The organism is Micromonospora sp. USAFONa4 (assembly GCF_057197825.1).
This window is the reverse complement of the sequence record NZ_CM170072.1, coordinates 1,031,321-1,145,532: the sequence shown is the minus strand read 5'-3', so window position 1 is coordinate 1,145,532 and position 114,212 is coordinate 1,031,321. Positions and strand designations below refer to the sequence as shown.

Sequence of the window (114,212 nt, the reverse complement as noted above, 5' to 3'; positions counted from 1 at the left end):
GATCACGTGGTTCGGGTTGACCGAGAAGGGCACCGGGTCGAAGCCCGCCCGGCGCAGCGCCTCCAGGCTGACGATGGAGTCCTTGCCGCCACCCACCGCCGAGAGCGGACGCCGGTCGGAGTCGTCGTACTCCCGGGGCGGGGACACCTCGCCCGCCGGCACCTCCGGGCGCAGCTCCAGCACGTGCGGCAGCTGGTTGCGGTACGCGTACTCCGCGAGGCCCTTGGTGTAGACGGCGGTGACCAGCTCGGCGGCGGCCGTGCCCAGCGGCGCCGGCAGCACCAGGCGCGGCGGCGCGGCGGCCTTGTAGTAGCTGACGCCGGCGACCACGTGCAGCAGCTCCAGCACCCGGCCCAGGGTCGCCACGGTCTCGTCCGAGGGCGGCGCGTCCGGCAGGGGAAGGGTGACCACCTCGGTGAACCGCTGCTCGCCGTCGGGGCCGGTGAGGGCGTAGTCGAACAACACCTCCCCGGTGGAGAGGTCGATCGAGTAGGACGGGAAGGTGAAGGCGTCCATCCGCCGGAGCTGCTCGTTGGGCACACGCCATACTAGGCCCTGGTTCGTCCGGCCGTGTCCGGCTGCGCCGGACCCCGCCCCTGCCACGCCCGACAACACCCCCTGAGGAGAGCCCGTGCGCCTGTCTGACCTGCGCGGACGTACCGTCGCCGTCTGGGGGGCCGGCCGGGAGGGCCGGGCCGCGGTGACCGCGATCGCCGCGCACGGCCCGGCCGACCTGGTCGCCGTCGACGACAGCGCCAACTTCCTCAGCCTGCCCTGGGAGGGGCCGCTCGCCGAGGCCGCGCCGCTGGTCACCGGCGAGGAGGGCTTCGCCCGGCTGGCCGCCGCCGACGTGGTGGTCCGCTCGCCCGGCGTGCCGCAGACCCACCCGTGGCTGGTGGAGCTGCGCCGGCGCGGGGCGACCGTCACGCAGGGCACCGCCCTGTGGATGGCCGACCACGCCGCCCGTACGGTCGGCGTCACCGGCAGCAAGGGCAAGAGCACCACGTCCAGCCTGATCAGCCACCTGCTCGCCGCCGTGGACCGGCCGAACGTGTTCGGCGGCAACATCGGCGTGCCGACGCTGGACCTGCCGGAGGCGGAGCTGTACGTGCTGGAACTGTCCAGCTACCAGTGCAGCGACCTGACCGACTCGCCCCGGGTGGCGGTCGTCACCTCCCTCTTCCCCGAGCACCTCGACGCGCACGGCGGCGAGCGCGAGTACTACCGGGACAAGCTCAACCTGCTGGCGCACGGGCCGCGGACCGTGGTGGTCAACGGCGCCGACCCGAGGCTCGCCCTGGAACTGGGCGACCGCGCGGCGGTGCGCGCCGGCCTGCCGGACACCGCCCACGTGGCCGGCGGCGCCGACGGCACGCCCTGGTTCCACCTCGGCGACCGGCCGCTCTTCCCGCGCGCGGTGCTGCCGCTGGTCGGCCGGCACAACGAGGGCAACCTCTGCGTCGCCCTCGCCGTGCTCGACGCGCTCGGCATCGACGTGGTGGACCGCCGGGACACCCTGGCCGTGGCGGTCGCCGAGTTCCAGGGGCTGGCCCACCGCCTCACCGAGATCGCCGACCCGTCCGGCCTGACCTTCGTCGACGACACCCTCGCCACCAGCCCGTACGCGGCCATGCACGCCATCGACGCGTACGAGGGGCGGCCGTTGACGGTGATCGTCGGCGGCACCGACCGGGGCCTGGACTACACGCCGCTGCGCGAGCACCTCGCGGAACGCGAGCTGACCGTGCTCGGCATCCCGGACAGCGGCCCCCGCATCGTCGAGGCGCTCGCCGGCCTGCCGAAGGTGCGTACCGAGGTGGTCGACGACCTGGTCGACGCCGTCCGGTTGGCCCGCGAGGTGACCCCGGCCGACGGGGTGGTGCTGCTCTCCCCGGCGGCGCCGAGCTACGGGCGGTTCCGCAACTTCGAGCACCGCTCCGAGGTCTTCGCCCAGGCGGTACGCGACACCGCCGGCTGACTCAGCCGCGGTCGGCGGGCGTCGGGCGCGTCGTGCCCAGGCCCGGCAGCAGTTCGTCGTCGTCCGGGTCCCCGGTCTGCGTGGCCGGTCCTCCGGTCTGCGGGGCCGGCGCTCCGGGCGCCCCGGTGGCGCCGGCCGGTGGGCGCCGCTTGTCGGGCGTCCAGGCGAAGGCGAGTGCCCCGCCGACGAGGGCCAGCAGCATCCCGACCAGGAAGCCGCCCAGGTTCGAGGTCAGCCAGGAGACCAGCCCGAGCAGCAGGGAGAGCACGGCGTAGAAGACCCGTTGCTGCGGAGTGGCGACCAGCAGCACCCCGCAGAGCACCAGGACGGCCGGCACCAGGTAGGCGGCCAGCCCCTGCGGCCCGACGTGCAGCAGCACCCCGAGCGGCGCGCGCAGGGTCACGAGCATCTCCGTGCCGCCGAGCGCGATCAGCACCCCGGCGGTGAACGGGCGGCCCCGCCGCCAGCGGCGCCAGCGCCCGCCGGGTCGGCGGGCGGCTGGCACCGGGTGGTGTCCTGCGGCGCTCACGTCAGCATCCGTCGGAGGTGAACGCCATGCGCAGGTCGGGCAGGTTGAAGACGGCGGCCGTGGTGGCGTAGTTGTTCTGCCGCAGGTTGGTGATGGTCACCGTGTCCGACTGCTGGGCGAAGACGCCGGGGTTGCCCTTGACCCCGGGCACCTGGTCGAGGGTGCTGGCGTCCTGCCCGACGTTGATGTTCTTGAACGAGGCGTTGCCGGCGACCTCGTCGCCGTCGACGACCAGGGTGCGGGCGGTGACCGGTGTGCCGGCGCCGCCGGCGGTGATCTTCAGGTAGACGCCGCCCAGGTTGATGCTCTGGCAGAGGTTCGTCAGCTCGGCCTTGTCGATTGCCGACACCATCACCAGGACCTGCCCGCCGGTGTCGCCCTGGTTGGGGCTGTCCGGAATCATCTGGTCGATGGTGGCGAACTGCTCGAACCCCGTGCCGGTGAGCTTGTCGGCGGTGACGGTGAACGGCATGCCGGAGATGGCGAACTGCGCGCCCAGTACGCCCTGGGCGGTCAGCACGACCATGCCGGCGGCACCCGCCACGACGGTGCCCAGCGTGGCGGCGAACCGGCGCCAGCGCACGCCGCTGCGCGGCGGATCGGGTTCGATCGGTGCGAGCTGCTCCGACATGGTGGGCTCCCTTTCGAAGATCAATTGATCGGCGACAATGGGAAATCGGCTCAAGGGTCTGCGCAGGCTGAAGTTACCGCCGAGTAAATGCCGGGTCAACGGCCGGTGGGGGCTGGTTGAGGCGGTATTTGCCAAATGCGGCCAAAGTGAAAAACCGCTGCGGTTTTCGACCGCGCGGCATCGGCTGCCCGGCCGGGAGGCCGGTCGCCGTCAGGGCAGGGTGGCCGCCTCGCCGGCCGGCGCGCACGGCGCGGTCGTGCCCGGGCCGTCGGCCGCGCGTGCCAGCCGCGTCGCCCGGGTCGCGTCGTCGGTGCCGAGGAAGGGCGCGGTGGCCGCGTAGGTGAGCACCGGCAGCAGTTGGGGCAGCTCCGTCGCCCGGCCCTGGGCCACCCGGCTGCGTACGGTGGCGTGGATCCCGCCGACCACTGTGGACACCAGCGCGTCCCGGTCCACGTCCACCGTCGGGCCGGGGCCGGCGTCGGCGAAGAACCGGCGGAAGCTGCCGAGCAGGGCGTCGCGCTCCCGGCGGGCGTCCGGGCCGGCCGCGTCCACCTCGACGAGCGCCATCCGGGCGAAAGCCGGCACGCTCGCCAGCACCTCCAGCAGGGTGCGCAGGGCGGCGCGGGCGGCGTCCGACCATGCCGGCCCGGCCTCCCGGTAGGCGCTCTCCATGAGCTGCGACAGCACGGCGACGCCGTGCCGGTACGCGGCGAGGAAGGCGTCCTCCTTGCCGCTGAAGAGGGCGTAGAAGGCCGGTCGGGTCACCCCGGCGGCGTGGCAGATGTCGGTGACCCGGGCGTTGTCGTAGCCCTTCGTCGCCACCTCCCGCACGAGCCCGTCGAAGAGGCGGTCGCGCTGGGTCGCGGCCACCGCCTCGGCGGAGAGCCGGCGCGGGCCACGTTTGATCGCGCGATCGGGGTCGCGACCCGGGCGTGCGCCCGGCAGGGGCGCCGGATGCGGGCGGCGCTGCGTGGTCAACGTGCCTGCCTCTCCATTCATTGACTTTACGACCCTCCGGGGTTTATAACTTGCTGCACGCTCAGTTGGGATCCCGTCACCATGGGTGATCTTCCGGATGGTCACCCGTTGACTCATCGAAGGAGGGCTCGATGGGTGCCATTATCGCGGAACAGGAGCGCCCTCCCAAGGCCGGAAAGACGCAGGTGACGCCGCTGCGCCGCGGCGCGCCACGCCGGCCTGCCCGCTGACGTCGCCGCACCACCACCGCCACCGCCGCCCGGCCCCGACGGCCGCCCGGCAACCCCCACAGCCGTCCATGACGCGACGGCCCCGGTCGCCACGTGGGCGCCCCCCGCCCACGCGAGTCGACCTCCCCCGTCCCCCGAAAGGAAGAACCATGCTCAGGTACGGACGAATCGGCGTGGGTCTCACCACCCTCGCGCTGCTGACCGGCCTCGCCGCCGCCCCGGGCTCCGCCGCCGCTCCGCGCTCCGCCACCCCGGCACCGTTCGCCAACAACGTGCTGACCTACCCGGCGCCGGGCGGCACCGCTGTCGCCGTCAACGACGTGATCCGGGCCAGCCTCAGGACCGGCACCAACGCCACCTTCTACTCCTCCGCCTCGGGCACCACCGGCGTGAAGTGCGCCGCGTCCAGCTTCAGCGCCAAGGTGCTGAGCAACCCGGCGGCCCCGGGCACCGCCACCGAGAGCCTGACCGCCCAGTCCTTCACCAACTGCACCACAAACGTCATCGGCACCACCGGGGTGCAGAGCGTGACCGTGCAGAACCTGCCGTACGCCACCTCGGTCACCAGCGCCGGCGTGGTCAAGATCAGCGGCACGGCGACGGCGCCGATCCAGAGCACCGTCGTGCTGAACTCGCTGCTCGGCGCGATCACCTGCGTTTACCGGACCGGCACCAACAGCCTGACCGGCACGGCGACCAACGCCAACAACTCGATCACCTTCACCAACCAGACGCTGACGAAGTTCTCCGGCCCCAGCCTCTGCTTCGGCACGGCGTACTTCTCCGCGGCGTACTCGCCCGTGCAGGACGCCAGCAAGGGCAACGCCCCCGTCTACGTCAACTGATCGCGGTCCACGGGGCCGGCGCGCGGCGATCCGTCGTGCGTCGGCCCCCGGCCGTGCGCCGGTCAGCCGTCGCCCAGCGCCGTGTGCAGGGCCCGCACGGACCGGATGGCCGAGCGGATCTCCTGGAGGTAGCGCCCCGGGGTGAGCGCCGGTTCGGGCAGCCCGGCCAGGTCGGGCAGGGCCGGGTCGACGCCGACGGTCTCGATCGCGCAGCCGTACGGCACGGCGAGGGTGCGCAGCGCGTCGCAGTGCTGGAACGGCACGTAGATCGGGGCGGTCACCATCAGCACCGCGTCGCCCGCGCGCAGGCGGACGTGCTCGGCCCAGAACCGCTGGGTGTCGGCGGTGTGCGCGCGGCGCCGCGCGGGATCGCCGGACGGGGCGGCCAGTACGCGCACCGGCGGGCCACCCGCGGGCCGGTACGTACGCGACGACCAGGAGCGGTGCGGGTGGTCGGCGTCGTGGCCGTCCTCCTCGGCCGGGACGGCCACCGCGAACTCCCGCCGCACCGCCGCGTCCAGCGCCGCCACCTCGGTGTCGCAGGGCGGGACGCCAGCCACCTCCAGGGCCCGGCACTCCGCGTCCGACAGCGGGCGGAAGCTGCCCAGCACCGCCACCTCGCCGCCGACCCGGGTGCCGCCGCGCAGCAGGTGCGCCGCGTACGCGACCCGGCGCTGGCAGGCGTGCGCCAACCCGCCGAGCACGACCAGGTGGGCGTACCGCGAGCGGGCCGGCGCCGCCGGACGCACCATGCCGAGCGCGGCGGCGGTGGCGAGCACCAGCCGCGCGGTGGCCGCGTCGACGGCCGGTTCCCGGGCGTCCGGCCGCTCCCGGCCACCCCGGAAGTCCCAGTGCCGGGCGGAGAAGTCGTCGAGGCCGGCCAGCACGCCCGCCACGTCCCCGTCCGGCCACGTGCCGCCGAAGTGCCCGACGAGGTCGCGCAGCGGCCCCGAGCCCACCCAGGCCCGTACGCCGGCGCCGATCGCCTCGACGCTCGTGCCCGCCGCGCCGGTCGGCAGCGCCGACGCCCCACGCGGCGCCTCCTCACCGGTCCGCACCGCCGGATCGTACCGGCGGCCGGGTGCCCGGGCGGCGCACGACCGGGCCGGCGACGAACGATCGGGCCGGGCCGGGCGACGGCGCGGGGCGGCCCCGGTGCGCGCTCCACCCACCGACCCTTGTCCCCGCCGCCGGCTGGTGGCAGCGTGCGGTTACCGCGAACGCCGCTGAGAGGGTGCGACGATGACCACCGACGATCTGCTGGCCCGGCACCGGGCCGTGCTCCCGTCCTGGATGCCGCTCTACTACGACGAGCCGATCGAGCTGGTCTCCGGCTCCGGCCGCCGGGTCACCGACGCCCGGGGCCGCACCTACCTCGACTTCTTCGGCGGCGTGCTGACAAACATGATCGGCTACGACGTCCCGGAGATCCGGGAGGCCGTCGAGCGGCAGCTGCGCACCGGCATCGTGCACAGCTCCACCCTCTACCTGATCCGGCAGCAGGTCGAGCTGGCCGAGAAGGTCGCCCGGCTCTCCGGCATCCCCGACGCGCGGGTCTTCTTCACCAACTCGGGCACCGAGGCGAACGAGGCGGCGCTGCTGGTCGCCACCAACCACCGCCGCTCGCACCAGATCCTCGCCGTGCGCAACAGCTACCACGGCCGGTCGTACGCGGCGATGGGCGTGACCGGCAACCGGGGCTGGTCGGCCAGCGCGCTCAACCCGCTCCAGGTGGCCTGGTTGCACTCCGGCGAGCGGCTGCGCGGCCTGCTGGCCCGGCTGGGCGAGGCCGAGCGGATCGAGGCGGCCGTGGAGGACCTGCACGAGGTGCTCGCCACCCAGACCGCCGGCGACGTGGCCTGCCTGATCGCCGAGCCGATCCAGGGCGTGGGCGGCTTCGTGCACCCGCCGGACGGGCTCTTCGCGGCCTGGAAGAAGGTCCTCGACTCCCACGGCATCCTGTTCGTCTGCGACGAGGTGCAGACGGGCTGGGGGCGCACCGGGGAGCACTTCTGGGGCTACCAGGCGCACGGCGTGACCCCGGACCTGCTCACCTTCGCCAAGGGCATCGGCAACGGCTTCGCCCTGGCCGGCGTGGTCGGCCGCGCGGAGGTGCTGGAGTCGGTGCCGGGCATCAGCTTCTCCACCTTCGGCGGCAACCCGGTCTCGACCGCCGCCGGCAACGCCGTGCTCGACTACCTGCTCGACCACGACCTCCAGGCCAACGCGGCCCGCACCGGCGCGATCCTCGCCGACGGCCTGCGCGCCGCCGTGAGCGGTCTCGACGGCGTCGCGGAGGTACGCGGCAAGGGGCTGATGCTCGGCGTCGAGTTCGTCCGGCCGGGCACCGCCGAGCCGGACCCGGCGCTCACCGGCCGGGTCTTCGAGGCGTGCCGGGCCGGCGGGCTGCTGACCGGCAAGGGCGGCCTGTACGGCAACGTGCTGCGGATGGGCCCGCCGCTGACGCTGACCGAGGACGAGGCCCGCGAGGGCCTGGCCATCCTGGTCGACGCGATCCGCTCCTGCGTGGCGGCGGAGGTGGCGGCGTGAGCGCGGCGGAGCACGGCGTCATCGGCCACTTCGTCGACGGCAAGCCGTTCAGCGGCTCGTCCGGCCGGCACGGGGACGTCTTCGACCCGGCGACCGGTCGGCGTACGGCCCGGGTGGAGCTGGCCTCGGCGGCGGACGTCGCGGTCGCGGTGGAGGCCGCCGGGCGCGCGGCCCGGTCCTGGCGGGACGCGTCCCTGGCAAGGCGGACGGCGGTGCTGTTCGCCTTGCGGGAGCTGGTGCACGCGCGGCGGGACCGGCTCGCCGAGGTGATCACCGCCGAGCACGGCAAGGTGCTCGCCGACGCCGCCGGCGAGGTGCAGCGCGGCCTGGAGATCATCGAGTACGCCTGCGGCATCCCCTCGGCGCTGCGCGGCGGGTTCAGCGAGAACGTCTCCACCGAGGTCGACTCGTACAGCCTGCGGCAGCCGCTCGGCGTCGTCGCGGTGATCTCCCCGTTCAACTTCCCGGCGATGGTGCCGCTGTGGTTCCTGCCGATCGCGGTGGCCTGCGGCAACGCGGTGGTGCTCAAGCCGAGCGAGAAGGACCCGGGCGCGGCGCTGCTGCTGGCGGAGTGGTTCGCCGAGGCGGGCCTGCCCGACGGGGTGCTCAACGTCGTCAACGGCGACGCCGAGGCCGTGGACGCGCTGCTGGACCACCCGGGCGTGAAGGCGGTGTCGTTCGTCGGCTCCACCCCGGTCGCCCGGCACGTCCACCAGCGCGGCACCGCCGCCGGCAAGCGGGTGCAGGCGTTGGGCGGGGCGAAGAACCACATGGTGGTGCTCCCCGACGCCGACCTGGACCTGGCCGCCGACGCGGCGGTCAACGCGGGGTTCGGCTCGGCGGGGGAGCGGTGTATGGCGATCTCGGCCCTGGTCGCCGTGGAGCCGGTCGCCGACGCCCTGGTCGCCCGGATTGCCGAGCGGATGGGCCGGCTGCGCACCGGCGACGGCCGGCGCGGCTGCGACATGGGCCCGCTGGTCACCGCCGCGCACGCCGCCCGGGTGCGCGCGTACGTCGAGGCGGGGGTGGCCGCCGGCGCGGTGCCGGTGGTGGACGGCCGGAACGTCGAGCCGGACGGGGACCCGAACGGGTTCTGGCTGGGCCCGACGCTGTTCGACCGCGTCACTCCCGACATGTCGATCTACACCGACGAGATCTTCGGCCCGGTGCTCGGCGTGCTGCGGGTCGGCTCGTACGACGAGGCGGTGGAGCTGGTCAACGCCAACCCGTACGGCAACGGCACGGCGATCTTCACCAACGACGGCGGCGCGGCCCGGCGCTACCAGCACGAGGTGGAGGTGGGCATGGTCGGCGTCAACGTGCCGATCCCGGTGCCGATGGCGTACTACTCCTTCGGCGGCTGGAAGGCTTCGCTCTTCGGCGACCTGCACGCGCACGGCGAGGACGGGGTGCGCTTCTTCACCCGGGGCAAGGTGGTCACCAGCCGCTGGTTGGACCCCCGGCACGGCGGGGTCAACCTCGGCTTCCCCACCCAGACCTGAGCAGGCGCAGGGTGCCGGCCCCGGCCAGGTACGCCACCAGCGCCGCCGCCGGCAGCCCCAGCGGCTCGGGCGCCGCTCTCGGCGTCTGGGCGTTGACCACCAGGGCGTACACCACGGCGGCGAAACCGGCGGCGGTGAGCGCGCTGCGCACGGTGGCGCGCCACCCGCCGCCGGCCGGCGCGCGGCCCGACGCGGCCCCGTCGCCGGCCGGCCGACCCTGCCCGGCGCGGCCGGTGCGGGCCTCGACGGGGCCGAAGATGGCGACCAGGGCGGCCAGCACCACGGCCAGCATCAGCACCCACGGCACCCGCCAGGCCAGCCAGGCCGCCGACCCCGCGGGCGGGGTCGGCAGCCTCCCGGCCGCGTCCAGCGCGCCGACCAGCAGGATGGCCGCGGTGAGGTGCCAGAGGAAGACGGTGAGCACGACGGCGTTCACCGCGATCACCGCCTGCCACGGGCGGGGGCGGCGCAGCCAGCGCTCCGCCGGGTCGCGCAGCAGCAGGATCAGCCCGAACTGGGCGGCGGTCAGCGTCAGCAGGGCCAGGCTGGGCGGGGCGGCGTTGTCCAGCCGCTCGCCCGGGACGTTGAGCATGCTCACCGGGTACGGTCCGACGGTGGTCAGTAGCACCGTCGCGGCCAGGCCGCCCAGCAGCGCCGCCGCGCCCGCGCGCCGCGACAGCGGCAGCCGGCGTCGGCGTGGCCGGTCGCGCGCGGACGCGGGGCGCGGCGGGCGCCCGCCCGCCGCGTCCGGGTGGGCGTCGTGACGGTCGGCGTCGGCGTCGCGCCAGGCGATGCCGAGCTGGTGCACGGCCAGCCAGCCGAGGACGTAGTTCGGCAGCGCCAGCTCCGCCGGGCCCAGCGCCCGCCCCACGTCGCCGGCGAGGACCAGCGCGGCCAGCGCCGCCGGCACGAACAGGCCGAAGCGCCGGTGCAGGGCGAGCATCGCCGGGGTCAGCGGCACCACGATCAGGTAGGCGGCGAGGAACCAGAGCGGGATCGTGGCGAACCAGGCGACGGTACGCACCAGCGTCGCCCCGACGCCGACGAGCGACGCGAGCGCGGCGCCGCCGGCGATCACCAGCAGCAGCGCGGTCGTCGGGCGCAGCAGCCGGGCGCCCCGGTCCAGCAGCCACGCGGTGGCGTCGACGCCGGCGGCCCGGCGGGCGGCCAGCGAGGCGGCGTTGGCGTACCCGCCGACCAGGAAGAAGACCGGCATGACCTGGGCGATCCAGGTGAGCGGGTACGCCCACGGCAGGTCGGGCAGCGCCGAGCGCCCCGTCGGCCGGCCGGCGGCGTCCTCGCCGATCGTGGCGACCGCCCAGTGGCCGAGAACGACCATGCCGATCGCGAGCGCCCGGAGCAGGTCGACGTAACGTTGTCGACCAGCGGGGGTGCGCGCGGCGAATTGCCGCAGGCGGCGCATGGCCCCGAGGGTACGTCAGGCGTGGACTGGCCGCTGCTGATAACGGTTCGGTCCCCGGGGGTTGAAGTCCGCGCCCTCCTGCCGTAGAAATTCTTCAGCAACATATTGCGAACTGAAGACAAATTCCCCCTGCGCCTCGTGCGGCGGTCGTCATCCCCCATCCGGCGACCGCCCGGACCGATCCGAGGAGAGACCATGAACAGGCGTGACATCCTGCGGCGCACCGCCGCCGCCAGCCTCCTGGCCACCCCCGCCGCCGGCCTGCTGACCGGCTGCGCCACGGGTGGTGGCGGCGACGACAAGGGCGACGCCGGCACCTACAAGGGCACCAAGAGCGAGCAGAACCCGCTCGGTGTCAACGAGGACGCGCCCCTCGAGGTGGTGATCTTCAACGGCGGCTTCGGCGAGGAGTACGCGAAGGCCCACGAGGCCATGTACACCGAGAAGTACCCGAAGGCGAAGATCAACCACTCGGCGACGCAGGAGATCGCGAAGACCCTCCAGCCGCGCTTCGTCGACGGCACCCCGCCGGACGTGGTCAACAACTCCGGCAAGGACCAGATCGACTTCAACAGCCTGGTCTCCCAGAACGCCATCGCCGACCTGGGTGAGCTGCTCGCCGCCCCGAGCCTCGACGTCCCCGGCAAGACGGTCAAGGACACGCTGCTGCCGGGCGCCGTCGAGGTCGGCTCGTACGACGGCAAGTTCATGGTGCTGAACTACACCTACACCGCCTACGGCATCTGGCACTCCACGAAGCTCTTCGCCGACCGGGGCTGGCAGTATGCCAAGACCTGGGACGAGCACATCGCGCTGTGCAAGAAGATCAAGGCGGCCGGCATCGCTCCGTGGACGTACGCGGGCAAGCACCCCCGCTACATGAGCTGGCCGGTGATCGCCACGGCCATCAAGTTCGGCGGGCCGTCCGTCGCCACGGCGATCGACAACCTGGAGCCCAACGCGTGGAAGTCCGACGCGATGAAGGCCGCTGCGGACGCGTGGCACCAGATCGTCAAGGACGGCTACATCCTTGCCGGTTCGCCGGGCCTCGACCACGTGCAGTCGCAGACCGCGTGGTGCCAGGGCAAGGCCGCCTTCATCTCCTGCGGCTCCTGGCTGGAGAGCGAGCAGAAGAAGGTCACGCCCGAGGGCTTCAACATGACGATCCAGCCGACGCCCAGCCTGGGCAGCGGTGACAAGCTGCCGTTCGAGGCGATCCGCGGCACCGCCGGAGAGCCGTTCATGCTCCCGGCCAAGGCGAAGAACCTCGCCGGCGGCCTGGAGTACTTCCGGATCATGCTCTCGAAGAAGGGCGCCCAGGACTTCACCAAGAAGGTCTCCAGCCTGACCGTGGTGGCCGGGTCGACCGAGGGCGTCGAGCTGCCGTTCGGCCTCAGCACCGTGAGCAAGGCGCTGGAGGCGTCCGGCAGCAACGGCTTCAACTGGGTCTACAACAACTTCTACCGGAAGCTGGAGCGCGAGCTCGTCGACGCCGCGTGTGGCGAGTTCTTCAGCGGTCGGATCGGCCCGGCCGAGTTCCTCGACATGTGCCAGAAGGGCGCCGACTCGATCGCCCAGGACAGCTCGGTCAAGAAGTACAAGCGGGCCGCATGACATCCGGCCGGTGGGGACGGGTCAGGACCGCCCCCACCGGCCCACCGCTGTGGGAGTAGGTCCTTCTCGTGAAACATGGCAAGTACCCGCTGATCGTCACGTTCCTGGTGCCGCCGCTGCTGCTCTACGGCATCTTCGTGCTCTCGCCGTACCTGCAGGCCTTCCAGATCTCGACCACCGACTGGCTCGGCTACTCGCCGGAGGCCAACTCCGTCGGCCTGGCCAACTTCGAGAGGCTGCTGGACGACGGGCGGGTGTGGAGTGCCCTCAAGAACAACGCGTGGCTGCTCCTGGTGGTGCCGGTGGTGACCATCGTGCTCGGCCTCTTCTTCGCCACGATGCTCAGCATGGGTGGTCGCAAGGGCCGGGCGGGGGTGACCGGCGTACGCGGCACGTCGGTGTACCGGATGGTCTACTTCTTCCCGCAGGTGCTCTCCGTGGTGATCATCGCCCTGCTGTGGAAAGAGGTCTACCACCCCAACAGCGGCCTGCTCAATGGTGCCCTCGGCGCCGTCGGGCTGCCCACGCCGGCCTGGCTCGGTGATCCCCGGTTCGCGTTCTGGTGCGCGATGGCGGTGATGATCTGGAGCAACGTCGGCTTCTACGTGGTGCTCTTCGGCGCGGCGATGTCGGCGATTCCGCGCGACATCTACGAGGCGGTGATGCTCGACGGGGCGTCGCGGTGGACCACCCTGCGCAAGATCACCATTCCGCTGCTCTGGGACACCGTGCAGGTTGCCTGGATCTACCTCGCGATCGCGGCCCTGGACGGGTTCATCCTGATCCAGCAGATGACCAACGGCGGCCCCAACTTCTCCTCCGACGTCATCGGCCTGCGGATGTACGAAACCGCGTTCGGTAGCGAGAGCAAGTTCGGTTATGCCTCGGCGATCGGCGTGGTGCTCCTGTTCCTGACCCTCTCGGTGGCGGTGCTGGCGCTGCGGGCCGCCCGGCGTGATCGGATCGAGTACTCGTGACAACTCTCGACAGGACCGCGTCCGACGGCACGGCCGTGGCGGACCGGCCGGCGCCGCAGGACCGCAAGCTCCGCCGCGATCTCGGCGTCGCCAACATCTTCTCGCACTGGTTCCTGCTGCTCTGGGGCGCGGTGACCGCGCTGCCGCTGCTCTGGATGTTCCTCAGCTCGTTCAAGAGCGACGGGGAGATCCTCTCCGACCCGTGGGGGCTGCCCGGCGCGCTGCGGTTCGAGAACTGGGCGCGGGCCTGGACCGAGGCGCACATCGGCCAGTACTTCCTGAACAGCGCGATCGTGGTGACCGGATCGCTCACCCTGACCATGCTGATGGGCGCCACCGCGGCGTACGTCTTCGCCCGCTACGAGTTCCGGGGCCGGCAGTTCCTCTACTACCTGTTCGTCGGCGGGATGATGTTCCCCGTCTTCCTGGCTCTCGTGCCGCTGTTCTTCGTGGTGCGCAACGCCGGTCTCTTCGGCACCTGGACCGGGCTGGTGCTGGTGTACGCGGCCTACTCGTTGCCGTTCACCGTCTTCTTCCTCACCGCCTTCTTCCGGACCCTGCCGACCGCGGTCGCGGAGGCGGCGCTCATGGACGGGTGCGGTCACTTCCGGCTCTTCTTCCGGGTGATGTTGCCGATGGCCCGACCGGGACTGATCAGCATCGCGATCTTCAACTTCCTCAGCCACTGGAACCAGTTCATCCTGCCCCAGGTGCTGATGCAGGGCGACGATTCCAAGTGGGTGCTCGCGCAGGGGCTCGCCGCACTGGCGGTCAGCCAGGGCTACGAGGGTGATTACAGCGGTCTATTCGCGGGCCTGACCATCGCCACGCTGCCGGTGCTGATCGTGTACGTCATCTTCCAGCGGCAGATCCAGTCGGGCCTGACCGCCGGCCAGCTCAAGTGATCCCCGCCTGATCGTGTGGCCCGCCGGTCTCGGCCAGCCCGTCGAGACCGATCCTGATCGCTGCCTCCCGCCGGGCTGACGGACCCGCCGGCCCGGTGAAGCGGTGCCGCCGGTGGTGTTCGACGGACGCTGTCGAGCTGCCCCATCTGTCGGACCGCACCCACCGGCCCGGCGTCCGTCCGCCGTCCTGGCCGAGCTTCGGTCCGCGTGTTCCACCCGGCGTCCCACGCCCGAGCGTCGGCTCCCGAGCAGCACGTCAGCGACGCCGGTCCGGGCGTGCGATCCGGGGGTGTACGACCGGAGGCATGCGGCATGGAGCTTCTGCGCGAATGCCCATGCTCCGACGCCGGTCCCATGGACGGGGCAGCTCGACAGCGCCCGGCAGCCGAAGCCGGGAGGCGGAAGCTATCCGTGTCGACTGTCCGGTTTGCGCTCTATGCCCACGGCTCCGGCGTAAGGCCGGTCGTGTCCCGGCGGCGCATGGGCAGGCCGGGTTGCGGCAACCTGAGCGTCACGGGGTGACGCAGACGCGACGCAGGCTCCCCGGGGGGCGTTGGCCGCACCGCACCGCGGCCGGCCCGGCCCGGCAGGCTGGCGCGCTGGACCCGCTCGGCATGTCCCGCAGTCGCCGCAGGACGCGCCCGGCGCGCACGGGCCCGGCGCCGGTCGCCCGGTTCAGCAGGGCGGGGGGACCAGCAGCGCGTGCAGGGCGATCGGGTCGGTCACCTCGGGCAGGTCGAGCGCGGCGAGCCACGCCGCGGCGGCCGCGCCGTCGCCGGCCGAGTGCAGCGGCGCGGCCGGCCACCGCCGCCCGACCTGGGCCCGCGCCGCCGAGGCGAGCGGGGTGTCGCCGGTCAGCAGGCCGCCGCCGAGCACGATCGGGGAGGTGTCACCGGCCGGGCGGATCCGCGCGGCGCTCTCCGCCAGGTGCGCGGCGGCCTCGTCGATGAGGCCACGGGCGACCGGCTCGCCGTCGACGGCGGCGGCGACCACGAGGGGCGCGAGCCGGGCCAGCTCCACGGGGGGCCGCCGGGTCACCGCCTGGACCAGGGCGTCGACGGTGTCCCGAGGGCGGGCCGTCACCTCGGCGGAGCCGAGCAGTTCGATGAGCACCCCGGTCGCCAGCCGGCCCGGCGCGTGCCCCCGGTCGAGGTCGGCCAGCAGCCGGCGGACCGCCTCCCGGCCCAGCCAGAAACCCGAGCCCGCGTCGCCGAGCAGCCAGCCGTGACCGTCGGCGACCCGGTCCAGCCGCAGCTCCCGGACCCCGGCGGCGATCGCCCCGGTGCCGGCGATCAGCACCGTGCCGTCGGGGCTCGCGGTGCCCGAGGCGTACGCGACCAGCGCGTCGCCGTACACGGCGTACGGGCAGCGTAGGCCGGCGTCGTGCCAGGCCCGGTCGAAGGCTTCGCGGCCCGCCGGATCGGCGAGCAGCCGGCCCGCCCCGGCCAGCCCGATCGTGCCGCCCCGCACCCGGGCGGGATCGACGCCGGCGAGCGCCTGCCGCAGGGCGGCCAGGAGTTCGCCCGCCGCCCGTTCGGCACCGTGGCTGGTGGGGTTTCCGCCGCCCGCCCGGCCGCTGCCCAGCCGCCGCCCGTCGAGGGTCAGGGCGGTCGCCCGCGTGGACGTACCCCCGACGTCGAGACCGACCACGACGCTGTCGGACATCCGCACCCACCTCTCGATCGACGCCGCGTTCATGCTGGTCGGCCCGGCGGCGGGGGGCAAGTGGCGGACAGGATCCGGGGCTGTGCGGCAGGTAACAGTTTGAAAACTTCGCCCACGGCCTTGACACGGAGGGGCTTTCAGTAAGAACTTTTACCACTAACAGTTAACACTCTTTTCCGAAAGGTGCCCCATGGTTGATCACGAGGTGGACGCCTCCGCGGGGACCGCGGTGGTCGACGCCGGAGCGGTCGACCGGCGGGGGACGCTCGGGGTCGGCGGGGGCGGCGTGCTGGCCCGGGTGCGGGCCGGCGCGGGCGAGCTGACGGGGGCACTGCGCCGCGTCGCCGAGCACGTGCTCAGCGACCCGGAGGCCGCCGCCCGGGCGACAATCGTGGAACTCGCCGAGCGCAGCGGCACCTCCCCGGCGACGATCACCCGCTTCTGCCGGGCGATGGGCTTCGACGGCTACGCCGACCTGCGACTGGGCATCGCCGCCGAGACCGGCCGGGCCCGCTCGGCCGGCTGGACCGTCGACATCGGACGCGAGATCCAGCCGGGCGACCCCCTCTCCCGGGTCCTCGACCAGATCATGGCCGCCGACACCCGCGCCATGCACGACACCGCCGCGCTACTCGACCTCGCCGAGGTCGAACGGGCCGCCGTCGCCATCGCCGGGGCGTCGAGAGTGAACATCTTCGGGGCCAGCGGCAGCGCCCTGGTCGGCGAGGAGATGCAGTTCAGCCTGCACCGCATCGGGGTGGCGGCCTGGGCCTGGAACGACGTGCACGAGGGCCTCGCCAGCGCGGCCCTGCTGCGCCAGGGCGACGTGGCGCTCGGCATCTCGCACACCGGCCAGACCCGGGAGACCATCGAGATGCTCGCCGAGGCGGGCAGCCGGGGCGCGACCACCGTGGCGCTGACCGGGTTCCCGCGCTCGCCGCTGGCCGAGCTGGCCGACATCGTGCTGCTCACCGCCAGCCAGGCCACCACCTTCCGCCCCGACGCGCTCTCCGCCCGGCACCCGCAGCTGGTCGTGCTCGACCTGCTCTACATCGCCGTCGCCCAGCGCACCCACGACCGCGCCCACGCGGCCTTCCGGCGTACCGCCCAGGCCGTCGACGGGCACAAGGCCGCAAAGGGGGCCACCGCATGATCAGCGCCCAGGGGTACGCCGACGCCGTCCGCCCGGTGCTCGACCGGCTCGTCGACGCCAGCGCCGACGCGATCGGCGCCGCCGCCGACCTGATCGCCGACAGCCTCCGCTCCGGCGGGGTGCTCCAGGCGTTCGGCGCCGGCCACTCCGAGGCGTTCGCCGCGGAGCTGGTCGCCCGGGCCGGCGGGCTGGTGCCCACCAACCGGCTCTCCCTGCACGACCTGGTGCTGCACGGCGACGCCCCGCGCGACGTGCTCGCCGACCCGAAGCTGGAGCGCGACCCCGCGGTCGCCCACCAGCTCTACGAGCTGGCGGCCCCGCAGCCGCGGGACGTGTTCGTGGTGGCGTCGCAGTCCGGCATCAACGGCTCGGTGGTCGAGCTGGCGACGCTGGTCACCGGACGCGGCCACCCGCTGATCGCGGTCACCTCGGTCGCGCACACCGCACGGGTCGCCCCGCGGCACCCGTCCGGCCGGCGCCTCGCCGACCTCGCCGACGTCGTGCTGGACAACGGCGCGCCGTACGGCGACGCACTGCTGCCGCTCGAGGGCGGCGGCGCGGTCTGTGCGGTCTCCTCGGTCACCGCGGCGCTGCTGGCGCAGCTGCTGACCGCCGAGGTCGTACGACGGTTCCACCAGGCCGGGGAGGTACCCCCTATCTACCTCTCCGCCAACGTCCCCGGCGGGGACGAGCACAACCACGCCCTCGAGTCGCGGTACGCCGGGCGCCTCCGGCGGACCGCCTGACCCGAACACACAAGGAGAGACGACGATGTCGATTACCCCCGACAACCCGGCCGACCTGAGCCGCCGGACCGTGCTGCGCCGGGCCGCCGCGGTGGGCCTGCTCGCCACCCCGGCCGCCGGCCTGCTGAGCGCCTGCGCGACCAGCGGCGGCGACGAGAAGAACGAGCAGGCTGCCGGCGGCACCAAGAGCGCCACCAACCCGCTCGGTGTCCCCGAGGACGTCCCGATCGAGGTGGTCATCTTCAACGGTGGCTACGGCGAGAAGTACGCCACCGACGTGCACCAGCCGCTGTACAAGAAGGCGTTCCCGAAGGCCGAGGTCAAGCACCAGTCCACCCAGGCCGTCTCCACCGTCCTCCAGCCGCGGTTCGCCTCGGGCAACCCGCCGGAGTTCGTCAACAACTCCGGCGAGAAGCTGATGGACTTCGGCGCCCTGGTCGCCGACGGTCAGCTCCAGGACCTCACCGAGCTCTGGGACGCCCCGTCGGTCGACGACCCGAACAAGAAGGTCCGCGACACCGTGGTGCCGGGCACCGTCGACGTCGGGTCCTTCAACGGCAAGCCGTACGTCCTGTACTACGTCTCCACCGTCTTCGGCATCTGGTACTCGGGCAAGCTGTTCAAGGACAACGGCTGGGCGCCGGCGAAGGACTGGTCCGAGTTCACCGCCCTGCTCGACAAGATCAAGGCCAAGGGCATCACCCCGTACGGCTACGCCGGCGCGAACGCCGCGTACTACCAGTGGAACGTGATCCTCACCCACGCGGCGAAGATCGGCGGCACGGACGTGCTGAAGAACATCGACAACCTGGAGGACGGCGCCTGGCAGCAGGACGCGGTCAAGCAGGCCGCCGCGGCGTGGGCCGAGATCGGCGCCAAGTACGTCGACAAGAGCTTCGAGGGGCTCAAGCACACCGACGTGCAGCTGCGGCAGAACCAGTACAAGCTGGCGTTCTACCCCAGCGGCGACTGGCTGGAGGGCGAGCAGAAGAAGGACACCCCGTCCGGCTTCGAGTACCAGCTGATGCCGGTGCCGAGCCTGTCCGCCTCGGACAAGCTGCCGGCGACGGCGCTGCGGGCGACCGCCGGTGAGGGCTACTTCGTCTCGGCCAAGAGCAAGAACCCCAAGGGCGGCCTGGAGTACATGCGCCAGATGCTCTCGGTGGCCGGCGCGAAGGGCTTCACCGAGGTGGTCAAGGCCCCGACCGTGGTCACCGCCGGCTCGGAGGGCTTCGCCTTCCCGCCCGGCGTGGCCAGCTCGCAGGCCGCGCTCAAGGCCGCCGGTCAGGACGTGTTCAACATCTACTTCGACGGCTGGTACAAGGAGCTCGACACGGAGGTCCGTACGGCCACCAACGAGCTGATGTTCGGCCGGATCAAGGCGGACGCCTTCGTGGAGCGCATCCAGAAGCGTGCCGACGCGATCAAGAAGGACAGTTCCATCACCAAGTTCAAGCGCTGATCGGGGCGTGGGGGTCATGCGGCACGGCAAGTATCCGTTCGTGATCGGGTTCCTCTTCGTTCCCGTCACGCTGTACGTCGTCTTCGTCATCGCGCCGTACGCGCAGGCGTTCCAGATCTCGATGACCAACTGGCGGGGGCTCTCCGCCCCGCAGTGGGTGGGCTTCGACAACTACCGGAGGTTGTTCGACGACGTCAACTTCTGGAAGGCCGTCCAGCACCACGGCGTACTGCTGCTTGCCCTGCCGCTGATCACCATCGCCATCGCGCTGTTCTTCTCCTTCCTGCTCAACGTGGGCGGAAAGAGCAGCGGCGGGCAGCGCCAGGGGGTCTGGGGGTCGAAGTTCTACCGGGTGGTGTTCTTCTTCCCCCAGGTCCTGGCGGTGGCCATCATCGCGGTGCTGTTCCAGACGGTCTACCGGCCCAACGAGTCCGGCCTGATCAACGGCGTGCTGATGAAGCTCGGCTTCGACCCGGTGCTCTTCCTGGTCCGGCCGAACCTGGCGCTCTGGTCGATCATCGCCGTGCTGGTCTGGCAGGCGGTCGGCTTCTACGTGGTGCTCTTCTCGGCGGGCATGGCCTCCATTCCCGGCGAGATCTACGAGGCCGCCGAGATGGACGGGGCGAGCCGGGTGACGCTCTTCTTCCGGGTCACCCTGCCGCTGCTCTGGGACACCCTCCAGGTGGCCTGGGTCTACCTGGGCATCGCCGCCTTCGACGCGTTCGCCATCGTCTCGGTGCTCTCGGTGGACGGCGGCGGCCCCGACGGCGCGACCACCGTCCTGGCCATGGAGATCTACCGCAACGCGTTCGTCTACTCGAAGTACGGCTACGCCTCCGCCATGGGCGTGGCGCTGTTCTTCCTCACCCTCACGTTCGCGGCGCTGACGCTGCGGCTGACCAAGCGGGAAAGCGTGGAGTACTGATGAACCCGCACACGACGCTGCCGCCGACACCGGCGGTGCTACCGCCGAAGACCGTGAAGCCGGGCGCCGCGGGCGGGCGCCGAGGCAGAGGCAGGCGCTCGGAGGTACGGCTCTTCGCCAACCTCGGGCACGTGGCGCTCGCCGTGTGGGCGGTCATCGTGATCGTGCCGATCCTCTGGACCTTCCTCGCCTCCTTCAAGAACACCACGGAGATCTTCAGCAGCCCGTGGACCCTGCCGGCCGAGCTGCGCTTCGAGAACTACGCCCGGGCCTGGAACAAGGCGAACGTGGGACGCTACTTCATCAACAGCGTGATCGTGGTGGCGTGCAGCACCTTCGGCACGATGCTCTTCGGCTCGATGGCCGCGTACGTGCTGGCGCGCTACAAGTTCTGGGGCAACCGGGCGATCTACTACCTGTTCGTCTCGGGGCTCGCCTTCCCGGTGTTCCTCGCCCTCGTGCCGCTCTTCTTCGTCGTGCGCAACCTGGGGCTGCTGGACACCCACACCGGGGTGGTGCTGGTCTACATCGCCTACTCGCTGCCGTTCACGGTGTTCTTCCTGGCCGCGTTCTTCAAGACGCTGCCGTCGTCGGTGGCCGAGGCGGGGATGATCGACGGCTGCTCGCACACCCGGCTGTTCTTCCAGGTGATGCTGCCGATGGCGAAGCCGGGCCTGATCAGCGTCGGGATCTTCAACATCATCGGCCAGTGGGGGCAGTACCAGCTGCCGCTGGTGCTGCTCTCCAACGCCAAGGACAAGTGGGTGCTCACCCAGGGCATCGCCGACATCTCGGTCAACGCCGGCTACGAGGCCGACTGGTCCGGCCTCTTCGCCGCCCTGACCATCGCCATCCTCCCGATGATCGTCGTGTACGCGATCTTCCAGCGGCAGATCCAGTCGGGTCTCACCTCCGGCGCGGTGAAGTAGACCCGGGCGGGTCAGGGGTGCCAGGAGCGCCACAGGGCGGCGTACGGGCCGTCGGCCCGGACCAGCTCGTCGTGACTGCCGAGCTCGGTGATCCGGCCCCCCTCCAGCACGGCCACCCGGTCGGCGTCGTGGGCGGTGTTGAGGCGGTGCGCGATCGCGATGACGGTCCGCCCGGTGAGCAGGGCGGCCAGGGCCCGCTCGGTGCGCCGGGCGGTCGTCGGGTCGAGAGCGGCGGTCGCCTCGTCGAGGATCAGCGTGTGCGGGTCGGCCAGCACCAGCCGGGCCAGCGCGAGCTGCTGGGCCTCGGCGGCGCCGAGCGGGTGCGCCCCCTCGCCCAGCAGGGTGTCGAGGCCGTCGGGCAGGCGGGCGTGCCAGTCGGCGCCGACCGTGGTCAGCGCCGCGCGCATCCGGTCGTCGGAGGCGTCCGGGGCGGCGAACGCGAGGTTGTCGCGTAGCGAGCCGATGAACACGTGGTGTTCCTGGGTGACCAGGGCGATGCGCCGCCGGCGCTCGGCCGGGTCCAGGTCGGTCACCGGGCAGCCGCCGACGCTGACGACCCCCTCCCGGGGCGCGTCGATTCCGGCGAGCAGCCGCGCCAGGGTGGACTTCCCGGCCCCCGACGGCCCGACGAGCGCCAACCGCTCGCCGGGCCGCACCTCGAGGTCGATGCCGTGCAGCACGTCGGGTCCACTGCCGTACGCGAACCGGGCGCCCCGGACGACCAGCCGCTCGTCCGCCGGCGCGGCGGCCCGGCCGGGCCGCTCCGGCGGCACCTGGCCGACGCCGAGCACCCGGGCGAACGAGGCGAAGCCGCGCTGCGCCTGCTCCGTCCACTGGAGGATCCGGTCCAGCGGCTCGATCGCCTGCTGAAGGTAGAGCGTGGCGGCGACCACCGCGCCGAGGGAGACCTCGCCCCGCGTGAGCAGGAGCCCACCGACCAGCAGCAGCACGGCCACGGGCAGTGGGTAGCTGGCCTCCACCACGGTGAAGAACACCGTACGCAGCGCCAGGGTCTTCCGCCGGGCGGCCCAGACCCGGGCTATCCGCGCGGTGCCGTGTCCGATCCGTTCGTCGGCGAGGCGGAGCGCCTCGACCGTACGGGCACCCTCGGCGGTGCTCGTCAGCGTCTCGGTCAGCTCGGCGGCGGCCGCCCCCTCGGCCAGGTACGCCGGGCTGGCGCGCCGCAGGTACCACCGGGTCACCAGCGCGATCGTCGGCAGCCCGGCGAGCGCGGCCAGCCCGAGCAGCGGATGCAGCAGGAAGACCGCCCCGAACAGCAGCGCCAGCTGCACCGAGGCGATGACGATGGTGGGCACCACGTCCCGGACGGTGGTGCCGACCGTCGCCACGTCGACCGAGCTGCGGGTGGCCAGGTCCCCGGCGCCGGCGCGCTCGACGACGCCGACGGGCAGGTTCAGCGTCCGCTCGACGAACTCCTCGCGCAGCCGGGCCACGGCCCGCTCGCCGAAGCGGTGGCCCGCGTACCGCGCGTAGCGCGACAGCAGCGCCTGGGCCAGCACGGCCCCGCCGATCGCCAGGGCGAACCGGTCGACTGTGGCGACGCCGGCCCCGGCGGACACCCGGTCGACGATGGCGCCGAGCAGCCACGGCGGGGCGAGCCCGGCGACCGTGGCGGTCGAGTGCAGCACCAGCACGACCGCGACGGCGCGCCGGTCCCGGGCGATCAGGCCCCTGGTCGCCCGGCGTACGGTGACCCGGTCGGCGACCGGCAGCCCGCTCACCGCAGCGCCTGCTCGGCGTCGGCGTCGCCACGGGCCACGAGCCGCCGGTAGCCCGGGTCCCGGTCGAGCAGGTCGGCGTGTGTGCCGGTGGTGGCGACCCGCCCCGCGACCAGGTGCGCGACCTCGTCGGCCCGTCCGAGCAACAGCGGCGAGGTGGTGAGCACGACGGTGGTCCGTCCGGCCCGCGCGCGGTGCAGCCGCTCGGCGATCCGCGCCTCGGTGTGCGCGTCGACCGCCGAGGTCGGCTCGACGAGGATCAGCACCTCCGGTTCGGCGAGCAACGCCCGGGCCAACCGGACCCGTTGCCGCTGGCCGCCGGAGAGGGACCGGGCCCGGGCGTCCAGCGGGGTGTCGAGCCCGTCCGGCAGGGCCTCGACGACGTCCTCGGCCGACGCGGCGTGCAGGGCAGCGGTGATCCGCTCCCGGTCACCGTCGGGTCGCGCCCCGCGCAGCACCTCCCGCAGCGTCCCGGCGAACAGGTGGGCGTCGTGGTCGGCGACCAGGATGCGGGCCCGCACCTGGTCGAGTTCGACGGCGGTCAACGGCACGCCGCCCCAGGTGGCGTCGCTGACGGCGTACCGGCCGAGCCGGTCGGCCAGCGCGAGGGCGTCCGCCGGGTCGGCGGCGGCCACCGCGGTGAGGCGGCCGGCCCGGACGGTCAGCCCGCTCGACCGGTCGTGCAGGTCGGTGGGACCGCCGGGAGCCGCGACCGGGCCGGCGGGGGTCGAGGCAGGGCTGGCGGGGCCAGCGGGGGTCAGGGCAGGGCTGACAGGACCGGCAGGAGCCGCGACGGGGGTGGCGGGGCGGGCCGGCTGGCGGCTGCCGGGAACCGTCGCCGCGCGGGCGCGGCCCGGCGTGTCGCGCGGCCCGCCGACGCCGTCCGGCTCGACGGCGAGCAGGGCGACGATCCGGCGGGCCGCGACCCGGCCCCGGATCAGCTGGTGGCCGCCCTCCAGCAGGAACCAGACCGGCACGACGAGAGTCGCGACGTAGCCGTAGACGGCGACCAGCTCCCCGACGGTGATGTCGCCGGTGACCGCCATCCGGGCCGACAGCCACACCACCGCCGCGAGGAACAGCCCGGGGACGGCCACCGTCGCCGCGTCGATCCAGCTGTTCACCGCTCCCACCCGGTATCCCTCGACGAGCAGGTCGCGGGAGCGGGCCGCGTACCGGCGGGCGAACAGGCCCCGGCCACCCACCCCGGCGAGCACCCGCAGCCCGGCCACGATGTCGCCCGACCGGGCGGTCAGCTCGCCCTGCTGCTGCCGGTAGACCGACTCCGCCCGCTCCAGCCGGCGCAGCAGGGGAGCGACGACCAGGACGACCGACGGCACGCCCACCAGCACGCAGAGCGCGAGCAGGGGCGAGATCGACCAGAGCACGACGGCGACGACCAGGTATGCGACCACCGCGCCGACGCCGGGCCCGGTCACCGTCATCACCTGCGCCGCCCGGTCGATGTCGGTGCCGCCGACCGTGGCCACCTCGCCCGCCGCGGCCCGGCGTGGCAGCACGGCGCCGACCCGGGACAGCTGGCGGAGCACCACGGCGGCGGAGCGCGCCTTCGCGTCCTCCCGGATGAAGGTCATCGTGCGGTGCCGCATGATGCCCAGCCAGGACAGCCCGACGCCGGAGACGACGATCGCCACCACCCACAGGGCCAGGGCCCGGTTGTCGCCGGCCCGCAGCCCGTCGTCCACGGCGCGGGAGATCAGGTAGGGCCGGACCGCCAGGCCGGTCATCCAGGCCGCGCCGAACAGGCTGCCGCGCAGCACCCGCCACGGCTGGCAGCGGACCAGCCACCACAGGTACCGCAACGGGCCCCGGAGGTCCGGGGTGCCGGGCTCGGGATGGGGGATCCGTGGTGGCACCGGCCAACGCTAGCGAGTCGGGCACCGCCGCACCGCCCCGTTTCCGCCGTACCGCCCGCCGACGTGCCGTCGCCGGCGTCCTGCCCGCGACGTGCCGTCGCCGGGGTGGTTGGTGGGTGGAGTGTCGCAGGGGCGAGGCAGAATCACATCCGTGCTGGTGGCGGTGGTCTCGGACGAGCGGGGCGGGGGAGCGCTGCAAACCCTCGACGCCACGGGGCAGCCCGTCGGCCCGGTGCAGCCGGTCACCGACCTGGCCGCCGCCGTCGCGGCGCGCGAGGCGGCGGAGCGGCCGCGCTGGGTGTGGGCCTCCGGCGCGACCGTCTACCCGGCGCTGCTGCGCGCCGGCGTGCGGGTCGAGCGCTGCCACGACATCGAGCTGACCGAGACCCTGCTGCTCGGCCACGCCGGCCGCTGGGGCGAGCCCCGTTCGTTCGCGGCGGCCTGGGCCCGGCTGACCGGCGCGCCGGTGCCGGCCGACCCGCCGCCCCGGCCGGCCGCGCCGCCCGGCCACGGGCAGGGCGCGCTCTTCGACGCCCTGCCCGGCCCGCCGGGCCCCGGCGTCGAGGCACTGACCCGGGTGTACGCCGACCAGCTCGCCCGGATCGCCGCCACCGAGCATCCCGGCCGGTTCCGGCTGCTGGTCGCCGCCGAGTCGGCCGGCGCGCTGATCGCCGTGGAGATGGGGGCCGCCGGCCTGCCCTGGCGGGCCGACGTGCACGACCGACTCCTCGCCGAGCTGCTCGGCGAGCCGTCGCCGGTCGGCGGCCCGCCCCGCCGGCTGGCCGAGCTGGCCGCGCGGATCGCCGACGCGTTCGGCGTACGCCAGCTGCACGCCGACTCCCCGGCGGAGCTGTTGCGGGCGTTCGCCCGGGCCGGGGTGGAGCTGCCCAACACCCGGGCGTGGGTGCTGCGCGGGGTGGACCACCCGGCGGTGCCGCTGGTCCTGGAATACAAGGAGCTCTACCGGATCTGGACGGCACACGGCTGGGCCTGGCGCGACGCCTGGGTGCGCGACGGCCGGTTCCAGCCGGAGTACGTCCCGGGCGGGGTCGTCTCCGGCCGCTGGGCCACCCGGGGCGGCGGCGCGTTGCAGATCCCCAAGGTGATCCGGCGGGCGGTGGTGGCCGATCCGGGCTGGCGGTTCGTGGTGGCCGACGCCGGCCAGCTGGAGCCGAGGGTGCTCGCCGCGGTCTCCGGCGACGCCCGGCTCGCCGCCGCCGGTGGTGCCGGCGACCTCTACGCCGCCCTCGCCCAGGACGCCTTCGGCGGCGACCGGCCCCGGGCCAAGGTGGCGCTGCTCGGCGCGATGTACGGGCAGACGGGCGGGGCGGCGGTGCCGGCGCTGGCGGTGCTGCGGCGCAGCTACCCGACGGCATTCGGCTACGTGGAGGCGGCGGCCCGCACGGGGGAGGCCGGCGGGCTGGTGCGCTCCTGGCTGGGTCGCACCTGCCCGCCGGGCACGGCCGGGTTCGGCGACCCCGACGCCGACCTGCCCGACGGCGGCGACGATCCGCAGTCGCCGCGGGCGCGGGCGGCCCGGTCCCGGGGGCGGTTCACCCGCAACTTCGTCATCCAGGCCACCGCCGCCGAATGGGCCTCGACCCTGCTGGCGACGCTGCGCGGCCGGCTCGCCGCCACCGGCGGCGAGCTGGTCTTCTTCCAGCACGACGAGGTGATCGTGCACTGCCCGGCGGAGCGGGCCGACGCGGTCGCCGACGCGGTCGCCCGGTGCGGGGAGCAGGCCACGGCGCTGCTCTTCGGCGACACCCCGGTCCGCTTCCCGCTGGACCTGTCCGTCGTCGACTGCTACGCCGACGCGACCTGACGACTCCCGTCGCCCACCCGCACGCCGCCTGGGCGGCCAGGGGGGTCTGTGACTATTCGTGACGGCGGTCGGGCCAGAGGCGGATCAGGTACTGCTCGATGCCGTCGAGGCTGCGCCAGCCGGCGAGGGAGTCGTCGGGGGACTTGGATTGGTTTGCCGCGCTCACTCGTACGGACTCCTGCTGCACCTCGGTCCGGCCGGTGTGCCCGAGGGCGACTGCGTAGCGGCCTGGCCCATCGGGGAGGTCGATCATCGGCAGATCGAGCGGGAAGCTCGGATCAGCTTCCACCATGAGCCGGCCGGTGGCGAGTTCCATCGCGGCGCGGGGCTCCCAGTGCCACGGTCGCTCGTCGACGGGTGCGGTGTCGAGGATCTCGATGTGGACCCGGGGCCAGGTCATCTGGTGGGCGCCACGCACCAGGAGGATGCCACCGGCGGCGGCGCAGAGATGCCCTCGGCGGGTGCCGGGGATGCGGGCTGCCCTGAAGGCCGCCTTGCGGGCCTCGAAGCTGTCGGCGCTGACGTCTCGCACGAGGAACAGCCCGTTTTCACTGCTAATGACGGTGTCGATGACCGTCGGCATCGAACCAGCTCCCCTCGGGAAGGTCGCTCAGGAGACGCCGGAGCCGGGGTTCGCGGCGTCCCACGCGTGTCGCGACTCGGCGATGGCGTCCTTGTGCGCGAGTGACCAGTCGGCCAACTGCCTGACCAGGTGCGTGAGGCTCCTGCCGCGCTCGGTCAGCTCGTAGGTGACGGTAACCGGGACGGTCGGGTACGCGGTGCGCAGCACCAGCCCGTCGCGTTCCAGCCGGCGCAGGGTCAGGGTCAGCATCCGCTGCGAGATGCCGTGGATGGCCCGTTGCAGCTCCCGGAACCGGCGGACGCCCGAGGAGAGCTCGACGATCGCGAGCACCGACCACTTGTCGCCGATGCGGTCGAGCACGTCGCGGATGCCGCAGTCGGGGTGCTCGGGCAGGCCGCAGGGTGCCAGCGCGTCGGTTACCGCCGTGTGCCCTGCCGACATCGAAGTGCCTCCTTGTGGCCGCGTCCGTGGTTCCCGACGATGAGGCTAGTTCCGATTCGGTACCACCGAAAGGCTCGCCACATGCTGCTGGTCACCGGCGCCTCCGGGCACCTGGGCTCCCTCATCCACGCCGGGCTGGTCGAGCGAGGGCTCGCCCCGCTAGCGGGCATCCGTACGCCCGGTCGCTTCGGCGACGCCGGGCGCAGCGTGGACTTCGACGACCCGGCGGGGCCGGACCTGACAGGCGTACGCGTGCTGGTGCTGGTCTCCGCCGGCTACGGCGAGGACGACGTCGTGATCGCCCGCCACGACCGGGCGGTCGCCGCCGCCGAGCGGCACGGGGTGGCGCACGTGGTCTACACGAGCCTGGTCGGCGCCGGCGACCACCTGGCCTTCGCGCTCGCGCACCGGTGGACGGAGCGTCGACTGCGGGAGAGCCGGCTCGACTGGACGATCCTGCGCAACGGCCTCTACGCCGAGCTGTTCGGTCAGCTGGCCGCCCCGGTCGACGGCGCGGTCACGGCCCCGTTCGGCACGGGAGCGCTGGCGGCGGTGGCCCGACAGGACCTGGCCGACGCCGCCGTGCGGGTGGCCGCCGACCCTGCCGCCCACCGTGGCCGCACGTACGAGCTGACCGGTCCCGTCGCGCTCACCGCGGCCGGCGTCGCCGCCGGGTTGGGCGTGCCCTACCGCCCGGAGCCGCTGGGCGTCCGGCGTGCCGCCCTGGCGGGCGCGGGCCTGCTGCCGTTCCAGCCGGCCATGCTCATGTCGATCTACTCCGCCACTGCGGCCGGGTTCCTCGCGCGGACCCACGGCGACCTGGCGCGCCTGCTGTCGCGTCCGCCGCGGGACCCGATGCCGGTCGCGGTCGCCGCCGCCCGGGTGCCGTCCTGACCGTACGCACAGCCTCGGCAGGGCTGCCCGCCTCGGAGCCGCCCGCGCCGGAGACGGGTGACGCGGTGCGGTTCCCGGCCGGTAACGGTTGCACTATTTTCCCTTTTCGCCCCGCTACCCGGTCTGCCTTCTCCTCGTTGCTCCCGATGTCCGTACGACGGAGCGGGCCGTGCCCTCGCGCCACGGCCCGCTCCACGGTGGAGGGGGCCCAGCTGAACCGGATCGCAGGAATGATCATCGCCGCGGGCGGGGGGCGTCGCATCGGCGGCCCCGAGGCGCTGCTGCACCAGGGGGAGAAGCCCCTGGTGAACCGGATGATCGACACGATGACCGAGGCGGGCTGCGAGCGGATCGTGGTCGTGCTCGGCGCCGCGGCCGACCAGGTCCGCGAGACGGCGGACCTGAGCCGGGCCACGGTGGTGATCAACCGGGCGTGGGGGACCGGCGTCGGCTCGTCCATCCGGGCTGGCCTGGCCGCGCTCGACGACGAGGGCATCGAGGCGGTCGTGGTGGTGCCGGTCGACATGCCCGGCCTGACCGCCACCGCCGTGCGTCGGGTCGTCGCGCTGCCGTACCCCGACGTGCTGGTCTGCGCCACCTACGACGGGCTGCGCGGCTACCCGATGCTGTTCGGACGCCGGCACTGGTCCGGCATCGCCACCCTGGCCAGCGCGGACGTGGGCGCCCGGCCCTACCTGCTCGCGCACAAGGACCAGATCGTCGACATCTCCTGTGACTCGGTGGCCGACGGCAGCCGGGTCGACACCCCGGAACTGATGGCGCTCTACGGGCTGACCGTTCCACCCCAGCGCATCGGCGCCTAGCCGTACGGTCACAGCGGGGACGGGTCGTCGCGCAGCCGGCTGTAGAGCCACCCGTCACGCCAGGCGCCGGCCCGGAACTCGCAGGCCCGCACGACGCCCTCCAGTTGGAAGCCGGCCTTCTCCAGCGACCGCTGCTCGGCGGTGTTCTCGGCGTGGGTGCTGGCCTGGATGCGCTGCGCCGGGGTGTGGCTGAACAGGTAGTCGCAGAGCAGCGCCTGGGCCCGCCAGCCGATGCCCTGGCCGCGCCACTCGGGCAGCAGCACGATGCCGATCTCCCAGTACGGCGCCCGGCCGCCGTACTGGCCCTGGAGATAGCTGAGGTAGCCCGCCGGGGCGTCCGCCGCCGGCTCGACCTGCACGATCAGGCCGCCGGTCCGCTCGCCGAGATAGCCGTCCTCGGCGAAGCGGCGGGCCGGCGCGGCGGCGTCCCGGAAGCCGGCCCAGTCGAGCCCGATCAGCCCCGGTTCGACCGCGAACCGGCGCAACATCGCCAGATCGTCCTCGGCCACCGGGCGCAGCCGTACGGTCGAGCCGGGCGCCTGGTGCACGATGCCGGCCACCAGCGGATGGGAACTGTCCATCCTCCGCACCGTAGCGACGGGCCGGGCCGCCCGCTGCCCCGTGCCGGCTCAGGGCGCGGCGCGCCGTACGACGAGGCCCGGTGAGGGCGTGGGCCCGGACGGACGGGCGATCTGCCGGGCGGCGGCCAGGACGTCCGGCTTCTGCGCGATGATCGGCGGGCCGGGGCACTTGTCGTGGCCCCAGGCCGAGCCTCCCATGCTGTGGTGGCCGAGGCCTGTGCCCGACGGGTCGGCCGTCAGGGCGAGCGGGACGCCGCACTCCTCGTGCACCCTGGCGAAGATCCGGCCGAGGGCGGCGATCTGCTTGTCGGTAAGCCTCTCCCAGCCGGGATGGCTGGCGTGGTGCGGGCTGCCGACGCTGAACCCGGAGCACTCCACCGAGAGCCAGTGCCCGTTGCCGGCTCGCTGGGTCCAGGCCTTGTCCGCCGTGTCGACCATCTGCGCGATGTCACCCTCACGACTGACGATGAAGTGCGAGGAGTTCTCGGTGTCCGGGTCCTGCTGGTGGCTGATGGTGCCCTCATAGGTGCCGTCGGCGATGTGTACCACCAGGCCGCGGACCTCCACCATGCCGTTCGGGACCCGGTTGGCGGTGGGGCCGCGCCAGCTCGCGAGATCCTCCCAGAGGGCCATCGAATGCTCCTTTCGACGGACGCCGGCGCGGATGGCCGGCCGGGGGCTCGACAACCCGAACGTATCGTCGTCCCCACTCCCGTTGCCGGCGATTGGGCCGACTGGTCGTGCGCGCCCGGGGCAGGTCGCTGACGGCGGATCGCCCAGATCGGTCATCCGCTCGGCCTGCACCCCGTCGGCGGCTGTCCGGTCCGGCCACTGCCCCCACGCCGGGCCGCTGTTCCGCTAGCGTCGGCGGGCGCGGCGTCCGCCGACGTGGCGCACGGCGGCGGGCCGCTGACGCGGGGAGGTCCGCCGATGATCGGAACGTTGATCCGGCACGTCGCCGGAGCGGTCGCCGCCTGGCTGGTGTACGTCGCCGAGGGGTCGTTCGGCCTCCTGGCGCGGCTCGCGTTGGCCTTGGTCGCCGACGCCGGCCCGGGCGGGCCACTGGCCAGGCCCTTCACGGTGCTGGACGCCGCCCTGCCGGGTGCCGCCCTGGTGCTGCTCGTGGTGGTGCCGGCGGTCGTCATCGGCGACGTCGCCCTCGCCCGCCGTGGCGCGTTCGCCCGCACGCTGGCGTCCTGCGGGGTGGCCGTGTTCCTCGTCGGCCTGTACGTCGCCGGCATCGCGGCCGTCACCGGGGCGGTCGTCGCCGACGCAGCGTTGGCCTGGTTTCTTACGACGACGGTCGTGCTCTGCCCGGTGGTGGCCCACTCGGCCGTGGTGCAGGGGGCGCGGGCGGCGACCGGGTTGCTGGCCCGCTGGAGCCGCCCCGGCCCGCCGGCCGCGGTCGCTCCGTCCACGCCCTCGGTGGACCGCCCCGGCGGTGCTGAGGCCCCGTGACCACGTCCCGCCCGCCGACCAACCTCGTCCCCGCCGACGTGCCGGCCGGGCAGCTCACCCACAACATGCTCAACGGGGTGACCGACGGCATCTGGCGCACCCGCCGGGACGGGCGGCCGGCCGTGCTGAAACTCCTCACCCCGCCCGGCCGTCCCGGCCCGGCGCACTGGGCCGGCAGCGACGAGCCGGGGCACTGGAACTACTGGCGCCGCGAGGTCGAGGCGTACCGCAGCGGGCTGGCAGCCGCCGCGTACGCCGATGCCGGGCTGGCCGCGCCGACGGCGCTGGCGGTCGACGACCGGCCGGACGGCTCGGTCGCGCTGCTGGCCCGCTGGGCCGCCGAGGCGTGGGACTGACCGGGCGCGGGCAGGCCGTCAGACGTCGATGTTGAAGCGTTGCAGCACCGACGGGGCGACCAGCCCGGCCGCCGCGAGCACCGAGATCGCGGTCAGTACGGCCCGGACGACCACCACCTCGGTCTTGCTGCCGGCCCGCAGGGCGATCTTGTTCGGCAGCCCGATCGGCGTCCACATCCGACGCTTGATCGGGATGGGCCAGAGGATGGGCACCCCGGCCCGGGTGATCATGTCGCCGAGGATGTGCACGAAGCAGCCGACCCCGACGGCGGTGCCGATCAGCGGGTAGCCCCGGCCGCCGGGCAGGTTGGCGAAGGTGTACCAGGCGGCGGCGGCTGACGCGAGGGTGACGATGACCCAGCCGGCGCGCTCCGCCCACTTGTCGAACAGGCCGCGCAGCGCCAGCCCGAACATGAAGAAGAGGATGCCGATGACGGCCCACTTGCCGTACGCGGCGCAGAGCGTGGTGGTGCCCCAGCCGACCAGCAGGGTGAACGGGATGGTGTGGGTCAGGGTGCGGTGGCCGTTGTTGCGGCGCGGATCCTTGCTGAGCTTCGTCGCGTAGTAGACCCCGAGCGAGACCTTCTCCATCACCTCGGCGATGAAGAGCGAGAACACGCCGAAGGTGCGGGCGACCGTCGCCCCACCCTGGTTGCGGGTCACCTTGCCGGAGAGGTCGAGGTCGGGGAAGAGCGCGCCACCGGCACAGACGGCGGTGCCGACGGCGAGCTCCAGCGGCGACTGGTGGTAGTCGGCGAACTGTTGCAGCGCCCAGGATCCGGCCAGCCACACCGCCGCGCCGGACAGCGCGTGGGACGGTCCCATCATGTCGGCTCACCCTCCCCAGGGATCTTGAGCGCCAAAACTACGCCACTGTAGTTCGCCGACGCTCCGCAGGGGCATCGCCCGGACGGTCCACCGGGGACGGTGGCGGGAAGGGGTGGGTGGATCTGCCGCACCGGCAGGAAGTATGCCCCTGCCGGGCGGCGGACGGGGCCGGTCTGTCGGCCACCGGACGGCGGGCGGGCGGCGACGGCCCGCTCAGCGGACGGCGCCGCCGACCGCGAGCAGGTTGCCCTCCGGGATGGTGATCTTCTGGCGGGCCCCGCCGAGCCGGGCGGCGGCGCGTCGGGCCTGCGTCGGGCCGTGCTCCCGGCCGACCGTCGCGTACGTGCCGGCGGTCCGGGCGGCGATGGTCGTCCAGCCGTAGTGACGGCCGACCATGGCGCGCGCCCGCCGGGCCACCCGCCGGGCGAAGACCTCGTCGCCGAGGAGCTGGTCGACCGCCTCGCCGAGGGCGCCCGGGTCGCTGTGCGGGAAGGTCACCCCGGTCACGCCCGGTTCGACGATCTCGGCGAGGCCGCCGGTGCGGGCCACGGCCAGCGGCGCACCGGCCGCCGCGGCCTCCAGGGCCACCATCCCGAACGGCTCGTAGAGGCTGGGCACCACGGTCGCGTCGGTGGCGCCGAGCAGCGCCGGGAGCCGGGTCGAGTCCAAGAATCCCGCGAAGCGTACGGTCTGCCCGAGCCCGAGGCGGTGGGCCTCCTCCTCCAACTCGCCGCGGTAGGGGCCGTCGCCCGCGATCACCACCCGCAGCCCCGGGTGCCGGTCGCGCAGGTACGGCACGGCGTGCACCAGGTGCTGCACGCCCTTCTCGTAGACCAGCCGGCCGGCGTATCCGACGAGCGGGCCGTCGCCGGCGAACCGGGCACGGGCGGCGGTGACCGCCCCCGGCCGGGCGCGCCAGGCCCGGTCGTCGACCCCGTTGGGCACCACGTCGATCTGCCCGGCCGGCACGTCGAAGAGCGTGGCGACCTGCTCGCGCATGTAGCCGGAGCAGACGATCACCCGGGCGGAGGCGTTGCTCAGCCAGTGTTCGACGCCGTGGATGGTGCGGTTCATCTCCTCGGGCAGCCAGCCCTGGTGTCGGCCGGCTTCGGTGGCGTGGATGGTGCTGACGAGGGGGATGTCGAGGTGTTCGCGCAGGGTCATGGCGGTGTGGGCGACGAGCCAGTCGTGGGCGTGGATGACGTCGTAGGTGCCGGCTTCGGTGGCGCGTAGGGCGGCGCGGGTGAGGGTGTGGTTGAAGGCCATGGTCCAGGCGAGCAGGGAGGAGGTGGCCAGGGGGAAGGTGACGGGGTCTTCGGCGGCGCGGACGATGCGGACGCCGTCGGCGTATTCCTCGAGGGGTGCGCCGTCGGTGTGGCGGGTGACGACGGTGACCTCGTGGCCGGCGGCGGCGAGGGCGACGGAGAGGGCGTGCACGTGCCGGCCGAGCCCGCCGACGAGGACCGGCGGGTACTCCCAGGAGAGCATCAGCACCCGCTGTCGCCGGGCGGGATGGATGTCGATCACGTCGGCGTCAGGTGACAAAGCGGCCCCCTTGAGTTGTCCCCGAGTGCGCGCCCCCGGCACCGGAGCGGTGTCCGCGACGGTCGGGACTGGAACGGGACCCATCCTGCTGGCGGCTGGCTAACCGCCGGAGACGCCGCCGTTGCGGTCGTGTAAAGCGCTACCGGCCGTTCCTGCGGGCGCGTAGCAGTTCGGCGACCGACCACGCCTGGAACGGGCACCCGGTGGCGGCGTGCGGCGCGAGTCCGTCGGCCGTCTCACTCACCGATCCTAGGCCATATTCGGTCAGATGGGCCTCGATGCCGACGAAAAGGTCATCGACCGGCATCTTGGCCCGTCGGGCGGCGTCGGCGTACGGGCCGAGCAGCCACGGCCAGACGGTTCCCTGGTGGTAGGCGCCGTCCCGCTCGGCCGGACCGCCCCGGTGCCGCCCGACGAACTCGGGCGCGTCGGGGGAGAGGCTGCGCGGGCCCAGCGGGGTGAGCAGCCCGCCCGCGACCCGGCGCACGGTGGGCTCGTCGGGCTCCAGCGGGGCGTACGGCAGCGACCAGGCCAGCAGCTGGTTGGGGCGCAGCAGGTCGTCGTCGTGCTGCGCGGCGCCACCCAGCGGGTACGCCGGCGCGGGCGCGTCCACCACGTCGTGCAGCCAGCCCGTCGGGGCCGGGAACCGGTGCCGGAACGCGGCGCCGGCCCGCTCGTGCAGCCACCACAGCTCGCCCGCGTCCCGCCCCGCCAGCTCGGTCAGCTCGGCCAGGCCGGCCAGCCCGTTGACCCAGAGCGCGTTGACCTCCACCGGCTTGCCCGTACGCGGGGTGACCGGCACCCCGTACACCCGGGCGTCCATCCAGGTCAGCGCCGTGCCCGGGGTGCCGCCCTGGGTGAGCAGCCCGTCGGCCGGGTCGACGACGATGCCGAAGCGGGTGCCGGCGAGGTGCGCGTCGACCACCCCGTGCAGCGCGGGCAGCAGCTCGTCGCCGAGGTCGGTGTCGCCGGTGACGGTGACGTGCCGGCTGACCCCGTGCAGGAACCACAGGGTCGCGTCGACGGTGTTGTACTCCACCCGCCCGGTGTCGGCGGTGTTGGCGAGCATCCCCTCCGACAGCGTCGCCGCGTACGCCCGCAGCAGCTCCCGGCCCTCGTCGGCCCGGTTGGTGCAGAGGAACAGCCCCTCGTAGGAGATCATCGTGTCCCGCGACCAGGCGCCGAACCACGGGTAGCCGGCCACCACGTCCGGCCCGGTGGAGGTGCGGACCACGAACGCGTCGGCGGCCAGCGCGAGCGTCGCCTCGACCGGGTCGGCCGGCTTCGCCGCGGCCACCACCCGCCGGTTGCGGGCCCGGGCCGCCGCGACCACCTCGGAAGCCGGCGGCGGCTCCTCGGCCAGCTCGCCGGCCCAGGCGAGCACCGGCACCGTGTCGCCCGGGCGCTCCAGCTCGCCCGAGAACCGGCCCGCGTACCAGAGGTCCTCGTCGGGGTTCAGGCCCCGCGCCGCCTCCTCCCGGTGGTGCGCGCCGAGCCACCACTGTCCCTGCGGGGTCCAGTCCGGCCCGGCGAGCCGGAACGCGCCCTCGACCACCGCCCCGCCCGGCACCGGCTCCACCCTCGGGACCGGGCCGTCGGCACGGCGCTCGCCGTGCGCGTCCCGCCAGGTGCAGGCCGCCGCGAGTTCGAGCCGCACCGGCCCGCCGGAGACCAGCCGGTGCACGACGGCCACGCAGGAGCGGCCGTGCGTCATCGCCAGCTCCCGCTCGATCACCACGTCGCCGATCCGCCAGCGCCACCGGGGCAGGCCGTCGGTCAGGTCGAAGCGCTCCAGCAGCTCGAAGCCGCGCGGGTCGACGTCGCCGGAGGCCCACTCGTGCGCGCCGAGGCGCACCCGGGCGCCGGAGGGAAACAGCACGGCCGGGTCCAGGCCGACCAGTCCCACCCGGCGGGACGCCGGCGTCTCGCCCGCCACCACCAGCAGCCCGTGGTACCGGCGGGTACGCAGCCCGCTCACCGTGCCGGTGGCGTAGCCGCCCAGACCGTCGGTGACCAGCCACTCCCGGGCGGCCCCGGCGGTCAGGTCGCCGCAGACCTGCGGACCGAAGCGAATGTCGATCAACTTTCCTCCACCGGCGGCGGCGTGCAACACACCACGACGAGAATGGCTCCTGTGGTGAAGTCCCCCGGCGGCGTCGAAGATGTCCGAGTGATCACCGACGTGCCGCCCCCCGACAACTCCGCGCCCGACCCCGAACGGCTCCGGCTGGCTCAGGCCGACGCCGGGGAACAGGACTGGCGCGCATGGGGTCCCTATCTGTCCGAGCGGGCGTGGGGGACGGTACGGGAGGACTACAGCGAGCACGGTACGGCCTGGGACTACTTCCCGCACGACCACGCGCGGTCCAGAGCCTACCGCTGGAGCGAGGACGGCATGGCGGGCGTCTGCGACGACCGGCAGACGTTCTGCTTCTCCCTCGCCCTGTGGAACGGCAGGGACCCGATCCTCAAGGAGCGGATGTTCGGCCTCGGCGGCGACGGCGGCAACCACGGCGAGGACGCCAAGGAGTACTGGTGGTACGAGGACTCCACCCCCACCCACTCGTGGATGCGCTGGCGCTACCACTACCCCCAGGCCGCCTTCCCGTACGACGAGCTGGTCGCGGTGAACGCGCTGCGCGGCCGGGACGACACCGAGTACGAGCTGGTCGACACCGGCATCTTCGACGACGACCGCTACTGGGCGGTGACGGTCGACTACGCCAAGGCCACCCCGACGGACCTGTGCGTCGTCGTCACCGTCGCCAACCGGGGCGACCGGGCGGCCACCCTGCACGTGCTGCCCACCCTCTGGTTCCGCAACACCTGGGCCTGGGGGCTGCCCGGCGGCGACCGGGTGCCCCGGCTGGTCGGTGAGGGATCGCGGCTCGTCGGCGAGCACCGGGTGCTCGGCCAGCTGCTGCTGGAGGGCGACGGGGAGCCCACGCCGCTGCTCTGCGACAACGACACCAACGCCGAGCGGCTCTGGGGGCTGCCCGGCCGCTCCGCCTACCCGAAGGACGGCATCAACGACCACGTGGTCGACGGTGCCCCGACGGTCAACCCGGCCAGGGAGGGCACCAAGGGCGCGCTGCACTACGTGCTGGACGTGCCAGCCGGGGCGCAGCGGCGGATCCGGCTGCGGCTGACCCGTACCGCCCCACCGCCCGGCGGCGCCCCGCCCCCGCCGGCGGACCTGGGTGACGGCTTCGACGCGGTGGTGTGGGCCCGGCGGGCGGAGGCGAACCGGTTCTTCGCCGGCGTCATCCCGGCCGCCGCGACACCGGACGAGACCCTCATCGCCCGGCAGGCGATCGCCGGGCTCATGTGGGGCAAGCAGTTCTACCACTTCGACGTCAAGCGCTGGCTGGAGGGCGATCCCGGCTCCGCGCCCCCGCCCCCGGGCCGCCGGCACGGGCGCAACAGCGCCTGGTGGCACATGACGAGCTTCGACGTGATCTCCATGCCCGACCCGTGGGAATATCCCTGGTACGCGGCCTGGGACCTGGCCTTCCACTGCGTCAGCATCGCCCGGGTCGACCCCGGCTTCGCCAAGGAACAACTGCTGCTCCTGCTCCGCGAGTGGTACCTGCACCCCAACGGCCAGATCCCGGCGTACGAGTGGGCGTTCGGCGACGTGAACCCGCCGGTGCACGCGTGGGCGGCGCTGAAGGTCTTCGAGATCGACGGCAGCCGGGACCACGACTTCCTGGCCCGGGTCATGCACAAGTTGCTGCTCAACTTCACCTGGTGGGTCAACCGCAAGGACACCGGCGGCAACAACGTCTTCGAGGGCGGCTTCCTCGGGCTGGACAACGTCGGCCCGTTCGACCGGTCGGCGGCGCTGCCCGTGGCCGGGGTGCTGGAGCAGTCCGACGGCACCGGCTGGATGGGCATGTACGCGCTGAACCTGCTCGACATCGCCGTCGTGCTTGCCGAGCACGACCGCACCTGGGTCGACACCGCCACCAAGTTCTTCGAGCACTTCGCCTACATCGCCGCCGCCGCGTACGAACAGGGCCTGTGGGACGCCGAGGACGCGTTCTTCTACGACGTGCTGCGCCTCGCCGACGGCTCGAAGGTGCCCCTGAAGGTCCGCTCGGTCGTCGGCCTGCTGCCTCTGGCCGCGACGACCCGGCTCACCGCCCACACCCTGCACCGGCTGCCCGAGCTGCACGCCCGGCTGCGCTGGTTCCTCGCCAACCGCCCCGAGTACGCCGACGTCATCGGCGCCCGACGGCTCGGGCCCGACGGCCGCCAGCACCGGCTGCTGTCCATGGTCGGCCCGGAGCAGATCGCCCGGCTGCTCGCCCGGATGCTCGACACCGACGAGTTCCTCTCCGAGTACGGCCTGCGCACGCTGTCCCGGGCCCACCTCGACAAGCCGTTCTCGGTGACCCTCGGCGGCCAGGAGTTCAGCGTCGGCTACGAGCCGGCCGAGTCGACAAGCGGCCTGTTCGGGGGCAACTCGAACTGGCGCGGCCCGATCTGGATGCCGACCAACTTCCTGCTGATCAGCGCGCTGCGCGACTACGCCGCCTTCTTCGGCGACGACCTCCAGGTGGAGTATCCGACGCGCTCGGGGGTGAAGCGGACCCTCGACGAGATCGCCGACGACCTCTCCGCGCGGCTGATCTCGCTGTTCACCCGCGACGACTGGGGCCGGCGGCCGATCTACGGCGCCGCCCAGCTCTTCCAGACCCACCCGGACTGGCGGGACCTGATCTGCTTCCCCGAGTACTTCCACGGCGACAACGGTGCCGGGCTGGGCGCCTGGCACCAGACCGGCTGGACGGCCCTGGTCGCCGACCTGATCCTCACCCTGCGCCGCTGAGTCCGGGCGGGCCGTGCCTGCGGTGCCGCAGGCGTGGCCGTGCCCGCCGTGCCGGAGGCGTGGCCGTGCCCGCCGTGCCGGAGGCGTGGCCGTGCCCGCCGTGCCGGAGGCGGGGCCGTGCCCGCCGTGCCGGAGGCGGGTCAGGGCGGGGTCAGGCCGCCGAGCCGGCGCGTACGGGGGTTGGCTCGCCCCCGCTGCCCTCAGCCTGTCCCGCCGCGCCCCCGTTCCGCCGCGCGTGGCCCGTCCTGGCCCGGTTCGGCCGGCCCGCTCCCCGAACGGTCGCGGCACGGCGAGGCGAACGGGGAAGATCTTGGCAGGAATCGGCCCCTCTGGGGGCGCGCCCGTACCAAGATCTCTGGCGATGGCGATGGCGATGGCGATGGCGATGGCGATGGCGATGGCGATGGCGATGGCGATGGCGACGGCGACGGCGATGGCGACGGCGACGGCGATGGCGACGGCGACGCGCCGGGGGCAGAGTCGTCAATCCGTCGCGGATGCCTCACGGGCGGTGACGGTCGCTAGCATCGGCGGCGTGTCGCCAGCAGAGGAAGCAGACGCCGCGCCGGCCGAGCGGGAGCGTCTCGTCCTGGCCACCCGACAGCTGGCCGAGGCCGAGGGGTGGGCGGCGGTGACCCACCGCCGGTTGGCCGAGCGGACCGGGATCGACATCGAGGCCCTCTACCGCCGCTTCCCGGACCCGGCCGCGCTGATGTCCGCCGTGGCGGTGCTCGGCTTCGCCGACCTGGCCGCCGCGCTCGCCGCCGCCCGGGACACCGCCACCGGAGGCGAACGCGGGCAGTGGCCGGCCGTGGTGACGGCCTACCTGGACTTCGCGTACGCCAACCCCGAGGTCTACGACGCGATGCTCGCGCACACCTCGGACCTCACCCTGGGCCGCGACCCGGGGCCCGGGGCGCCCCGGGCGGCCTCCGCCGAGCTGCGCGCGGCCCTGACGCCACTGGCTGCCGGCCGCGACCCCGACACCCTCGCCGAGGTCGGGTGGGCGCTGCTGCACGGCACGGTCATGCTGACGCGGGGCGGGCGGCTGCGCCCGGACGTTCAGGAACAGCGCGAGGAAATGATCATGTCCGCTGTGTTCACCGCCCCCTGACCCCGCAGCCCAACCCCGACCCGGCGGCTCGCCCCTCGCCCCTCGACCCCCGACCCGGCGGCCCAACCCCGACCCCCGACCCGGCGGCTCGCCCCCCCCCGGACCCGGCTGCCCAACCCCCGCCCCTCGACCCGGCGGCTCGCCCCCCGGACCCGGCTGCCCAACCCCCGACCCCCGACCCGGCGGCTCGACCTCCGACCCCGCAGCCCAACCCTGACCCGGCGGCTCGGCCCCTGACTCCGCGGCCCGACCCCCAATCTCGCGGCCCGACCCCCGATCTCGCGGCCCGACCCCCGATCTCGCGGCCCGACCCCCGATCTCGCGGCTCGGCCCCGGATCTCGCGGCTCGGCCCCTGACTCCGCGGCTCGGCCCCTCCCTGGCCACAACCTGCGCGGCCCCGCCGCCCCGCCGACCGCTCGCAACTCGCTTGCCGCTCGGAATCTTGGACAGTTACGGTGCGCACCGCACGGTAACTGTCCAAGATCAGCTGGGTGCGTCTCCGTCAGCACGGCCCGGAGTCGCGTCGCATCGCGGGGAGAGGACGGGGAGGCATGGGGAACGCGATTCGCCGCCGCGACGGGCAGGTGCTCGTCTTCGACGCCGACGACACGCTCTGGGAGAACAACGTCCTGTTCGAGCGGGTGATCGACGACTTCCTGGAGTGGCTGGACCATCCGACCCTCGACCGGGCCGAGACCCGGGCCATCCTGGACGACATCGAGCGGGCCAACGCGGTCGCGCACGGCTACGGCAGCAAGGTGTTCCTGCGCAGCCTGGGGGAGTGCCTGGAGCGACTGCGGCAGCGGCCCGCGACCGAGGCGGAGCGGCGCGATATCGAGGAGTTGGCGGCGGCCCTGGTCGCGCACCAGGTGGAGTTGATGCCCGGGGTGGCCGAGGCGCTGGACGTCCTGGCCGCCCGGCACCACCTGCTGCTGCTGACCAAGGGCGAACGCGAGGAGCAGCAGCGCAAGCTCGACGCCTGCGGTCTGCTGCACCACTTCCGGGCCGCGCACATCGTGCCGGAAAAGGACGTCGACACCTATCGTTGGCTCGTCCGGGAACACGGCGTCGACCCCGCCGTCACGTGGATGATCGGCAACTCCCCGAAGTCCGACATCCTGCCCGCCCGTGCCGCCGGGCTGAACGCCGTGTTCATCCCCAACGACAACACCTGGGTGCTGGAGCACGACGAGCTGGACCCGGCCGACCCGGGCGTGCTGCGGCTGTCCGCGTTTCCCGATCTGCTGCGCCATTTCTGAGCCGCGGCTGCGCGGCCGGGGAGCCGCAGTCGGGCCGTCCGGGGAGCGGCGGCGGCGCACCGGACACAATGGTCGTCTCGACGGGAAACAGCGTTGGCCCCGAGGGGCGTGTTACGTCGACATGCCGCTTTTCCACCTTGACATCAATCACGCCGCCTCGGCCCCGGCTCGTCCTTGTCCGGGCCCCGGCGGCACGCCTAGCCTGATTCGGCGCTCACGGCCCTTCGGGGTGGGCCGGGAGCGTGCCGAAGTCCGGTTGCCGGGCACACGGAGCTGAGTGCAGGCGGCAGGCTCGCCGCGTCGAGCCCGGCGTGGGCGGCGTGCCACGCCCACGTGCTCACGCGGTGCGTCCGTTACGACGCCGGACGGCTGGGGGCAGGACCGGGGAGTTGCGGCCCCGGTCCTGACACCCCCGGCGGATCGCCTCCCCGTCGCGCCGTCCGACGGCGGAAGACCCGCCGTCGGAGCCGACGATCATGAAAGGCTTGGGCCGGTCCCGGCGGAAAACGTGATCGGCGTTGTGCAGCCCTGAGTAGGCGGGCCGAGCGCTCGGCATCTTTCGACGGAACTGCGGACATGAGTTGGGGCCCGGCCGATGACGGCTCGGCCTCAACCCTGTGAACGGCTTCCAGTGCCCACTCGGATCCTCGCCCTGCTCGGCGCGGCACCCGACGCGCTGCGCCAGCCCGAGCGGGTCGCCCGGCAGTTCGGGATCTCCGCCGCTCGGCTGGACCGCGCCTGGCCGACCTGGCCAACGCGTACCTGCTCCAGCCCCACTCGCGCGAGGCCGGGCGTCACCTGCTGCCGGCGCTGGTGCGCGAGTACGCGGCCGAGCCGAGGTCGGTGACCGGGGCGTCAGCGGGCCGGCGGGTGGGCCCACTGGTCGCCTGACTGCGCCGGCTGATCACCGTCGCGGGCCGCTGCGGCCGAGCCCTGCGGAGGGCTGCAGGGCGCGGACAGCTCCCGCCGGCTCGGCCCGGGACGTGGCGGCCCGGCCGGTAACGAACGTTGCCGGGCACGTCACGGGGCGTCGACGACCTCGCGTCCGAGGGGCCAGATCGCGGCGGGAACGAGCTTGAAGTTGGCGATCCCGAACGGAATGCCGATGACGGTGAGGCACAGCGCGACACCGGCCAGGACGTGGGACAGGGCCAGCCACCAGCCCGCGAGCACCACCCAGAGGACGTTGGCGAGCCCGGAGGCGATCCCGGCGCCGGGCTTGGGCACGACGGTGCGCCCGAACGGCCACAGCGAGTAGACCGCGAGCCGGAGCGACGCGACGCCGAACGGGATCGTGACCACCAGGACGAAGCAGATCAGCGCGGCGATGCCGTAGCCGGCGGCGAGGACGATGCCGCCGCCGAAGACGAGCCACAGCACGTTGAGCACAAACCGGATCATGTCTTCGAGCATGACCGACCGGTGCCACCCGGTGCCGGCCGTCCAGCCCCGTCGGGCGCCCCGCAGCGTGGGACCGCCCGCCACCGGACCCGGGGCGGGCGGGAGCGACGGGGCGTACGCCTCAGGAGGTCTCCCGGCGCACGATCGCCACCGCCACCCGGCAGAACTCGTCCATGTCGGGATCGAAGCCGGCGGCGATGTCCGGGTGCAGCCCCGAGCGCGTCTCGTCGAGCAGCCGCTGGCAGACCTGCTCCACCGGCTCACCGGCGTAGCTGGCGCTGACCCGTTCCGTGGCGGCCTGCAACGCCGAGGTCAACTGGTCCTCCAGCGGGCCCTGCAGCTTCTGCTGCACGGGATCGAGCCCGCGAGGGTTCAGCGTGACATGTGGCTCCGACATCGGCGCTCCCTTCGTCGGCGTCCGCGGTACCCCACCGCGGCCGTCGGTCAAACCACGTGCGGTGCGGCGGCCACCCGCACCCGGTACGAGAATTCCTCCGCCGGCTCCTGCGCGTACGACAGCCGGCGGATCTGCCGGTCGTCGTCGTAGAGGGCGACGTCCACCAGGACGCCGAGGTGGGCCAGGCCGATGCTGGCCACCCGCTTCTTGTCCTGGAGCACCGCGCACACCCCGCCCAGCAGGGTGCTGGCGTCGGAGGTGCGGTGCCCGGGCGGGCAGCGCAGCACGAGGTCCACCTCGATCGGCCCCGACAGCGGCGTCCAGCCGGTGCGCTGGGCCGCTTCGCAGGCCGCCCGAAGCAGGGCGCGGACCCTCGTTGCCTGCCGGTGCCCGGCGGCGAAGACGGACAGCGCCTCGGTCCTGACCGGTGGCAGGCCACTCACCTCGAACGTCAGGGCGAGAGCGCGGGTGTCCTGCACGACGGCACCTCCTCGTTGGCAACGATCCTGCCCAACGCAACCGGCGGCGGCGGCGGTTCCCGCGAGAACCCACCGATCGGGGCGGACCGACCGGCCCGGGGGCGCTCGACGCCGATCATGAGATCGGCCGAGACGAAACGGATGAATCGCCACGCCAGCCTCATGATCAACGAGGCGGGGCCGGGGGTGGGGCGATCTTGTTACGGTGTGGTCGTGGCGGATGGAGCGGCTGGTTGGGGAAGGAAAATCCTGCTCTGGGCAGGGCTTCCCTTCCTCGCCCTCCTCGGGCTGGCACTCGGCGTACCCGACGTCGCCCCGGCCTGGCAGGCGAAGTCCGGTGGCGGCACGGCGGGCACGTTCACCGCCCTGCACGAGAGGTGCAGCCGCTACTGCGTCTGGTACGGCGACTTCGTCCCGCACGGGGACGGGACGCCGCGTCACGACGTCATCGTCTACGACGGGCCGGACCGGCTGGCCCAGGGGACCACCGTGGCGGCCCGCGACACCGGCGCCCGTCGGGGCGTCTTCGCCGTTCAGGGCGGCGACACCTGGCTGCTCTTCGCCGGGCTGGCGGGGGCCGGCGCGCTCGCCGCGATCGGCTGGGTGGTGCTGCTGGTGCGCGCGATGACCAGCCGGCGCCGGGTCGGGCCCTGACAGGGCCGGCCGCGCCGAGCGGGCGAGGCGCCTCGCCCGGAAAGACCCGAACAGGCGACTGCCGCCGGCCCGGGAGGGCGAGGCCGCAGGCGCGGGGCAGCCGACTGCCGCCGGCCCGGGCAGTCGACGGCCGCAGGCGCGGGGCAGTCGACGGCCGCCGGCCCGGGGCAGGCGAGGCCGCAGGTCAGTGGCGGGCGCGCTTGACCTCGTGGAAGGCCGGCATCCGGATCAGGGGTAGCAGCGAGTCCCAGATCGTCAGGGCGTCGTCGGTGCCGGGGACCTCGGTCAGGATCGGGCCGTGGATGCCCCGCTCGGCGCCCGGGACCATGAGCACCGGCGCGCCGATGTCCGGGCCGGCCGAGGCGTACGCCAGGGCGTGCGACTCGCGTACCGCCTCGTCCCAGCGGTCGTCGTCGAGCGCCGGCGCGGCCTCTCGCAGGCCCGCCGCCTCGACGGCCGCGTCCACGATCTTCGCCGACAGCGGGTTGCCCGCGTCGTGGCTGCGGGCGCCGACCTCGGCGTAGAACCGGGCGACGTCGTCGTGGCGGCCCTCCGCGCGCAGCGCCTCCACCAGCCGCAGCGCCCGGCTGGAGGCGGTCATCGCGTCTGCGTACTCCGGCGGCACCCCGCCCGAGTTGAGGATGGCCAGGCTGAACGCCCGCCACTCGATGTGCAGGCCCCGGGCGTCGGCGACCGCGACGAGCCAGCGGGAGGTGCGCCAGGTCCACGGGCAGGCCGGGTCGAGGAAGAAGGTGGCGTCCATCGGCCGAGCCTACGGGCGACCGGGCCGGTCCGCACGGCGGTGATCCGCGCCACAGCGGGTGCTGTCGGCGCCGTCCCAGCAGCGTCAGGTTTCGCAACTTCGCAGGTCGGGCAGTGTTGGGGCCACGAAACGTCCGGGCGACGCAACCGCTGGTCAGACGGCCCGAACGGCTCGCCGTGCGCCGGGGCGCGGAGCCTCTCCCCGGCCTTGGCCGACACGAGGGGAGGGGTGATGAGCGACCCTGACAAGGCCGGACGCCGACGGCGGCCACGCGTGCGCGCGGTGGCTGCCGCCGCGGCGTTGACGCTGGTGGCACCGATGGCGGCCGCCTGCGGTTCCGACGGGGACGGCGGCACACCCACGATCAACCTGTACTACCCGCCGGAGCAGAACCTGCAGAAGGTCGTCGACGACTGCAACGCGCAGGCCCAGGGGCGCTACAAGATCGCCTACCGGGTGCTGCCCCGGCAGGCCGACGACCAGCGGGTGCAGATGGTCCGCCGGCTGGCCGCCCAGGACAGCGGCATGGACGTCCTCGGCCTCGATGTCACCTGGACCCAGGAGTTCGCCAGCGCCGACTGGATCAGGGAGTGGACCGGGCAGGACCGGGCCGAGGTCGAGCAGGGCACCCTCGCCGGCCCGCTGGAGACGGCGCGCTACGAGGACAAGCTCTACGGCGCGCCGAAGAACACAAACGTCCAGCTGCTCTGGTACCGCAAGGACCTCGTGCCGCAGCCGCCGAAGACGTGGGACCAGATGATCTCCACCGCCCAGGAGCTGAAGCAGCAGGGCAAGCCGCACCAGGTGCTCACCATGGGCGCCCAGTACGAGGGCCTCGTCGTCCTCTACAACACCCTCGCCGAGAGCGCCGGCGGCAAGATCCTCAGCGACGACGGCAAGCAGGCCGTCATGGACGAGGGCACCGTGCGGGCGCTGGAGCAGCTCCAGCGTTTCGCCACGTCGGGCGTGACGTCGCCGTCGTTCAGCAACGCCACGGAGGACCCGGTCCGGCTGGAGTTCCAGTCCGGCGACGGGGCGTTCCAGGTCAACTGGCCGTTCGTCTACCCGGCGCTGCAGGAGGCCGACCCGGAGCTGGCGAAGAAGGTCGGCTGGGCCCGTGTCCCGGGCGTCGACGAGAACACCCCGAGCAAGGTCACCATCGGCGGGATCAACATGGCGGTCAGCGCCTACTCGAAGCACCCCGAGGAGTCCTTCGAGGCGGCCCGCTGCATCCGCAACGAGAAGAACCAGAAGTTCTCCGCGGTCAACGACGGCGTGCCGCCGACCATCGAGAAGGTCTACGCGGACCCGGAGATGGCCGAGGCGTACCCGATGCGGGACACCATCCTCGAAGAGCTCAAGGAGCCGGCGGTCCGGCCGCTGACCCCGGCGTACCAGAGCATCTCCACCGTCATGTCGGCGATCCTGTCGCCACCGTCGGCGATCCGGCCCGAGCAGACCGCCGACGAGCTGCGCGACGCCATCGCCGACGCCCTCGAATCGAAGGGGGTCCTGCCGTGAGCCAGCGCACCCGGCGACTCGACGCCGACCGCCCGGAGGTGGCGGCATGAGCGTCAACGCCACGCCGGCCGGCGCCGACGTGGCCGCCGACGAGACGGCCGCCCGGCCCGGCCGGGACGCCAAGGTGCCGGCCCAGCGCGCCGGTCGGGGCCGCCGCAAGGCCCCGCTGAGCGAGAACAAGAAGGCCGAGCGCCGGCTGGGCTGGCTGCTCTGCGCACCCGCCGCGCTGGTCATGGTGCTGGTGACCGCGTACCCGATCATCTACTCGGTCTGGTTGTCCCTGCAGCGCTACGACCTGCGCTTCCCCGCCGAGCGCCAGTTCGTCGGGCTGGAGAACTACGCCACCGTGCTGACCAACGAGTTCTGGTGGACGGCCTTCGGGGTCACCGCGTTGATCACGGTGGTCACCGTCGCCGTCGAGCTGGTGCTCGGCATGGGACTGGCGCTGATCATGCACCGTACGCTTGTCGGCCGGGGCATCGTGCGGACCGCCGCGCTGATCCCGTACGGCATCGTCACGGTCGTCGCGGCCTTCTCCTGGCGGTACGCGTGGACGCCGGGCACGGGCTACCTGGCCAACCTGTTCAGCGACGGCGCGCCCCTGACCGAGCGGGCCAGCTCGCTGGCGATCATCATGCTGGCCGAGATCTGGAAGACCACGCCGTTCATGGCGCTGCTGCTCATGGCCGGCCTCGCCCTGGTGCCGGAGGACCTGCTCAAGGCCGCCTCCACCGACGGCGCCACCTCCTGGCAGCGCTTCACCAAGGTGATGCTGCCGGTGATGAAGCCGGCGATCCTGGTCGCGCTGCTGTTCCGCACCCTCGACGCGTTCCGGGTGTTCGACAACATCTTCGTGCTGACCGCGGGCGGCAACGAGACCTCGTCGGTGTCGATGCTCGCCTACAACAACCTGATCCGGGGCCTGAACCTCGGCATCGGGTCGACGATGTCGGTGCTGATCTTCCTCACCGTGGCGATCATCGCCTTCGTCTTCGTGAAGCTGTTCGGTACCGCTGCCCCCGGCAGCGACGACGGGGAGAGGCGTTGAGATGGCTGACACCACCACCCGGGCCAAGCTGCGCTGGGGCCTGCTGGACGCCATCGTGGTCGTCTTCGCGCTGGTGCCGGTGCTCTGGATCATGTCGTTGTCGTTCAAGACGCCGGCGACCCTGACCGACGGGAAGTTCATCCCGCAGGAGTGGACGCTCGACAACTACCGGACGATCTTCCAGACCGACCAGTTCGTCCGGGCCCTGGTCAACTCGATCGGCATCGCGCTGATCGCCACCGTGATCGCCGTGGTGCTCGGCGCCATGGCCGCGTACGCGATCTCCCGGCTGGACTTCCCCGGCAAGCGGCTGCTGGTCGGGGTCTCCCTGCTGATCGCGATGTTCCCGCAGGTGTCCCTGGTGTCGCCGCTGTTCGAGATCGAGCGGCAGCTCGGCCTCTTCGACACCTGGCCGGGCCTGATCCTGCCGTACATCACCTTCGCGCTGCCGCTGGCGATCTACACGCTGTCGGCGTTCTTCAAGCAGATCCCGTGGGACCTGGAGAAGGCGGCGAAGATGGACGGTGCCACCCAGGCCCAGGCGTTCCGGCGGGTCATCGCCCCGCTCGCCGCGCCGGGACTGTTCACCACGGCGATCCTGGTCTTCATCTTCTGCTGGAACGACTTCCTCTTCGCCATCACGCTGACTTCCACCGAGCGGGCGCGCACGGTGCCGGTGGCGCTGTCGTTCTTCACCGGCGAGTCGCAGTTCGAGGACCCCACCGGGGCGATCTGCGCCGCCGCCGTGGTGATCACCGTTCCGATCATCCTGTTCGTCCTCTTCTTCCAGCGCCGCATCGTCTCCGGCCTGACCTCCGGCGCAGTCAAGGGATAGGTGGTACTCATGGCTGACATCGTGCTCGACAAGGTGAGCAAGAAGTTCCCGGACGGGACCGTCGCGGTGGCCGACGTCGACCTGGAGATCGCCGACGGCGAGTTCGTCATCCTGGTCGGCCCGTCCGGCTGCGGGAAGTCCACCACCCTCAACATGATCGCGGGCCTGGAGGACATCAGCTCCGGGGAGCTGCGCATCGGCGGCCAGCGGGTCAACGACAAGGCGCCCCGGGACCGGGACATCGCGATGGTGTTCCAGTCCTACGCCCTCTACCCGAACATGACCGTCCGGGAGAACATGGCGTTCCCGCTGCGGCTGGCGAAGCTGGACAAGGAGACGATCAACCGGAAGGTCGAGGAGGCGGCGAAGGTCCTGGAGCTGTCCGCGCTGCTGGACCGCAAGCCGGCCAACCTCTCCGGCGGCCAGCGCCAGCGGGTCGCGATGGGCCGCGCGATCGTCCGGCAGCCCAAGGCGTTCCTGATGGACGAGCCGCTGTCCAACCTGGACGCCAAGCTGCGGGTGCAGATGCGCACCGTCGTGTCGCGCCTGCAGAAGAAGCTGGGCACCACCACCGTCTACGTGACCCACGACCAGACCGAGGCGATGACCCTCGGGGACCGCGTGGTGATCATGCGGGGCGGCGCGGTGCAGCAGGTCGGCCCGCCGCAGGAGCTGTACGACCACCCGCGCAACCTCTTCGTCGCCGGTTTCATCGGCTCGCCGTCGATGAACTTCCTGCACGCCGCCGTCGAGGACGGCACGCTGCGTACGGCGCTGGGCGACGTGCCGATCGGTGAGCGGATCCGGCGCGAGCTGGAGGGGGCGGACGCCCCGCGCGAGCTGATCCTCGGCATCCGGCCGGAGCACTTCGAGGACGCCGCGCTGATCGACGACGACACCCGCCGCCGGGGCGCGGAGTTCGAGGCGCCGGTCGACATCGTCGAGTCGATGGGCTCCGACAAGTACGTCTACTTCAGCGTCGAGGGGGAGCGGGCCAGCGCCGCCGAACTGGAGGAGCTGGCGGCCGACGCGGGCGCGGACTTCAGCGGCGGCGGCGCCAGCCTGGTGACCCGGCTCTCCGCCGAGTCCCCGGTCGAGGAGGGACAGACCCGGCGCGTCTGGTTCAACCTGGAGAAGATCCACCTGTTCGACCCGTCCGACGGGCGCAACCTGACCCTGCACGAGGGACGGGCGGCGGGCGCGCTCGCCGACTGACGTACGCCGGGACGGGCGGGTGGGTCGAACCGACCCACCCGCCCGTCACCGTGTCAGCGGTCAGCGACGTCGCCGGCTGCGTTCCGGGATGTCCGCGTCCACCCGCTCGCGGCGGATCCGGTCGTCGATGGGCTGTTCCTCGACGACCTCGTCCTTGGCCAGGTGGACCCGCTCGACGGGCACCGTCTCCTTGCCGACCACCGGCCGCTCGGCCCGCAGGGTCATCTCCTGCTCGGCCTCACCGATGTCGGCGCGCATGCCGCGTGCGTCGCGGGCGGCGATGGGCTCCCGCTCCACGTGCACCTCGTCGTGCTCGACCGGCACTGTGGTGTGCACGTCCTCGGTGACCACGTACTTGCGCAGCCGTGCCGTGCCGGCGGGCTGGCTCTCCGTGCCGACCCGCATCCGCTCCTCCGAGCGGATCATGTCCTCGCCCGCGGCCGGCGTCCGTTCCCGGCCGGCGCTCGGCGGGGCCTGCGGCGTCAGGCGGTAGTGGCCGTAGAGCTGCTGGATCTGCGTCGTGTCCAGCGGCTGGTCGGTGCCGGCGTCCACGGCCGGGGCGTTCTTCACGGTCGACTTGTCGTAGTCGACGGTGAGCCCGCTGTCGGTGATCCGGGCCTTGTCCAGCGGGGCCATCGACTCCTTGCGGCCCATCAGGCCCGTCTGCACGCTGACCCACGTGGGCTCGCCGGCGGCGTCGGCCCAGATCTGGCCCACGCTTCCGATCTTCGAACCCGAGCGGTCCTTGACGTCCTGCCCGTACAGCGAGTTGGCCTGCTGTTCAGTGAGCTTCATGGGTCGTCTACCTCCCTCTCGTGTCACGGGCCGGATACCCGGCCGGCCGGCGCGGATTCGTCGATGGCCGGCCGGATAGGAGCAGCACCGGCCGCCGGGCGGGCGCGCCGGGGCGAAACCGGGTCCACCGGGGCCCCTGGGACCGGTGGGACCCGTGGGACGTGCCGCCGTCGGCCCGGCTGTCAGTCGGGCCAGACGATCCGCAGCGGCAGGCCCAGGAAGTCGGCGTAACGGCCCAGCGCGCCCGCCACCCGGGCCCGGGTCCTCTCGTCGAAGGGCACCAGCGGGAACACCGTTACCGTCACCCGGTTTCTGCCGACCGTGCGCTTCCACGTGCCCACGACCCGCCCGTCCTGGACGACCGTGGCCTGGAACACGCCGTTGCGCCCCGGCACGACCGCGTCGGCGTGGGCGGGATCCAGCATCAGCGAGCGGTCCCTGAAGCCCAGCAGGTACTCGTCGAAGCCGGGCAGCACCAGCAGGTCGTCGACAGGCCCGCGGGGCGCGTCGAGCAGGGCCGCGTCGACGAGCGCCTCCTGCCCGTCGACCCGCACCACGGTCAGGGCGTCGCCGGCCGCCGCGAGGCCCCGGCGCGCGTCGGTGAGCGTCAGGCCCGTCCAGCCGGCGAACTCCCGGGCGGTGACGGGCCCGTGCCCCCGGACGTAGCGGTGGGCGAGCATCGCCAGGGCCTCGTCCCGCTCCGGCCGGCGCGCCTCGGGCGCCCACTCGTCGAGCAGGGCGAAGGTCTGCTCGGTGCCGACGTTGGGCGCGAGGCAGGTGACGCCGCGGACGCTGGCGTACCAGAGCAGGTGGTAGCCGCGCTGGTCGCCGGTGTCGATGCCGGCCGCCTCCAGCGTGGCCAGGCACCGCGCCCGGGTGAGCCGGCCGCCGCCGGCCAGCGCGGCGCCGAGCACGTCGAGCGCGCGGTCCGCGTCGGCCTCGGTGAGCCCGAGCTGCGCGCGGCGGGTGGCGGCGCCGGCCAGCGAGCGTACGCCGGTCAGCTCCAGCATCCAGCGGGCGTCGCGGGGCGGCACGAGGTGCACGGTGCCCCGCATCGGCCAGGTGCGCAGCGCCTCCCGGCGTTCCAGCGCGGCGTGCACCTCGGCGTGGCCGAGCGCGGGCAGCCGCACCCCGAGCGACCACATGCCGCTGGCCAGGTCCTGCGCCTGCATGGCCCCGAACCATCCCACGATGTCCTCGACCCCGCCCACCGCCGCCGTGGGATGCGGGCGGAGCAGCAGGCCGGTCATCCGCAGCGCGAGCGCCTCGCGCCCGGTCAGCTCCGCTGGCATGGGGGGCTCCTCCGCTCGAATGGGGCACCAGCCTAGGGCCGACCTCCGACATCCGACGCATGACCGCCGTCGCGGCGGGAAAGCGGCCGGCCAGCAGGGGTGCCGTCCGCGCGCCCGGAGGGAGCGACATGACCGCGTCCAGCGAGCCGGCCCGGGGTGCCGGCGTACCGACCCGCGCCGGCCGCGGCGGCCCGGCCGCCAAGACCAGCGCCGCCGCCGCCTTCGCACTGGTCTTCGGGGTGGCCGCGCTGATCAGCGTGCTGACCGTGATCCTGTCCTGGATCGGCCTGCTGCTCGGCATCGTCGGCGTGATCCTGGGCATCGTCGGGCTGAAGATGGCCGGTCGGCCCGGGGTGACCGGCCGGGGCGTGGCGATCGGCGGGCTGGTGCTCAGCGCCCTGGCGGTGCTGATCGGGCTGGCCTTCGCCGCCGGGATCACCACCTTCCTCAACGACGAGGGCGGCGTGAACCGGATCCAGCAGGAGGTCGACGACCTGCGCGACCGCCTCGACACCTGACCCGGCGGCCCCTGCCGGGGCAGGCCGGGGTGCGCGGTACGGCCACCCGCGCCCGACTAGGGTGGTCCAGTGCTCCGAGAGGTTTGCGGGATCCGCTACGTCACCCCGCTGCGCGAGGGCGGCTCGCTGCCCGGCGTGGTGGAGGCCGACGACCTCGGCACGTACGTGGCGAAGTTCCGGGGCGCCGGGCAGGGGCCCAAGGCGCTGGTCGCCGAGGTGGTCTGCGGCGAGCTGGCCCGCCGGCTGGGCCTGGCGGTGCCGCCGCTGGTGGTGCTCGACATCGACCCGGTGATCGGCCGCGCGGAGCCCGACCAGGAGGTGCAGGAGCTGCTGCGCAACAGTGGCGGCGCCAACCTGGGCATGGACTTCCTGCCCGGGGCGCTGGGCTACGACCCGGTCGCGCACCCCGTCGAGCCGGCGCTCGCCTCCCGGGTGCTCTGGTTCGACGCGTACGTGGAGAACGTCGACCGCAGCTGGCGCAACCCCAACCTGCTCGTCTGGCACCGCGAACTCTGGCTGATCGACCACGGCGCGTGCCTGTACTTCCACCACAACTGGCCCCGCGCCGAGGCGGCGGTGCACCGGCCGTACCGGGCCGACGACCATGTGCTGGCGTCCTACGCGACCCGGGTGGCCGAGGCGGACGCCGAGTTGGCCCCGCGGGTGACCCGGGACCTGCTGGGCGAGGTGCTGGCGCTGGTGCCCGACGGCTGGCTGACCGGCACCGACTTCGACTCCGCCGACGCGGCCCGCGCGGCGTACGTGGACCATCTGGCCCGCCGGGTCGCGCGCAGGGGCGACTGGCTGCCGCAGGGGAGCGCGGCGTGAGGGAACCCTTCGAGTACGCCGTCGTGCGGCTGGTGCCCCGGGTGGAACGCGGCGAGCAGGTCAACGTCGGCGTGCTGCTCTACTGCCAGCGGCGGGACTTCCTCGGTGTGCGTACCCATCTGGACGCGGGCCGGGTGCGGGCGCTGGCCCCGCAGATCGACCTGGCCGCGGTGGCGGCCGTGCTGGATTCCTGGGACCGGACCTGCGCGGGCGACGGCCCGTCGGGCGGGATGCGCCTGGGGGAGCGGTTCCGGTGGCTGGCCGCCCCCCGCAGCACGATGATCCAGACCGGGCCGGTGCACACCGGGCTGACCGCCGATCCGCCAGCGGAGCTGGAGCGGCTGATGGACACGCTGGTGCGCTGAGCCGGCTTGAGGCACCGACGGCGGCGGGACGTCACAGCCGACGGTGCATGACGAGCAGGTCCACGAAGCCCCGGGCCGGGTGGCGGAACGCCTCGGGCACCCGCCCGACCACCTCGAAGCCGAGGGACCGCCAGAGCGCCACCGCGCGGGTGTTGGTCGCCACGACGGCGTTGAACTGCATGGCCCGGTAGCCCTCGGCGCGGGCGAGCGCCAGCACGTGCTCGCCGAGCGCCCGCCCCACGCCCCGCCCACCGGCGGCCGGGGCGACCATGAAGCTGGCGTTGGCCACATGGTCTCCCGGTCCGGGCTGGTTGGGCGCCAGCTTGGCCGAGCCGAGCACCGTGCCGTCCGGGTCGACCGCGACCACCGTGCGGCCCGGCGGCGGCAGCAGCCACGTCGTCCGGGCCCGCTCCTCCTCGACGTCCCGCGGCCAGGTGTACGTCTCTCCGGCCGCCACGATGGCCCGCAGGAAGGGCCAGATCAGCGGCCAGTCGTCGATCGTCGCGGCTCTGATCTCCATGTCCCCAGCATCGCTCGCGGCCGGCGGGCCGGACGCGCGACCCCGGGGCTGACCGTTTGACGGCGCAATCATCGGGTAGTCGCGGGAGCTGACCCGACATGAGGAGGGAACACCCGATGGCTGCCCAGACCAAGGTCGCGGTGATCTACTACAGCGCCACCGGCATCACGTACCAGATGGCGCAGGCGGCGTGCGAAGGCGCCGGTGAGGCGGGCGCCGAGGTGCGGCTGCGCAAGGTGCGCGAGCTGGCGCCGGACGAGGCGATCCGTTCCAACTCGGGCTGGCACGCGCACCAGATGGAGACCCAGGACGTCCCCGAGGCGCAGCTGGACGACCTGTCGTGGGCCGACGTGGTGATCTTCGGGACCCCGACCCGGTACGGCGTGATGGCCGCCCAGCTCAAGCAGTTCATGGACACCACCGGGCCGCTGTGGTCGCAGGGCGCCCTGGCGGACAAGGTCTATTCCGCGTTCTGCTCGACGGCCACCTCGCACGGCGGGCAGGAGGCCACGCTGCTGTCGATGTTCCACGTCTTCTACCACTGGGGCGGGGTCGTGGTGACCCCCGGCTACACCGACCCGAGCCAGTTCGTCGCCGGCAACCCCTATGGCGCCTCGCACACCAGCAACAACGGCGAGACGGCGCCGGACGACATCGCGCTCGGCGCCACCGCGTTGACCGCCAAGCGCGCGGTGCGGATCGGTGCGGCGCTGAAGGCGGGCCTGGCCGGCTGACCCGGCGCCGCCGGTTCACCGGCTGGACCGGCGCTGCCAGCGGGTCGGCGGTACCGGCGCGACCGGCGGCCCGGGCGGGGGCTCTCGACCCGTCCAGGCCGCCGGTCGCAGCACCCCTACCCCCGATCGGGGCGGCTATGCACGCTCGGCCGCTCCCGACACCCTGCCGTGCGCCGTCGACGGGCGTCCCGCCAGCGCCGGCAGCAGCGCGCCCAGCAGGTCCGCGAGGACGGCCACGCCGTCGGGACTGAGCACCGACTCCGGGTGGAACTGCACCCCCGCGAACCCGCGCCCGCGCAGCGCGTGCACCGCGCCGTCCGCCGCGTCCCGGGCCAGCTCCACCGGGCCGTACGCGGTGTCCAGCCGGTCGGCGTCGGCGCGCGCCGTGAAGGTGGCGTAGAAGCCGACCCGGCGGCGCGTGCCGAAGACGTCCACCTCCCGCTGGAGCCCCTGGTAGGGGGCGTCGCGGCGGTGCGGCGCCAGCCCGAGCAGGCCGGCGAGCAGTTGGTGGCCCAGGCAGACGGCCAGGGTCGGCCGGCCCTCGGCGAGCAGCCCGGCGAGCAGCCCGCGCATCGTGCGCATCTTCGGCTCGGTGGTGCTGCCCGGGTCGCCGGGGCCGGGGCCGACCACCACCAGGTCGTGGCCGTCCACCGGGCCGGCGGCGTGCCAGGGCCGCAGCGTCACGGCCAGGCCGAGCGCGCGCAGCTGGTGGGCCAGCATGCCGGTGAAGGTGTCCTCGCCGTCGACGATCAGCGCCCGCCGGCCGGCCAGCCCGGGCAGGCCACCGGCACCCGGGGACCGCTGGTCGAGCCAGAACCGGGCCAGCGGCGCGTTGCGCGCGGCCAGCGCGGCCCGTACCTGCGGGTCGTCGGCGAGGCGTACGGCGGGCTCCGGGCCACCGGCGGGCGCCTGCGGGCCGAGGCCGAGCGCGGCCAGCACGCCGGCCGCCTTGGCGTGCGTCTCGGCCACCTCGCCCTCGGCGGTCGAGTGCCGCACCAGGGTGGCCCCGACCGGCACCCGCAGCTCGCCGGCGGGGGAGATCTCGGCGGTACGGATCAGGATCGGCGCGTCCAGGCTCTGCCGGCCGGCGTCGTCGTGGCCGAGCAGCGCCAGCACCCCGGCGTAGTAGCGCCGCCCGGTGCCCTCGTGCCGGGCGATGACCCGGCAGGCGTTCTCCATCGGGCTGCCGGTGACCGTGGGCGCGAACATCGTCTCCCGCAGCACCTCCCGCACGTCCTTCGTGCCCCGGCCGGCGAGCAGGTACTCCGTGTGGGCCAGGTGGGACATCTCCTTGAGGTGGGGCCCGACCACCTGGCCGCCGTGCTCGGCGACCGTGGCCATCATCTTGAGCTCCTCGTCGAGCACCATGTACAGCTCCTCGACCTCCTTGGGATCGGCGAGGAAGCGCAGCAGCGCGGCCCGGTCGGCGCCCGCGCCGGTGTACCGGAATGTGCCGCTGATCGGGTTCATCATGACCAGGCCGTCGTCGACGCTGACGTGCCGCTCCGGGCTGGCCCCGACCAGGATCCGGGTCCCGGTGTGCACCAGGAAGGTCCAGTACGCGCCGCGCTCGCCCCGCAGCAGCCGGCGCAACGCGGCGAGCGCGGCGACCAGCGGCGGACCCTGCACGGTGGCGCGCAGGCAGCGGTGGATGACGAAGTTGGCGCCCTCGCCGCGCCCGATCTCCTCGGCGAGCACCCGGCCGACGGTGGCGGCGTACTCGTCGTCGGTGACGTCGAAGGCGGCCTCGGCGGTGCGCACGGGCACGTCCGGCAGCGCGGCGAGCGCCTCGGCCAGATCGACCCGCTCGTGCCGGTCGATCTCGAGGAACTCCAGCGGGACGCCGTCGTCGACGCAGGCGAAGCCCCGCTCGGTGATCTGCCGGTAGGGCACCAGCGCCAGCGTCCGGGGGCCGGGCGCCCCGCCGGGCAGGGGGAGGTCGGCGAGCCGGCCCGCCGTGCGTACCGTGCCGGTGAACAGCTCCAGGTGCGCGGCGCCCTCACGGCGGACGAGCGCGAACGGGCCGGGGTCGCCGCCGCCGGCGACGGCGGCGAGCAACTCGGTCAGGTGGGTCATCGGGTCTCCTCGGGCCGGGCGGCGCCCGGCGGGGCGACCGGGAGGGCCGGGGAGAGACCGGCGGCCGCCTCGTCGGGCGGCCGCGTGGGAAGCTACGCGCGGGGGATGGCCGCCGGATCGGCGGGCCACCAGCAGGACAGGTGCGCGGGCATGCGATCACCCTACGGCCCCGCGCGGGCACCGGAAAGCCGATCGGGCGTACGGCCCACGCGCTGGGACGCCGGGGCGCGCCGCACCGGGTAACTTGACCCGCGATGAACATTCTCGCGCTCGATCTGGGCACCTCCTCGGTACGCGGACTCGTGCTGGACACGGACGCCCGCCCGCTGCCCGGCGCGCTGGCCCGGCGCAAGGTGAGCCTCGCCGTGCACGACGACGGCACCGGCACGCTGGACGGCCCCGGCTACCTGGCCTGCCTGGCGGCGTGCCTGGACGAGCTGGCCGCCGGCGGCCACCTGCGCGACGTGTCGCTGGTGGCGACGTCCGGGCAGTGGCACTCGGTGGTCCCGCTCGGCACCGACGGCGCGCCCCTCGGACCGGTGCTGACCTGGCTGGACACCCGTCCCGAGGCGCACGCCGGGGCGGCCGGCCCGGCCGACCCGGTCGACTTCCACCAGCGCACCGGCACGTGGTGGCACCGCTGCTACTGGTCGGTCCGGCTGCCCTGGCTGCGGGAACACACCGGCGGTCGGGTCGCCCGGTTCGTCGGCCTGGCCGAGTACGTGCTGGGCGAGCTGCTCGGCTCGGCGCCCATGTCGATCTCCCAGGCCTCCGGCACGGGCCTGCTGGACCTGCGGACGCTGGACTGGGACGCCGAGGCGTGCGCGCTGGCCGGCAGCCACGCCGACGAGCTGCCCGAGCTGGCCCCGATCGGGTGGCGCGGCCGGCTGCGGCCGGCGTACGCGCGGCGCTGGCCGCAGCTCGTCGACGCGCCCTGGGCCGGCCCGGTGGGCGACGGCGCTGCGTCCAACGTCGGCTCGGGCTGCGTCGAGCCGGGCCGGGTCGCGGTGACGGTCGGCACGTCGGCGGCGGTGCGGCTGGTGCAGCGTGTCCCGGCGGGGCAGGCCATGCCGCCGCTGCCCGAGGAGCTCTGGCGCTACCGGGTCGACCACGACCACGTGGTGACCGGCGCCGCGTACTCCTCCGGCGGCAACCTCTTCGCCTGGGCCGACCGGGAGCTGCGGCTGCCCGGGGGCAGCGAGCTGGAGGCCGCCCTGGCCCGGGTGCCGCACGACAGGACCCTGCCGGTGAACGTCCGCTTCGGCGGGGACCGGCCGCCCGGCATGTCTCCGGCCGGCTCGGGGGCGCTGGGGGGCCTGAGCTTCGGCACCACCGCGGTGGAGATCCTGGCGGGGCTGATGCGGGGCCTGTGCGACCTGGTCGCCGGCGACCTCGTCGTGCTGGAGTCCACCGTGGACGAGTCGGTCGAGGTGGTGCTCGGCGGGGGAGCGGTGGCGGCCTCCGGCTGGTGGCGTTCGTCGTTCGCGGCGGCGCTCGCGCCCCGGCCGGTGTGGTACGGGCGCAACCCGGAGGTCGGGGCGAGCGGCGCGGCGTTGGTGGCCCTGGGCCGCGTCGGTGACGCCTCCCGGCTCGCCGCCATCGTCCGGACGGACGAGACCGCCTCACCCTCCTGAGTAGCACCTCAGCCCGCCCCGTTGACACGGCTAGCGGGCCTGGTTGGATGGACTCCGCTCCCCGGCTCGCGGCGGACGCGGGACAGGGAGGGGGTAGGTGTGGGGGCAGGTCCGGAACCGTCCGACGACGGGGTGTCACAGCACCGTCGGCGCCGGTTCGACGTCCGGGTCGTGCCGCACCGCCGCCGCTCCCCGTTCCGCCTGCGGGACTGGCGGATGCGCACCAAGCTCGTCACCGTGCTGGTCATCCCGTCGGTCGCGTTCCTGGTGCTGGCCGGCGTGCAGACCCACACCCTCGTCGGGCGGACGACCGCGTTGGGCGACTTCGCCCAGCAGGTCGGCATCGGCCGGGAGATCGTCGCGCTGGTGCACCAGCTCCAGCAGGAACGCGACCGGGCCGCCGGTGAGCTGGGCGAGTTGCGCCGGGGCGGCGCGGGCGCCGACCGGGACGCGGCGATCGTGGTGCTGAGGCCGTTGCAGACCGCCACCGACCAGGCGCTGCGCGACCTGCGCCGGGCCGCCGGGCCGCTGGCCGACGCGGACGCCTCCTGGCGGGTCGCCTACTCGGAGGTGCTCGAGGCCTACGACCAGGTCGTCTACATCCGGGCCGCGATCCCCCCGGCGGTGCTGGGCAGCGACACCATCCTGAGCAACTACCACCGGGCCGTCGACGCGCTGCTGCGCCTGCTCGCCGAGCCCTCGCCGGGCGAGGACCGGCCCGCACTCAGCGACGCGGTGCTGCGCTACGTGCAGCTCGCCCGGGTCAAGGAGCTCTCCTCACGGGTCCGGGCCCAGCTCTACGAGGCCGCCCGCGCCGGCCGGTACGGCGTGGAGGACCAGGTGGTCCTGACCGACCTGCGCGCCCAGCAGCTGACCGCCCTGGGCGCGTTCCGGGTCGCCGCGACCGCCGAGCAGGTCCGCCGCTACGACGAGACCGCGACGGACCCGGGGTTCCTGACGGCCACCCGGTTGGAGGAGCAGAGCCTGGTGACCGGGGCCGCCGCGCCGAGCGTGCTGCCGGCGCCACAGTGGTGGGCGGCCGGCGAGCAGCGTCAGGAGCTGCTCCGCCGCATCGAGGCGTCGGTGCTCGACGACGCCGTACGGCAGGCCGACGAGGTGAGCGCGACGCAGCTGCGGACCACGCTGCTGGTCGTCGGCAGCATCCTCGCGGTGCTGCTGGTCGCCCTGCTCATCTCCGTCCTCGTCGGCCGGTCCATGGCCCGGTCGATGCGGCTGCTGCGCGGCCAGGCGCTGCGGATCGCCCAGCTGGAGCTGCCGGACGCGTTGGACCGGCTGCGTACGGTGACCGGGGGTGTCCCGGCCATCGAGGTCCCGCCGGCGGTGGTCCGTTCGCTCGACGAGATCGGCGAGCTGGCGGAGGCGTTCGTCGCGGTGCACCGCAGCGCGGTCAACGTCGCCGTCGAGCAGGCGACCACCCGGCGTAACGTCAACGCGATGTTCGTCAACCTCGCCCGGCGCAGCCAGGTGCTCGTGGAGCGCCAGTTGGAGCTGCTCGACGAACTGGAGCGCGAGGAGAGCGATCCGGACCAGCTGGAGAACCTCTTCAAGCTCGACCACCTGGCCGCCCGCATGCGGCGCAACGACGACAGCCTGCTGGTGCTCGCCGGGACCGAGGCGACCCGCCGGTGGAACCGGCCGGCGGCGCTCGGCGCGATGCTGCTCGCCGCCAGCGCCGAGATCGAGCAGTACCAGCGGGTCCGGCACGGGGCGGTCGCCGACCTGCACGTCGTCGGCCACGCCGTCGGCGAGCTGGTCCACATCCTCGCCGAGCTGCTGGAGAACGCCACCTCGTTCTCCCGTCCCGACACGGTCGTGGCGGTCACCGCCCGGGGCGAGGGCGCCAGCGCGGTCATCGAGATCACCGACCGGGGGCTCGGCATGAGCCCGGCCGCGCTGGCCGAGGCGAACGCCGTCCTGGCCACCCCGCCGGCCGCCGACGTGGCGACGGTCGAGCGGATGGGCCTGTTCGTGGTCAGCCACCTGGCCGCCCGGCTCCGCGTCGAGGTGCGCCTGGCCGGCGGCGAGGAGGGTCTCGTCGCCCGGGTACGGCTGCCCGGTGGCCTGCTGGCGCCGGCGCCCGAGCGGGAGGCGCCCGTCACGGCCCGGATGCTGGCCGCCACGGCGTGGGACGGGGCACCGCCGCCCGGTGGGCTGCCGGTGGCCGGGCGGCCGCCCGCGTGGGGCGGGGTGCGACCGGCGGGCGAGCTGCCGGCGGTCGGGCGGCGGGCCGAGGCCCCGCCCCGGCAGGCCCGGTCGGTCCCGGTGCGGGCCGAGGACGTGCTCGCCCCGGCGGTCCGGTCGTCCGCGTCGACCGGTGGGGGCTGGTGGTCCCGGCAGGGGCCGTCGCCCGGTCCGGTGCCGGGGGCCTCGCCCACGCCACCGGCCGTGCCGGTCACCGGCGGGACCAACGATCGCGGCCTGCCCGTCCGGGTGCCGATGGCGCAGCTCTCCGCCGTCACCCGGCCGGCCCGGCCGGAGCAGCCGGCGGTACGCCACGACCCGGACCCGGAGGCGGTCGGGGGGATGCTGTCCCGGTTCTACAGCGGGGTACGGCGGGCCGAGGCCGAGGACACCACGGAGATTTCCATGCCGCCGGGCGGCGTACGCACCGAAGGGGGACAGCGATGACGACGTTGAGCCGGGAGGCCCGCGACCTGAGCTGGCTGGTCAGCGGGTTCGCGGAGCGGGTGCCGGGGGTGGTGCACGCCATCGTGGTCTCCTCCGACGGCCTGCTGGTCGCCATCTCCGACCACCTGCCCCGGGACCACGCCGACAAGCTCGCGGCCGTGACCTCGGGGCTGATGAGCATCACCGCGGGCGCGGCGCAGATGTTCGACGGGGACGTCGTCAAGCAGACGGTCGTCGAGATGGGGCGCGGCTACTTCCTGGTCATGCAGGTGCGTGACGGTTCCATCCTGGCCACGCTGGCCGGGGCGGAGGCCGACATCGGTGTGGTCGGCTACGAGATGGCGCGGCTGGCCAAGCAGGCGGGGGAGATGCTCACCCCGGCGCTGCGGGCGGAACTCCAGCAGGCCCTGCCCCGCTGACCGGGTCGGCGCGCCCGCCCGGTGTCCACCCCGGCGGGTGCGCCGACGGCGTCCACCCCGGCGCCGCCGAGCGGCGCCGGGGTGGCGGATGCCGGGCGGTCAGAGTCCGTTGGCGGCGATGACCTGGCGGTACCAGTGCGCGCTGCGCTTGAGCACGCGCCGTTGGGTCTGGTAGTCCACGTGGACCAGGCCCCAGCGCTCGTCGTAGCCCGCGTCCCACTCGAAGTTGTCGAGCAGGGACCACACGTGGTAGCTCTCCAGCGGCACGCCGGCGGCCATGGCCCGGTGCACGGCGGCGAGGTGGTCGCGCAGGAAGGTGACCCGGCCGGCGTCGTCGACCGTGCCGTCGGCGTCGAGGGTGTCCGGGGTGGGCAGGCCGTTCTCGGTGACGGTCAGCGGGATCGGGCCGTAGTCGCGGGTCACCCGGGTCAGGATGTCGTACATCCCGTCGGGGTGGATCTGCTGCCAGGAGGCCTGTGAGGTGGGCCAGCGCCCGACCGTCGCGCCGTCGCCGGTGACGTAGTAGGGCGTGTAGTACTGCACGGCGAGCAGGTCGACGGGCGCGGCGATGGTCGCCAGGTCGCCGTCGCGGATGCCGCGGACCAGCCGGCTGTCGGGGCCGAGGTCGTCCAGCACGTCCTGCGGGTATTGACCGGTGAGGATCGGGTCGAGGTAGAGGCGGTTCTCGTAGCCGTCGTAGAGCCGGGCGGCCCGGGCGGCCTCGGGCGAGTCGTCGGCCGGGTAGCAGGGGTGCAGGTTGAGCGCCGGGCCGATCCGGCCGGAGCCGGTGGCGCGGAACGCCGCCACGGCGAGCCCGTGGGCCAGGTGGAGGTGGTGGGCGACCAGATACGCGGCGTCCGGGTCCTGCCGGCCCGGGGCGTGGTGACCTTCGAGGTAGCCGTTCTGCACCACGGTCTTCGGTTCGTTGACGGTCAGCCAGACCGGCACCCGGTCGCCGAGCGCGCGGAAGACGATCTCGGCGTAGTCGGCGAACCGGTGGGCGACGTCGCGCGACTCCCAGCCACCGGCGTCCTGGAGGGACTGCGGCAGGTCCCAGTGGAACAGCGTCGCCATCGGCGCGATGCCCCGCTCGTGCAGCCCGTCGACGAGACGGCGGTAGAAGTCGAGCCCGCGCTGGTTGGGCGCGCCGGTGCCGTCGGCCTGTACGCGCGGCCAGGAGATGGAGAACCGGTAGCTGTCCAGCCCGATGTCGCGCATCAGGTCCAGGTCCTCGGCGTACCGGTGGTAGTGGTCGGCGGCGACGTCGCCGGTGTCGCCGTTGCGGGTGCGGCCCGGCGTGTGGCTGAACGTGTCCCAGATCGACTCGCCCCGGCCGTCCTCCTTGGCCGCGCCCTCGATCTGGTAGGCGGAGGTGGCCGCCCCCCAGCCGAAGCCCGGCGGGAAGCGCAGGCCGGCCGACGGCGTCTCGTCGGCGCGCGGGTCGGGGCCGGTCGTGGCGGCGGGGGCGGTGGCGGAGAGCGCGGCGCCCTGGGGCGGGCGCGGGGTGGGCATCGACATCGGTTCTCCTCATGGTCTGCGTGGCCACCGCCGGGCCGGGAGCGCTCCCAGCATAGGGCAGGAGCCGCCGGCCGGTCGCGTCCGCCCGGCCGGGCGAAAGGCGATCGGGGGCGGCGGAGGGGTGCGTTGCGTGCTGCGCCCGTGGCGGCGGTGCGGGAGCGGGGGCGCGGCGGCGCCGGCGCTCGGGTGGCCGGCCGCGGGACGCGGGGCGCCGGGGCGCGGGGCGTCGACCGGGCGGTACGGGCGGACAGCGGACGAGGCCGGTCGGAACGGCGACACGGCCAGTCCCGTCGGCCTCTTTTCCCGCCGTGGCGGGAGGTTTAGTGTGTGGGGACGGGGGAGGGCAACCCCCGTCCCCACCATTGCTGCACACGCACGGGCGGAATTGGCGTCCTGTCGTGCGTGTCGCGCGGGAGCCGGGCCACGCGAGTGGCTAGAGGATCCACCTCCCTCCATGTCGGTGGGAACGGCTGACGGCGGTGTCCGGGCTGGCCCGCCGTCAGCCCTCGGGCTGAGTCCCCGGGGTCCGTCGTGGACGGACTCCGGGTGATCTTCTAATTGGATCTCCGTCGATGGAAGCGCTCCCATCGACCGATGCTGCGACTGTAACGCCCGTCACGGGTTTGTGAAAGCCCCAAAACGAGATCGAAACATGTTGCTGCTTCGGTGCGCCCCCGGTCATTGTGGGAGCGCTTCCATGCATGGCACACTGTCGCCACCGCGACGCGGAGCCAGATCGCGCAAGCGTGGGTCGCCGAGGGCAGCCGGTGTCTCCGGTACGGCATCCGACGCAGTCGGCGGAGCAGCCGCCCCGCAGGGGCGCCGCCCCGCCGTACCCCGGCCTCGGGCCGGGGCGACCACCATCCCGGGTGCCCCCGAATCCCCGTTCGCGGGAGGGCGCCCCGCCGGGGCCCTTCGTCCCCGGCCAGGTCCGAGGAGACACCGCGCACATGAGAAATCTGGCAAGACGTCGCCGCCTGGCGATGGTCGCCGCCGCCGCGCTCGCCGTCGGCGGGGTGACCCTGCCGGCCGGTGCCGCACAGGCCGCCCCCGCCTGCGACGTGGTCTACGCGACCACCGACTGGAACAACGGCTTCACCGCCAACGTCACCATCAAGAACCTCGGCGATCCGATCAACGGCTGGACGCTGAAGTTCGCCTTCCCCGGCGACCAGCGGGTCACCCAGGGCTGGTCGGCCAGGTGGAGCCAGACCGGCAACCAGGTCACGGCCACCAACGAGTCCTACAACGGCAACCTCGGCACCGGCGCCTCGACCAGCATCGGCTTCAACGGCTCGCACAGCGGCACCAACCCGAAGCCGACGTCCTTCTCGGTCAACGGCGTCACCTGCGGCGGCACCCAGCAGCAGCCGCCGACGGTCGCGCTGAACGTGCCGGCAGGCCCCTTCGAGGCCCCCGCCGACGTGCCGCTGAGCGCCACCGCCAGCGACCCGGACGGGACGATCAGCAAGGTCGAGTTCTACCGCAACGGCCTGCTGGTCAACACCGACACCACCGCCCCGTACGGCTACACGCTGGAGGACCTGCCCGCCGGCGCGTACACGGTGCAGGCCAAGGCGTACGACAACGCCAACCTGACCGCCACCGCGGAGAAGGCCTTCACCGTCACGGCGGCGTCCGGGCCGGTGCTGGTCGCCACCCCGTCGGCGGTGAGCGTGACCGAGGGCGGCAGCTCGACGGTCAACCTCAAGCTCAGCGCCGCGCCGACGGCCAACGTGCCGGTGACCATCGCCCGCACCGGCGACACCGACATCACCGTCTCGCCGGCCTCGGTGACGCTGACCCCGTCCAACTGGAATACCGGGGTGAACGTGACCGTCGCGGCGGCCGAGGACGCCGACACGGTCGGCGGCACCGCCACCCTCACCGCCTCGGCCACCGGCCTCGCGCCGCTGGCGATCACCGCCACCGAGATCGACAACGACACCGGCAGCGGGGACAACACCTACGTCAAGCGGTTCCTCGACCAGTACGGCAAGATCAAGAACTCGGGCTACTTCAGCCCCGAGGGCGTGCCGTACCACTCGATCGAGACGCTGATCGTCGAGGCGCCCGACCACGGGCACGAGACGACCTCCGAGGCGTTCAGCTTCTGGCTCTGGCTGGAGGCCCAGTACGGACGGGTGACCCAGAACTGGGCCCCGTTCAACAACTCCTGGAACGTCATGGAGAAGTACATCATCCCGTCGCACGCCGACCAGCCCACCGCGGGCGCGGCCGGCACCGCGCAGTACGCCGCCGAGCACGACCTGCCCAGCCAGTACCCGTCGCAGCTGGAGCCGAACGTGCCGGTCGGCCAGGACCCGCTGCGCTCGGAGCTGCAGAACACCTACGGCACCGGTGACATCTACGGCATGCACTGGCTGCTCGACGTGGACAACACCTACGGCTACGGCCGCTGCGGCGACGGCACCACCCGGCCGGCGTACATCAACACCTTCCAGCGGGGCACCCAGGAGTCGGTGTGGGAGACCGTGCCGCAGCCGTCCTGCGACACCTTCGCCCACGGCGGACGCAACGGCTACCTCGACCTGTTCGTCAAGGAGGCGAACGCGCCGGCGAAGCAGTGGAAGTACACCAATGCCCCCGACGCCGACGCCCGCGCCGTGCAGGCCGCTTACTGGGCCCTGACCTGGGCCAAGGAGCAGGGCAAGGAGGCCGACGTGGCGGCCACCGTGGCCAAGGCCGCCAAGATGGGTGACTACCTGCGCTACGCCATGTTCGACAAGTACTTCAAGAAGATCGGCAACTGCGTCGGGGCCGCCACCTGCCCGGCCGGCACCGGCAAGGACTCGGCGCACTACCTGATGTCCTGGTACTACGCCTGGGGCGGCGCGTACGAGCCGAACCAGAACTGGTCGTGGCGGATCGGCTCCAGCCACAACCACTTCGGCTACCAGAACCCGTTCGCGGCCTGGGCGCTGACCAACATCAACGAGCTCAAGCCCAAGTCGCCGACCGCGGTCGCCGACTGGACCAAGAGCCTGGAGCGGCAGCTGGAGTTCTACACCTGGCTCCAGTCCGCCGAGGGCGGCATCGCCGGCGGCGCGACCAACAGCTGGGGCGGCCACTACGGCCAGCCGCCGGCCGGCACGTCGACCTTCTACGGCATGTACTACGACGTCGACCCGGTCTACAACGACCCGCCGTCGAACCAGTGGTTCGGCATGCAGGCCTGGTCCATGCAGCGCATCGCCGAGCTGTACCTGGAGACCGGCAACGCCAAGGCCAAGGCCCTGCTGGACAAGTGGGTGCCGTGGGCGATCGCCAACACCACGGTCGGCACCAACTGGTCGATCCCGTCGGACATGAAGTGGACCGGCCAGCCGACCACCTGGAACCCGGCCAACCCGCAGCCCAACACCAACCTGCACGTCGAGGTCACGGTCAAGGGCCAGGACGTCGGCATCGCCGCCGCCTACGCCCGCACCCTCATCGCGTACGCGGCGAAGTCGGGCAACGCGGCGGCGAAGAACACCGCCAAGGGGCTGCTGGACGCGCTGCACGCGGCCAGCGACGCCCAGGGCGTCTCCACCGTGGAGAAGCGCGGCGACTACCGCCGCTTCGACGACGTCTACGACGCCAGCACCGGACAGGGCCTCTACGTGCCGCCGGGCTGGACGGGGACCATGGCCAACGGTGACCCCATCGCCGCGGGCAAGAGCTTCCTCGACATCCGCTCCTTCTACAAGAACGACCCGGCCTGGCCGAAGGTCCAGGCGTACCTGGACGGCGGCCCCGAGCCGGAGTTCAAGTACCACCGGTTCTGGGCCCAGGCGGACGTCGCCATGGCGTACGCCGACTACGGAAAGCTGTTCCCCAACGGCTGACCGACTCCTCCGGGTGGGTGGCGCGGCCCGCCCACCCGGAGGCCGGCCGGGCGGGCCTGGGGGAACGGAGACGCCCGGTCGGTGGACGGCCTGACTCCCACGGTCAGGCCGGGGTGGGCCGGTCAACCGGCCGACGCAGCGGGGCAGCCGGCCCACCCCACCACACCCGGATATGCACCGGGCGCGAAAACGCCCGAAAAACCGGCCACCACGGGATCACGCATGGGGCCGGGACGGAGTAACGTACGTCACCGGAGAGGCCGCTCCCCCCGTGGCGGCCTCTCCCTTACTTTCCCGCCGGCTCCACCGGCGCACGGGCCGGCACGACCGGGTGGCGCAGCCCCGGGTGACCGGCAGGCAACGACCGGCGCACCACCACCCAGCTCACCGCGAGCACCGCCGCCACCAGCGGCCAGGACAACACGACCCGGGCCACCGTCAGCGCGACCACCTGACCGCCGAGCCACAGCGGCAGGAACACCGCCACCCGCAGCACGTAGGACGCCGCCCATGCCCAGCTGCCCCGCCCGTACGCGCGCAGCAGCGCCGGATCCCGCCGCCACCGGGTCCGCTGGCCGAGCGCGACGCCCACCACCGTCCCGAGCAGCGGCCAGCGCACCACGATGCTGACCACCCAGGCCAGCGCGCTCGCCGCGTTCGACAGCAGCTGGACGAGGAAGAAGTCCTCGGCGCGACCGGTGCGCAACGCGACGAGCGCGGCCACGCAGACGGCCAGCAGCCCGACCAGCACCGAACGCGGCCGGTCGCCCCGGTGCAGCCGCCAGCCGGCCAGCGCGGCGCCGGTGACCACGGCCGCGCCCACCCCGCCCCACAGCGAGTGCCCGCCGAGCAGCCAACCGAGGGCGAACGCCACCGGCGGCAGGCTGGCGTCGACCGCGCCCCGGCGCCCACCGAGCAGGTCCGCGAGCGTCTCCGGCCGGTCCGTCGGGGCCGGCGCACCCTCCGGTGTACGCGTCACCGCACCCTCCTCACGTCCGCCACCAACCTAGCCGTAGCCGAGCGACAGGCCACCCGCCGACCGGGCCGTGCCTGCCGCTACGGTGTGCGGGTGCGAACGACGCCGAGGGGTTGGACCGCGGTCTGGTTGGTCGTCCTGGCGCTCGTCCAGGCGGCGGCCTTCATCGCTGTGTGGCGGGTCGCCGTGCACGTCGAGATCGGCCAGTGGGTGGACACCGTCGCCCTGACCGGCAACCGGATCGGGCAGGACCACATCGAGGAGCCGGTGAACCGGATCCTCAACGCCATGTCGGTCGTCTCCCTGCTGGCGGCCACCGCGGTGATCGGCTTCATCGCCCTGATCCGGGGCCGGATCGCCCTGGCCGTCACGGCCACCCTGCTGATCGCCGGCGCCAACGCCACCACCCAGTTGCTCAAGTACGGCCTGACCCGGCCCGACTTCGGCATCGACCCCGAACGGATCTACGCCGGCAACAGCCTGCCCAGCGGGCACGCCACGGTCGCCGCCTCGGTCGCGGTCGCACTGATGCTCGTCCTGCCGCGCAAGGTGCGGGTGTTCGGCGCCTTCCTCGGCGCCGGCTACGCCGCGATCGCCGGGGTGGCCACCCTCTCCGCCGGCTGGCACCGGCCCAGCGACGCGGTGGCCGCGTTCCTGGTGGTCGGGGTCTGGGCGGCGCTGGCCGGGCTGCTGCTGCTGATCACCCAGCGGGAACAGGCGCAGGTGGAGTCGGCCGACGCCCACCGGGTCGCCGCGACGGTGCTCGGCGTCGGCGGCGTACTGGCGGTGGTGGCCTGCGGGATCGCCCTCTCCTGGCTGGTCGACCTGCGCGGCACCGCGCCCAGCGAGCTGGCCCGCCGGCCCCTGCTCGTCGGCTACGCCGGCAGCGCCGCCGGGATTGTCGGCACGATGGGCGTGGTGATGGCGCTGGTGCTCGCCGCCGTGCACCGGCTGGTGCCCCGCGTCAAGGGCTGAGCCACTCAGCGGGAGTAGGTGCCGACCATCGTCCCGCTCGCGAGGTCCCGCTCGACGAGCAGGCGGTGCACCTCGTCCGCCCGCGGCGTCCCGGGCAGCTCCAGCGGCCGGTCCAGGGCGTAGAGCCGGAAGAAGTACCGGTGTGGATCGTCGCCCTGTGGCGGGTGCGGGCCGCCCCACCCGGCGGTGCCGAAGTCGTTGGGCCACTCGCGGCCACCCAGCGGCACGCCGCCCTCCGGCGCCCCGGCGGCGCTCGGCGCGATCCCGGTGACCAGCCAGTGCAGGAACGGCGTCCTACCCGCGTCCGGGTCCTCGACGAGCAGGACCAACTCGGCGGCGGACTCCGGCACCCGTTCCCACTCCAGCGGGGGCGAGACGTTGCCGCCCTCCTTCGAGAAGCGGCTCGGCAGCATGTCGTGGTCGTTGAACGCGGTGCTGCGCAGCATGATCCCGGCCATCCCTGGCGCTCCTTCCGTCGGCCCGGCCGCGCGCGTACCCGCCGGGCGGGCCCCGAAACGGCCGCGCCGGTGTGAGAGGGTCGGGCGGGACGGGGGAGGGATCGTGGAGAGCGTACGGGCGGCGTTCCGGGACGAGTGCGAGCGCCTCGGCGAGGTGCTGCGCGGCGTCGACGAGGCGGATCTCGACCGGCCGACCGACTGCCGGCCGTGGACCGTACGCGAACTGCTGGCCCACGTACGCACCGGCGCGGGCCGGCTGGTCGACATGCTCGCCGCGCCCGCCCCGCCCCGCGCCGAGGTCGACGCCGCCGCCTACTACGGCGCCGCCAAGTTCACCCCGCCCGTGGACGCCGCCCGCGTCGACAGCGGCCGGCGGGAGGCCCGGGAACTCGACGGTCCGGCCCTGGTAACCGACTTCGACCGGGCCTGGCGGGCGGCCCTCGACGCCGTCGACGCCGCACCGCCGGGTCGGGTGGTACGCACCCGGCACGGCGACGCGATGGCGCTCGGCGAGTTCCTGCGTACCCGTGTGGTGGAGGTCGGCGTGCACGGCCTGGACCTGGCGGCGGCGTTGGAGCGGCGGCCGTGGCTGACGCCGACGGCGGCGGAGGTCGTCGCCGACCTGCTCACCGGCGGACGGGCGGTCCCGCCCGGGCTGGGCTGGGACCGGCTCACGCTGATCCGCAAGGCGACCGGCCGGGCCGGCCTCACGGACCGCGAGCGGGCCCTCGTCGACGCCGCCGGCTTCCGCTGGCTCTCCTTCGGCGGCTGAGCCGGGCGGGACCCGAGCTGGCACCGGGCCCGGCCCGGCGGGCGGGTCAGGCGTCGGCGCCGAGCGGGTCCGCCTCCGGGCGCGGGGCGGGCACGTGCGGGGCTGCCCTGCGCAGGTGGTCCAGCACGACCGGGTCGATCCGGCCGGGCACCAGGCGCTCCTCCAGGTTCTCCAGGCCGGCCCAGGAGAAGAGCGCCTCCTCCGGCCGCGCCGGGTCGACCGGGTGGCCGAGCGCGCCCAGCAGCGCGCCGACCTCGGCGGCGACCGCGCCCGTCAGGTCGAGCAGGGTGGTCGGGTCGGGCCGGCCGAAGAGCAGGGTGTGCACCGCGAGCAGCCGCCCCAGCTCGGTCACCGGATCGGGGTGGTCGTCGACCCGCAGGTCGACGAGCACGTCGCCGGTGCCGTCGTACCCGCCGCCGCGCTCGACCACCAGCAGCCCGGCGCTCTGCCGGCCGCGCCGGTCGCCGCCGGCCCGGTCCCCGGCGCGCAACGCGGCCAGCAGCCGGTCGGGGAACGGCAGCGCGGTCCCGCCCAGCCAGGCGTCCCGGACCGCGTCGATCACCTGCGGGCCGACCAGGATGTTGCCCTGCGCCGCCCAGCCGTCGCCGGCCTGGCCGCCGGCCCAGGGGTGGCAGCTCGGCCCGGTCCAGGTCGCGCCCACGCCGGTGGCGGCGACCACGCCGAGCTGGCGGTGGTCCCGGTCCGGGTCGGCGGCGACCAGCCCCGCCACCACGTCGGCCGCGGCCACGCCGGTGCGCAGCAGCGTCAGCCCCTGCGGGCGGTAGGCGAGGTTGACGTGCGCCTGGGTGGCGAGCGCGCCGACCTCGGCCTCGGCGGCCGGCACGAGCGCGCCGGCGGCCAGGAACCGGCTGGCCACGACGACGCCGTGCTGGCGGCCGTCGGCGGAGCGGGCGACGAGCGAGAAGGTCACGCATGGAGACTATCCCGCGGCATCGGGTGTCGATCGTCGCGCGTCGATGTCTGGAGCGGCGGGGTCGCCGGCTCCGCCGCCGGTGAGCGTGCCCAGCCGGTTCGCTGCGGGGCCCAGGCAGTCGTACCACCCGGGGGTGCCGGGCTCGCGTCATGCGGGAAAGTCACAGGATCTTGCTCCGCGGCCCGGCGAGCGGGCACCATCGACCGATGACGACGCGATGGGGCATGACCGTGCCGCTGGACGGCATCCCGCTCGCCGAGCACGCCGCGGTCTACGCGGCCCTCGACCGGGCCGGCTTCACCGACGTGTGGTCCTCGGAGGTCAACGGGGCGGACGCGTTCACCCCGCTGGCACTCGCCGCCGCCTGGCAGCCCCGGCTGCGCCTGGGCACCGCGATCACGCCGGTCTTCACCCGGGGCCCCGGGCTGCTGGCGATGAGCGCGGCGGCGCTGGCCGACGCCGCCCCGGGCCGGTTCGCGCTCGGCATCGGCGCGTCCTCGCCGGTCGTCGTGGGCAACTGGAACGCCGTGCCGTTCGAGGACCCGTTCCGGCGCACCCGCGACATGTTGCGGTTCCTGCGCGCGGCGCTGGCCGGGGAGACCGTCGACGAGGAGTACGACACCTTCGCCGTGCGCCGCTTCACCCTGGACCGCAAGCCGGCCGTACCGCCGCCGGTGCTGCTCGCCGCGCTGCGCCCGGGGATGCTGCGGCTGGCCGGCGCCGAGGCCGACGGCGTCATCCTCAACTGGCTCGCCGCCACCGACGTGCCCCGGGCCCTCGCCGAGGTCGGCCAGCGGCGCCCCGGCTTCGAGGTGGTCGCGCGGATCTTCGTCTGCCCCACCGAGGACGCCGCGCACGCCCGCGCGCTGGGCCGCCGGCTCATCACCAGCTACCTCACGGTCCCCGCGTACGCCGAGTTCCACCGCTGGCTGGGCCGCCAGGAGGTGCTCGGGCCGATGTGGCGGGCCTGGGCCGCCGGGGACCGGCGCGGCGCGGGCGCGGCGGTGCCCGACGACGTGGTCGACGCGCTGGTGCTGCACGGCTCGCCGGAGCACTGCCACGAGCAGGTCCGCCGCTACGCCGACGCCGGCGTGGACGTGCCGGTGCTGGCCCTGCTGCCCACCCCCGAACTCGCCGCCGGTGGCGCGGCGGCTCTGGGGGACCTGATCACGCGCCTGGGCGGGGGTGGGTCGCGGTGAACCTCACCGACCGGGTGGTGGTCATCACCGGTGGGGCCGGCGGCATCGGCGCCGCCCTGGCCCGCCGCTTCGCCGCCGAGGGCGCGGTCGCCGTCGTGGTGGCCGACCTCGACGCCGACGCGGCCCGCGCGGTGGCCGCCGGCCTCGGCCCGGTCGCCCACGCCGTCGGGCTGGACGTGACCGACGAGGAGCAGGTCCGCGCGCTGGTCGCCGACACCGAGCAGCGGTACGGGCGCATCGACCTGTTCTGCGCCAACGCGGGCGTCACCTCCGGCGGCGGGATGGAGGTCGACGACGCCGGCTGGGACCGCGCCTGGCGGGTCAACGTGCTCTCCCACGTCTACGCGGCCCGCGCGGTGCTGCCGGCGATGCTCGCCCGGGGCAGCGGCTACCTGCTGCACACCTGCTCGGCGGCGGGCGTGCTGACCTCGGTCGGCGACGCCCCGTACGCCACCACCAAGCACGCCGCCGTCGGCTTCGCCGAATGGCTCTCCGTCACCTACCGCGACCAGGGCGTCCGGATCAGCGCGCTGTGCCCGCAGGGCGTGGACACGCCGATGCTCGCCGACGGGCTGGCCGCCGGTCACCTGGGCGCGCGGGTCGTGGCCGCCTCCGGCGCGGTGCTCACCGCCGACCAGGTCGCCGACGCGGCGGTCGCCGGCATCGCCGAGGAGCGCTTCCTGATCCTCCCGCACCCCGAGGTCGCCGACTACGCCCGCCGCAAGGCGGAGGACCCGGACGGCTGGCAGTCCGGCCTGCGCAAACTCGTCCGCCGCCTGCGGGGCTGACCAGCGGGCCGCGCTGATCCGGTTCGCCGCCGCACCGCGTGCGGGGGTTGGTCGCGGACGGCGCTAGAAGCTGCTGACGAGCTTGACGAACGCGTCGTCGATCTTCGCCGGGTCGCGGGCGTCGAACGCCTTGCCCGCGGACGCCTTGGCGATCCGGTCCAGCGTCCCGAAGTCGGACTTCTCGTCGAAGGCGATGCAGAAGATCTTGATCGGTCGCTGCGGATCCAACGCGACATCCTTCAGCATCCGGGCGAGGTTGTTGTCCTTGGTGTACTCGTTCGTGCCGTCGGTCAGCACGACCACCGCGTTGATCCGGGACTGGTCGTAGTGATCGAGCATGTGCCGGTGTGCCGCCCGTACGGTGGCGTACAGCGCCGTGCCGCCCTCGACGTGGAGATTCTTGATCTCTTTGCTGAGCGCCTTCTGGTCGAAGGGCGACAGGCGGACCTCCTCGCTGTACGGCGACCTCGGCCGCTGTGGCGTCTCGGACGAGAACGACCAGAGCGCGACCTTGTCCTCGGAGTTCAGGAGGCCGAAGCCTTTGGCGGCGGCCCTGGTCGCCACCTGGAACCGGGTCTGGTCACCGATCTTCGCGTTCATCGAGCCGGACGTGTCGATGGCCACGAGGATGTTGGCTTTCTTCCGCAGCGTGCCCCAGCCGGTGAGGATCGCCTTGACCACGGCGGGCTCCGGCGGGTCGAAGTAGGTGAGGTTCTCGGCCCCCCGCCCGCCGACGGCGGCGATCAGCGGGCCGGCCGCGTTGCGCTCGTGGTCGCGGAACCCGTGCCGGCTGAAGCTCTGCTGCTGCGGCGGCTCCTGGAGGAACTTCAGGAAGTCGGCGGCGGCGTCACGTTGCTCCGGGCTGGCCGAGGGAAGCACCACGTACGGGTGGTCGAGGTTGAACGTGCCCTCCTTCGGGTATATCGCGACCAGCGGGACCCTGGGCTTCTCGCCCGGTGTCGGGCTCAGCTTCCCCTCGTTGTACTGGTAGACCAGTTCCTCCTGCGTCACCACTGCGCTCATGTCCGTCGGGGCCGCCGTGTCGGCGCTGGACAGGTCCGCCTCGGCGCGGTCCTTCAACAGGTCCACGATGTCGTCGCTGTAGTGGGACACGTTGGCCTCGATGCGGCGGACGAACTGGGTCACCGCCGGGTTCGCGATGTCGCTCTCGGTCAGGTCGCTGGCCCGGTTGATGGCCGCGTAGTAGCTCGCGATCGTGGCCGCCAGCCCGGAGGTGGACAGGTTCGGGTTGACCTTGCCGAAGCTGAACCGCCCCCAGTCGGGGCGACCGAAGGTGGCCCAGCCCGTGCGCCCGGACGAGCCCAGGACCTCACCCCAGCCGAGTGGGCCCTGTTGCTGGAGGTGCTTCCCCTTCGACTGCGGCATGGCGATCACCAGCGGGCTGTTCGCGATCGACGGGTACCGGCCGGGGGTCTGCGCCGGGCGTCCGGCGGCCTCGTCCAGCAACGTCAACTGCCCGGTCCACAGGCTCGACGTCGGCAACCACACCTGCGGCCGTGGCAGGTTGGGCTGCTTGGCCGCCCAGTCGCCGGCCAGCGCGTCCGTCGAGGCACCGGAGGCGAGGCCGTGCACGGTCACCACGGCGCACCGGTCGCCGACTCGCCGATCGCTCTTGTTGTAGCGTTCCGCCAGCTCGCCGAGCAGCACGTCCTTCTCGATCGACGCGCTGACCTCCAGCGGCGTGCACCCGACGTCCGCCGCCGGCCGGACGATCAGGTAGGCCGCCGCGATGACCGCGGATCCGGCCACGATGGCCGCGGTGTACGGCAACCACGGCCGGGCAGCCGGTCGACCTGAAACCATCTGGTCCCTCCAGGGGGCGGTGTTGGCGTCGGCCGTGGCTCGGCCCGGTGCAGGTCGGCACCGGTCACCGTGGCCGCTCTCCGGTAGCGGCTGCCGTGCATGCCCAGGTGGACGACGCCTCGGCCACCCGCACCCAGCCGCCTGATCAGCTGGACGGGCCCCGCCATGCGTGGACCATGCGATCTCGGCGGGGTGGTGCCCGGCATCGCTGCCCCTGTAAGCCCAGCCATCTGACTCCACCGAAACCTTGACGAGCCGCGCCGACGCGACGGACGACAGAGGTATCGTGTCACGACCCGCCAGCACGAAAGCCACTCGCCTCCGGCGTGTCGTGTCGTCTCGTGGTTCGACCGGCGGCGATGTCGGGGACGACGCGGCCCGCACGTCCGGTCGGTCGCGCCCGCATCCTCCATTCAGGAGCGATGTGCGACCCAGGGGGCCGTGCGGCACCCGGGGCGGGACCGGCGGCAGCGATGGCGGTGGCCCCCCTCCCCCAGGAGGGGCGTGGGTGGCTCGTCGGCCAGCAACCCGTTTCCGGGGTCGTGGCACCGTTCACAATCGGACGATCTGGCCGACGCGCGGGGTCGTGCGGCCGGCGAGCACCTCCGACCAGGCGCGTGGCAGGGCAGCGGGCCCGGATCCCACCCGGACGTCGAGCCATTCGCCCACGATCCCGGTGAACCGTTGCCAGGCGTCGGTGAACCGCTGGTCGAGCCCGTCGCGCCCCCAGTCCTGGCGGCGCTTGCGCATCTGCTGCGGGGCGAAGAACACCTCGTCGGCGGCGTCGGCGTTCGGGACCTGGGTGGTGAGGCCGACCGCGACGTCCCGTACGAGCCGGTCGCCGAGTTGCCGCCGCAGGGCCGCGCGGATGGCGGGCGCCCCCGACAGGTCGAGATAGACGGTCGGTACGGCGTCGAGGGCGGCGATGTCGTCGTAGGTGACGACGTCGTCGTAGCAGCCGAGGGACCGGGTGAACGCGAGGTTGCCGGGGGAGGTGAGCCCGACCAGGCGTGGGCCCCGGCCGTGCAGCTCGAACGCGGCGGCGTACGCGGTCTTGCTGGACGCCGACGACAGCACCAGGGTCGCCGCCCCGTGGAAGTCGTTGTCGACCAGTTGGTCGGCCAGCATGAAGGAGGTGAAGAACAGCGGCCGGAAGAGGACCAGCAGGTCCTCCTGGTCTTCCCGGTACGCCGGGTCGCCGGTGGTCGACCGGTACACGTTGTACGGCGAGGGCAGGTCGGCCCGGTGTCCGCTGGCGTCGCGGAAACCGGACGTGTCCACCCGGTCCGGCCGCAGCAGGAGGTGACCCGCCGGCGGGAGGTAGCCGTAGACCCGCTGCCCGGCGGTGACCCCGTCGACCGTCGACGCGACCACCTCGGCGAAGCCCCACAGTGGCGGGAGTCCCCACTGCGGGCCGAGCCCGCGGGGGCCGGGCGGGAAGAACTCCCAGTACCGCATCGAGTCGCCGAGCACCGCGTAGGTCACGTTGTTGGCGGTCAGGCCGACGCGGTCCACGCGCAGCAGTGCCTCGCCGTCGGCCAGGGTGGGCGTCACGCCTTCGGCGAGGGTGGTCCGGCTCAGGTCGTCACGGGCCACGGCGAAGGTCCAGGAAGCAGGCATGATGCGACGCTAGGCAGACCCGGAGACCGAGACAAGTGCACTGCGAGTGCAAAATCCCACTCGCGATCCGGTTGACGGGGCGAACACTCCGCCCGGCGATCGGGACCGGCGGCAGCGACGGCGATGGGTCGCGGCGCGCCGCGTCGCGGAGGGGATCAGCGGGGCCAGCGCAGGGGACCGGGGCGCACCGACCAGAGGAGGCGCCGCCACCAGGGGCGGGCGGCGCGCAGCGCGGCGACGTAGTCGCCGGCCGTCGTGGCGGCCCGCGCGGCCTGCTCCGCCGTGGCGGTGCCCGGGGCGAACGCCGTCCGGTTGAGCAGCCCCGCCAACTCCTCGACGTCCGTCCCGACGGGGAGCACGGCGCGGGCGTGGGCGGCGACCTCGGAGGCGGAGAGGTCCCCGCCCACCGGGTGCCCGGCCAGCCGCAGCGCGTCGGTGACCTCCCGCCAGGCGCCGGCGATCCGCCGGCCGGGGTCGCCCCGTTCCAGCCGCGCCCGGGTCAGCGCCCGGCGCATCAGCAGCAGCGCGAGCAGCGCGGCCCCGACCAGCAGCAGCATGCCGCCCGTCCCACCGCCGACCAGCAGCGCCGTCGACGGCCCGCCGCGGCCGGCCCGGTCACCCGGCGCGGCCACCGGCTCGGGCGACTCCGTCGGCTCGGCCGTGGGCTCCGGCACCTCCGACGGGGGCGGCTCCTCCGGCGTGGGGCGGAAGTCCTCCTCCACCGGGCGCGGTTCCTCGTCGGGCCTGGGCAGCGGGTCGAACGGCACCCAGCCCAGCCCCTCGAAGAGCACCTCCGGCCAGGCGTACGCGTCGCCGGCCCGGACCGGACCGTCGCCGGCGGCACGGAAGCCCACCACCACCCGGGTCGGCAGCCCTGTCAGCCGGCCCAGCACGGCGAACGCCGCCGCGAACTGCTCGGAGGTGCCCCGCTGCCCGCCGGCGTTGCGGGGTCCGAAGAGGAAGAAGTTCAGGTTCGGGTACGCGTGCCCGCTGGGCGCGTCCGCGACGAGGCGGTAGTGCTCGGCGAGGAACTGCTCCACGGCGGCGGCCCGCGCGTACGGGGCGCCGTTGGACTCGGCGAGCTGGGCGGCGAGCCGGCGCAACGGTTCCGGCACCCCGTCGGCGACCCGCAGCACGCGGGCCACGTCCTCGCCGGCCGGCACGTCCGCCGTGGCGAGCAGGTTGAAGTCGGGCGTCTCCAGCGCCGAGGTCACGTCGTAGCGCAGCCCCGGCGTCAGGCCCTCCGGGCGGATGAGCGTCCCGGTCGTCGGGTCGTACGCCACCCGGGCGCGGGTGACCTGGCGCGGGGTGGCGACGGCGGGCAGCAGCCGGCCGCTCAGCCCGGCGACGGTGATCTCCTGCCGTACCGTCTCCACGGTGCTGTCGTCCGCCGGCGCCGTCACGGGCAGGATCCGCCCCGCGTTGCGGTACGTGGCGCCGACCCGCCAGGTCACCCCGTCGTAGTCGCTGAGCACCGCCAGCCGGATCGGCACCGGGCTTGCGGTGGCCTCCGGTCCGGGGGCGGTCCCCGGCTCCTCGGCCGGCGCGGGAGCCGGCGTTCCCGACCGTTGCGTACGCACGTCGAGCAGCTGCTGGCCCGGGTTCAGCGCCCAGCCCGAGATCCGGATGAGCGGGTTCTCGTCGAGGGTCTCCACCTGCGGCGGTTCGACGTACCGCCGGGGGTCCACCGGCCGGCCGTCGACCTGGCCGGCGAGCAGCGGACCGAGCAACGCGACGAGGCCGACCACCACCGCGAGGCCGGCGGCGGAGGCGGCGGCGAGCCGGGCCCGGACGGCCGCGCGGACCGCCGGGGCCAGCCCGGCGGCCGCGTCGGCGCCGGCCGCCCCGCGCGGCGGCACCGCCAGCCCCAGCACCGCCACGGCCACGAGGGCCAGCGTCGGCCCGATCGCGGGATCGGCGTTCGGGCCGACCACGTAGAGCGCGGCGGCGTAGAGCAGCACCGGCGGCAGGTAGCCGAGCAGCACCCGCCCCGCCCGCATCGCCACCTCCGCCCCGGCGAGACCGGCCAGCCACGCGGCGACCAGCGGCACCAGCACCGTGTCGGGGGTCGGCTCCACCGGGATCATCGCCGTCAGCAGCCGGGGGATGCCGTTCGCGGCGGCGTCGGCGGTCACCTCGGCCAGGCCCCCGGGCAGCTCGGCGCGGGTCGCGGTGAGCCGCAGCGACCAGGCCGTCCAGCCCGCCATCGCGAGCACCGACACGGGTGCGACCAGCCACGAGGGCAGCCGGCGGGCGGCCACGCTTACCAGCACCGAGCCGACCGCCGCCCCGAGCACCAGCCAGGTCAGCAGCGGGCCGGCGTAGACCCGGCCGAGCACCGCGCCGGCCAGGCCGATCATCGCGACCAGTGCCAGCGGCACCGGGACGGCCCGCAGCGCCCGCGCCACCCGGGCGACCCCACCGCCACCGGCTGGCCCGGGGGCGTCGCCAGCCCCGCCGCCGACCCCGGACGGCCCGGTGGCGTCCGTCGCGGCGCCGCCGGTGCTCCGCCCGGCCTGACCGTCGGCCACCGTCACCACCTGCGCACCCCGTCCCACTCGGCGGCGAACGCCGCCCCGTCGGCGGCGTCGACCACCACCAGGCCGGCCGCGCCCGACGGCGCCGGCTCCGTCGCCCCGAAGACCCCCACCACCACCGACGGGTACGCGGCCCGCAGCGCGCCCACCGTCCCCAGGTCGTCCCGACCGCCCGGCCCGGTGAGGAAGACCAGCGTGTCGCCGAGCCGTTCCCGCCGCAGCCGGCCGGTGGCGGGCTGGAGGTCGCCCCCGTCGGCGAGTTCCGCCGCCGCGAGCCGGTCCAGCGGCCCCTGCGCCGCCGCGTCCCCGCCCGCCGGCTCGGGCGCGACCAGCAGCAGCACCACCGGCAGATCCTCGCGGTACGCGGCGACCAGCACCGAGGCGGCGGCCTCGCACGCCGACTCGAACGACTCGGCCACCCCGTCCAGGCGCTCCGGGTGGGCGGCCGCCCGGTTGTCGAGCAGCACCACGATCCGGGGCAGGCTGGTGTCCACGTTCTCCCGCACCATCAGCTCGCCCACCCGGGCGCTGGTGCGCCAGTGCACCCGGCGCAACTCGTCACCGACCACGTACTCGCGCAGCGAGTCGAAGGTGATCGACCCGTGCGGCACCTTGTCCACCCGGCCGTCCAGGCTGCGCCCCGCCCCCGTGGGCACCGCGTTCAGCGGGTGCACGCGCGGGTGCACCCAGACCGGCACCGTGCCGCCGTACGGCCGGGCCAGCGCCACCAGGCCGAGGGGGTCACGCCGGGTCACCCGCAGCGGCCCCACCGGCACCACGCCCCGGCGGGCGGTCGGCACCTCGTAGCGGACCGTGGTGTCCCGACCCGGTCGCAGCCGCAGCAGCGGCACCGGAACCGACCGGTCCCCGCACCGGTCCTCGGCCACCAGGCTCGCCGCCCGCAGCCGCCCCGCGTTGCGCACCGTCAGGGTCATCGCCGCCGGCTCACCACGCGCCACCCGGTCCGGGTCGGCACTGCGGGTCACCTCCAGGCGGGGCCGCCACGCCGCGCTCAGCACGGCGTACCCGACGGCGATGCCGGCCGCCGCCCCGAGCAGCGTCAGCTCCGGGTACGCGAAGCGGAAGCCGACGCCGAGCAGCACGACGGCGGCGACGAGCAGCCCGACACACCGGGCGGTGAGCGCGGACACCGGCGTCGCCGGTCAGCCCTGGACCGGGGCCGGCTGGCCCGAGGGGAGCGGCACCGGAACCGAGGCGACCGCCTGACGCAGCACCTCGGCGGCGGTCACCCCACGCACCTGCGCGTCGGGGGTGAGCAGCAGCCGGTGCGCGAAGACCGGCTCGGCCAGGGTCTTCAGGTCCTCCGGCATGATCCAGCCCCGCCCGTCGATCAGCGCGTACGCGCACGCCGCCCTGGTCAGCGCGATCACGCCCCGGGGACTGACGCCGACCCGCACCTGCGGATGGGTGCGGGTGGCCGCGGCCAGCCGCACCGCGTACGCGTAGAGCGGCTCGGCGATGTGCACCCGGCGGGCCATGCGGACCATCTCCCCGACGGTGGCCGTGTCGGTGACCGCCGTCAGCGCCTCGGGGGAGCGGACCGTCGCCCCGCGCAGCACCTCCACCTCGACCGCCTCGTCGGGGTAGCCGACGGAGAGCTTCACCAGGAAGCGGTCGAGCTGGGCCTCGGGCAGCCGGTACGTGCCGTCCATCTCCACCGGGTTCTGGGTGGCCACCACCAGGAACGGCTGCGGCACCGGGTGCCGGACGCCGTCGACGGTGACGGTGCGCTCCTCCATCACCTCCAGCAGCGCCGACTGGGTCTTCGGCGACGCCCGGTTGATCTCGTCGGCGATGACGATGTTGGCGAAGACCGGGCCTGGGTGGAACTCGAAGCCACGGGTGGCCTGGTTGAAGATCGTCACCCCGGACACGTCGGAGGGGAGCAGGTCCGGGGTGAACTGGATGCGCCGCCACTGCCCCTTCACGGTCGCCGCGACGGCCCGGGCCAGGGTGGTCTTGCCGACGCCCGGCACGTCCTCCAGCAGCACGTGCCCCTGGGCGAAGAGCGCGGTCAGCGCCAGCCGGACCACCTGGGGCTTGCCCAGCACCACCGCGTTGACGTTCTCGGCCAGCCGGGCGGCGAGGGCGGCGAAGCCCTGCACCTCCTGCTGGGTGAGCGGTTCCGGGGTGTTCACGCGGGTGGTGCTCCTTGCCTGGGTGGGTCAGCAGGTGGGCAGGTCCTTGATGTCGTCGCCGCCCTCCAGGTTGAGCCAGGCCCAGGGGATGTAGTTCTTCCCCTTGAAGTCGACCTGCACCCACCAGGTGCTCTGCTTCTGGTTGTTGTAGATCCAGGAGTCGACGTTCTCACCCGACTTCTTGCAGTGCGCCTTCAGTCGGGTGCCGGGCTTCGCCCAGCCGACCTGCCTGTCGTTGTCCTGTCGGGGCACCGAGAAGATCTCGTTGCCGTTGCGGCCGTCGACGTCCTTGTCACAGTAGGTCCGCTGGTCGCCGTCGGGCCCGTTGCGGCAGGTCGCGATGCCGTAGAGGGCGTCGGTCGCCTGGGCGCGGGTGCCGGTGCCCTTGCCTGCGGCGTTGCTCGCGGTCACGGTGAACGTGTACGCCGTGCCCGGGGTCAGGCCCGTCATCGTGATGCTGGAGCAGTTGCCGGCCTTCGCCGGCTCACCGCCCGTGCTCAGCGAGCAGGTCGCCTTGCCGCCGCCCGCGTCCACGGTGAACGTCACCGTCGCCGACGTGGCGGTCGCCGAGGAGCCCGTCACGGTGACGCGGGGCTCGGCCACCGTACGGGCCGTGGCGGTGGCCTCCGGGCCGGGCCCGGCCTCGTTGACCGCCCGCACCTTCACAGTGACGTTCTGGCCGTTGCCCAACCCGTCCACCGTGGCCCGGGTGTCGGTCACCTCACTGCTGCGCCCGCCCACGTCCACGACGTACTTCGTCACCGGCCGGCCGTTGGCCACCGCCGGGGACCACTGCACCGCGACGGCACCCGGCCGGTCGGCCACAGTGGTCGCGCGCAGGTCAGCCGGCCGCTCCGGTGGCGCGTACGGCACGACGGTGTTGCTCACCGGCGAGGCCGCCGAACCGGCGCCCCGGTCGTTGACCGCCACCACCGTGAACGCGTACTGCGTGCCGTACTCCAACTCGCCCGCCGGCACCACCAGTTCCGTCCTGCGGGACTCGCCGGCCGGGGCGTTGGTGCCCGCCGACGTGGCCGTGACCACGTACTTCGCGATCGTGTTGCCCTGCCCGTTGGCGGCCGGCCACTTCACCAGCACCGTGCCGTCCGGGCGCTCCTGCGCGGTGACGGCGGCGGGCGGGTCCGGCACGGCGGCCGTCGGCGTCACCGGGTTGCTGGTGCGCGCGGGACCGTCGCCCTTCGCGTTGACCGCGTGCACCGAGAACCGGTACGTCTCGCCGTTGGTCAGGCCCTTGATCTCCACGGCCCGCTGGTTGGCGCCCACCTGCACACGCTGGCCGGCGCCCTGCACCACGTACCGGACGATCTCCGCGCCGTTGGCCGGAGCCGGCCGCCAGCTCACCCGGGCCTGCGCGTTGCCGGCGGCGGCGGTGACGCCGCGCGGGGCGCCCGGCTTGCCCACCTCGGGCTTCTTCGGCGGGGGCGGCGGCGGGGGAGCCGGCGGCGGGTCGCCGCCGAGCACGTCGTTGGCGTACTTGTCGACCTCGCGGACCTGGTGCTTGTCGTCCACCACCTGCGCGGTCGCCGAGTCGGGGGCGTTGATGAAGAGGTGGTTCTCCCGCACCTCCAACTCCAGTGGCCCGGTGCCCCGGCCCCGGATGGTGTCGACGAGCTGGCCGCCGGAGTCGAACGCGTAGACCGTGCCGGACGCCTCGTCGGCGCAGTAGTAGCGGCCGGCCCACGCCACGGCCGGGCTGAGCTGGTCGCCCGCGCCCGGCACCGTGAACGCCCGCACCGCGCCACCACTGTCGACCACGTGCACCCGCCGCTCGCCGGGCACCGTCACGGGCACGTCCGGCCCGCTCGTCCGCTCCGGCAGCGCGCCCGGCGCGGCCATCGTCAGCGACGTCGTCCGGACCTTGCCGCCCTGCACCCGCACCAGGGCCCCGGCCGTACGGTCGAGCACGGCGACGCCGTCGTCCAGGGTGGAGACGACCAGCTCGTGGCTGGCGTCCGCGACGTCGTACGTCTCGACCTTCTTCGGGCTGAGGCCCGCCCCGGCGGGGGCCGCCGACGCGGGCGCGGACGGCAGCGGCGCGGCGGTGACGGCCGAGACGGTGCCCTCGCTGGGCACCGCGATCCACAGGCGGCCCTCGCCGTCGAAGGATCCGCCGGTGATGCCCGGCGGGTAGCGCACCGGCTCGCCGATCGGGGTCAGCGACCGCGGGTCGAGCTGCCGGACGACGCCCTGCACGGCGTCGACGACGAACGCCGCGTCCTCGTGCAGGGCGACGTTGACGCCGAGCCCCGGGGTCGTCCGGGTGGTCGCGGTGATCTGGAGGGTGGCCAGATCCAGCGAGCTGACCTGCCCGGTGTTCAGGTCCCGCAGGACCAGCAGCCGGTCGGTCTGGGTGACCTGCACCGGGTGCCGGCGGGCGCCCGGGATCCCGACGCGGGTGTCGACCCGCGCGGTGATCCCGTTGACGCGGGCCAGCTCGCTGCGCGCGGCGCTCCACAGCCAGGAACTCGCGTCGTGGCTCGCCACCGCGTTGTCCGCCGCGCCGAGACCGTGGACGGTGAGCCCCATGGCGGCCAGCAGCGCGGCCACCGTCGCGATGGTGACGACCCCGCCGCGCATCCGGCGGGGCCGGGGACGCGGGGCGCCGGTGCCGGCGTGCCCGGCGTCGTCGATGGTGGCCACTACCGGCTGCCTCCCGTGTCGTCCCTGGCAGGTGGCACGCCATGACGGCGACCCTCCCCTGAGCCGGGTGCCATCATATGGCCGGGTCGGGGGCATGGGAACCCGCACCGTCCCCCTGTGGACACCGAGCGTGTGCGCCGCGCCGTGGTGTCCGGTCAGCTCGACGGCGTGTCGCCCTCCCGTTCCGTGCAGACCTGCCCGGACGTGGCGAACGAGTCCGTCGAGTAGACCGCCAGCACCGTGAAGCAGTAGTCCACCCGCGAGTTCAGCCCGTTGACCGTGTAGCTGGTCCGGCCCGGGTCCACCGTGGCCATCACACCCAGCGCCTGGCCGGTACGGCCGCCGGCCACCATGAACGGCACCCCGCCACCCGCCGGGTCCGTCCAGTTCAGGGTGATCGTCGCCGAGTCGTCCTTCAGCGTCAGCCCGCCCGGCGGCGGTCCGGCCGCCGACGCGGACGGCGCGGCGGACGACGGCGCGGCGGGTCCCGTCGGCGCCGCCGCGTCCCGGTTGAGCACCAGCACGCCCACGCCGACGAGCGCCACCACGGCCAGGACCGCGACGATGACCGCGACGATGACCGCCGTACGGTTCCGGCCGCCCTCCTCGGGCTCCGGCATCATCGGGTACGCCGGCGGCGGCGGGAAGGCCGGCGCCTGCTGCTGCGCGGGGTGCTCCGCCGTCGCCCGGGTCCGCACGGGCTGCGCCTTCATCGGGAACGTCTCGTCGATGTCGAGGTACGCCGGCGGCAGGTCGTCGACCCGCTCCCGCTCCGGCTCCGGCTGCTCCACCTCCTCCCGCTGCCGCTGCGACTCGGCCCGCTCCAACTCCTCCTCGACGTCCGGCTGCTCGGCGTCGGTGTCGGCGTCGGTCGGCGCGCCCGTGAGCGCCTGCGGGGGAGCCGTGCTGCTCCACGGCGGCGCGGACATGCTCCACGGCGGCGCGCTCACCGGCGGCTGGCCGCCGGGTGGGGCGCTCACCGGCGGCTGAATCCCGGGCGGCGCGCTGAACTGCTGCGGAACAGCGGGCGGCACGCTGACCGGCGGTGGCATCACCGACGGCGGGGGCGGGATCGGCGGCAAGGGGGGAACCGGCGGCGTACTGACGCCCCGCGGCGGTGTGCTGAACGGTGGGCTGCTCGTCGGATGCGCGGGCGGTGTGCTGAATGGTGGACTGCTCGTCGGATGCGCGGGCGGTGTGCTGAATGGTGGACTGCTCGTCGGGTGCGCCGGCAGTGCGCTGACGGGCGGGCTGCTCGTCGGGTGCGCGGGCGGTGCGCTGACCGGAGGCATCGGCGGCGCGCTGACGGAGGACGACGGCGGTGCGCTGATCGGCGGTGCGCTGACTGGTGGTGCGCTGATCGGTTGCGAGCTGACCGGCGCGGCGTGTGCCGCTGCCGGTGGCGTGTCGAGCGGTGGCGTCTCGGATGACCGGGCGGGGCTGACCGGAGCATCCGGTCCGGCGGGAGTGCCGGCGGCGCGAGCGATCTCCTCGGCGAGCAGCGGCTCGATCTGCTTGACCTGGATGGTCGGCTTGGCCCATCCGGGCGCCGGCCCCGCCGGGCGCTCCGGCGCCTCCGGCGGCGCCGCCGCGTCCGACGCCGGGGCGGTCGCCTCCGGGGCGGCTGCGCGCGGGGCCTCGTCGACGGAGCCGGTCAGCCGCGAGGGCCGGACGTCCGGTGCGGCAGGCTCGGGAGACGGCGCGCCCGGTCCGGGTGCCGCGGCGCTGGTCGCACCGGTGGTGGGGGACGGCTCGGCGGCGGGCCCCGCTGTCGTTGCGGGCGGCGTGGTGCTCGACGGGGACTCGGCTCTAGGCGCCGCCGTCCCGGCCGACGGGCCGACGGTCGGGGACGCCTCGTCGGCGGCCCGGTGTCGCGGCGCAACGGCGGGCCCCGTCGGGGGCACCGCAGCCCTCGCCTGCGCGGCCGGCTCGGCTCCGGTCGGGGAAGGGACGGACGGCTGTGGCGCGACCGGCGCGGATGGCGCGGGTGGCTGCGGCGCGACCGGCACGGATGGGGCTGGTGGCTGCGGCGTGGCCGGCACAGGCGCGGCGGGTGCCTCCGGCGTGGCCGGCACGGATGGGGCGGGCGGCTCCGGCGCGGCGACGACGGGAGCGGCGGCCGCGTGACGCGGGAGCGGCGGAGCGGGTGGCGGCACGGCAGGCGGAGCCGACACCGGGGCCGCCGTCGCCGGCGGTGCCGGCGGCTGCGCCGTCCTTGGGGCCGGAACGACGGAGGCCACCCCGGCCGACGCAGGCGGGGCGGGACGCGGCGGGCGCTGCGGCGCGGGCGTGGCGGGACCCGGCATCGCCGGCGGTGGGGTCGGCCCGGCGGACGGCGCCCAGGGAGACTGCGGTGGCGCCGGTGCGGGGCGTTGCGCCGGGACGACCGGGGGCGGCGGCACGGGAGCCGACGGCGCCTGAGGATGCGCCGGGGCGGCGGTGGACGCCGACGGTACGACCGGCGGCGGGATGGGCACCGCCGGGGCGTACGGCGGCTGCGCCGAGGGCGGCACGGCCGGAGGCGGGGGTACGGCGGCACGGGCCGGCCCCGGTGGCGCGGGCACGACCGGCGGCGGCGGGATCGTCGGTGGTGGCGGGATCCGCTGCGGCGGGGCGGCGTACGGGGTGGCCTGCCCTCGCCCGGGGGCATGCGGTGCCTGCGGCGGGGCCGGCACGTGGGGTGGCGGCGGCGGGGCCCACGGCTGCTGGGGCGGGGCGGGCACCACCGGCGGGGGCGGAATCTGGGCGCCCTGCGGCGGGGCCGGATACGGCTGCGGCGGCGCGGGCGGCATCTGCGCCGCGTGGCCGGCCGGGTAGGGCGGCTGCGGGGACACCGCAGGGTGCGACGCCGGGGCGACCGGGGTGGCGCGTCCCACGCCGCGTACGCCCGGAACGGGTGGCGGCGGCGGGATCGGCGGGGTGTACGGGGCGGCCGGCGGACCGCTAGCGACGTGCGGCGTCGGCTGCGTGGCGGGCGGCTGCGGGGGGCCGGCTGCGGCGGGCTCGTGCGGCCGCCAGGTGGTGGAGAGCACCGCCAGCGACATCGTCGGCTCGGAGAGCGCGGACATGGCGGACTGCGCGGCCGGCGGGGCGGGCTGAGGGGCGGGAGCGGCGTCGCCGAGATACTGCCGTGCCGTGCGTACCGCAGGATGGTCGGCACCGAGCACGGCGGGCCCGAGGGTGGCGACGCGGGTGTAGTTGCGGCGCGCCTCGTGCCGGTTGCCCAGCTCGTCCGCCACGGCGGCCAACTCGAAGGAGAGCGCCAGCATCAGCGGGTCGGACGGCGGCCAGAGGCGCTCGCCGGCGGTGAACGCCTCCTCCAGCACGCGCCGGGCGGCACCCGGGTCGTCCGCCTCCCGGTGCAGGCGGGCCAGCAGGTGCGCGGTGCTCAGCACATCCGGGTGGTCCTTGCCGTACGGCGGCCGGGCGGAGCCGACGGCGTCGTTGAGCAGTCGACGGGCGGAGTAGAGATCGCCCGCGGCGCGCAGGGCGAGCGCCCGGTGCTGCACGGCGGCCAGGGGAGAGGGATGGGACACGTGGCCATGCTGCCGCGTGAGGCCTGTCGGACGCTACCCAGGTCCACCGGTTGGCTGCGGCTCACACGGGTCAGGTCACCCGTCCGACCTGCGGCGACCCATCGGCCGGAAGCTGATGTGCATGATCCACCCGGGCCGTGTACAGTAACTCCCCGTGCGGCCCACCAGGGCGGCCGACGGGTGGAAGATCCCCTCGGTCGACACGGTAGGCTGGACGAGCAGGTCCGGGTGGCGGAATGGCAGACGCGCTAGCTTGAGGTGCTAGTGCCCGTATAGGGCGTGGGGGTTCAAGTCCCCCCTCGGACACAAATTTGCGGCATTCATGCCGTCTCTTACGTACTGGTGGTCAAGGCTCCTTGACCACGTGAATCTGATCTTCGCGACCAACCTCGCTGACCTTGTGTCGGTCGACGGCGGTGGTCGCTGTGGTTGAGCCCTCTCTGACTTCTGTCGTTTCCCCGGTTCTTCTGCCGGACCGTGGGCGAGGCAACCCTCGTGACTCCCACGCACCCCTGCGACGGGCTCCGTTACCGATGCCAGCGGTCGCGCAGCAGCGGGCCGAGGCAAAGGTGTACCGCCTAGCGGCGGTCGATGCCAGCGGCCGAATCCGGACCAGCGGTGGTGCGGCGACATCACCTACCTGCGCGTCGGGACCGGCTGGCTCTACCTGGCCACGGTCATCGACATCGCCACCCGCCGCCTGATCGGCTGGTCGATCAACACCCACATGCGCACCAGCCTGATCATCGACGCCCTCGACGCCCTCGACGCCCTCGACGCCCTAGACGCCGCGGTCGCCGCCCGCGACGGCCGGGTCGACGGGGTGATTTCCACTCGGACAGGGTCGCCCAATACGGCAGCGGCGGTTTCGCCGACGCCTGCCAACGCCACGGCATCCGACGCTCGATGGGACGAATCGGCTCGTCGTATGACAACGCCCTGGCCGAGGCGTTCTTCGCCACCCTCAAACGTGAACTCGACGTCGACCACCGCCGGTGGGCCACCGAGGCCGACGCCCGCCGCGACGTGTTCCGCTGGATCGCCTTCTACAACCACCGACGCCGCCACTCTGCACTCGGCTACCTCAGCCCCGCCGACTACGAGCAGACCCTCACACCCACTACGCTGCACCAGATCGCGGCATCACCCGGTGTCCACATCCCGGGGGACCTCAGATGCGTGGAGGCGGGGTCTGGTGAATGACGGTTATGGCATCTACCTCGGCTTGGACGTCGGCAAAGAGGGGTCACCACGCGGTCGGGTTGGCGCCGGACGGCAAGCGGCTGCATGACGCGGCGTTGCCGAACACGGAGGCCCGGCTGCGGCCACTGTTCGACAAACTCGCCCGTTATGGTCGCGTGCTGGTGGTGGTCGATCAGCCCGCCTCGATCGGCGCCCTGCCGGTCGCGGTCGCTCGGGCTTGCGGGCATCAGGTGGCCTACCTGCCCGGCCTGGTCATGCGCCGCATCGCTGACCTGCACCCCGGTGCGGCGAAGACCGATGCCCGTGATGCCTACGTGATCGCTGACGCCGCTCGCGCCCTGCGCATACGCTGCGGCGAGTCGACGTCGGCGACGAGGCCTGGCCGAGCTGGAAGTCCTGGTCGGCTTCGACGACGACCTTGCTGGCGAGGCCACCCGCATCTCGAACCGGATCCGTGGGCTGCTCAGCCAGATCACCCCGCCCTGGAACGGGTTCTCGGCCCGAAAGTGCACCACAAAGCCGTGTTGGATCTGCTGTCCCGCTGCGGCGGGCCGGCTGGCCTGCGCAAGGCCGGCCGCCGCAAACTGCTGTCCATCGCCGCCGTCCACGCACCACGCATGGGTGAACGCCTCGTCGAGCAGATCATGACCGCCCTCGACGAGCAGACCGTCACCGTCCCTGGCACCCAGGGGCGGAGACGATCCTGCCTCGCCTCGCCGACAGCCTTCGTGACGTCCTGCGCCAGCGCAACCAGGTCGCCAAAGAGGTCGAAGGGATGCTTGATGCACACCCTCTTGTCCCGGTCCTGACCTCGATGCCCGGCATCGGTGTCAGGACCGCAGCCCGGATCCTGCTCGAAGTCGGCGACGGCACCGCCTTCCCGACTCCCGGGCACCTCGCCGCCTACGCCGGACTCGCCCCCGTCACCCGACGATCCGGCAGCAGCATCCGCGGCGAACACCCACCCCGAGGCGGCAACAAGAACCTCAAACGAGCCTTCTTCCTCGCTGCGTTCGCCGCCCTGGCCGACCCGGTCAGCCGCGCCTACTACGACCGCAAACGCGCCGAAGGCAAACGCCACAACGCCGCCCTCATCTGCCTCGCCCGACGCCGCTGCGACGTCCTATACGCCATGCTCCGTGACAAGATCCCCTACCAACCCCGCCCAGTCGCCTCGATCGCCACTTGACGAAGTCCATAGGGACACCCCCGGCCGGGGGCGGCCTTGGCCTCAGCGGGTAGCAGGAACAGAGCCAGCCATCGGTGCGGACGCTTCTTTGAGGCGTATGCCAATGAGGTCCGCTAGGTCATGAGGTGCAGGCATGGAGGGGTTATCGGCCATGCGTTTACTGGAGACTTCGAACCCTTCACGCCACTGCGGTTCGATGATCTCAAAGCCGTCCGCACGGCTTTGCTGGATGTTGCGTTGTACGGCGGGCTTAGACCACATCAGCCGGTTCATGGCAGGGACTAGGAGCACGGGGGTGGGAGCGGCCAGGATAACTGCGGTTAGCAGGCTGGGGGCGTGCCCGTGGACGACTTCAGCCAGCAGGTTGGCGGTGGCGGGAAGTACGAGGACTAGGTCGTGGCTGGTAGCCAACTTGACGTGGTTGGTGCGGAAGGAAGCTTCCGGGTCGGTGGAGTCCACAACTTCGTCGGCGAAGAGGCTAACCGTATGGGGAGGCAGGAATCGCGTTGCCGCAGCTGTCAGGACCACGGTGGTTTGACAGCCGAGTTGGGCCCGTAGGGCAGCGAGGTAGCTGGGCAGCATGACGACGGACGCGGCGCCGCAGGCGCCAATAAGGAGCCGTTTGCGGGGGGAGTTTTCTGAGGTGTCGAGGGTCTCGGTCATCATGGCGTCATCGCCTGCTAGGTGCGGCTGCGAGTGCGGGGGTGCCGGTTAGCCCGTTCATCTCGGCGATGAGGTCGAGGCGTTGCTGCGTGTTGAACTTGAAGCTGGGGCAGGGGCCGTGGCCTTCTCTCCACAGCTTGGGGCACGCGCCGCCGCAGGACGGATAGAACTCGCAGGATGAGCAGGACCGTTGGCCCTGTCCTACCTCTTGGGGCCAGTCGTCGTATGCCCCCTCAGGACGTAGATCGGCTCCCTGAGACCATGGCTGGGTGATGTCGCCGACGGCGGTGTCGGCGAGGTGGTCAACGAGCGGCTGTTCGCTGCAGGAGAAGATGTTTCCGTCGGGGGCGATGAGTTCGTCGGAGCGAGTCACGGCTGGGCAGACCACGGTCGCCGGGCTGGGAGGAAGGACCTCGAAGTTGAGCCCGAGATGGCGCATGAGTGTCAGCCATCGTGCCTCGCGCTCAGCGAAGTGCCGCTTACCTAGTTCGATGGCGCTGACATCGTTACCCCATGAATGCACGGGCTTAACGGCGAAGCGGACCCGTGGGTGAGCGAAGCCGCGTTCGGCTAGCAGCGTGAGGAGTTCATAGACGGCATCCTCGTTGTGGACGTCGACGTTGGTGCGGATGCCGAAGGTCAACCCGCTGGTTGCCTCGTCCTCGAGCGCTTGGCTGACCGCCTCCACGATCCGCCAGAACGATGTCCCACCACTCTTCAGCGGGCGATGCCTGTCGTGCGTTTCGGGCGGACCGTCGATGGTGATCTCGGCGTGCGTGACTCGACACTCCTGCGCCAGGACTCGGATCTTGCGGATGTCGAGCAGCGCCCCGTTGGTCACGATGACGGAAGCCCAGTCGAGCCCTCTATCCTCGATCAGCGGAACGAAGGATCGGGAGAGATCGCGGATCACCGCGAATCCCATCAGCGGCTCACCACCGAACCAGTCCAGACGCATCGCAGTGGTCTCAGGGTGCTGCATGATCGCGGACACCCGGCGTCGAACCGCGTCTCGGTGGTTCGCCCGAAGTGTCGTCCGGCGGTGGGTTTGGCCGCAATAGGTGCAACCCATGTTGCAGTAGGCGGTGGGAAACAGCGCTATGTGGCGCCTTGTGCGATCGCTCGTGTCCGCGACGAACCGGTTGGTGATGGTGGCAAGTTCGTCCTCGACGTCGGGGATGATCAGCTGGTAGCGGCGCAGGGTGTCCAACTGCTCCTCGTTGAGAGCCGGCACCTCACCGAGTTCCAGTTGGTTGGCGACGGCCTCCTTGACTGGTAGGACCTTGCTGACACGGGTGGCGTAGACCAGACGAACCGCGTCTCCACCAGGAGCGAGGTACGAGTTGCGGCTGATGACCTTGTACCGGCTTACCTTCTCCATGTTGCTTGTCCTCCCCGTTCGACGCCGAATGCGGTGCTTGGATACAGGGGCCGGGTGCCGCTTGTACAGCGGCACCCGGCCCTTGTAGATCTACTGCATTTTCCGAAGGGGAAAGTCAGCAGATGACGTTCACGTTGCGGTCTGCCGGTCCACCAGCAGTGGTGGTGATGAGGGCGTCGTCGAACATGTGGAGCACCTCCCCCCGTAGAGAGCCAGATGTGTCGATGGGTGCGGCCGCGAGATGAAGCTAGCTCGCATCGATTTAGTGAGTCAAGGGATCCTGTAAAAGAAACCTTGAAACATTCGATCGGCCGTTAATTCAAGAACTCTTGAATAAGGTCCGTCCGTCACGTATCGTCCACACTGTGGACGAACAGCAACCCAGGCGAGTGGCCCAGGTGGAGGTCTTGAAGTCCTTCTCCCACCCGCTGCGCCTACGTCTGTACTACGCACTCGCCAAGCGCGGCTCGGCGACTGCTACGAGCCTGGCCAAGGATGTGGGAACCACTGCTCAGCTGGCCTTCTACCATCTCTCGCGGATGGCCGAGTTGGGCGTGCTAGAGGAGGACGACGCGGCCCCTGCCCGAGGTCGGGAGCGCTACTGGAAGCGATCAACCCAGGGACTTTCCTTCACTGCCGACAGTCTCGGTTCCGACACGGTGAGTGACCTAGAGGTCCTGCACCGTGGCCAGGCTGGCATCCACTTCGAGCATCTGCAGGAGTTCTTCGCGGGCGGTCCGGACGCCGAGGACGAGTTCCGCGCCGCCGCGTTCGGCTCCGACATGGTCCTCAACCTGAGCCGCGCCGAGGTGGATCTCCTGCGCGAGCAACTCACCGAGGTGCTCCTGCGCTTCCGGAACAAAAGCCGCCCGACCGACAGCGCTGCCCCTGCCGCTGAAGAAGCGACGCGCAGCATGTTCGTGTTCGTCCATGCCTTCCCAATGAGGTGACCCTCATGACCGAGGCCACAAAGACTTCATCCGCCGTCGTCACGTCGAACCAACCACGCTGGCGGCTGCTCTGCTGGCTGACCGCCGAGCCGGTCTCCCTCATCGGAGACCAGATCTTCTTCCTGGCGATCGCGTGGACCGCCGTACAGGAGGCAGGTCCAGCCGGCGCCGGTCTGGTCCTCGCCGCAGGCGCCGTGCCCCGCGCGCTCTTCATGCTCCTGGGCGGGGCGCTCGTCGACCGCCTCGGCCCTCGACGCGTCGCCCTCAGCAGCGACATCCTGCGTGCCCTGCTCATGCTCGCGGCCGCCGTGATCGCCGCCGCTGGTGCAACGATCCCCCTGCTCCTGGCACTCGCACTGACTTTCGGCGTTATCGACGCACTTTTCTATCCCGCAACCAACGCCCTCGCCCCGCTCGTCGTAGCCCATGACCAACTCGTCCGAGTCCAGAATCTGCGCGCCCTCGGCACCCGCGCCGCCGTCCTGATCGGCGCTCCTCTCGGCGGTCTCCTTCTGGCGATCGGAGGCCCGTCCACCTCCTTCGCCGTCAACGCCGCCACCTTCGCCGTGTCGGCCGTAGCCCTGACAGCCCTACGCATCCGCCCCGTTGTGGCCGAGCAGCGGGACGGCGGCGGTGGCGTCGTCCGCCAGGCGATGCAAGGGCTCCGCTACGCCATCGGCAAGCCCGTGATACGCAACCTGCTCCTCATGGTCGCGCTGCTCGAGTTCGCGGTGAACGGGGTCATCAACACCGCTTTTCCAGCCCTCGCCGCCGAACGACAGTGGGGAGCTCAAGGCCTCGGCTGGCTGATGGCGGCCCTTGGCGCTGGCGCCGCAGCAGCTGCACTCGTCCTCATCATCATCCGACGCCTACCTGCACCAGGGCTCGTCGTCGCCGGCGCAGCCTGCGCAGGCGCCATCGTCATGAGCCTCTTCCCCGCCGCAGCCGACCTACCGGCCACCCTTACGCTCTCGGTTGCCCTCGGCGCGGTCGGCGGTGCCGTCGCCGGGATCGTCCTACCGATCATCCAAGCCGACACACCCCGCGACATTCTCGGCCGCACCATGAGCCTGTTCGCCCTCGCCACCGTCGGCGTGTCCCCACTGTCCATCGCAGCCGCCGCACTCATCACCGATCAGGCAGGGTTACGAACCGCGTTCCTCGCCGCCGCCGCCCTCGCACTCGCCGGCGCCGCCGCCTGCATTACCAGCGGACCCGTGCGCAACATAACCCTGAAGGCGACGGCACGAGCGACCTGACCAACAAGGCCATCTGCTCATCGCATGGTCAACCAGGCCTCGCTGCCGTCCACCCGGCCCGTCTGTAGCTGTCAGCTCAAACAACGCTCAGAAGTTGATCTAACGCAGGACCCGCTCAGGACTGTCTGAGAATCGATCGTTTTCCAGACAAGATCAAGATGTGTTGCCAGGATGGGTAAATTGCGTCCGAAAAACCCGTCCGAGTAGTCGGTGTGTCCAACAACGCGACGACGGGTTTATCGGGCACGCTGGACGACGTGACCCCCACCCCCACCGAGAGCGACCTGCTCGCTCCGACTCCGCTTGCAGGCGTGCTCGTCGGCTAAGGGCGGGTCTCCACCCGCGAGCAGAACCTCGCCCGCCAGCAAGCCGCACTGACTGCCGCCGGCTGCGCCAAGTGCTTCTTCGACAGGGCCTCCGGCAAGAACACCGACCGGCCCGAGCTGGCCAGGGTGTTCGAGTACATCCGGCCCGGCGATGTGCTCACCGTCGTCTCGCTCGACCGGCTCGACCGGCTTGGCCGCTCGCTGGAGGACCTGATCGGCATTGTCGGCCGGCTCAAGCGCCACGGCGTCGGATTCCAGTCCCTGCACGAGAAGCTCGACACCACAACCGCAGGCGGGATGTTCGTCTTCGCCGTGCTGGCCGAGTTCCTACGGACCATCATCGTGGCCAATACCAACGAGCGCCTGGCCGCCGCTCGCGCCCGTGGGCAACGCCTCGGCCGACCGCCAGCCATGACCCCTGAGAAGGTCGTGTACGCGCTCCAGTTGCTCGCCGAGCCCAACCGCTCCATGTCCTCCATCGCCAAACTGCTCGGCGTCTCCCGCAGCACCCTCTACAAGGCCCTACCCGAACTCACCCCACCGCAGCCCGCCAGCCGACCCACCTCGCTAGTCCTGGCCCCGCCCACCACCGGCCAGCACGACCAACTGCTCGCCGCCCCACCCCGGCTTCTCGCTTCGTGAGGCGGACCTGGGCGCGACAAGCCAGACAGCGAACCTGTGCCACCCGCCATCGATCCGATCGAACGTGAGCCATTCCCATGCTCTACTCCTTGAGAGACAGAAGCCTCTCGACTCGTCCACCTCTCGTGAGGAGGAGCTACGTGCGGAACGCTGGCGATCGTGACACCGCCCACCGAGTCCCCGTTTCCGCGTACGTGGTCATGCTGGGTTGGCATGGCCTGGTGATCGTCGCCTACTTCCTCCTCCTCGATCGGCAATCTCACACGAGGGTGAATTATGGCTACTCACCGTGGGAAGAGATGTGGATCTTCGGGGTCACCGTCGGCGCACCAGTACTCCTCGGCACCCTGCTGACTGGCGTGATCCTGCTACGGAGGCTCCTGGCGAGAAGCCGGATCAACGGCATCGTGCTCGGTACCGCCGCCGCCTCGCCGGTGCTTCTGTTTGTGGCGGTGGCCGCCGGTCCTTTCCTGCGCTGAGGATCCGAGCTGCTCGGCGGCCCAGCGTGGGCCGACGCTGGCGATGGTGGCCGAGGTCGATGGACCCTATTCTGACGTTCTTCGGTGCTCGTGGTGACTGTGGTGTTGGGGTGTACCCCAAATTGGCGACATTGCCTGACGTCAGCTGGTCTCGTCGTTGGGCGGTGGTCGGTTGTCCAGGCAGCAGCGGGTGAAGTCACGGACGGCTGGGTCGTCGTCGGCTGAGGGTGTCCACGCCACGCCGATCCGGGTCGGGCTGACGCCGGTCACCGTCCGGTAGACGACGCCAGGGCGGGCGTAGAAGCGCGCGGCGGAGGCCGGCGCCAGCGCGATGCCGTAGCCGTTCGCGACCGCGTTGAGCCACTCGTCGGGCTGATCCGTGACGGCGCCGATACGGACCGGGTGGTCCTCACGTTCGTCGGTGGCCAGCCAGTAGTCGCGCCACCAGCCCGTCTCGGGTCGGGCCGCCACGAACGGTTCGTCCCGCAGTTCCCGAAAGGCGACCTGGCCCCGGCCAGCGAAGGGATGCGCGGAGGGGAGCGCGACACAGCGGGGCTCGGTGAGCAGGACTTCGATCCGTAGCCGCTCCTGACCGGGAAACGGTAACCGGACCAGCGCGACGTCGACCTCGCCGCCGGCAAGTCCGCCGGATGGATCCGACCAGCTGGCTTGGCGCATCTCGACCCGCCAGCCGGGCCGCCGCTCCGTAAACGCGGCGATGATGTGCGAGGTCGCCTCGTTCGTGGCGCTGGGCAAGAACCCGACCCGCAGGACACAGGCGATCCGGCTGGCAGTGCTCCTGGTCTCCCGCACCGCTTCCTCCAAGGCGGCGAGCAATGCCGGCGCCCGCTGCGCCAGCGTCCGACCCGGTTCGGTCAGCGCCATGCCGGCCCGTGACCGGACGAACAACTTGGTGCCCAGCAGCACCTCAAGCTGCTTGATCTGCTTGGTGAGCGCCGGTTGCGATACCCAGAGCCGCTGCGCCGCACGGGTGAGGTTGCCTTCCGCCGCGACGGCGACGAAGTAGCGCAGCAACCGCGTCTCCACATCCATGCCGACAGGTTATAGATGCAGGTATTGGACGTGCGCTCGACGGTGCGGTGGGCTGGAGCCAGCGGGCACCCGCTCGAGAAGCTCACCACTACGGGAGAAGCCATGCCTGTCCTGATGATCCGTTACGAACTCGCTGATGAGGGCATCGCCGAGGTCGTGAAGGCGGTCGAAACCACCTTCGCCGAGTTGAGGGCCAAGGAGCCCGATGGCATCCGGTACGCCTACCTGCGCCGCGTAGGCACCACCGAATTCATCGCCCTTCTCGAGTTGGCTGAGGGCGTGGAGAACCCATTGCCAGGCATCGCAGCCGCTCGGCGCCTGCAAGCCGCCGTGGCCAAGGGGGCCGTCGGAACGGCCCCAACACCCGAACAGTTGGAGATTCTCGGCAACCACCGCATGTTCGGGTGAAGGAACCGGTATGCAAACCGTAGGCGCAGTCGTGATCGTGCTGACGATCGCCGCGAACCTCGGTATCGCGGTCGCTGACTTCGCACGAGCGCAGTTCGTCCTGGCGAACTCCGCCGAAGTGGGTGTCCCACCATCCTGGCTGCCGCTGCTGGGCACTCTCAAGGCGGCCGGGGCGGCCGGACTGGTTCTTGCGCTGCTGGGGCTCCGACCCATCGGCGTCGCCGCAGCGGCCGGTCTCGTGCTGTTCTTCGTCGGAGCGATCGCTGCGCACCTGCACGCCCGCGTACACCACAACATCGCCGTTCCTGCCAGCTATTTGGCGCTGGCCGCAGGCTCGCTGGCCTTCCTCCTCATGCAATGAACACGCCCCGCTTTCCCCTGCCCAGCGCTGGTACGGCCGGTTTCTCGATACCGAGGCCCCGACGCTGCTGGTGAGCAGCTCGAGGTCCGCGAACAACTCGTCGGGTATCCCGGCCGAACCCGGTCGTAGAGCTGCTCGCCGACGCCCCGGCGCAGCTCACTCTGACCCCGCAGACAGCCGACATGCGGCAGGTGGCGGACTGGCTGCTGCACTGGACCGTCGCGGCGGGGCATCGAGGGCGTGGTGAGCAAGCGGCTGGGCGGCCGCTATGAGCCAGGCCGGCGCGGCTGGGCGAATTTCGGGACCCGGATCGTCACGGAGGCCATCGTCGGCGGGGCGACCGGCAACATCAGCCGCCCCGAGACCGTGCTGCTCGGCCGATTCGACCGACGGGGACAGCTGCGATACACCAGCCGCTCCCACCCGCTGACCAGCGGCCAGGCCGTGGATCTGGCGTTGCTGCTCTCACCGCCGCGGCTACCACGCCGTGGAGTGGTGGCCACCCGTGGCCGCAGCCGCTGCCTGCATCGTGGTCGGGCCAGTTGGACCGGGCTGAGCCGCTGCCGTACGTGCAGGTAGAGCCGACGGTGGTGGCGGAGATCGACGCTGACGTGGCGTTCGAACACGGACGGTGGCGCCACCGGGTGCGCTACGAGAGGGCCCGGACTGACATATCGGTCTTCGATGTGCCGCTGCTCCTCGCGTGGCGGTTGCCGCCGGTCACACTTGCGGCGAGGGAGATGCCGCCCGCGTCGGTGATGACGTGGTGTTTCGAGCCTGGCTTGCGGCGGTCGACCGGGCTCGGACCGGTTTTGGGCCGCCCTTGAGCGCCCGGACGTGGGAACCGTCGATCACCGCCCGGGATCGAGTTGCCCGGTGGCACGGAGTTTGCCGAGCAGGATTGTTGCCAGACGCCGGCGTCGTTCCAGTCCCGCAACCTGCGCCAACAGGTCATCCCTGACCCGAATCCGAGCTCTTGGGGCAGGTACTCCCAGGGGATCGCGGTGTGGAGCACGAACAGGATCCCGCACAACACCTTGCGGTCATCCAGGGGCTTGCGTCCGGGGTAGCGGTGCCGGCGCGGCGGGCAGGGTGGCAGTAGCGGCTCGATCTCGAACCACAACTCGTCCGAGACGATCCAAGGCGGCTGCTCACCCCTCCTCACGTTCAGACAGAACGATCCTCACGTCCAACCGGATACGCCCAACATCATTTAGTGAGGATTTGTTGCAACTCCTAACTCCTTGAGGTTGGAGGTAACCGGGCAGTCGTGAGGATCGTTCCCGTCTGGCTGCTCAATCGGTGAGTCCGCGCCTTCGCTCTGCATGGTCGATCAGCCCTGGGTCAGACACAGAGCCGCCCACGGATGGACTCGTACCCGAAGGAGGCGGCACGAACCACGGCCGCGCCGCCGCGTCCCCAGCTCGGGGGAGCGCGGCGGCGCGTTGGTGCGGGTGGGTCAGGGGGTCCAGAGGCCGGCGGCGATCGTCCGGGTCAGGGTGGCCCGGTCGTCGTCACCGTCGAGCGACCAGACCATCGCTCCGCCGAGGCGCTCCGTGCGGATGTAGAGCGTCTTCTGCAGCACGGTGGCCGGGTCGTCGTAGGTCCAGAAGGTGGTGCCGTCGAAGAGCCAGGCGTGCCCGGTACGCAGGTCGCGGTGCACCCGGTAGCCCTGCGCGGGCAGGTTCTTCAGCACCTTGTAGTCCTCGTTGCCGGGTGCCCAGGTGCCCTGCGCCGGGCCGGTGGCCGGCTTGAACAGGCCGTTGCCGCCGCCGGTCACGCCGGTCCAGCCCTGGCCGTAGTACGGGATGCCGAGCACCAGCTTGCCGCGCGGCGCGCCCCGGTCGAGCCAGCCGTTGATGGCTCGTTCGACGGTGAAGTCCGGGTTGTCCGGAGCGGCGGCCGACCGGCGCAGCGCGGACTGCTGGTTGGTCACCGACTCCCAGGTGCCGTGGAAGTCGTAGCCCTGGATGGTGGCGAAGTCGAAGTCCTTGAAGATTTTCCTGGTCTCGAAGCTAGCGTCCATCGCGGCCGGGTTGGCCGGCAGGAACGCGGTCAGCTCGTAGTGCTTGCGGGTCACCCGGCCGTAGCCGTCGAGCTGGCGGCGGAACTCGGCGACCAGCGCGGTGAAGTTCTGCTTGTCCTGCGGGCGGATGATGTTGCCGGGCTCACCCGCCGAGCCGGGCCACTCCCAGTCCAGGTCGATGCCGTCGAAGACACCGGCGGCCGAGCCGGCCCCGCCGACCTCGCCGACCACCGGCAGGTCACCCTTGATGAACTGGTCCACGCAGGAGGTGACGAAGGCCCGCCGGGACTCCGGAGTCAGGGCCGCGTCGGAGAAGTACGTCGACCAGCTCCAGCCGCCGAGCGAGAGGAGCACCCGCAGACCGGGGTGCTTCGCCTTGAGCTTGCGCAGCTGGTCGAAGTTGCCGTTCAGCGACTCGCCGGCCGCGTCGGCGACCCCGTCGACGCTCTCGTCGGCCGACACCGGGCGCTGGTAGTCCGCCCAGACGTCGCCCGAGGCGCAGAGCCCTTCGGCGGTGACGTCGCCGAACGCGTAGTTGATGTGGGTCAGCCTCGCGGCGGCCCCGGAGGTGTCGAGCTTCTTGACCGGGAAGGCCCGGCCGTAGATGCCCCACTGGGTGAAGTAGCCGACCTGGTAGAAGCCGTCGCGCTGGGACACCCTGGACGGCGAGGCCTGGGCGGCGGCGACCGGGGTGCCGGCGGCGAGGACGGTCAGAGCGGTGACGAAGGTGGCGAGCCGGCGGGGGAACGTTCCGCGCATGTGCCCTCCCGGGCGGTTGGCGATGCGAAACAGTGAACAAACTTTCCTGATCCAGGAAGTTAAGGTGCCGCTCTCGACGGGGTCAAGGCCCTGCCGTAAGGGCATCTGGTGACCGGCCCCGATCAACCTTCCTGGTGGGTGGCGCTGGCTGGCGCTGAGGGAGCGGCCGGTCCGGTGGTGAGCGTGACGCCCACCACCGATCGAACACAGCGGCGGCGTCGGTCGCGTCCAGGGAAGTGGTGTACGACCTGCCCATGATGGGCGTGTTGTGCAAATAGGAGACGGCCCTCGCTCGATCGTTCGAGAGGGCTGAATCGACCCGCACTACGGCCTGGAAATCACCCTGCCGCTGGCGGTGGCCGAGTACGACGTGGTGTCGGCGCTGCATTTGAACAGGCCCGAACCCGTACGCCCGTTGTCGCCGTGCGTCGTCCGGCGACCGTAAGCGGAAGAAATAGACGTCCGCGGCAGTGTCGCCTTTTTGACTATGCCGCCTCGGTGCGGGTGACTAATTGCTGGTAGAAGGTGTCGAACCCGCTCGAGGGCGGGTGCCTCCCGACAGTTCTGTTGTAATCGGCCCCTTGCATGAACCGATTCGGCGATGGATAGTGACGTCCGGACGGTGACGGCTTGACTACAGTCCGTAATGAGCTTGTCTCGCCGGTACCGTGCCGCCATCCCGTGTGTCGACGACACGAAATGGTGGCATACGTCAGAACACCCCTCAAGCAGAAAGGACCACTATGCCTTTGTCGGAGGCGGACCTAAAGATTCTCGGAGACACGCCGATCACGATCGAGTCGACCGTCTTCCCGGAAGTCTTCCTGCGGATGGACGGGACCGGAGTCCCCGCCAACATGGCGGGCGGCGGCACGGTGAACTGTAACTTCCGGGTGGGTGACAAGCAGAAGTTCAAACTTCGCCCGCAGGCCAACGGCACCTTCTCGATCGAGTCCATCGCTTTCCCGAACGTGTTCCTGCGTATGGTGGGTAGCGGTGTGACCTCTCCGACTGACAGTGGTGGCGGGCTTGTCAACTGTCAGATCAACGCCAATGGTGGTGGCGACGAGACCTTCTGGTTCCGCCGCCAGGCCAACGGCACGTACTCGATCGAGTCGGCCAGCTACCCTAACGTTTTCCTCCGGATGGACGGCACTGGCGTGACCAGTTCCACCGCTCAGGGTGGCGGGAAGGTGAACTGTCAGTTCAAGGCCAACGGCGGGCCCTACGAGACGTTCAAGCTCCATATGGCCGACCAGACGCTAGACTTCCCCAATGCCGAGTTGCAGCAGCAGAACATGTGGTGCTGGGCCGCGAGTTCCATCAACATCGAAAAGTTCTACAACGCGGCCTCTCTGTGGACCCAGTGCTCACTCGTCAACGACCAGTTCGGCTTGAACAACTGCTGCGGTCCTGCGGGCGCGGCTTCCCCCTGCAACAACGGGAACTGGCCGACCGGATCGCTGCGGCGGATGAACCGTCTGCGAGAGGAGCTTCTCCGGGCCTTGACGCCGGTGGAGGTCGCCGCCGAGTTGACGAAGGGGCAGCCGGTCGGGGTCGATACCCATTGGCGGGGCGGCGGCGGCCACATCGTCGTGATCCACGGGCGCTGGGAGGCCGACGGCACGGAGTGGCTCAGGATTCACGACCCCTGGGACGGGTTCGTCAATGTCGAGTTCAACACCTTCAGGGACAACTATACCGCCGCCCGCGGCGTGTGGTCCCGTAGCTACACGACTGTGCGCTGAGGAGTCCAGGATGCCGATTAACGTTCCCGAGCCACCGCCCGGCATGGGTGACAAGGTCAAGTCAAAGCTTCACCGGTTCGCCAGCGAGGGCCGATTCGCCGGCAAGGGGCTGCGTGGGGCCAACAAGGAGACGCTCGATGTGTCCACCCCGCACCAGGTCTTCACGATGGGGCTCGACGACGTCCTGGCCGGTGCGGGCATCGAACGGGCACAGCCGGCGGGCTGGCGTTATCTCGTCGAACAGGCGGGGCAACCGGTCGCCAGCGCGGAAACCGTAGCCGGGCCGGACGGAACCCAGGAGGTCTCACAATTTAGCGAGGGGCCGTTCGTCGCCGCCACCGACAAGGCGTTGAAGATCGTCCGCAAGCTGCCCAAGCTGGAGGCCGCCGGATTTGAGTTGCGGCTCCTGCGTATCCCGGCCGTCTACCAGATGGCGTTGTGGCTGCACTCCGCAAAGGAGGATCTGCTGGTGCCGTTGGCGCCCTCGTCGATCGGCAAAGAAGGAAAGGCCATGCCTGCGTCCGAGTTCTTCACCGACCTGGCCGAGCTGGCCCGCTCGACGTCCTTCCGAAATGAACCGAGCTGACACTCACCCTCGCGCTCAGGCCCCGGCAAGGTCGTGGCGGCATCTGACTTGAGTGGACGGGATCAGAAGCGCCGCTGTAGATGGCCGTCCGAAGGACTCGAACCCCTTAACCCTGATCAGTAGGCTGCAGCCGGTGTGGGGTTCACATGAGTGAACCCCACACCGCTGTGACCGTTAGCGTAGTTTGTTGAATCCGGATTAGCCGGCTCCGATCTTGGTGCCCCGGAAGGGTTCGACCAGAGCGCTACGCCGTTTCCGGTGCCGTAGTGGCGTAGGTGCCGCCCGAGTCGTCGAACACCTTCCTGACCGCTGCCGACAACCGGGCACGCCGGTCATCGCGGCGGGTTGGCGGCCGGTCACGCCATTTGTAGAACCATGACTCGGCCACTCCCAGGGCCCGGCAGGCCAGCGCGTGCGGTACGGGATGCTCGGTCCTCTGGGAAGCGATGAAGGCGGCCACGCTCACCGGCCCGTCGCCTCTTTGACCCACAGGACCACGGATCGCTTGAGGACATCATGCTCCATCGCCAACTCGGCGTTCTCCCGCCGCAGCCGGGCCAGTTCCGCCCGCTCGTCCTCGGCCAACTGCCCGGCAGCAGCCTCACCGCGAGCCTCGCGGTCCCTCTTCACCCAGTTCGCCAGAGTCCCGTTGTCGATCCCCAAGTCCCGGGCTAGCTGAGCGATCGACTTACCCGTCTCACGCACGATGCGCACCGCGCCCGCCCGGAACTCCGGATCGAACTGGCGTCTCGTCTCAGCCATGAACCTCTATCCCTCAAGCTCTGGCCTCCACGCTACGAGGGGAAGGGCGGATCGGCCTCCGCCACCGGCCGGGAGGGGCTCGAGGTCGTGCGCGGTTGGCGGCAGCATCTTCCCGACTCCGGGCAGCCGGTGCGTACCACGGTGAACCGGCGAAGATCGTGAGCCGCCGCATGCTCCGAAGCCGATCCTGTCCGTCGGCACGTGGCGACACGTGATCTTCGGCTGACCAACTCTGCCCATCGTTATCACTATCGATAGTGATAACGTTGCTCCCATGGGAATCTCCGGGGAGCGATGGGCTGAGCTGGCGTTGCACCCTGTGCGTATCCGCGTACTCAGGGTTGTCGCCGGGGCTCGGCTGACGACGCAGGACATCGCGGCGCGGCTGCCGGACATTCCGCACGCCACGCTGTACCGACACCTGGCGACGCTGGTCAAAGCCGGCCTGATCGAGGTGGTGGACCGACGCAAGATTCGCGGTGCGGTGGAGCGGGTCTACACGCTGCCCACCCACGGCGCAGCGTTGGACGCCGCGGCCTTGACCACGGCGACGCCCGAGGATCACGCCCGGTACTTCACCGCGTTCGTATCGAGCCTGCTGGCCGAATTCTCCCGCTACCTCGCCCGCGAGCGGATCGACTTCGCCGCGGACGGGGCGGGTTACCAGCAGCTCGTACTTCACCTGACCGACGCGGAGCTGGCAAAGTTCGCCGCCGACCTCAACCAGATCATCGGGCCGCTGCTCGGCAACGAGCCCGGCAGGGGCAGGGTGCCTCGCCTGCTGGCCACCGTCCTGCTGCCGGCCGACCAGCCGGCAGGGTCCGAGACCACACCACAGGCGCCGGAGCAGAACGAAGGTCCCGGCACGACGGAGGAAAGTGTCTGATGGCTTCAGTCACGGTTACCGACGACTTCATCGACATCCGGTTCACCAGATGGGAGCGGCTCTGGATCGGACGGGAGCGGTTGGCCATCCCGGTCGCCGGGGTGCGGCGCGTGTCTTTCGTGGCCGAACCCCTGGGTCTCGCGCGCGGCGCCCGGCGCGGGATCGTGGTGTCCGGGTTCCTCAAGATCGGTGTCTGGGGCATCTTCGGCGGTGCCCGTCAGCTCATGGTGGCCCGCCGGAGTGAGCCGGGACTTCACCTCGTCCTGGACCGTCCGTCCACCGGTGGGGAGTTCGACGAGGTGGTGCTCTCCGACGCGGCCGGAGCCAGGACTGCGGACGCGATTGCAAGCGCGATGGCGGCACGCGCATGAGCGGCGACCGCCAGACGATCGAAATCTCGCACCTGACCAAGCGGTACGGCCGGGTCACCGCGGTACGCGACCTGAGCTTCACCGTCCTGCCGGGGGTGATCACCGGTTTCCTGGGCCCGAACGGTGCCGGCAAGACCACCACGATGCGCCTGCTGACAGGCCTTGTATCGCCGACGTCCGGCACCGCGACGATCGGCGGTCGGCCGTACCGGCAGCTGCAACGGCCGTCGTCCACGGTCGGCGCGGTGTTCGACGCGGACGCGTTCCACCCCGGCCACACCGCCCGGGAGCACCTGCGTGTCTACGCCGCGTTGGGCGGCTACCCGGACAGCCGGGTGACCGACCTGCTCGACCTGCTCGGCCTCACCGATGCCGCCGACCGCCGTACCCGAGGGTTCTCCACGGGCATGCGACAGCGGCTCAACCTCGCTACAGCGCTGCTCGGTGACCCGCGGGTGCTCCTGTTGGACGAGCCGAGCAACGGCCTCGATCCCGAAGGGATGCTGTGGCTGCGGGGGTTTCTGCGCCGGCTGGCAGACGAGGGACGCACCGTCCTGATCTCCAGTCACGTCCTCAGCGAGGTTCAGCAGCTCGTCGACGACATCGTGGTGATCCGCAACGGCGAGCTCGTGGCCGCCGGGCCCTGGTCGCGCCTCGCCGGACCGCCGGCGGTGTTGGTGAGCTCCCCGGACGCCGACCGGCTGACCGCCGTCCTCCAGGCCAGCGGGCAAGTCGGCCGTGCGCTGCGGGTCGAAGCTGCCGATGGCGGCCGTCTACGCGTACGGGGACTAGACGCACCCGGCATCGCCGACCTCGCCGCCGCGCACCAGCTGCGAGTGCACGAGCTGGTCACCGAGAACACCAGCCTCGAACAACTGTTTCTGCAGCTGACCGCCGAAAGGGTAACCGTCGCATGAAGCATCTGATCAGAGCCGAAGCCCGTCGGCTGCTCGCCACCCGGATGTGGAGCGGACTGCTGCTCACCGCAGCCTTGCTCGGCGGCGGCATGATGGCCGCGATGGCACTCGTCGGACCGGAGAACTTCGACCCACCAATGCCCGGACTGGACACCGAGAGCGGCATCCGCTCGATCCTCGGCATCCTCGGCTACACCGCGTTCGTGCCGGCCGCCGTCGGCGCACTCGCCGTGACGTCTGAGTACCGGCACCGCACCGCCGCCGTCACCTTCCTGTTCGAGCCTCGCCGCTGGCGGGTCCTCGCCGCCAAACTAGCCACCTACGGCATCGCCGGACTGGCGTACGGGCTGATCCTCGCCGGCTGCGCCGCCGCAGCCCTGTTCGCCGTCGCCGCTGTCCGCGGCATCTCGCTTGGCCTGTCGACCGGCACCGTGCTCGAGCTGCTCGCCCGGATCGGCCTCGCCATGGTCGTCTACCTCCTGATCGGCGTCGGCACGGGTGCCCTGATCCGCAACCAGGTCGCGGCCCTGTGCGTCGTGATCGGCTACCTGTACGTGGGCGAACCGCTGCTCATGATGATCCCCGGCGTGAACACGCTCTACCCGGTGCTGCCCGGCGGTGCCACAGCATCCCTGACCGACTTCACCTACCTCGCCGACGCCATGTCGCAGGAACTCGGCAGTACCGCCGTCACCCTGCTACCGCCGGCCGCCGGCGCGTTGCTGCTCACCTTCTACGCACTCGCCGCATCCCTGATCGCCGTCGTCCTGCCCATGCGCCGCGATCTCACATGATCAACCCCGCACTCGCTTGCGGACCGAAAGAGCGCGCATTGCCTCTGACCAACCTTCAGTGATCGGCCCCTCGCGGCTTTTCGCTCCCTGGCGTCCGAACGAGGGCTACTGGACCGTGGCTCAAGTCTTGTCGCGCTCTTGATTGCGCTTGCGTTCGCTCCCTGTCTCCCCGAGCACACGCTCTCTTCCCGGCGGACGGAGAAGGTGCCTGCGGCGGCGGCCAGGACTGCAGCCTCCGCGGCCCGTTCCGGAAGTTGCGGGTCCGGATTGGCACGCAGGAGCACCAACTGGTGGTAGAGCGGCGCCGTGGCGGCGATCAGCAGGCTCCGCGCGTCCGTGTGCTGTGCGGGGAGTTCACCGCGCTCGACGAGGATCCCGCATTGGGCGTACCGGTCCGCCCAGAGCTGTGTCTGGGCCCGCGCGACCTGCCCGGCTGGCACGTCGTACTCCAGATCGGCAAGTACACCGCCCCCGAAGAACTCGGCACCATCCCGTCCAACGTCGAAGTGCACTCCTGGGTCCCGCAGCGGGCGGCCCTGAAACAGACCGACGGGTCAGGGCGCAGCGCGGAACTCGCCGTTCGACCGAAGTCATGATATCGCTAACATGACTTGACATCGATTTCCCTGACCGAGGTTGCCGGCCGGGGCGCCCAGCCGGGATCTCGCGGTCCGGCGGGGCCGACGCCGGCTTCTCGCTCGCCAAACCCGATCTCGCGGACGTGCGCCACCGGCGATGCGCGCGGCGCCCGGCGCGCTCCGGCTGTGCCCCGGAGGTGTGGGCATTGAGTCGCCGACACGTATTGACGAACGTAATGTGATCGCTCACTCTCGATGTCGAGGATGACGGCACCTGTGGCTCACCGGGCGAGCTCGCTGGCCGAACCTCGCGTCCAGGGCATGCCCAGGGGTGCGCGGACGTCGCTTCAGGACCATCAGCAGCTGTGTGCGACAGCCGGTCGGACTGCCCGTGCCAGCGCGGACCGGCCGACGACGAGCGGCGGGGCGCAGCTGGGCGGCGTCGCCACCCACCCGTCTGACCGTCCGCGAGGCGCGTCCGCCGTACCGGACCGGCTTGCCCGAGCGAACTGGCTCATCACCACCACCGGATTCAGTGGAAAGGAATGCCATGAGATCCAAGAGAACCCTGCTGTCGACGATGGCCCTCGCCGTCGCGTTGACCGCGGGTATGACGGTGGCGCTAGCCCCGACGGCCAGTGCCGGGACGACCCTGAAAGCGTCCGCCGCCGAGAAGGGTCGCTACTATGGCGCGGCCGTCGCGACGGGCAAGCTCTCCGACAGCCAGTACGTTGGCATTCTCAACCGCGAGTTCAACAGCGTTGTCGCCGAGAACGAGATGAAGTGGGACGCCACCGAGCCGCAACAGGGTCGGTTCAGCTACACGGGCGGTGATCGTCTCGTCAGTCACGCTCGGGCCAACGGCATGAGCGTGCGGGGTCACGCCCTGCTCTGGCACGCGCAGCAGCCGGGCTGGGTTCAGAGCCTCTCCGGTAGCGCGTTGCGCAACGCCGCGATCAACCACGTCACCCAGGTCGCCACCCATTTCCGAGGCCAGACCCACTTCTGGGACGTGGTGAACGAGGCGTTCGCCGACGGTGGCAGCGGCGGTCGGCGTGACTCCAACCTGCAACGCACGGGCAACGACTGGATCGAGGCGGCGTTCCGCGCCGCCAGGGCGGCCGATCCCGGCGCGAAGTTGTGCTACAACGACTACAACACCGACGGCGTCAATGCGAAGTCGACCGGTATCTACAACATGGTGCGGGACTTCAAGTCCCGGGGCGTGCCGATCGACTGCGTCGGTTTCCAGTCCCACCTTGGCACCACGCTGCCGGGTGACTACCAGGCCAATCTGCAGCGCTTCGCCGACCTCGGGGTCGACGTGCAGATCACCGAGCTCGACGTCATGAAAGGCTCCAACCAGGCCAACATCTACGCCGCGGTCACGCGCGCCTGTCTGGCTGTCTCGCGTTGCAACGGCATCACCGTGTGGGGTGTGCGGGACAGCGACTCCTGGCGCGGCACCGACGACGCCCTGCTCTTCGATCGATCAGGCAACAAGAAGCCGGCGTACACCTCCGTCCTCAACGCCCTGAACGAGGGTGGCAGCCCACCCACTACGCCGCCACCGGGCTCCCCGGTGGACACCAGTGCCTGGTACGTGCTGGTGAATCGGAACAGCGGCAAGGCGTTGGACGTGTACAACCTCGCCACCAATGACGGTGCGCGGATCACGCAGTGGGCGCGGAACAACGGCAACCAGCAGCAGTGGCAGTTCGTGGACTCGGGTGGTGGCTACTACCGGTTGAAGTCCCGGCACTCCGGCAAGGTGCTGGACGTCTACAACTTCTCCACCTCCGACGCCGCGGCGATCGTGCAGTGGAGCGACGGCAACGGCACCAACCAGCAGTTCCGGCTCGCCGAATCAGCCGGGGGTTACGTGCGCGTGATCAACCGTAACAGCGGCAAGGCCGTGGAGGTGCAGGGTGGGTCCACCGCCGACGGGGCGAACATCGTCCAGTACACCGACTGGGGCGGCAACAACCAGCAATGGCAACTGATCCGCATCGGGTAGCTGGTCTTCCGTTCGGTGGCGCGGACAGCATCCGTTCGCGCCACCGCAGGCGGGCAACCGGCCAGGGACGTGCGCCGGTGGCCGTATCGCGCCCGTACGACGAACACCGTGCTGACGCCGAACGTCGCACGCACACCGGGCCATCCGCGTGCGTTCCGCTCACGGGTGACCCCGACCAGAGGAGTGGACCATGAATGCCATCGGTGCGGCTCGTCCCGCCCTTCCACGGAGACATCGCTGGCGGTCAGGGCTGGCCGCAGCGGCTGCGGCGGTCATCGCGGCCGGCATGCTGGTCGCCGTGAACGCGGCCCCTGCGGCCGCGGCGACCGTGGACACCAGTGCCTGGTACGTCCTGGTGAACAGGAACAGCGGCAAGGCGCTGGACCTCTACGCCTCGGCCACCAACGACGGTGCGCGGATCAGCCAGTGGACGCGGAACGACGGGGCGAACCAGCAGTGGCAGTTCCTGGACTCAGGTGGCGGCTACTACAGGCTGAGGTCCCGGCACTCCGGCAAGGTCCTCGACGTGCACAACTGGTCGACCGCCGACGGCGGAGCGATCGTGCAGTGGTCCGACACCAACGGGACGAACCAGCAGTTCCGGCTCGCGGACTCGGACGGCGGTCACGTCCGGCTGATCAGCCGGCACAGCGGCAAGGCCGTGGAGGTGCAGGGTGCCTCCACCGCCGACGGTGGCAACATCGTGCAGTACTCCGACTGGAACGGCGCCAACCAGCAGTGGCAGCTCGTCCGCGTGGACAGCGGCAACCCGCCGTCGGGAGGCACCGGGTGCGGTAGGGCACCGACGCTGTCCAGCGGCACGCACACGATTCAGAGCAACGGCAAGAGCCGCTCCTTCATCCTGCGGGTGCCCACCAACTACAACAGCAACAACCCCTACCGGCTGATCTTCGCGTTCCACTGGCGCGGCGGCACCATGCAGGAGATATCCTCGGGCGGCACCAGCGGGACGGCCTGGTCCTACTACGGGCAGCAGGAGCAGTCGAACAACAGCGCGATCTTGGTCGCGCCCCAGGGGATTGGCAACGGCTGGGGCAACGCCGGCGGCGAGGACGTCACCTTCGTCGACGACATGATCAGACGGATCGAGAGTGACCTCTGCGTCAACCCGAGGCAGCGGTTCGCCCTCGGCTTCAGTTGGGGCGGCGGCATGAGCTATGCGCTCGCCTGCGCGCGGGCCGCTGTCTTCCGGGCGGTCGCGGTCATCTCCGGCGCACAGATCAGCGGGTGCAGCGGCGGTACGCAGCCCATCGCGTACTTCGGGCTGCACGGCATCTCGGACAACGTCCTGAACATCTCGCAGGGGCGGTCGTTGCGCGACACGTTCGTCCGGAACAACGGTTGCACCGCCCAGAACCCGCCCGAGCCGGGGCCGGGCAGCCGTACGCACATCACGACCACCTACTCCGGCTGCAGGGCCGGCTACCCGGTCCAGTGGGCCGCGTTCGACAACGGTCACATGCCCGGACCGGTGGACGGGACGTACGCCGAGAGTGGCGTCACCACCTGGACCAAGGGTGAGATCTGGAGGTTCTTCGCGCAGTTCTCGTGACGCAGACGGGTCAGGCGGCGCCGGCCCCTGCCTGCTGGGGGTGACGCGTGGTTCCTGCATGACCGCCCCTGATCGGTGTCCCATCACCGCTCACGTTGCTTGCTGGGAGCCGGCGTTATTCGAGACGTGCCGTATGCCTGCACGTGTCGAACTTGAGCCGGATGAGATGTCGGCCCGAACAACTACGACGACCCTTCAGGTGGGAGTCCCGTCGAAGTAGTTGTCTCTGGTCGTCTCCGCTGAGCGGAGGTTCCTGGGGCTCGCGGGCGTAGTGCCGAGGTGGCTGACAGCAGCCTCTCGGCGCCTCGCCAATCTGACCGGCTGTGTTCGTAGATTGACCAACATTTGTTGGCCAACGTATCTTGGCTATATGGCGTCCCGGCATCAGAAGCAGATCACCGACCCGCAGGCCCTGCGCGCGCTTGCCCACCCGATCCGGCTCAAGTTGCTCGAACTGCTCACCGTCGACGGGCCGGCGACCGGCAGGAGGCTGGCCGATCTGACCGGCGAGTCGACAGCATCGGTGAGCTACCACGTTGGCCAGTTGGCGAAGTGGGGCCTGGTGGAACCAGCCGTCGATTTGGCGCGTGGGCGGGAGCGGCCGTGGCAGGCCACCAGCCGTGGGATCACTTGGACCGCGACGGGAGACGGATCGCCGGAGTTCGCCGCCGCCTCCAGGGCGCTTCGGGAGCAGTTCGTTGCCCGGCGGTTGGCCGCGCTCGAAGAGTTCCAGCGCCACGAGGACGAGTTCGACGTCACCTGGCAGGAGGCAGCCTGGCTCGGCGACGACATGGGCTACCTCGATCCTGCCGAACTGACCGAGGCAACCGAGCGGATCAAGGCCGTCATCGCGGAGTACACCAACGCCGCACGGCCCCGCAAGGAAGGCGCCCGCCAGGTCGCGTTCTTCGCCTACGCCGTACCCACCTACAACGGTCCGAGCTGATGCTGCGCACGCCGGGCCTGCTCGCCCTGTTCACCGCGAAGCTGCTGTCCACCTTCGGGTCCTGGCTCACCTTGCTGGCGTTGCCGTGGTTCGTGCTGGCCACCACCGGCTCGCCGTTGAAGATGAGCCTCGTCCTGATCACCGAGTTCAGTGGCGTGGTGGTCGTCGGGCTGGCCAGCGGCAAGATGATCGCCCGGCTCGGCGCGCGGCGAACGATGCTGATCGGCGACGCGGCCCGGGTGCCGCTGATGGCATCCATCCCGCTGCTGCACCTGGCTGGCGGACTGAACTTGCCGATCCTGCTCGTGGTGTCGTTCGGGCTCGGAGCGTTCACCACACCGTATGTCTCGTCGCAGCGGTTGATCGTGCCCGAGTTGCTGGGTCCCGTGCGGGGCGCCGACGAAAAGCTCGTCGGCCGCGCCAACAGCCTCATCGACGCGGCGACCCGGATCGCCGCGCTTGCCGGCCCTGCCGTCGGCGGCGTCCTCATCGCGCTGCTCGGCCCGGCCGAGGTCCTCTGGATCGACGCCGGGACTTACTTCGTCTCGTTCCTGATCGTGCTCGCGTTCGTGCGACCGCCCGCGAGTGGGCGCGCGAGGATCGGGGAGAAGCATCCCGCGAAAGGTGGCGGCTACCGTCACGTGCTGAGCGACCCCACGCTGCGGCTGCTCGGCGTCGCGCTGGTCCTGGTGACGCTCGCCATCCCCGCCATCTTCCTCTGCCTGCCTGTGCTGGTCCTGCACGACCTCGGCGGCGACCCGCGCACACTGGGCCTGCTCACCGCAGCCAATGGCGCAGGCCTCGCACTCGGTAGCCTGGTCGCGGTCACCGCGCTGAGCCGCATGGGCACCACTGCCCTGACCGCGGCCGCGGTACTCCAGTGCGGGCCACTGTGGCTGCTGCTCGTCGAGCGACCGGTCGTCGTGGCCGCCGGATTGTTTCTCACCGGGCTGGCGACGCCGGTGCTCGCGGCGACCCTCATCACCCGCTTCACGCTGCGTACGCCACCCGACCAGAGACCGCACGTCCTGGCTGCGGTGACCACCACCGAAAACCTGGCCGGATTCATAGGCTTCGCGGCCGCAGGGCCTGCGTTGCAGTTCGCCGGCTCGCGCCCGGTCTTCGCCGCCATCGCGGTCATAGCCGGTGCAGGCGCCGCGATGTTCGTCCTCGGGATACGAGTGACCCCGAACGCTTCCTTCGCTTCCCGGGACGACCTTCGCGCGGCCTCCATCTAGATCAACTTTCTGATTCCAGGTCTCAGATCCATTAACGACGCCCCAAGCCCGGTGCGGAGAATTAGTCGCCCCCACCATCCGCTGGCCTCACCCAAGAAGCTGGCGAACCGCAGGGCGCTGCGCGGCAGCGTCGACGACCTGCTGCGGCCCGGACAGCCGGGCCGGAAGCCTGCGGTGACCGACGGCCGGGACGCGTGATCCCGGCGGGTGCCGGAACCCGCGACTGCGCACGCCCTACCGGCCCCCGGGCGGGGCGGTGCTGCCGCGGACGGTGAGTGTCGTGGCCAGCTCCATGCCGATTTGGGTCGTCCGCTCTCCCCGGCCCAGGGCGAGCGCGAGTTCGGTGGCCGCCACCGCCATCTCGACGATCGGCTGACGCACGGTGGTCAGCGGCGGGTCGATCAGGGCGGCGATGGGCAGGTCGTCGAAGCCGACGACGCTGAGGTCCGACGGGATGCGCAGGCCGAGGTCGCGGGCGCCGCGGTAGACGCCGACCGCCTGCAGGTCGTTGCCGGCGACGACGGCCGTCGGCCGTGGTTCGCGGCTCAGCAGCGCCAGGGCGGCCTCGTGGCCGGCCTCGGTGGTCAGCGGAGCGTTGCGGATCAGTCCTGGATCGACCGTGAGGCCGGCGGCGTCCATGGCGGCGCGGTGGCCGTCGAGCCGGGCGCGGCTGCACAGGACGTGCTCCGGCCCGGCGATGACGGCGATGCGGTGGTGGCCGAGACGGATGAGGTGGCGGGTGGCTGATCGGCCACCGGCCCAGTTGGTGGCGCCGACGAAGGGGACGTCGTCGGGCAGTTCGCTCGTGGGGTCGAGCACGACGAAGGGGATGCCTCTGGCACGTAGCTGGTCGCGCTGCTCGTCGGTCAACTGCGCCACCGTGATGACGCAGTCGGGGCGGCGGGCGAGGGTGTCGTCGATCCAGTAGTGGATGGCGCTGCGTTCCGGCCCGAACTCGGTCAGCACGACGCCGACGCGCTGTTCACGGGCGACCCGTTCGACCCCGCGGATGATCTCGATGCCCCACATGTGCTGCAACTCGTCGAAGACGAGCTCCATCATGTTGCTGCGGGTGGCCGGCGACGACCGGCGGTATCCGTACCGGCTGATCAGGGCCTCGACCCGCGCCCGGGTGTCGGCGGACACGCCGGACCGACCGTTGATGACCTTGGACACCGTCGGGACGGACACGCCGGCGCTCCGGGCGATGTAGGAGATCGTCACGGGCCGGGACGGATCGTCCGGCCGGTGGTCCTGGCCGGCGACGACCTTCCCTGACTCGGCGTGCGACACAGCAGGTCCCCTCTCCTCGCCGGCCGGTCCGGGTCACGGCGCAAGGATAGTCTCGGCCCCGTCGAGCGGTTCGTAGTCGAACCAGTCGACGTGGACGGTGCCGGAGGCGGCGTACACGCCGATCACCCGGCCGGTGAACCCGCCGGCCACCTCGGTGGACAGGTACCGGCCGTCGAGTTCGGCGAGCGGGTCGAAGGTGCCGTCGGGGTGCTGGATGCCGAGCCGCAGCACGTCGGGCTCCTCGCACGGGTGCCAACTGCCGGGCGTGGAGGCGACAACGTCGACACCGAGCTGGACCGGGCCCGGTGCCACCGGTCGGGTGGCGACGGTCGGGCGCACCGACCCCAGCCGGGCCACGACCCGCACCCGGCCGTCGCCGACCTCGATGTCGTAGTGGTGCCGCTCGTCCAGGCGTACGGCGAGCCCACCGACGCCCCCGGCCGGGTCGACCAGCGCCCGGACCCGGCAGGACAGGTGCTGCTGGCGACGGCCGACGAAGGTCACGTCCGGCTCGTCGAGCGACGCTCCGCGGGCGTGGAGGGTGAGCCAGCCCGGGCGGGCCGCCGTCGACCAGCACCCGGCGGGCCGGGACCGGACCGACACCCAGCGCGGGTGCAGCCGGGCGTCGTCGAAGTCGTCGCGGACGGGCGGC

The 114,212-nt window shown here is 72.5% G+C and carries 96 protein-coding genes, 1 tRNA gene and 4 pseudogenes (2 of these 101 running past the window's edge); 58 read left to right on the top strand and 43 right to left on the bottom strand.

Features of this window, described 5'->3' with window-relative positions; all coding sequences use genetic code 11:
* Positions 1–540 carry the 5' portion of a MurL-like N-terminal domain-containing gene (locus AC0OO9_RS04430; RefSeq protein WP_484515799.1) on the bottom strand. It extends 810 nt beyond the left edge of the window, so the window shows 540 of its 1,350 coding nt (coding positions 1–540); the start codon lies at positions 538–540; the stop codon falls past the left edge of the window.
* Between the two features lie 91 nt (positions 541–631).
* Here AC0OO9_RS04430 and murD point away from each other — a divergent pair, with 91 nt between their 5' ends.
* Positions 632–1,978, top strand: coding sequence for a UDP-N-acetylmuramoyl-L-alanine--D-glutamate ligase (murD, locus tag AC0OO9_RS04425; protein WP_484515797.1), 1,347 nt, complete (start codon positions 632–634; stop codon positions 1,976–1,978).
* A 1-nt stretch (position 1,979) separates the two neighbouring features.
* Here murD and AC0OO9_RS04420 read toward each other — a convergent pair whose 3' ends face one another.
* The 3 genes from AC0OO9_RS04420 to AC0OO9_RS04410 form a co-directional block, all read right to left on the bottom strand.
* A complete protein-coding gene (locus AC0OO9_RS04420; RefSeq protein WP_484515796.1) occupies positions 1,980–2,507 on the bottom strand; it encodes a DUF6114 domain-containing protein in 528 nt (175 codons plus the stop codon).
* Position 2,508: 1 nt separating this feature from the next.
* Positions 2,509–3,138, bottom strand: coding sequence for a DUF6230 family protein (locus tag AC0OO9_RS04415; RefSeq protein ID WP_484515794.1), 630 nt, complete (start codon positions 3,136–3,138; stop codon positions 2,509–2,511).
* Between the two features lie 210 nt (positions 3,139–3,348).
* Positions 3,349–4,116 (bottom strand): TetR/AcrR family transcriptional regulator, encoded by a 768-nt coding sequence (locus tag AC0OO9_RS04410; protein ID WP_484515793.1) that lies wholly within the window; start codon positions 4,114–4,116, stop codon positions 3,349–3,351.
* Between the two features lie 379 nt (positions 4,117–4,495).
* Here AC0OO9_RS04410 and AC0OO9_RS04405 point away from each other — a divergent pair, with 379 nt between their 5' ends.
* A complete protein-coding gene (locus tag AC0OO9_RS04405; RefSeq protein ID WP_484515791.1) occupies positions 4,496–5,191 on the top strand; it encodes a Tat pathway signal sequence domain protein in 696 nt (231 codons plus the stop codon).
* Between the two features lie 62 nt (positions 5,192–5,253).
* Here the strand turns inward: AC0OO9_RS04405 and AC0OO9_RS04400 are convergent, their stop codons facing one another.
* Positions 5,254–6,249, bottom strand: a complete 996-nt coding sequence (locus AC0OO9_RS04400; protein WP_484515789.1) for a hypothetical protein — start codon at positions 6,247–6,249, stop codon at positions 5,254–5,256.
* A 184-nt stretch (positions 6,250–6,433) separates the two neighbouring features.
* Between AC0OO9_RS04400 and AC0OO9_RS04395 the strand changes: the two genes are divergently transcribed.
* On the top strand, positions 6,434–7,741 hold the full coding sequence (locus tag AC0OO9_RS04395; protein ID WP_484515787.1) for an aspartate aminotransferase family protein: 1,308 nt from the start codon (positions 6,434–6,436) through the stop codon (positions 7,739–7,741).
* Positions 7,738–9,243: a CoA-acylating methylmalonate-semialdehyde dehydrogenase gene (locus tag AC0OO9_RS04390; RefSeq protein WP_484515785.1), complete on the top strand. Its 1,506-nt coding sequence runs from the start codon at positions 7,738–7,740 to the stop codon at positions 9,241–9,243. Before AC0OO9_RS04395 ends, AC0OO9_RS04390 begins: the two co-directional genes overlap by 4 nt.
* Here the strand turns inward: AC0OO9_RS04390 and AC0OO9_RS04385 are convergent.
* Positions 9,215–10,666 (bottom strand): acyltransferase family protein, encoded by a 1,452-nt coding sequence (locus AC0OO9_RS04385; RefSeq protein ID WP_484515783.1) that lies wholly within the window; start codon positions 10,664–10,666, stop codon positions 9,215–9,217. The genes AC0OO9_RS04390 and AC0OO9_RS04385 overlap by 29 nt on opposite strands.
* Before the next feature lie 195 nt (positions 10,667–10,861).
* Here AC0OO9_RS04385 and ngcE (AC0OO9_RS04380) point away from each other — a divergent pair, with 195 nt between their 5' ends.
* The 3 genes from ngcE (AC0OO9_RS04380) to AC0OO9_RS04370 all read left to right on the top strand — a co-directional run bounded on the left by ngcE (AC0OO9_RS04380) (position 10,862) and on the right by AC0OO9_RS04370 (position 14,162).
* A complete protein-coding gene (gene ngcE / locus AC0OO9_RS04380) occupies positions 10,862–12,280 on the top strand; it encodes an N-acetylglucosamine/diacetylchitobiose ABC transporter substrate-binding protein (RefSeq protein WP_484515781.1) in 1,419 nt (472 codons plus the stop codon).
* A 68-nt stretch (positions 12,281–12,348) separates the two neighbouring features.
* Entirely contained in the window at positions 12,349–13,257 is a 909-nt protein-coding gene (locus tag AC0OO9_RS04375) for a carbohydrate ABC transporter permease (protein ID WP_421451583.1), read from the top strand.
* Entirely contained in the window at positions 13,254–14,162 is a 909-nt protein-coding gene (locus AC0OO9_RS04370) for a carbohydrate ABC transporter permease (RefSeq protein WP_421451581.1), read from the top strand. The genes AC0OO9_RS04375 and AC0OO9_RS04370 overlap by 4 nt, the downstream gene beginning before the upstream one ends.
* Positions 14,163–14,837: 675 nt before the next feature.
* Here AC0OO9_RS04370 and AC0OO9_RS04365 read toward each other — a convergent pair.
* A complete protein-coding gene (locus tag AC0OO9_RS04365) occupies positions 14,838–15,827 on the bottom strand; it encodes an N-acetylglucosamine kinase (RefSeq protein ID WP_484515779.1) in 990 nt (329 codons plus the stop codon).
* A gap of 190 nt (positions 15,828–16,017) precedes the next feature.
* On the opposite strand from AC0OO9_RS04365, the gene AC0OO9_RS04360 reads away from it, so the two are divergent.
* The 5 genes from AC0OO9_RS04360 to AC0OO9_RS04340 are packed head-to-tail and all read left to right on the top strand — an operon-like array spanning position 16,018 to position 21,042.
* The gene (locus AC0OO9_RS04360; protein WP_484515777.1) at positions 16,018–16,980 is read left to right on the top strand and encodes a MurR/RpiR family transcriptional regulator; all 963 of its coding nucleotides are present in this window, start codon (positions 16,018–16,020) and stop codon (positions 16,978–16,980) included.
* Complete coding sequence (locus AC0OO9_RS04355; RefSeq protein ID WP_484515775.1) at positions 16,977–17,726, top strand: sugar isomerase domain-containing protein; 750 nt, start codon at positions 16,977–16,979, stop codon at positions 17,724–17,726. The genes AC0OO9_RS04360 and AC0OO9_RS04355 overlap by 4 nt, the downstream gene beginning before the upstream one ends.
* Before the next feature lie 25 nt (positions 17,727–17,751).
* Positions 17,752–19,188: an N-acetylglucosamine/diacetylchitobiose ABC transporter substrate-binding protein gene (gene ngcE, locus AC0OO9_RS04350; protein ID WP_132238812.1), complete on the top strand. Its 1,437-nt coding sequence runs from the start codon at positions 17,752–17,754 to the stop codon at positions 19,186–19,188.
* 16 nt (positions 19,189–19,204) lie between these two features.
* Complete coding sequence (locus AC0OO9_RS04345) at positions 19,205–20,113, top strand: carbohydrate ABC transporter permease (protein ID WP_334563809.1); 909 nt, start codon at positions 19,205–19,207, stop codon at positions 20,111–20,113.
* On the top strand, positions 20,113–21,042 hold the full coding sequence (locus AC0OO9_RS04340) for a carbohydrate ABC transporter permease (protein ID WP_484515773.1): 930 nt from the start codon (positions 20,113–20,115) through the stop codon (positions 21,040–21,042). Before AC0OO9_RS04345 ends, AC0OO9_RS04340 begins: the two co-directional genes overlap by 1 nt.
* 11 nt (positions 21,043–21,053) lie before the next feature.
* Here AC0OO9_RS04340 and AC0OO9_RS04335 read toward each other — a convergent pair whose 3' ends face one another.
* Both AC0OO9_RS04335 and AC0OO9_RS04330 read right to left on the bottom strand, forming a co-directional pair.
* Positions 21,054–22,784, bottom strand: a complete 1,731-nt coding sequence (locus AC0OO9_RS04335; RefSeq protein WP_484515771.1) for an ABC transporter ATP-binding protein — start codon at positions 22,782–22,784, stop codon at positions 21,054–21,056.
* Complete coding sequence (locus tag AC0OO9_RS04330) at positions 22,781–24,562, bottom strand: ABC transporter transmembrane domain-containing protein (protein ID WP_484517848.1); 1,782 nt, start codon at positions 24,560–24,562, stop codon at positions 22,781–22,783. The genes AC0OO9_RS04335 and AC0OO9_RS04330 overlap by 4 nt, the downstream gene beginning before the upstream one ends.
* 217 nt (positions 24,563–24,779) lie before the next feature.
* On the opposite strand from AC0OO9_RS04330, the gene AC0OO9_RS04325 reads away from it, so the two are divergent.
* Positions 24,780–26,483 (top strand): bifunctional 3'-5' exonuclease/DNA polymerase, encoded by a 1,704-nt coding sequence (locus AC0OO9_RS04325; protein WP_484515770.1) that lies wholly within the window; start codon positions 24,780–24,782, stop codon positions 26,481–26,483.
* 52 nt (positions 26,484–26,535) lie between these two features.
* Here AC0OO9_RS04325 and AC0OO9_RS04320 read toward each other — a convergent pair whose 3' ends face one another.
* Positions 26,536–27,066, bottom strand: a complete 531-nt coding sequence (locus AC0OO9_RS04320; protein ID WP_484515769.1) for a hypothetical protein — start codon at positions 27,064–27,066, stop codon at positions 26,536–26,538.
* A 27-nt stretch (positions 27,067–27,093) separates the two neighbouring features.
* Positions 27,094–27,507: a winged helix-turn-helix transcriptional regulator gene (locus tag AC0OO9_RS04315; RefSeq protein WP_121400786.1), complete on the bottom strand. Its 414-nt coding sequence runs from the start codon at positions 27,505–27,507 to the stop codon at positions 27,094–27,096.
* Between the two features lie 81 nt (positions 27,508–27,588).
* On the opposite strand from AC0OO9_RS04315, the gene AC0OO9_RS04310 reads away from it, so the two are divergent.
* On the top strand, positions 27,589–28,401 hold the full coding sequence (locus tag AC0OO9_RS04310; protein WP_484515766.1) for an NAD(P)H-binding protein: 813 nt from the start codon (positions 27,589–27,591) through the stop codon (positions 28,399–28,401).
* 230 nt (positions 28,402–28,631) lie between these two features.
* A complete protein-coding gene (locus tag AC0OO9_RS04305) occupies positions 28,632–29,225 on the top strand; it encodes a nucleotidyltransferase family protein (RefSeq protein ID WP_357578672.1) in 594 nt (197 codons plus the stop codon).
* An 8-nt stretch (positions 29,226–29,233) separates the two neighbouring features.
* Here AC0OO9_RS04305 and AC0OO9_RS04300 read toward each other — a convergent pair whose 3' ends face one another.
* Complete coding sequence (locus tag AC0OO9_RS04300; protein WP_357578673.1) at positions 29,234–29,806, bottom strand: GNAT family N-acetyltransferase; 573 nt, start codon at positions 29,804–29,806, stop codon at positions 29,234–29,236.
* A gap of 48 nt (positions 29,807–29,854) precedes the next feature.
* Complete coding sequence (locus AC0OO9_RS04295) at positions 29,855–30,439, bottom strand: N-acetylmuramoyl-L-alanine amidase (RefSeq protein WP_484515764.1); 585 nt, start codon at positions 30,437–30,439, stop codon at positions 29,855–29,857.
* A gap of 297 nt (positions 30,440–30,736) precedes the next feature.
* Here AC0OO9_RS04295 and AC0OO9_RS04290 point away from each other — a divergent pair, with 297 nt between their 5' ends.
* Both AC0OO9_RS04290 and AC0OO9_RS04285 read left to right on the top strand, forming a co-directional pair.
* Positions 30,737–31,264: a hypothetical protein gene (locus tag AC0OO9_RS04290; protein ID WP_484515762.1), complete on the top strand. Its 528-nt coding sequence runs from the start codon at positions 30,737–30,739 to the stop codon at positions 31,262–31,264.
* Positions 31,261–31,620 carry a hypothetical protein gene (locus AC0OO9_RS04285; protein ID WP_484515760.1) on the top strand — a complete coding sequence of 120 codons (360 nt, stop codon included), beginning with the start codon at positions 31,261–31,263 and terminating at the stop codon, positions 31,618–31,620. Before AC0OO9_RS04290 ends, AC0OO9_RS04285 begins: the two co-directional genes overlap by 4 nt.
* 18 nt (positions 31,621–31,638) lie before the next feature.
* Here AC0OO9_RS04285 and AC0OO9_RS04280 read toward each other — a convergent pair whose 3' ends face one another.
* The 3 genes from AC0OO9_RS04280 to AC0OO9_RS04270 form a co-directional block, all read right to left on the bottom strand.
* Entirely contained in the window at positions 31,639–32,448 is an 810-nt protein-coding gene (locus tag AC0OO9_RS04280) for a metal-dependent hydrolase (protein ID WP_311412960.1), read from the bottom strand.
* Positions 32,449–32,661: 213 nt separating this feature from the next.
* The gene (locus AC0OO9_RS04275) at positions 32,662–33,993 is read right to left on the bottom strand and encodes a glycosyltransferase family 4 protein (protein ID WP_484515757.1); all 1,332 of its coding nucleotides are present in this window, start codon (positions 33,991–33,993) and stop codon (positions 32,662–32,664) included.
* A gap of 139 nt (positions 33,994–34,132) precedes the next feature.
* Positions 34,133–36,076 carry an amylo-alpha-1,6-glucosidase gene (locus AC0OO9_RS04270; RefSeq protein WP_484515755.1) on the bottom strand — a complete coding sequence of 648 codons (1,944 nt, stop codon included), beginning with the start codon at positions 36,074–36,076 and terminating at the stop codon, positions 34,133–34,135.
* Positions 36,077–36,118: 42 nt separating this feature from the next.
* Between AC0OO9_RS04270 and AC0OO9_RS04265 the strand changes: the two genes are divergently transcribed.
* The 3 genes from AC0OO9_RS04265 to AC0OO9_RS04255 all read left to right on the top strand — a co-directional run bounded on the left by AC0OO9_RS04265 (position 36,119) and on the right by AC0OO9_RS04255 (position 41,201).
* Entirely contained in the window at positions 36,119–38,827 is a 2,709-nt protein-coding gene (locus tag AC0OO9_RS04265) for an MGH1-like glycoside hydrolase domain-containing protein (protein ID WP_484515753.1), read from the top strand.
* A 361-nt stretch (positions 38,828–39,188) separates the two neighbouring features.
* On the top strand, positions 39,189–39,941 hold the full coding sequence (locus AC0OO9_RS04260; protein ID WP_484515751.1) for a TetR/AcrR family transcriptional regulator: 753 nt from the start codon (positions 39,189–39,191) through the stop codon (positions 39,939–39,941).
* A 552-nt stretch (positions 39,942–40,493) separates the two neighbouring features.
* On the top strand, positions 40,494–41,201 hold the full coding sequence (locus AC0OO9_RS04255; protein WP_484515749.1) for an HAD family hydrolase: 708 nt from the start codon (positions 40,494–40,496) through the stop codon (positions 41,199–41,201).
* A gap of 1,020 nt (positions 41,202–42,221) precedes the next feature.
* Here the strand turns inward: AC0OO9_RS04255 and AC0OO9_RS04250 are convergent.
* The 3 genes from AC0OO9_RS04250 to AC0OO9_RS04240 all read right to left on the bottom strand — a co-directional run bounded on the left by AC0OO9_RS04250 (position 42,222) and on the right by AC0OO9_RS04240 (position 43,478).
* Positions 42,222–42,602 carry a YccF domain-containing protein gene (locus AC0OO9_RS04250; protein ID WP_101415103.1) on the bottom strand — a complete coding sequence of 127 codons (381 nt, stop codon included), beginning with the start codon at positions 42,600–42,602 and terminating at the stop codon, positions 42,222–42,224.
* A gap of 121 nt (positions 42,603–42,723) precedes the next feature.
* Positions 42,724–42,999 carry a hypothetical protein gene (locus AC0OO9_RS04245; RefSeq protein WP_484515747.1) on the bottom strand — a complete coding sequence of 92 codons (276 nt, stop codon included), beginning with the start codon at positions 42,997–42,999 and terminating at the stop codon, positions 42,724–42,726.
* Between the two features lie 47 nt (positions 43,000–43,046).
* A complete protein-coding gene (locus tag AC0OO9_RS04240) occupies positions 43,047–43,478 on the bottom strand; it encodes a RusA family crossover junction endodeoxyribonuclease (protein WP_484515745.1) in 432 nt (143 codons plus the stop codon).
* Between the two features lie 213 nt (positions 43,479–43,691).
* Here AC0OO9_RS04240 and AC0OO9_RS04235 point away from each other — a divergent pair, with 213 nt between their 5' ends.
* Positions 43,692–44,132 (top strand): hypothetical protein, encoded by a 441-nt coding sequence (locus AC0OO9_RS04235; RefSeq protein WP_484515743.1) that lies wholly within the window; start codon positions 43,692–43,694, stop codon positions 44,130–44,132.
* A gap of 184 nt (positions 44,133–44,316) precedes the next feature.
* Here the strand turns inward: AC0OO9_RS04235 and AC0OO9_RS04230 are convergent, their stop codons facing one another.
* Positions 44,317–44,895, bottom strand: coding sequence for a mycothiol-dependent nitroreductase Rv2466c family protein (locus tag AC0OO9_RS04230; protein WP_151455254.1), 579 nt, complete (start codon positions 44,893–44,895; stop codon positions 44,317–44,319).
* A gap of 231 nt (positions 44,896–45,126) precedes the next feature.
* On the opposite strand from AC0OO9_RS04230, the gene AC0OO9_RS04225 reads away from it, so the two are divergent.
* The 4 genes from AC0OO9_RS04225 to AC0OO9_RS04210 are packed head-to-tail and all read left to right on the top strand — an operon-like array spanning position 45,127 to position 49,514.
* Positions 45,127–46,416: an ABC transporter substrate-binding protein gene (locus AC0OO9_RS04225; RefSeq protein ID WP_132238846.1), complete on the top strand. Its 1,290-nt coding sequence runs from the start codon at positions 45,127–45,129 to the stop codon at positions 46,414–46,416.
* Positions 46,417–46,462: 46 nt separating this feature from the next.
* Complete coding sequence (locus AC0OO9_RS04220; protein WP_484515740.1) at positions 46,463–47,464, top strand: carbohydrate ABC transporter permease; 1,002 nt, start codon at positions 46,463–46,465, stop codon at positions 47,462–47,464.
* Position 47,465: 1 nt separating this feature from the next.
* On the top strand, positions 47,466–48,299 hold the full coding sequence (locus tag AC0OO9_RS04215; RefSeq protein WP_121400801.1) for a carbohydrate ABC transporter permease: 834 nt from the start codon (positions 47,466–47,468) through the stop codon (positions 48,297–48,299).
* Positions 48,300–48,308: 9 nt separating this feature from the next.
* Positions 48,309–49,514, top strand: a complete 1,206-nt coding sequence (locus AC0OO9_RS04210) for an ABC transporter ATP-binding protein (RefSeq protein ID WP_421451519.1) — start codon at positions 48,309–48,311, stop codon at positions 49,512–49,514.
* A 60-nt stretch (positions 49,515–49,574) separates the two neighbouring features.
* Here AC0OO9_RS04210 and AC0OO9_RS04205 read toward each other — a convergent pair whose 3' ends face one another.
* Both AC0OO9_RS04205 and AC0OO9_RS04200 read right to left on the bottom strand, forming a co-directional pair.
* Positions 49,575–50,309 carry a YsnF/AvaK domain-containing protein gene (locus AC0OO9_RS04205; protein WP_484515737.1) on the bottom strand — a complete coding sequence of 245 codons (735 nt, stop codon included), beginning with the start codon at positions 50,307–50,309 and terminating at the stop codon, positions 49,575–49,577.
* 182 nt (positions 50,310–50,491) lie between these two features.
* On the bottom strand, positions 50,492–51,601 hold the full coding sequence (locus AC0OO9_RS04200) for a winged helix DNA-binding domain-containing protein (protein WP_484515735.1): 1,110 nt from the start codon (positions 51,599–51,601) through the stop codon (positions 50,492–50,494).
* Positions 51,602–51,729: 128 nt separating this feature from the next.
* Between AC0OO9_RS04200 and AC0OO9_RS04195 the strand changes: the two genes are divergently transcribed.
* The 3 genes from AC0OO9_RS04195 (at position 51,730) to AC0OO9_RS04185 (ending at position 53,312) form a co-directional block, all read left to right on the top strand.
* Positions 51,730–52,119 (top strand): DUF4190 domain-containing protein, encoded by a 390-nt coding sequence (locus tag AC0OO9_RS04195; RefSeq protein WP_484515733.1) that lies wholly within the window; start codon positions 51,730–51,732, stop codon positions 52,117–52,119.
* Positions 52,120–52,188: 69 nt separating this feature from the next.
* On the top strand, positions 52,189–52,947 hold the full coding sequence (locus tag AC0OO9_RS04190; RefSeq protein WP_484515731.1) for a HipA family kinase: 759 nt from the start codon (positions 52,189–52,191) through the stop codon (positions 52,945–52,947).
* Positions 52,944–53,312, top strand: coding sequence for a DUF3037 domain-containing protein (locus AC0OO9_RS04185; protein WP_484515729.1), 369 nt, complete (start codon positions 52,944–52,946; stop codon positions 53,310–53,312). Before AC0OO9_RS04190 ends, AC0OO9_RS04185 begins: the two co-directional genes overlap by 4 nt.
* A 31-nt stretch (positions 53,313–53,343) precedes the next feature.
* Here the strand turns inward: AC0OO9_RS04185 and AC0OO9_RS04180 are convergent, their stop codons facing one another.
* Positions 53,344–53,832 (bottom strand): GNAT family N-acetyltransferase, encoded by a 489-nt coding sequence (locus AC0OO9_RS04180; RefSeq protein ID WP_484515727.1) that lies wholly within the window; start codon positions 53,830–53,832, stop codon positions 53,344–53,346.
* A 116-nt stretch (positions 53,833–53,948) separates the two neighbouring features.
* Here AC0OO9_RS04180 and wrbA point away from each other — a divergent pair, with 116 nt between their 5' ends.
* Positions 53,949–54,566 carry an NAD(P)H:quinone oxidoreductase gene (gene wrbA / locus AC0OO9_RS04175; protein WP_421451509.1) on the top strand — a complete coding sequence of 206 codons (618 nt, stop codon included), beginning with the start codon at positions 53,949–53,951 and terminating at the stop codon, positions 54,564–54,566.
* A 135-nt stretch (positions 54,567–54,701) separates the two neighbouring features.
* Here the strand turns inward: wrbA and AC0OO9_RS04170 are convergent, their stop codons facing one another.
* Positions 54,702–56,642 (bottom strand): anthranilate synthase family protein, encoded by a 1,941-nt coding sequence (locus AC0OO9_RS04170; RefSeq protein WP_484515725.1) that lies wholly within the window; start codon positions 56,640–56,642, stop codon positions 54,702–54,704.
* Positions 56,643–56,896: 254 nt separating this feature from the next.
* Between AC0OO9_RS04170 and AC0OO9_RS04165 the strand changes: the two genes are divergently transcribed.
* The 3 genes from AC0OO9_RS04165 (at position 56,897) to AC0OO9_RS04155 (ending at position 61,344) form a co-directional block, all read left to right on the top strand.
* Complete coding sequence (locus tag AC0OO9_RS04165; RefSeq protein WP_484515723.1) at positions 56,897–58,276, top strand: FGGY family carbohydrate kinase; 1,380 nt, start codon at positions 56,897–56,899, stop codon at positions 58,274–58,276.
* A 132-nt stretch (positions 58,277–58,408) separates the two neighbouring features.
* Complete coding sequence (locus AC0OO9_RS04160; RefSeq protein WP_484515721.1) at positions 58,409–60,925, top strand: sensor histidine kinase; 2,517 nt, start codon at positions 58,409–58,411, stop codon at positions 60,923–60,925.
* Positions 60,922–61,344 (top strand): roadblock/LC7 domain-containing protein, encoded by a 423-nt coding sequence (locus AC0OO9_RS04155; RefSeq protein WP_132238866.1) that lies wholly within the window; start codon positions 60,922–60,924, stop codon positions 61,342–61,344. Before AC0OO9_RS04160 ends, AC0OO9_RS04155 begins: the two co-directional genes overlap by 4 nt.
* A gap of 99 nt (positions 61,345–61,443) precedes the next feature.
* Here the strand turns inward: AC0OO9_RS04155 and AC0OO9_RS04150 are convergent, their stop codons facing one another.
* Positions 61,444–62,862 (bottom strand): GH1 family beta-glucosidase, encoded by a 1,419-nt coding sequence (locus AC0OO9_RS04150; protein WP_484515718.1) that lies wholly within the window; start codon positions 62,860–62,862, stop codon positions 61,444–61,446.
* Positions 62,863–63,821: 959 nt separating this feature from the next.
* Between AC0OO9_RS04150 and AC0OO9_RS04145 the strand changes: the two genes are divergently transcribed.
* Complete coding sequence (locus tag AC0OO9_RS04145; protein ID WP_484517847.1) at positions 63,822–66,713, top strand: glycoside hydrolase family 48 protein; 2,892 nt, start codon at positions 63,822–63,824, stop codon at positions 66,711–66,713.
* 286 nt (positions 66,714–66,999) lie between these two features.
* Here AC0OO9_RS04145 and AC0OO9_RS04140 read toward each other — a convergent pair whose 3' ends face one another.
* On the bottom strand, positions 67,000–67,692 hold the full coding sequence (locus AC0OO9_RS04140; protein WP_484515716.1) for a DUF3159 domain-containing protein: 693 nt from the start codon (positions 67,690–67,692) through the stop codon (positions 67,000–67,002).
* An 84-nt stretch (positions 67,693–67,776) separates the two neighbouring features.
* Between AC0OO9_RS04140 and AC0OO9_RS04135 the strand changes: the two genes are divergently transcribed.
* A complete protein-coding gene (locus AC0OO9_RS04135; protein ID WP_484515714.1) occupies positions 67,777–68,664 on the top strand; it encodes a phosphatase PAP2 family protein in 888 nt (295 codons plus the stop codon).
* A 5-nt stretch (positions 68,665–68,669) separates the two neighbouring features.
* Here the strand turns inward: AC0OO9_RS04135 and AC0OO9_RS04130 are convergent, their stop codons facing one another.
* Complete coding sequence (locus AC0OO9_RS04130) at positions 68,670–69,122, bottom strand: YbhB/YbcL family Raf kinase inhibitor-like protein (protein WP_484515712.1); 453 nt, start codon at positions 69,120–69,122, stop codon at positions 68,670–68,672.
* A gap of 103 nt (positions 69,123–69,225) precedes the next feature.
* Between AC0OO9_RS04130 and AC0OO9_RS04125 the strand changes: the two genes are divergently transcribed.
* On the top strand, positions 69,226–69,894 hold the full coding sequence (locus tag AC0OO9_RS04125; protein WP_484515710.1) for a maleylpyruvate isomerase N-terminal domain-containing protein: 669 nt from the start codon (positions 69,226–69,228) through the stop codon (positions 69,892–69,894).
* A gap of 46 nt (positions 69,895–69,940) precedes the next feature.
* On the opposite strand, the gene AC0OO9_RS04120 is transcribed toward AC0OO9_RS04125, so the two are convergent.
* A complete protein-coding gene (locus AC0OO9_RS04120; protein ID WP_484515708.1) occupies positions 69,941–70,825 on the bottom strand; it encodes a DUF1028 domain-containing protein in 885 nt (294 codons plus the stop codon).
* Between the two features lie 227 nt (positions 70,826–71,052).
* On the opposite strand from AC0OO9_RS04120, the gene AC0OO9_RS04115 reads away from it, so the two are divergent.
* Positions 71,053–72,027 (top strand): LLM class F420-dependent oxidoreductase, encoded by a 975-nt coding sequence (locus AC0OO9_RS04115; protein ID WP_484517846.1) that lies wholly within the window; start codon positions 71,053–71,055, stop codon positions 72,025–72,027.
* Complete coding sequence (locus tag AC0OO9_RS04110) at positions 72,024–72,815, top strand: SDR family oxidoreductase (RefSeq protein ID WP_484515706.1); 792 nt, start codon at positions 72,024–72,026, stop codon at positions 72,813–72,815. The genes AC0OO9_RS04115 and AC0OO9_RS04110 overlap by 4 nt, the downstream gene beginning before the upstream one ends.
* Before the next feature lie 63 nt (positions 72,816–72,878).
* On the opposite strand, the gene AC0OO9_RS04105 is transcribed toward AC0OO9_RS04110, so the two are convergent.
* The 7 genes and pseudogenes from AC0OO9_RS04105 to AC0OO9_RS04075 form a co-directional block, all read right to left on the bottom strand.
* Positions 72,879–74,585 carry a substrate-binding and vWA domain-containing protein gene (locus tag AC0OO9_RS04105; protein ID WP_484515704.1) on the bottom strand — a complete coding sequence of 569 codons (1,707 nt, stop codon included), beginning with the start codon at positions 74,583–74,585 and terminating at the stop codon, positions 72,879–72,881.
* A 606-nt stretch (positions 74,586–75,191) separates the two neighbouring features.
* Positions 75,192–76,259 (bottom strand): DUF2855 family protein, encoded by a 1,068-nt coding sequence (locus AC0OO9_RS04100; RefSeq protein WP_484515702.1) that lies wholly within the window; start codon positions 76,257–76,259, stop codon positions 75,192–75,194.
* A 155-nt stretch (positions 76,260–76,414) separates the two neighbouring features.
* The gene (locus tag AC0OO9_RS04095) at positions 76,415–78,817 is read right to left on the bottom strand and encodes a transglutaminase TgpA family protein (RefSeq protein WP_484515700.1); all 2,403 of its coding nucleotides are present in this window, start codon (positions 78,815–78,817) and stop codon (positions 76,415–76,417) included.
* Positions 78,793–79,947, bottom strand: coding sequence for a DUF58 domain-containing protein (locus tag AC0OO9_RS04090; protein WP_484515698.1), 1,155 nt, complete (start codon positions 79,945–79,947; stop codon positions 78,793–78,795). The genes AC0OO9_RS04095 and AC0OO9_RS04090 overlap by 25 nt, the downstream gene beginning before the upstream one ends.
* A gap of 12 nt (positions 79,948–79,959) precedes the next feature.
* Complete coding sequence (locus AC0OO9_RS04085; RefSeq protein ID WP_393170917.1) at positions 79,960–80,955, bottom strand: AAA family ATPase; 996 nt, start codon at positions 80,953–80,955, stop codon at positions 79,960–79,962.
* 27 nt (positions 80,956–80,982) lie between these two features.
* The gene (locus AC0OO9_RS04080; RefSeq protein WP_484515696.1) at positions 80,983–83,616 is read right to left on the bottom strand and encodes a fibronectin type III domain-containing protein; all 2,634 of its coding nucleotides are present in this window, start codon (positions 83,614–83,616) and stop codon (positions 80,983–80,985) included.
* Between the two features lie 2,897 nt (positions 83,617–86,513).
* Positions 86,514–87,152 (bottom strand): annotated as a pseudogene (locus tag AC0OO9_RS04075) (tetratricopeptide repeat protein); the annotation flags it as partial.
* Between the two features lie 222 nt (positions 87,153–87,374).
* Here AC0OO9_RS04075 and AC0OO9_RS04070 point away from each other — a divergent pair.
* The 4 genes and pseudogenes from AC0OO9_RS04070 to AC0OO9_RS04055 all read left to right on the top strand — a co-directional run bounded on the left by AC0OO9_RS04070 (position 87,375) and on the right by AC0OO9_RS04055 (position 89,544).
* Positions 87,375–87,458 (top strand) — tRNA-Leu (locus AC0OO9_RS04070).
* Positions 87,459–87,768: 310 nt separating this feature from the next.
* A pseudogene (locus tag AC0OO9_RS04065) lies at positions 87,769–87,903 on the top strand (DDE-type integrase/transposase/recombinase); the annotation flags it as partial.
* On the top strand, positions 87,861–88,355 hold the full coding sequence (locus AC0OO9_RS04060) for an integrase core domain-containing protein (protein WP_484517845.1): 495 nt from the start codon (positions 87,861–87,863) through the stop codon (positions 88,353–88,355). The pseudogene AC0OO9_RS04065 and the gene AC0OO9_RS04060, both read left to right, overlap by 43 nt.
* Positions 88,348–89,544: pseudogene (locus tag AC0OO9_RS04055) on the top strand (IS110 family RNA-guided transposase). Before AC0OO9_RS04060 ends, AC0OO9_RS04055 begins: the two are co-directional and overlap by 8 nt.
* A 42-nt stretch (positions 89,545–89,586) precedes the next feature.
* On the opposite strand, the gene AC0OO9_RS04050 reads toward AC0OO9_RS04055, so the two are convergent.
* Both AC0OO9_RS04050 and AC0OO9_RS04045 read right to left on the bottom strand, forming a co-directional pair.
* Positions 89,587–90,207 (bottom strand): flavoprotein, encoded by a 621-nt coding sequence (locus AC0OO9_RS04050; protein ID WP_484515694.1) that lies wholly within the window; start codon positions 90,205–90,207, stop codon positions 89,587–89,589.
* Positions 90,208–90,214: 7 nt separating this feature from the next.
* Positions 90,215–91,588: a radical SAM protein gene (locus tag AC0OO9_RS04045; RefSeq protein ID WP_484515692.1), complete on the bottom strand. Its 1,374-nt coding sequence runs from the start codon at positions 91,586–91,588 to the stop codon at positions 90,215–90,217.
* 365 nt (positions 91,589–91,953) lie between these two features.
* On the opposite strand from AC0OO9_RS04045, the gene AC0OO9_RS04040 reads away from it, so the two are divergent.
* From AC0OO9_RS04040 to AC0OO9_RS04025, 4 genes are all read left to right on the top strand, one after another.
* Positions 91,954–92,538 carry an ArsR/SmtB family transcription factor gene (locus AC0OO9_RS04040; RefSeq protein WP_484515690.1) on the top strand — a complete coding sequence of 195 codons (585 nt, stop codon included), beginning with the start codon at positions 91,954–91,956 and terminating at the stop codon, positions 92,536–92,538.
* A gap of 5 nt (positions 92,539–92,543) precedes the next feature.
* Positions 92,544–93,797 carry an MFS transporter gene (locus AC0OO9_RS04035; protein ID WP_484515689.1) on the top strand — a complete coding sequence of 418 codons (1,254 nt, stop codon included), beginning with the start codon at positions 92,544–92,546 and terminating at the stop codon, positions 93,795–93,797.
* A 374-nt stretch (positions 93,798–94,171) separates the two neighbouring features.
* Positions 94,172–94,765: a recombinase family protein gene (locus AC0OO9_RS04030; protein WP_484517844.1), complete on the top strand. Its 594-nt coding sequence runs from the start codon at positions 94,172–94,174 to the stop codon at positions 94,763–94,765.
* A gap of 140 nt (positions 94,766–94,905) precedes the next feature.
* Positions 94,906–95,244, top strand: a complete 339-nt coding sequence (locus AC0OO9_RS04025; RefSeq protein ID WP_484515687.1) for a hypothetical protein — start codon at positions 94,906–94,908, stop codon at positions 95,242–95,244.
* 141 nt (positions 95,245–95,385) lie between these two features.
* On the opposite strand, the gene AC0OO9_RS04020 is transcribed toward AC0OO9_RS04025, so the two are convergent.
* Positions 95,386–96,297 (bottom strand): LysR family transcriptional regulator, encoded by a 912-nt coding sequence (locus tag AC0OO9_RS04020; RefSeq protein WP_484515685.1) that lies wholly within the window; start codon positions 96,295–96,297, stop codon positions 95,386–95,388.
* Positions 96,298–96,312: 15 nt separating this feature from the next.
* Here AC0OO9_RS04020 and AC0OO9_RS04015 point away from each other — a divergent pair, with 15 nt between their 5' ends.
* Together AC0OO9_RS04015 and AC0OO9_RS04010 are read left to right on the top strand one after the other, a co-directional pair.
* Entirely contained in the window at positions 96,313–96,705 is a 393-nt protein-coding gene (locus AC0OO9_RS04015) for a hypothetical protein (protein WP_484515683.1), read from the top strand.
* Positions 96,706–96,736: 31 nt separating this feature from the next.
* Positions 96,737–97,066 (top strand): DoxX family protein, encoded by a 330-nt coding sequence (locus tag AC0OO9_RS04010; protein WP_484515681.1) that lies wholly within the window; start codon positions 96,737–96,739, stop codon positions 97,064–97,066.
* Between the two features lie 904 nt (positions 97,067–97,970).
* Here the strand turns inward: AC0OO9_RS04010 and AC0OO9_RS04005 are convergent.
* Both AC0OO9_RS04005 and AC0OO9_RS04000 read right to left on the bottom strand, forming a co-directional pair.
* Positions 97,971–98,204 (bottom strand): annotated as a pseudogene (locus AC0OO9_RS04005) (transposase); the annotation flags it as partial.
* Between the two features lie 321 nt (positions 98,205–98,525).
* Positions 98,526–99,851, bottom strand: a complete 1,326-nt coding sequence (locus AC0OO9_RS04000) for a glycoside hydrolase family 18 protein (protein WP_484515680.1) — start codon at positions 99,849–99,851, stop codon at positions 98,526–98,528.
* Positions 99,852–100,594: 743 nt separating this feature from the next.
* On the opposite strand from AC0OO9_RS04000, the gene AC0OO9_RS03995 reads away from it, so the two are divergent.
* Positions 100,595–101,599 carry a papain-like cysteine protease family protein gene (locus tag AC0OO9_RS03995; protein WP_484515678.1) on the top strand — a complete coding sequence of 335 codons (1,005 nt, stop codon included), beginning with the start codon at positions 100,595–100,597 and terminating at the stop codon, positions 101,597–101,599.
* A 10-nt stretch (positions 101,600–101,609) separates the two neighbouring features.
* Complete coding sequence (locus AC0OO9_RS03990; protein ID WP_484515676.1) at positions 101,610–102,185, top strand: hypothetical protein; 576 nt, start codon at positions 101,610–101,612, stop codon at positions 102,183–102,185.
* A gap of 462 nt (positions 102,186–102,647) precedes the next feature.
* On the opposite strand, the gene AC0OO9_RS03985 is transcribed toward AC0OO9_RS03990, so the two are convergent.
* Entirely contained in the window at positions 102,648–102,947 is a 300-nt protein-coding gene (locus tag AC0OO9_RS03985; RefSeq protein WP_484515674.1) for a transposase, read from the bottom strand.
* A 274-nt stretch (positions 102,948–103,221) separates the two neighbouring features.
* Between AC0OO9_RS03985 and AC0OO9_RS03980 the strand changes: the two genes are divergently transcribed.
* The 9 genes from AC0OO9_RS03980 (at position 103,222) to AC0OO9_RS03940 (ending at position 112,267) form a co-directional block, all read left to right on the top strand.
* Positions 103,222–103,833 carry a helix-turn-helix domain-containing protein gene (locus tag AC0OO9_RS03980; RefSeq protein WP_484515672.1) on the top strand — a complete coding sequence of 204 codons (612 nt, stop codon included), beginning with the start codon at positions 103,222–103,224 and terminating at the stop codon, positions 103,831–103,833.
* The gene (locus tag AC0OO9_RS03975) at positions 103,833–104,204 is read left to right on the top strand and encodes a hypothetical protein (RefSeq protein ID WP_484515670.1); all 372 of its coding nucleotides are present in this window, start codon (positions 103,833–103,835) and stop codon (positions 104,202–104,204) included. The genes AC0OO9_RS03980 and AC0OO9_RS03975 overlap by 1 nt, the downstream gene beginning before the upstream one ends.
* Positions 104,201–105,121 carry an ABC transporter ATP-binding protein gene (locus AC0OO9_RS03970; RefSeq protein ID WP_484515669.1) on the top strand — a complete coding sequence of 307 codons (921 nt, stop codon included), beginning with the start codon at positions 104,201–104,203 and terminating at the stop codon, positions 105,119–105,121. Before AC0OO9_RS03975 ends, AC0OO9_RS03970 begins: the two co-directional genes overlap by 4 nt.
* Complete coding sequence (locus AC0OO9_RS03965) at positions 105,118–105,915, top strand: ABC transporter permease (RefSeq protein WP_484515667.1); 798 nt, start codon at positions 105,118–105,120, stop codon at positions 105,913–105,915. The genes AC0OO9_RS03970 and AC0OO9_RS03965 overlap by 4 nt, the downstream gene beginning before the upstream one ends.
* A gap of 290 nt (positions 105,916–106,205) precedes the next feature.
* The gene (locus AC0OO9_RS03960; RefSeq protein ID WP_484515666.1) at positions 106,206–106,511 is read left to right on the top strand and encodes a hypothetical protein; all 306 of its coding nucleotides are present in this window, start codon (positions 106,206–106,208) and stop codon (positions 106,509–106,511) included.
* 532 nt (positions 106,512–107,043) lie between these two features.
* Positions 107,044–108,510 carry an endo-1,4-beta-xylanase gene (locus tag AC0OO9_RS03955; protein ID WP_484515664.1) on the top strand — a complete coding sequence of 489 codons (1,467 nt, stop codon included), beginning with the start codon at positions 107,044–107,046 and terminating at the stop codon, positions 108,508–108,510.
* A gap of 190 nt (positions 108,511–108,700) precedes the next feature.
* On the top strand, positions 108,701–110,083 hold the full coding sequence (locus AC0OO9_RS03950) for an RICIN domain-containing protein (RefSeq protein WP_484515662.1): 1,383 nt from the start codon (positions 108,701–108,703) through the stop codon (positions 110,081–110,083).
* Between the two features lie 370 nt (positions 110,084–110,453).
* Positions 110,454–111,029: a helix-turn-helix domain-containing protein gene (locus AC0OO9_RS03945; RefSeq protein ID WP_484515660.1), complete on the top strand. Its 576-nt coding sequence runs from the start codon at positions 110,454–110,456 to the stop codon at positions 111,027–111,029.
* Positions 111,029–112,267 carry an MFS transporter gene (locus AC0OO9_RS03940; RefSeq protein WP_484515658.1) on the top strand — a complete coding sequence of 413 codons (1,239 nt, stop codon included), beginning with the start codon at positions 111,029–111,031 and terminating at the stop codon, positions 112,265–112,267. Before AC0OO9_RS03945 ends, AC0OO9_RS03940 begins: the two co-directional genes overlap by 1 nt.
* Positions 112,268–112,501: 234 nt before the next feature.
* On the opposite strand, the gene AC0OO9_RS03935 is transcribed toward AC0OO9_RS03940, so the two are convergent.
* Together AC0OO9_RS03935 and AC0OO9_RS03930 are read right to left on the bottom strand one after the other, a co-directional pair.
* Entirely contained in the window at positions 112,502–113,560 is a 1,059-nt protein-coding gene (locus tag AC0OO9_RS03935) for a LacI family DNA-binding transcriptional regulator (protein ID WP_484515657.1), read from the bottom strand.
* A gap of 33 nt (positions 113,561–113,593) precedes the next feature.
* A protein-coding gene (locus AC0OO9_RS03930) for a glycoside hydrolase family 43 protein (protein WP_484515655.1) crosses the window boundary here: on the bottom strand, positions 113,594–114,212 show its final stretch. The gene runs 962 nt beyond the window's last position; 619 of the gene's 1,581 nt are visible here — the last part of the coding sequence; its start codon lies off the right edge, out of view; it ends in the stop codon at positions 113,594–113,596.

Excerpts from the sequence above, each read along its gene's own strand:
- AC0OO9_RS03975 (WP_484515670.1), top strand. The coding sequence starts at position 103,833 with ATGGCTTCAGTCACGGTTACCGACGACTTCATCGACATCCGGTTCACC.
- AC0OO9_RS04320 (WP_484515769.1), bottom strand. The coding sequence starts at position 27,066 with ATGCCGACGGTCATCGACACCGTCATTAGCAGTGAAAACGGGCTGTTC.
- AC0OO9_RS04180 (WP_484515727.1), bottom strand. The coding sequence starts at position 53,832 with ATGGAGATCAGAGCCGCGACGATCGACGACTGGCCGCTGATCTGGCCC.
- AC0OO9_RS03945 (WP_484515660.1), top strand. The coding sequence starts at position 110,454 with ATGGCGTCCCGGCATCAGAAGCAGATCACCGACCCGCAGGCCCTGCGC.
- AC0OO9_RS04365 (WP_484515779.1), bottom strand. The coding sequence starts at position 15,827 with ATGTCCGACAGCGTCGTGGTCGGTCTCGACGTCGGGGGTACGTCCACG.
- AC0OO9_RS04340 (WP_484515773.1), top strand. The coding sequence starts at position 20,113 with ATGAACCCGCACACGACGCTGCCGCCGACACCGGCGGTGCTACCGCCG.
- AC0OO9_RS04245 (WP_484515747.1), bottom strand. The coding sequence starts at position 42,999 with ATGTCGGAGCCACATGTCACGCTGAACCCTCGCGGGCTCGATCCCGTG.
- AC0OO9_RS04150 (WP_484515718.1), bottom strand. The coding sequence starts at position 62,862 with ATGTCGATGCCCACCCCGCGCCCGCCCCAGGGCGCCGCGCTCTCCGCC.
- AC0OO9_RS04015 (WP_484515683.1), top strand. The coding sequence starts at position 96,313 with ATGCAGGTATTGGACGTGCGCTCGACGGTGCGGTGGGCTGGAGCCAGC.
- AC0OO9_RS04395 (WP_484515787.1), top strand. The coding sequence starts at position 6,434 with ATGACCACCGACGATCTGCTGGCCCGGCACCGGGCCGTGCTCCCGTCC.
- AC0OO9_RS04255 (WP_484515749.1), top strand. The coding sequence starts at position 40,494 with ATGGGGAACGCGATTCGCCGCCGCGACGGGCAGGTGCTCGTCTTCGAC.
- AC0OO9_RS04250 (WP_101415103.1), bottom strand. The coding sequence starts at position 42,602 with ATGATCCGGTTTGTGCTCAACGTGCTGTGGCTCGTCTTCGGCGGCGGC.
- AC0OO9_RS04305 (WP_357578672.1), top strand. The coding sequence starts at position 28,632 with ATGATCATCGCCGCGGGCGGGGGGCGTCGCATCGGCGGCCCCGAGGCG.
- AC0OO9_RS03950 (WP_484515662.1), top strand. The coding sequence starts at position 108,701 with ATGAATGCCATCGGTGCGGCTCGTCCCGCCCTTCCACGGAGACATCGC.
- AC0OO9_RS04035 (WP_484515689.1), top strand. The coding sequence starts at position 92,544 with ATGACCGAGGCCACAAAGACTTCATCCGCCGTCGTCACGTCGAACCAA.
- AC0OO9_RS04200 (WP_484515735.1), bottom strand. The coding sequence starts at position 51,601 with ATGCCAGCGGAGCTGACCGGGCGCGAGGCGCTCGCGCTGCGGATGACC.
- AC0OO9_RS04315 (WP_121400786.1), bottom strand. The coding sequence starts at position 27,507 with ATGTCGGCAGGGCACACGGCGGTAACCGACGCGCTGGCACCCTGCGGC.
- AC0OO9_RS03990 (WP_484515676.1), top strand. The coding sequence starts at position 101,610 with ATGCCGATTAACGTTCCCGAGCCACCGCCCGGCATGGGTGACAAGGTC.
- AC0OO9_RS04225 (WP_132238846.1), top strand. The coding sequence starts at position 45,127 with ATGAGCGACCCTGACAAGGCCGGACGCCGACGGCGGCCACGCGTGCGC.
- AC0OO9_RS04220 (WP_484515740.1), top strand. The coding sequence starts at position 46,463 with ATGAGCGTCAACGCCACGCCGGCCGGCGCCGACGTGGCCGCCGACGAG.
- AC0OO9_RS04130 (WP_484515712.1), bottom strand. The coding sequence starts at position 69,122 with ATGGCCGGGATCATGCTGCGCAGCACCGCGTTCAACGACCACGACATG.
- AC0OO9_RS03955 (WP_484515664.1), top strand. The coding sequence starts at position 107,044 with ATGAGATCCAAGAGAACCCTGCTGTCGACGATGGCCCTCGCCGTCGCG.
- AC0OO9_RS04290 (WP_484515762.1), top strand. The coding sequence starts at position 30,737 with ATGATCGGAACGTTGATCCGGCACGTCGCCGGAGCGGTCGCCGCCTGG.
- AC0OO9_RS04195 (WP_484515733.1), top strand. The coding sequence starts at position 51,730 with ATGACCGCGTCCAGCGAGCCGGCCCGGGGTGCCGGCGTACCGACCCGC.
- AC0OO9_RS04385 (WP_484515783.1), bottom strand. The coding sequence starts at position 10,666 with ATGCGCCGCCTGCGGCAATTCGCCGCGCGCACCCCCGCTGGTCGACAA.
- AC0OO9_RS04295 (WP_484515764.1), bottom strand. The coding sequence starts at position 30,439 with ATGGCCCTCTGGGAGGATCTCGCGAGCTGGCGCGGCCCCACCGCCAAC.
- AC0OO9_RS04265 (WP_484515753.1), top strand. The coding sequence starts at position 36,119 with ATGGCTCCTGTGGTGAAGTCCCCCGGCGGCGTCGAAGATGTCCGAGTG.
- AC0OO9_RS04345 (WP_334563809.1), top strand. The coding sequence starts at position 19,205 with ATGCGGCACGGCAAGTATCCGTTCGTGATCGGGTTCCTCTTCGTTCCC.
- AC0OO9_RS04300 (WP_357578673.1), bottom strand. The coding sequence starts at position 29,806 with ATGGACAGTTCCCATCCGCTGGTGGCCGGCATCGTGCACCAGGCGCCC.
- AC0OO9_RS04355 (WP_484515775.1), top strand. The coding sequence starts at position 16,977 with ATGATCAGCGCCCAGGGGTACGCCGACGCCGTCCGCCCGGTGCTCGAC.
- AC0OO9_RS03965 (WP_484515667.1), top strand. The coding sequence starts at position 105,118 with ATGAAGCATCTGATCAGAGCCGAAGCCCGTCGGCTGCTCGCCACCCGG.
- AC0OO9_RS04170 (WP_484515725.1), bottom strand. The coding sequence starts at position 56,642 with ATGACCCACCTGACCGAGTTGCTCGCCGCCGTCGCCGGCGGCGGCGAC.
- AC0OO9_RS04000 (WP_484515680.1), bottom strand. The coding sequence starts at position 99,851 with ATGCGCGGAACGTTCCCCCGCCGGCTCGCCACCTTCGTCACCGCTCTG.
- AC0OO9_RS04155 (WP_132238866.1), top strand. The coding sequence starts at position 60,922 with ATGACGACGTTGAGCCGGGAGGCCCGCGACCTGAGCTGGCTGGTCAGC.
- AC0OO9_RS04215 (WP_121400801.1), top strand. The coding sequence starts at position 47,466 with ATGGCTGACACCACCACCCGGGCCAAGCTGCGCTGGGGCCTGCTGGAC.
- AC0OO9_RS04280 (WP_311412960.1), bottom strand. The coding sequence starts at position 32,448 with ATGATGGGACCGTCCCACGCGCTGTCCGGCGCGGCGGTGTGGCTGGCC.
- AC0OO9_RS03985 (WP_484515674.1), bottom strand. The coding sequence starts at position 102,947 with ATGGCTGAGACGAGACGCCAGTTCGATCCGGAGTTCCGGGCGGGCGCG.
- AC0OO9_RS04100 (WP_484515702.1), bottom strand. The coding sequence starts at position 76,259 with ATGCCTGCTTCCTGGACCTTCGCCGTGGCCCGTGACGACCTGAGCCGG.
- AC0OO9_RS04415 (WP_484515794.1), bottom strand. The coding sequence starts at position 3,138 with ATGTCGGAGCAGCTCGCACCGATCGAACCCGATCCGCCGCGCAGCGGC.
- ngcE (WP_132238812.1), top strand. The coding sequence starts at position 17,752 with ATGTCGATTACCCCCGACAACCCGGCCGACCTGAGCCGCCGGACCGTG.
- AC0OO9_RS03970 (WP_484515669.1), top strand. The coding sequence starts at position 104,201 with ATGAGCGGCGACCGCCAGACGATCGAAATCTCGCACCTGACCAAGCGG.
- AC0OO9_RS04230 (WP_151455254.1), bottom strand. The coding sequence starts at position 44,895 with ATGGACGCCACCTTCTTCCTCGACCCGGCCTGCCCGTGGACCTGGCGC.
- AC0OO9_RS04050 (WP_484515694.1), bottom strand. The coding sequence starts at position 90,207 with ATGACCGAGACCCTCGACACCTCAGAAAACTCCCCCCGCAAACGGCTC.
- AC0OO9_RS03995 (WP_484515678.1), top strand. The coding sequence starts at position 100,595 with ATGCCTTTGTCGGAGGCGGACCTAAAGATTCTCGGAGACACGCCGATC.
- AC0OO9_RS04205 (WP_484515737.1), bottom strand. The coding sequence starts at position 50,309 with ATGAAGCTCACTGAACAGCAGGCCAACTCGCTGTACGGGCAGGACGTC.
- AC0OO9_RS04360 (WP_484515777.1), top strand. The coding sequence starts at position 16,018 with ATGGTTGATCACGAGGTGGACGCCTCCGCGGGGACCGCGGTGGTCGAC.
- AC0OO9_RS04405 (WP_484515791.1), top strand. The coding sequence starts at position 4,496 with ATGCTCAGGTACGGACGAATCGGCGTGGGTCTCACCACCCTCGCGCTG.
- AC0OO9_RS03940 (WP_484515658.1), top strand. The coding sequence starts at position 111,029 with ATGCTGCGCACGCCGGGCCTGCTCGCCCTGTTCACCGCGAAGCTGCTG.
- wrbA (WP_421451509.1), top strand. The coding sequence starts at position 53,949 with ATGGCTGCCCAGACCAAGGTCGCGGTGATCTACTACAGCGCCACCGGC.
- AC0OO9_RS04165 (WP_484515723.1), top strand. The coding sequence starts at position 56,897 with ATGAACATTCTCGCGCTCGATCTGGGCACCTCCTCGGTACGCGGACTC.
- AC0OO9_RS04115 (WP_484517846.1), top strand. The coding sequence starts at position 71,053 with ATGACCGTGCCGCTGGACGGCATCCCGCTCGCCGAGCACGCCGCGGTC.
- AC0OO9_RS03980 (WP_484515672.1), top strand. The coding sequence starts at position 103,222 with ATGGGAATCTCCGGGGAGCGATGGGCTGAGCTGGCGTTGCACCCTGTG.
- ngcE (WP_484515781.1), top strand. The coding sequence starts at position 10,862 with ATGAACAGGCGTGACATCCTGCGGCGCACCGCCGCCGCCAGCCTCCTG.
- AC0OO9_RS04260 (WP_484515751.1), top strand. The coding sequence starts at position 39,189 with ATGGCGATGGCGATGGCGATGGCGATGGCGATGGCGATGGCGATGGCG.
- AC0OO9_RS04045 (WP_484515692.1), bottom strand. The coding sequence starts at position 91,588 with ATGGAGAAGGTAAGCCGGTACAAGGTCATCAGCCGCAACTCGTACCTC.
- AC0OO9_RS04020 (WP_484515685.1), bottom strand. The coding sequence starts at position 96,297 with ATGGATGTGGAGACGCGGTTGCTGCGCTACTTCGTCGCCGTCGCGGCG.
- AC0OO9_RS04210 (WP_421451519.1), top strand. The coding sequence starts at position 48,309 with ATGGCTGACATCGTGCTCGACAAGGTGAGCAAGAAGTTCCCGGACGGG.
- AC0OO9_RS04310 (WP_484515766.1), top strand. The coding sequence starts at position 27,589 with ATGCTGCTGGTCACCGGCGCCTCCGGGCACCTGGGCTCCCTCATCCAC.